Genomic DNA, 82,089 nt, shown 5'->3' with positions numbered 1-82,089 from the left:
GTGCATGACAGCCTGCGCGGCTACAGCAAGTATCTGCGCATCCCCAGCGCCTGCATCTACGGCGGCGTCGATGAAGCGCCCCAGCGGATTGGCCGCCAGCAGCATGACCAGCACAGACAGCAGGATGGCAGCGACCATCACCGGGATGTGGTCGGCGATGCCGACGGCCGTGATCACCGAGTCCAGCGAGAACACGATATCGATGATGGCGATCTGCAGGATGACCATGCCGAACACGCCCGACGCCTTGCTGGTCGCCGGATTCTCGTCTTCGCCACCGGTGATCAGTTCCTTGATCTCCATGTAACCCTTGATGATCAGGAACAGGCCACCCACGATCAGCACCAGGTCGCGGATGGAGATGCCCATGCCGGCCACGGTGAACAGGTTGGCGGCCATGTGGGCCAGGTAGGCCAGCGACACCAGCAGTGCGATACGGGTGATGCAGGCCACGGCGATGCCGAGCTTGCGCGCAAAGGGACGGCGCTCTTCCGGCAGCTTGCTGACCGCGATGGAGATGAACACCAGATTGTCGATGCCGAGCACGATTTCCAGCGCGCTCAGGGTGAACAGGGTCACCCAGGCGTTGGGGTCGGCGAGGAACTCAAAGGACATGGAAACTCTTCAAGGCAGTGGGGGAATGGGGGTTCAGCCGTAGCGGCCGGCCAGTGCATGCGGGACCACGACCAGGGCCCAGCACAGCAGTACGTTCATCATCAGCACGAACACGGCGGCCGAACCCATGTCCTTGGCGCGCCCGGCCAGCTCGTGGATCTCGCTGCCGTAGCGCTCGATCACGGCCTCGATGGCGGAGTTGGCCAGTTCCATCGCCAGCACCAGCAGCATCGAGCCGATCAGCAGCGCGCGCTCCACCGGGGTCTGGCCGAGCCAGATCGCCACCGGGGTCAGCAGGACCAGCAGGTAGACCTCCAGCCGGAACGAGGACTCATGCAGCCAGGCAGCCCGCAGGCCCTGCCAGGACCAGCGCGCGGCCTGGAAGATGCGGCGCGGGCCGCGCGGCATGTGGCCGAACTGGTCAGCCACGGGTGGAGCATCCAGCAACGGGGGCGCGGCGCAGCGACCGCTCAGACGCACGGCAGGGAGTCATGGGTGCACAGGGATGGGCAGACAGTCGCCATTTTGCCACAAGGCCGCCGGCCATACTCCGCGCGGCCGGGCCGAATGGCCTGCCGGGGACAAGCGCGGGCCGCGCCCGCCTCCTATGATGTCTCCCTCCTTCCTGCCTGGAGTGCACGATGTCCCACCGCCGTCCCGCTCTGCTGATGCTGGGCCTGCTGACCCTTGCGCCGCTGGCGCTGGCACGCGTTCCCTCGCCGTCGCCCCGCGTTCCCGAGCAGGTCTCCAACGTGGCCTGGGCCGCCGACATGGCCGCCTTCGCCGCCGCCGACAAGGTCGCCCCGCCGCCTCGTGGTGGCATCGAGTTCATCGGCAGTTCGTCGTTCCGGATGTGGGACAGCCTGGCGGCCGATTTCGCCGGCCAGCCGGTGTTCAACCGGGGCTTCGGCGGCTCGGAAGTCCGGGACAGCACCTGGTATGCCGGGCAGATCGTGATCCCGTACGCGCCGTGCAAGGTGTTCCTGTACGCCGGCGACAACGACCTCAACAGCGGCCGCAGCGCCGTGCAGGTGCGCGACGATGTGGTCGCCTTCGTGCAGCGCGTGCATCGCGACCTGCCCAAGACCCGGGTGGAATACGTGTCGATCAAGCCCAGCCCGTCACGGGCGCACCTGATGCCGGCGATCAACGAGGCCAACACGCTGGTCAAGGCGGCGCTGGCCAGGCTGCCCAACACCGGCTTCACCGACATCTACACGCCGATGCTGGGCGCCGACGGCCAGCCTGATCGCGCGCTGTTCCGTGAGGACATGCTGCACATGACGCCCGCCGGATATGCCATCTGGACCCGCGCGCTGGCACCGAAGGTGACCTGCGACTGAGACACTGCGCACGCCGGGCATGGCCCGGCGCTACCCCCGCCATTCCGCGGAATGCCCGCTTCTGATCCGGCAAGAGCCCTCTAGCGGAAAATCACGGTGGCTTCGGTTCCCTGCCCGGGTTCGCTGGAGAGGCTGACCTTCCAGCCGAAGCGATCGCACAGCCGGCGTACGATCGACAGGCCCAGTCCGGTACCCTGCGGGCGACTGGGTTCGGCGCGGTAGAACGGCTCGAACGCGCGCGACAGCGCTTCGGCAGACATGCCGATGCCGGTGTCGCGCACCACCACCCGGTCGTCGCGCACATGCACGTCGATGCGGCCTTCGTCGGTATAGCTGCAGGCGTTGCGCACCAGGTTGCTGACCACCACCTGCAGCACCCGCGGCGGCGCATGCAGATTCACCGGTCCGTCGCTGTGCAGGTGCACCACGACCGGGCGCGTACCCAGCAGTTCGTTGGCGTTGTCCACCTCGTGACGGACGATGTCGTTGACATCGAACAGCTCGACCTGCGGCTCGACATCCGCCTCGCGGGCAAGGATCAGGAAGGCGTCGATCACCGCTTCCATGTCACGCCCGGCACGCTGGATGCGCTGCAGGCTGCGGCGCAGGCGCGGCTGCAGGGAATCATCCCCCAGCGCCATGTCGCTGGCCACGCGGATCACCGTCAACGGCGTGCGCAGTTCATGGCTGGCATCGCGGGTGAAGTTGCGTTCGCGGGCGACATGCGCGCTGACCCGGTTGGCCAGCGAATGCAGGGCCGCGGCGAGCTGCCGGGTCTCGCCCTGCATGTCCGCCGGCAGTTTGTTCGGTTCCAGATCGGCTGCCTCGGGGTGGCCGGGGTCCCAGCGCGACACGCGCCGCGCCAGCCAGTTCACCGGCGATACCAGACGCTTGGACGCGCGATAGGTGATCCAGCTGGCGCCATACACCGCCAGCAGGGTCAGCAGCACCGGCACGATGCCGAACCAGAACGCCAGCATTTCCGCGCGTGAGCGCAGGAATACCAGATACAGGCGGCCGGCCGGCCGCACATCGACCAGGACCAGCTGGTCATCCGCCGGCAGTTCGTGGAAACCGGGCTCCAGGTCGCGCAGGTTGGCCGGCAGCGACAACGCGGACTGGCCGCTTTCCAGCAGGTAGCCGCGGATGTTCTGCGTATTGGGGGGAGGCTGTGCGGGGGACGCGTCGTGCAGCGTCCAGTAATACGCCGCTTCCTCGCGCAGCGCTGCACCGACCAGGCTGTGCTTGATGACCAGCGACACCAGCCATGCGCCCAGCAGGATGCCCAGGCTGGCCAGCACTGCCTGCAGGATGAAGGCGATACGGATCTTGCGCGGCAGGCCGTGCGGCATTGCGGGGTCCCGGTCAGAGCGCTGCGATTATAGGCAGCGCACCGCGCCGTGGTCGTGCAGGGATGATGACCGCCGACACTGCCGGTCGGTCATCCCCTGCCCTGTTGCCCGTCCGCTACCGCACCGGGCCTGCAGCTGCACCGGCACGGTCCCTGCTCAGGCCATCGGCTGGGCGATGTCGGCAATGCGATAGCCGGCGCTCTGCACGGTATGCAGCAGCGGGCGATCGAACGGCTTGTCGATGATCTTGCGCAGGTTGTACAGATGGCTGCGCAGGGTGTCCGAATCCGGCAACCCGTTGCCCCAGATCTCGCGCTCGATTTCCTGGCGGGTGACAACCCGCGGCGATTCGCGCATCAGAATCGTCAACAGGCGCAGGCCGATCGGCGACAGCTGCAGTTCGGTGCCGGCGCGGGTGGCGCGCATGCTGACCGGATCGAGCACCAGGTCGGCGACCTTGAGCACTTCCGAACCCACCTGGCGGCGTTCGCGGCGGATCAGCGCGCGCAGGCGTGCTTCCAGTTCCTGGATCGCGAACGGCTTGGTCAGGTAGTCATCGGCACCGAAACCCAGGCCGGTGAGCTTGTCGTCCAGCGTATCGCGCGCGGTCAGCATCAGCACCGGCGTCGATTTGCGCGCATCGTTGCGCAGCCGCCGGCAGACTTCGATGCCATCCAGCCGCGGCAGCATCAGGTCCAGCACCACCACGTCATAGCTGTTCTCCGCCGCAAGCCGGTAGCCGTCCAGGCCATCCTGTGCATAGTCGACTTCGAAGCCACGACCTTCCAGGTATTCGCCGATCATCTCGGAGATGTTGCGGTTGTCTTCGACCACCAGCACCAAGCCGGAAGTCTCCTTCGTCTGACGCATGTGATTCCCTCTAACTTCAGCTTTGTGAAACATGCCGGATCGACGGTGGAGGCAATGTGAAGTTCCGTCAAGAGGTCCGATCCGCTGCTCAGAGCAGCGGCTTGAGCAGGGGCCAGACGTTGTCGAGCACCTTCGGCTGGGCCTGGGCGGTGGGGTGCAGACCGTCGGCCTGCATCATCCCCGGCTGCAGGGCCACCCCCTCCAGCAGGAACGGCAGCAGCGGCACAGCGTAGCGGTCGGCCAGCGCGCGGTAGGCGGCCGCCAGCCGCTGGCGGTACGCCGGGCCGTAATTCGGTGGCACATCGATGCCCAGCAGCAGCACCTTGGCGCCCGCCTTCTGGCTGGCCTGCACCATCTTTTCCAGATTGCCCTGCACCTGCGCCGGGGTCAGCCCGCGCAGGGCGTCGTTGCCCCCCAGAGCGATCACCACCACGTCCGGCTTCTCCTTCGCCAGCAGGCCCGGCAGCCGGGTCAGGGCGCCGGCGGTGGTCTCGCCGCTCATGCTGGCGTTGACGATCCGCGCCGGCGTTTTCGACTGCTGCCTGACCCGCTGCTGCAGCAGGCTGACCCAGCCGGCATCGGCAGGGATATTGTGGGCAGCACTGAGGCTGTCGCCGAGCACCAGGACGGTACCGGCCGGACCTTTGGCACAGGCCAGCCCGGGCAACAGCAGGAACCCTAGCAACAGCACCATCATCATGCCGGCTCGCCGGCTCCATCCCGTCTTGCGCATTGGAGTCTCCTCATCGACAGCCTGTCCCCCCGCAGCGCGCCCGTCGCCATCGCCGTCGACCAGGTCGGCAAATCCGTGCATGGCCCGGAGGGTGAAGTCCACATACTGGACAACATCACTTTGACGGTCCATGAAGGCACCAGCGTGGCCATCGTCGGCGCCTCCGGCTCCGGCAAGACCACCCTGCTCGGCCTGCTCGCCGGGCTGGACCTGCCCAGCCGCGGTCGCATCGCTCTGGCCGGGCACGAACTGTCCAGCCTGGATGAGGAAGCCCGCGCGCAGCTGCGTGCTCGCGAGGTCGGCTTCGTCTTCCAGAGCTTCCACCTGCTGCCGGCGCTGACCGCCGCCGAGAACGTCGCCCTGCCACTGGAGCTGGGCGGGCGCGAGGATCGCGCGCGGGTGGACGCCGTGCTGGACCAGGTCGGGCTGGCCCATCGCGCCCGCCATTACCCGCGCCAGCTGTCCGGCGGCGAACAGCAGCGCGTGGCATTGGCGCGTGCCTTCGTCACCCGGCCGCGCATCCTGTTCGCCGACGAGCCGACCGGCTCGCTGGACCAGAGCACCGGCCAGCACATCAGCGACCTGCTGTTCGAGCTCAACGCCGGCAGCGGCACCACGCTGGTGCTGGTCACCCACGATCTGCGCCTGGCCCAGCGCTGCCAGCACATCCACCGCATCGACAACGGCCGCCTGCAGGCGGTCGCGCACGAGGCCCGCGCATGAACCTGCTGCGGCATGCGTGGCGCGCGCTGCGCCGCGAAGCCCTGGCCGGCGACCTGCTGACCGTGTTCGCCGCGCTGGTACTGGGCGTGGCGGTGATGACCGCGGTCGGCACGCTGGTGAACCGGGTCAACCTGGCACTGACCAGCAGCGCTGCGGAGATGCTCGGCGGCGACCTCGGCGTCGCCGGTCGTGACGACCCGCCGGCCGCCTTCGCCGAAGAGGCCAGGCAGCGGGGACTGGCATCCACCCGCATGGCCAGTTTCGGCACCGTGCTGTTCCAGGGCGATGCCAGCCAGATGGCCAGCATCAAGGCGGTACAGGCCGGCTATCCGCTGCGGGGGACGCTGCGGGTACGCAGCACGCCCGGTGGTGCGCTGATCGACGATGCCGGCATGCCGCCGCAGGGCCAGGCCTATGCCGATCCCCGCCTGCTGCAGGCGCTGGGGTTGAAGGCCGGCGATGACCTCGAGTTCGGCGCCGGTACGCTGCGCATCGCCGGCATCATCGAGGCCGAACCGGATGCCGGCGGCGACCTCCTCACGCTGTCGCCGACGTTGCTGGTCAATCGCGCTGATGTCGACGGCACCGGCCTGCTCGGTCCCGGCAGCCGCATCAGCTACCGGCTGATGTTCGCCGGGCCGGCCGACCGGATCGCGGCGTTCCGGCAATGGCTGCAGCCACAGGTGAAGGGCATGCGCCTGCTCAGCGTGGATGACACCCAGCGCGGCGTGCGCCAGGCGTTCGATCTGGCCGGGCGCTTCCTCGGCCTGAGCGCGCTGCTGGCGGTGCTGCTGGCCGGCGTTGCCACCGCGCTGGCCGCCAACCGCTTCGCCCTGCGCCGCATCGACCAGGTGGCGGTCCTGCGTTGCCTGGGAGCACGCCAGCGCGACATCCTGCTGGGCCTGGCACTGCAGCTGCTGATGCTGGCCGTTCCGGCCTGCCTGCTCGGCATTGGACTGGGCATGGCCGCGCAGGAAAGCCTGGTACAGGTGCTGGGCAGCCTGATACCGCAGCGCCTGCCGCTGCCACAGGCAACACCGGCGCTGACCGGTGCAGGCATCGGTCTGTTGCTGCTGTTCGGCTTCGGCCTGCCGCCGCTGCTGCGCCTGCGCGGAGTGCCGCCGATGCGCGTGCTCAACCGCTCCTTCGCTGCACTGCCGCCCGCCTCGCTGCTGGCCTACGTCGCCGCCCTGCTGGCCAGCCTGGTGCTGGCCGTGCAGGTGACCGGCGACCTGAAGCTGGCCCTGTGGGTGCTGGGTGGCCTGGCCGCTCTCGCCGCAGCGGCGGGCCTGGGCGGCTTCGTGCTGCTGCAGGTGCTGCGCAGCCTGCAGCACCGCCTGCACGGCAACTGGCGACTAGGCCTGGCCGCCCTGACCCGCCGCCGGATGCTGGCGGTGATGCAGCTGGTGGGCCTGTCGCTGTCGCTGTGCGCGCTGCTGCTGCTGGCCGTGACCGGGCCGGGGCTGCTGCAGCAGTGGCGCGAGCGCCTGCCGGAGGACACGCCGAACTACTTCCTGATCAACATCCAGCCCGAACAGCGCGACGGCGTGCTGGGGGCACTGCGCGCGCTGGGTGCTGCCGATGCCAGCATCGAACCGATGGCCACCGGCCGCCTGATCGCGATCAACGGCAAGCCGCCGGTGCGCGTGGACCAGGCGCAGGACGGCCAGGGGCGGGAAAACGGCCCGCGCGAGGACGACGACGAGAACCGGCCACTGAACTTCAGCTGGCGCAGCACCTTCCCGCCGGCCAATACGCTGCTTGAGGGCCACTTCTGGAAGGCGGACAGCACTGCGCCCGAAGCCTCGGTGGAAACCGGCTGGGCCAAACGCTACGGCGTCTCGACCGGCGACCGTATCGGCATTTCCGTGGGCGAGCAGCAGCGCGAGTTCACCGTGACCAGCGTGCGCAAGGCGGACTGGAACACGTTCCGGCCGAACTTCTTCGTGCTGTTGAATCCGAACGCCGTGGGCGACACCCCGCACAACCTGCTGTCGGCGTTCCACCTGCCGGCCGGCCAGGCAGCCGGGCTGGGCGAACTGGTGCGTGCACAGCCGAACCTGTCGCTGCTGGACGTGGATGCGGTGATCTCGCAGGTGCGCGACGTGATGGAACGGGTGGCGCAGGCGGTGCAGCTGGTGATGGTGTTCAGCCTGCTGGCCGGCGTGCTGGTCCTGCTGGCTGCCCTGCAGGCCACGGCCGGCGAGCGCCGCTACGACAGCGCGGTACTGCGCACGCTGGGCGCGACCCGGCGCCAGCTGCGCGGTGCGGTACTGGTCGAGTTCGGAGCACTGGGCACGCTCGCCGCGCTGCTGGCGGTGGGCGCCACGGCCGTGATCGGGCTGGTGGTGTCGCAGAAGGTGTTCGAACTGCCGCTGCTGCCGCCGTGGCCGGGCCTGCTGCTGGGCGGCGTGGTCGGCATCGGGCTGAGCCTGCTGGCGGGCTGGTGGGGCACCCGGCGCATCCTGCATACCCCGCCCGCCCTGGCCCTGCGCGAAACCTGACGCAGGCGCGCCCCGGAAGGCGTGCCGGGCAAGCCCGGCACCCTTCCTTCCGGTAGATCCACGCCATGCGTGGGTCCGGCTGTGGCCTCGAGCATGGCTCGACCCTACTGGGCCTTTTCCACGTACCTGGCGAACACTTCGTCGATCTGCGCGTCCTTCACCTGCTTGCCGTCCTGCAGGTCCTGCGCCTGGGTGAACAGCGGAATGATCATCGCCATCCCATCCAGCTTGGTCTTCAGGTGCACGCCCGGAGCCTGGGTCAGGAAGCCGTCCCAGCGCTGGCGGACCTTGGCCCAGTAGCCGGCGGTGGCCTTCCAGTAGTCGCGCGCCGGGGTGAAGTCGATCTCGGTGGTCTTCACGTAGTCGTTGAAGCCGAACTCGCGCGCGATCTCCATCTGGCTGCCGTCGGTGTTGCGCTGCACCTTGGTGTTGAACTGCTCGTGGGTCCAGCCGTTCGGGGTGAGCGTGTGGCGGTTGACCACCGCCAGCGCGTTGTAGTCGCTGCGCTTGGTGTACTCACGGCGCGGCAGCGGGCGCCAGCTCAGGTCGCTGGTCCAGCTCGGCACGTTGTTGGTGTAGGTCCATTTGCCGGTGCCGCAGTAGCGCGGTGCATCGCTCACTTCATACACGCACTGGGTCCAGGCGCCCTGGTTCACCGCCGCCGGGATGCTGCGCACCCGCCAGGTCTGGTCGGCACTGAACTCGAAGCGGTTCGGGGCCTCGTAGACCCAGTCCTGGCGCCAGTGCTTGGTGATGTGGCCGCTCTTCTCGTCCAGCAGCAGGTGTTGCAGCACGATGCGCTTCGGGCTGTCCTCGACCACGATGACCATTTCATTGCCGCCGCTGCGCATCGCCGGCGCGCGCTCGTAGCCCGGCTTCAGCAGCACGGTTTCGTCGAAGGCGAAATCCACGGTGTACTCACCCTGCATGGCCAGGATGCTGTCGTGGTCGCGGGCGATGTCGGAGGGCTGCGCGCTGGCCACGCCGCTGCCGGCGAGCAACAGCAGGACGCTGGCTGTCTGGAATTTCATCGGGATCTTCCTTCGGGGTTGCAGGTTCGTTGAGAGGCCATCCGTGGCCGTCGGGCGTTCCATCAGAAACAGATCAGAGGCGGATCAGCGGCTGGTCGCCGGGAATCCGTGGTGGCGGCCGGCGCGCGGCGTCGGCACAGCAGCAGTCGTCGATGGCCAGCTCGCCCTCTGCGCCTTCCAGGCGCGCGATGCGGCGTGCGGTGGCCGCGCCCAGCGACGACAGCGTCGACAGGCTGGCCGCCAGGGTGCGGCCATCATCGGCGGCATGCAGGCGCAGCGCACACAGGCGCCAACGCTGGCCGCCGAGATGACCAGCCAGGCGCCGCCACAGGCGTTCACCGACACTGCCGTCGCTGTCGTGCTGTGGGCCCGGCGGCAGCGCGGCCACCAACCGGTCCCAGGCCAGGAAATCGCTGTCCGGCAGCAGGTACAGGCGCCACACGCAGCGGCCACGGCCGTCAAGGAAGCACAGGCTTTCGCGCAGGCCCTCGCTGTCCACGCCCTGGCAGGCATGCACGCGCACCGCCTGGCGCCAGCCGCCAAGCTCGTTGCCGTCGGCGTGGTAGAGACACAACACGGTGCCAAGCGTGGCCAGCTGTGCCGGGGTCGGCCATGCCGCGCGGTGTGGCGCGGCGATGGAGTCATTCCTGCGTGCGGACAAGGCTCGGCTCATGAGGTCACCAGGAAACGGCAAGGCTGGCGGAGAGGGTGCGACCCGGGCTGGTGTAGCGATCCAGCACGCGGCTGGTCGGCGACAGCGTCGTACCCACGTTGGACCAATCGATGTAGCGTTTGTCGCCCAGGTTGAACACGCCTACGTTGAAGGTCGCACCCGGGGCGAAGTTCCAATGTGCCATCAGGTCGGCCACGCCATAGCCGGCCGGGCGGTACACCGTGGCCGAGGCGACGAGGTCCTTGCGCTTGACGAACGTGCCGGCCAGTTCGACACCCCAGGCATCGGTGTCGTACATCAGGCCGACGGTGCCGCGCAGCGGGTCGACCGAATCCAGCGGGGTGTCCTCGGTCTTGTTGTCGCCGCGCGACCAGGCCACGGAACTGCGCAGTGCCCAGCCCTGCAGGGTCGGGCTGATCTGGCCGAAGTCGACGCCGGCCTTCAGTTCAGCGCCGTAGATGCGGGCGTCGGCGATGTTGCGCGACTGGAACACCATCAGGCCCTGCGCATTGGTGCCGACCAGCGACTGCGACTCGATGAAGTCCTTGTACTCGTTGTAGTAGCCGCTGACGCTGACGTAGGCAGCCGGCGACAGGAAGCGCAGGCCCAGTTCCATGCCATCACTGGTTTCCGGCTTCAGGTCCGGATTGGGAATGGCCGTGTAGCCGAAGGCGAAGTTGGTGAAGCCGAGATTGACGTCGTTGTACGGCGGCGAGCGGAAGCCGTGCGAGTAACCGGCAAACAGCGACCATTCGTCGGTGAAGCGATAGACCATGCCAAGCTTGGGCGAGACGCTGGTCTTGGTCAGCTTCGCCACCGCCACGCCGGGATTGTCCTCGGCGAAGATGTTGTCCACTTCCGGCTTCAGCTCGTAGCGGTCCACGCGCACGCCCGGCACCAACGACAGCTTGCCGCCAGCCATGCGCATTTCATCCTGCGCATACAGGCCCAGCTCGGTGGTCTTGCTGATCGGGAAATCGCGTACCGGGAACGCATCGGGCAGGATGGTGGTGCTGGTCTGGCCGTTGGCCAGTACCTGGAAACCATCGCGCTTCTGGCGGATCTCGGTGCGTGCACCCTCGAAGCCATAGGTCAGCGCGTGCTCGACGCTGCCGGTGCTGAAGGCCTTGTTGAACTGCGCCTGCAGGCCGTACACACGCTGGTCGAAGTTGAACTCGCGGTGGCGACGGCTGCGGTTGGCACGGTCCTCATCGGTGATCTGGGTGGTTTCGCTGTGCTGGGTATACAGCTGCCAGTGCAGGCTGTCGGCGAAGCCTTTGTCCAGCGCATCCATTTCATGCGCGAACGACACGCGGGTGCGGTTCTGCTTGTCGCGCGCCTTCATGCCGGTGGTGGTGGTACGGTCGATCGAAGACAGCACGTTGGTCTCGGTCTTGTCTTCGTTGCCTTCCACGGTCAGGCGGAAGCGCTGGTCCTCGCTCGGTGCATAGACCAGCTTGGCCAGGCCGCTGCGACCGTCGCGGTCCTGCGGGTTGGGGGCGGTGCGGGTGTTGTCGTTGCTGCGCACGTCACCCTTGTTGTCGGTTTCCTGGCCCTGGCGATGGTTGATGTTGACCATGCCGCTCCAGTGTTCGCCGCCGAACGCCGTGGTGACACCGCCGAGCAGGCCCTTCCATTCACCGTCGTAGCCGAACTTCAGGCCGACGTAGCTGTCCTTGCCATCCTTCAGGTAATCGGCCGGATCCTTGGTGACGAAGGCGACCACGCCGCCCAGCGCATCGGAACCGTACAGCGAGCTGGCCGGGCCGCGCACGATCTCCACGCGCTTGAGCGTGTCCAGATCGGTGAAGTTGCGGTTGGCATTGGAGAACGAACCAATGTTGAAGCTGGTCGGCATCGAGATGCCATCGGTCTGCACCCGCACACGGTTGCCGTCCAGGCCACGGATACGGATGCTGCCCAGGCCGAAGCGCGCGGCGCTGCGGCTGACCGACAGGCCCGGCTCGTAGCGCAGCAGATCCTTGATGTCCTGCACCAGGTGCCGGTCCATCTGCTCGCGGTCGATCACATCGACCGTAGCGGCGACGTCGCTGACCGCGCGTTCGGTGCGCGTGGCGGTGACCTGCACGCGATCGACTTCGCGCGCATCGGGCGCGGCGCTGGCGGCGGTGGCAGCGTGGGCGGACAGCGGCAGCGCCATCCAGACAGCAAGGCAAAGGGCGGTATGGCGGGTCATCGGGTTCGTTCGGTCAGGCAGAGGAACCCCCGGCCACCGGCACGCCGGAGCGTACGCGGTAGACCGAGGGGGAGAGAGCAGGAGCGGTCGGGTCGCCCACCCTGCGGGCAGCGCCCGGCAGGAGGGAGGGAGGCGGGCGACCAGGCCGCGTTACTTGGTCAGGATCAGCTTGTCGTTGCTGGTGTGCCGCAGGCGATAGAAGCGATCGCCATGCTGGATCAGGATTTCACGACGGCCCTTGAGCAGGGCTTCGCTGTCGATGACCTCTTCCGGCGGAACGACGCGGACCGGACGATCGCGGAGGGTCAGTGTTTCGGGGCGCAGCAGTACAGGTTGAGCGTTCATGAGCATCTGGACTCGTGCGAGGGACGAGTTAAATGATAATGATTCTCAGTTGACAATCAACAACCATTCTCAATTTGATTGATGAGATTAATGATCGAAATCCAGAATTCGATAGATTTTGTGAATCGAATGGCGGGCAGCGGTGACCTTGGGGTCGAGCACGGCTCGACTCCCCGGCGGGAAAATGCTGCGGGTCAGACGAAGGCGGCTTCGATCCGGGCCCAGCCAGCGGCGTCGATCTGCTCCAGGACGTCCAGGGCCTGCAGGTTCTGCAGCAGCTGCTCGACCCGGCTGGCGCCCAGGATCACGCTGGACACCTGTGGATTGCGCAGGCACCAGGCGATGGCCACGCTGGCCGGGGCGTGGCCAAGCTCGCGTGCCACCGCGCTGAAATGACGGACCTGGGCCAGGCGTGCCTGTGCATCGGCGCCCAGAACCAGATCCTGCAGCCACTCCATGCCCTCGCGGCCGAGCCGGGCGTCGGCCGGAATGCCACGGTCGTACTTGCCACTGAGCAGGCCGGACGCCAACGGCGAGAAGATGGTGGTGCCCAGGCCGGCCCCCGCGTACAGCGGGGCGTATTCGGTTTCCACCCGCTCGCGGTGCAGCAGGTTGTACTGCGGCTGCTCCATCGACGGCCCCTGCAGGTGGTGCCGCGCGGCGATGTCCAGCGCCTGCTGGATCTGTGCCGCCGACCACTCGGACGTGCCCCAGTAGAGCACCTTGCCCTGCCGGATCAGGGTATCCATCGCGTGCACGGTCTCGGCGATCGGCGCGTCGGGATCCGGGCGGTGGCAGTAATAAAGGTCCAGATAGTCCACCCGCAGGCGCTTGAGCGCGGCATGGCAGGCATCGGTGACGTGCTTGCGCGACAGGCCGCGCTGGGTCGGTCGCGGATCCTTGGCACTGCCGAAGAACACCTTGCTGGACACGCAGAACCCATCGCGCGGCAGGCGCAGGTCGGCGATCACATCGCCCATCACCTGCTCGGCGCGGCCATTGGCATACCCCTCGGCATTGTCGAAGAAGTTGATGCCATGGTCCCAGGCCGCGGCAACCAGGTTGCGGGCCTCGTCGCGCGGAATCTGGTCACCGAAGGTCACCCAGGCTCCGAAGGACAGGGCGGATATCGGCAGGCCGGTGGAGCCCAGGCGGCGGTAATGCATGCAAATCTCCTGCTGCGGGCCCGCATCCGGGCCGGAATCGAGCCCCATTCTACCCGTCGTGCCGACCGCAACCCCTTGCCGTTGCTGGCCCGATCGGTGCCGATGGCCGCGCGCACGCTGCTTTTCCTTGCCCCGGCCCCTGCCCTGCACTAGGCTTCCCGTTTTTCGCGACGCCCCAGGGGAGTCACTCACATGGTCGAAGGTTTGGGCAGGATCGGCTTCGGCCTGTTCGGGTTGGCGGTGCTGATCGGCATCACCTGGTTGTTTTCCAACAACAAGCGCGCGGTGGACTGGAAGCTCGTCGCCACCGGCATCACCCTGCAGATCGCCTTTGCGGCGCTGGTGATCCTGGTCCCCGGCGGCCGCGACGTGTTCGATGCGCTCGGCCACGGCTTCGTGAAGGTCCTGAGCTTCGTCAACGAGGGCTCGAAGTTCATCTTCGGCTCGCTGATGGACGTCCAGAACTACGGCTTCATCTTCGCCTTCCAGGTGCTGCCGACCATCATCTTCTTCTCCGCGCTGATGGGCGTGATGTACCACCTGAACGTCATGCAGGCGATCGTCCGGGTGATGGCGTGGGCGATCACCAAGGTGATGCGCGTGTCCGGTGCCGAAACCACCAGCGTCTGCGCCAGCGTCTTCATCGGCCAGACCGAGGCGCCGCTGACCGTGCGCCCATACATCGCCAAGATGACCCAGTCCGAGCTGCTGACCATGATGATCGGTGGCATGGCCCACATCGCTGGCGGCGTGCTGGCGGCCTACGTGGGCATGCTCGGTGGGGGCGACCCGACCCAGCAGGCGTTCTACGCCAAGCATCTGCTGGCGGCCAGCATCATGGCCGCACCGGCCACGCTGGTGGTGGCCAAGCTGCTGATCCCGGAAACCGGCACCCCGCTGACCCGCGGCACGGTGAAGATGGAAGTGGAGAAGACCTCCAGCAACATCATCGACGCGGCGGCGGCCGGCGCCGGCGACGGCCTGAAGCTGGCGCTGAACATCGGCGCGATGCTGCTGGCCTTCATCGCCCTGATCGCCCTGCTGAACGCCCCGCTGACCTGGCTCGGCGAAGTGACCGGCCTGGCCGCACAGATCGGCAAGCCGACCAACCTGTCGACCATCTTCGGCTACCTGCTGGCACCGATCGCCTGGGTGATCGGCACTCCGTGGGCCGACGCCACCACCGTGGGGTCGCTGATCGGACAGAAGGTCGTGATCAACGAATTCGTCGCCTATACCGAGCTGTCGCAGATCGTGAACGGCCAGGTCGCCGGCGTGACCCTGTCCAACGAAGGTCGCCTGATCGCCACCTATGCGCTGTGCGGCTTCGCCAACTTCAGCTCGATCGCAATCCAGATCGGCGGCATCGGTGGCCTGGCCCCGGAACGTCGCCACGACCTGGCCAAGTTCGGCCTGCGCGCGGTACTGGGCGGTACCATCGCCACCTTCATGACGGCGACCATCGCCGGCGTGCTGACGCATTTCAGTTGAACCCTAGTTCGAGAAAAGATTCCCTATGAGCAGCAGTGTCGTTGTCGTCGGTTCCTTCAATGTCGATCACGTGTGGCGGTGCGAGTCGCTGCCGGCACCGGGCGCGACCATTGCCGGCCGCTACAGCACCGGCCCCGGTGGCAAGGGCTTCAACCAGGCCGTGGCCGCATGCCGCGCGGGCGCCGACACCCACTTCGTGTGCGCCCTGGGCGATGACGCCGGCGGTGCCACCGCCCGCGACCTCGCCGGCGAGGACGGTTTCGCGCTGATCGCCGAAGCCAGCAGCGAACCGACCGGCACCGCCGGCATCTATGTCGATGCACGGGGTCGCAACACCATCGTGATCGGCCCGGGCGCCAATGCCGCCCTGAGCACCGATTTCCTGCAGCAGCAACAGGCGCTGCTGACCGGTGCCCGGGTGGTGCTGGTGCAGCTGGAGTCGCCGGTGCAGACCATCGAAGCGGCACTGGCTGCCGCCCGCGAGGCCGGTGTCACCACCGTGCTCAACACCGCACCGGCCGACGCCCCCTCGACCATCGGCCTGCTCAAGCTGGCCGATGTGATCACCCCGAACGAGACCGAGTTCGCCGCCCTGCTGGGCCGCCATGTCGGCGAGCGCGTGGATGCCAACGACGTGGCCGCGCTGGATGGCGCCAGCCTGCATGCGCTGTGCCGCAAGCTGGTCGGCAATGGTACCGTGGTGGTGACCCTGGGCTCGGTGGGCGTGTTCGTTTCGCATGCCGATGAGAACCTGCGCGGCGATACCCAGCCGTACTACCGCGTGGGTGCCGAGCAGGTGCAGGCGATCGATACCACCGGTGCCGGCGACGCCTTCAACGGCGCGCTGGCCGCCTCCCTTGCCCAGCTGCCGGAGGCGCCGTTCGCACGCCATGTGCGCTTCGCCAACCAGTTCGCGGGCCGCTCGACCGAGAAGGAAGGCGCCGCAGCGGCGATGCCACGGCTGACCCCGGCCGACGTGGAAATCCGGTAGGTCCACGCCGCAGCTGCATGAACCGGCCCGGGCGCGCAGGTGCCCGGGCCTTTTTCTGCCTGCGCCCATGCAGGGCACGCAGCCCTGCCCCAGCCGCCCACGATGACCCGCCACTGGGGGCGGCGGAAGCAACCGTCAAGCATCTGCTGATGCCCGTACGGCATGAGGTCGGTCCGGATCGGCCTGAACCGGCGCCTCGCCGACCCGGCCATGTGACCGCCTGCGGCCTACAATGGGCGCATGCAGATCGGCCCCTACACCATTGCTCCCAACGTCGTGCTGGCGCCCATGGCCGGCGTCACCGACAAGCCGTTCCGCCTGCTGTGCAAACGGCTGGGCGCGGGCCTGGCCGCCTCCGAGATGACCATCAGCGACCCGCGCTTCTGGAACACGCGCAAGTCGATCCACCGCATGGACCATGAGGGTGAACCGGCACCGATCAGCGTGCAGATCGCCGGCACCGAGCCGCAGCAGCTGGCCGAGGCGGCGCGTTACAACGTCGACCATGGTGCGCAGATCATCGACATCAACATGGGCTGCCCGGCCAAGAAGGTCTGCAATGCCTGGGCGGGTTCGGCGCTGATGCGTGATGAATCGCTGGTGGCGCGCATTCTTGCTGCCGTGGTCAACGCGGTCGATGTGCCGGTCACGCTGAAGATCCGCACCGGCTGGGACTGCGACCACCGCAATGGGCCGCTGATCGCGCGCATCGCCGAGGACAGCGGCATCGCCGCCCTGGCCGTGCACGGCCGCACCCGCGATCAGCACTACACCGGCCAGGCCGAGTACGCCACGATCGGCGAGATCAAGGCCGCGCTGCGCATTCCGGTGATCGCCAATGGAGACATCGATTCGCCGCGCAAGGCCGCCTTCGTCCTGCAGCAGACCGGCGTGGACGCAGTGATGATCGGTCGCGCAGCGCAGGGCCGGCCGTGGATCTTCCGCGAGGTGGCGCACTACCTGGCCACCGGCGAGGAACTGGCCCCGCCGTCACTGGCCGAAGTGCGCGATATCCTGCTTGGCCACCTGCACGCCCTGCATGCCTTCTACGGCGAGCCGCAGGGCGTGCGCATCGCGCGCAAGCACCTGGGCTGGTACGCCAAGGACCGGCCCGAGAATGCGGCGTTCCGCGCCGTGGTCAACCGCGCCGAAGATCCGCAGAGCCAGATCACGCTGACCACCGAGTACTTCGACCGACTGATCGCCGGGCAACCGGCGCTGCCGTCGGCTGCCTGACCCCGCACGCCCCGCAGTCGACCCTGCACGACGCACCACGAGCCCGCGACCATGACACCGCCGATTTCCTCCCCCACCTACCTGCACGGGTTCTCCGGCACCGAACAGCAGCGCCTGATGACCCAGGCCCGCCTGCTGGAATCGAGCATCTTCGGCCAGATCGACTACGGCGGCGCACGACGCCTGCTGGAAGTCGGCAGCGGCGTGGGCGCGCAGACCGAGATCCTGCTGCGCCGCTTCCCCGACCTGCACGTGACCGGCGTGGACCTGAGCGAAACGCAGCTGGCGACCGCCCGCGAGAACCTCGCGCGCACGCCGTGGTGCAGCGATCGCTACACCCTGCAGCAGGCCGATGCAGGCGAGCTGCCGTTCGAGGCACGCAGCTTCGATTCGGCATTCCTGTGCTGGGTGCTGGAGCATGTACCTTCGCCGGCCCGCGTGCTCAGCGAAGTGCGCCGCGTACTCGCACCGGGATCGCCGGTCTACATCACCGAAGTGATGAACGCATCGTTCCTGCTCGATCCGTATTCGCCGCACATCTGGCGTTACTGGATGGCGTTCAACGATTTCCAGTACGACCATGGCGGCGATCCCTTCGTCGGCGCCAAGCTCGGCAACCTGCTGCTGGCGGGTGGTTTCCGCGATGTGCATACCGAGATCAAGACGATCCACCTGGACAACCGCGAGCCGGCGCGGCGCAAGACGATGATCGCGTTCTGGGAGCAGCTGCTGCTGTCGGCCGCCGAGCAGCTGCTGCAGGCCGGCACCGTGGACGAGGATACGGTGGAGGGCATGCGTCGCGAGTTCCGGTTGGTGCAGAACGATCCCAATGCCGTGTTCTTCTTCTCGTTCGTGCAGGGCCGCGCGACGGTGTATTGACCGGCGCCTGCACCGCTGCGCTGCGGCAGTGCCACGCGCCGCATGGCTGGCAACCCGCTAGAATCGTCGCGGGCTGGCGTCGAGGACGGGCGCGCGCTGGACCCGGCCCCTTCCGCATGCGCGGCAACGGGAGCACCGAGCTCCGCGCCTGAAGGGATTCCTGATGACAGCACGCGCAACGACTCCGGGTAGCACGCTGCCCCTCGCCGCCCGGGAAGGCGGCCTGCTGGATGGCCTCGACTCCCGCCAGGCCCGTCTGTGCCTGGGCATCGTGGCGGTGCTGTGCCTGCTGTATGTCGCATTTGCACTGACGCCCTCGTCGTATGCGATGGCCAGCCAGTACCTGGGGCTGGCGCCGATCGAGCCCCTGCTCGGCAAGGCGCGGGGCATCCGCATGGACGAGTGGATGGTCTACACCCCTTACTTGCAGATCGCGGTGGCCAACGACTTCGGCGCGACCAACGCGTTTTCGCCGTACCACGAGACGCTGCGCTCGTTCCAGGCGCTTCCGCTGCTGGACTGGGGCCTGCTGTTCAAGCCGTACCACTGGGCCTTCTTCATCCTGCCACCGGCCAACGCCTACTCGTTCTTCTTCATGTTCATGGCGATGGCGTTCCTGTGCGGCTGGGCGCTGTTCCTGCGCCAACTGCGGGTTCCGCCGCTGGCGGCCGTGCTGGTCGCGCTGACCCTGTACTTCTCGCCCTACGTGCAGGTGTGGTGGACGACCAACTGGGGCGCGTTCGCGCTGGCACCGTGGGTAGCCGTGGCCTGGCTGCGGATCGACAACCGCTGGCTGCGCATCCTCGCCAGCGCCTACGCACTGGTGGTCTGGCTGCTGGCCGTGGCCTACCCGCCCTTCATCATTTCAGCGCTGCTGGCCATGGGCGTGCTGGTGCTGGCCTTCCGCCGCGATGCGTTGACAGTGGCACGCCTGCTCGATGCGGCGGTCGCCGGCGGCCTGGCGTTGCTGGCGTTCCTGGGCTATTTCCACGAAGCGATCGAGATCGTCCGCAACACCGTCTATCCCGGCCAGCGCGAGAGCGCCGGCGGCGGGGTCAGCCCGGTCGCGCTGCTCACCCACGGGTTCCCCAACCTGATGACGCGCGGGTTCTATCCGCTGCCTGCGTTCGAGCCGTCCAACGCCTGCGAGATCGCAGTGTTCAGCAGCCTGCTGCCGCTGTTCACCGCCGTCCTCGCCGACTGGACGCAGGTGCTGCGCTGGGCGCGCGGCCACCGGCTGTCGCTGGGGGTGCTGGCCGCCGGCATCGCGCTGGTCGCCTGCTGGATCTTCCTGCCGGTGCCGCTGCGGATCGGCCAGCTGACCGGACTGTCGATGGTGCCGCCCACCCGTGCGTTGCTGGCATTGGGCCTGCTGCTGAACATCGGCTGCGCGATCGTGCTGGTGCGCGGCGGGGTGCGCCTGGGACGCGGCCGCCTGCTGCTGCTCGCGGCCCTGCTGCTGGCGGGATGCCTGCTCAAGTTCGCCTTCGGCCAGGGCAGTTTCAGCCGGCTGCATGCCACGGCCGATGCATGGCCACTGCTGTGCGTGGGCGTGCTGGCCTTCGCCGCGCGCCGCCCGCGGCTCGCCGCGCATCCGGTGGCGCTGGTGCTGGCGGTGGCCGCGCTCGGCAACGTGCTGACCAACGGGCTGTTCAATCCTGTGCAGTCGGCCCGGCCGATCTTCGACATGGACCGCAGCGCCGTGCTGGCGTCGATGCAGGCGCGCGGTGCACGGCAGGCTGCGGACGGAGCGCTGGTGGTGGAAGGGCGCTACGGTGCGCTGCTGTCCGGCGTCGGTATCCCGGCAGTCAACCACACGCTGTATTTCCCGCAGCTGGCGTACTTCCGCGCGCGCTTCCCGGACATGCCCGAAGACCGCTTCAACACCACGTTCAACCGCTATCACCATGTGATGGTCAGCGACGTCGCCGAACCCCGTTCGATGTACGCCGACCTGGTGGAAGTGCCCGCAGCCGCGATGCTGGCCGCGCCCGCGCAGCCGCCGGCACCGCCGCAGCCCTGAGGACGATGCAGATGAACGCCCACGCGCGCCCGGCCACGCCACCGAAGATCGCCGTCATCATTCCCTGCTACCGGGTGACCCGCCACGTGCTCGGCGTGCTCGCAGCGATCGACGATGCGGTCACCGCCATCTACTGCGTTGATGATGCCTGCCCGGATGGCAGCGGCCGGATGGTCCAGGACAGCACGCGCGATCCCCGGGTCAGGGTGCTGTTCCATGCGCAGAACCGCGGCGTCGGTGGTGCGATCAAGACCGGCTACCGCGCGGCCATCGCCGAGGGCATGGACATCCTGGTGAAGGTCGATGGCGACGGCCAGATGGATCCCACACTGCTGATGGACTTCGTCGCTCCCATCGCCGAGGGCAACGCCGACTACACCAAGGGCAACCGCTTCTGGAACCTCAGCCACATCCGTCGCATGCCGCTGTTGCGGCGGATCGGCAACCTCGCGCTGTCGTTCATGAGCAAGGCGTCGTCCGGCTACTGGCAGGTGTTCGACCCGACCAACGGCTACACCGCCATCCACGCCCGCGTTGCCAGCCACCTGCCCCTGGATGCGATCAGCGACCGCTACTTCTTCGAGACCGACATGCTGTTCCGCCTCAACACGGTGCGTGCCGTGGTGCAGGACGTGGCGATGGACGCGCGCTATGCCGACGAGACCAGCAACCTGCGCATCAGCCGGGTACTGGGCGAGTTCGCCTTCAAGCACGTGCGCAACACGCTCAAGCGCGTGGGTTACAACTATTTCCTGCGCGACCTGACCATCGCCTCGCTGGAGCTGATCGCCGGGCTGGGACTGCTCGCCTTCGGTGGCGTGTTCGGCGCGTACCACTGGATCGCATCGGCATCGGCGGAGGTTGCGACGCCGGTCGGTACGCTCATGATCGTCATGGTTTCGCTGATTTCAGGTCTGCAGTTCCTGCTGGCATTCGTCGGCTTCGACATCGCCAATGCGCCGCGCCAGGTCCTGCATCGCTCGATCCAGCTCAACCGCACAGCACCGCCGGCCTGACGCCGGCACAGCATCCCCGCCTGCCGATCAATCGCCCGCGTGCACCGGGGCACCACCGCCGGTGGCGCCCGTCGCTGCCGGCGCATGCCAGATCCGCTGCCACATCGCGGCCAGCCTGACGCCGACATCGGCGCGCGCCGCTGGGCTGCTGTAATCCGTGCGCCGCTGCTCGGGCACGATCGCCTGCCAGCGCCCATCGACCTGCCGTGCCACCGCGAAGTTGAAGGTGTAATCCGGCTCCAGGCCCATGCGCAGATCACTCAGCACCAGCATTCCGTCCACTATCTGCGCACGCATGAAGCCACGGTTGAACCACTGCAGGCGTTGAACCGCTGGAATCGACTGCGCTTCACGCAGGGCCTGCACATTGGACGGGTGGCCTTCGAACTGCATCGGGCCGCGGTCGGCCACCAGCGAGCGATCGCCGACCACGTAACCGTTCGGGGTCATCGCCACCACCCGCCACAGCAGGGTGTTGAACGGCATCGGCACCGAGAATCGTGGCGCATCGCCCAACCCCATGGCCGCAAGGCTCTGCTGGGCGGCACGGTCGACCTGTGCCTTGGCCAGCAGGCCCCATCCCAGGTAGCCGGTACTGAGCACCAGGGCAACCCCGAGTACCTTGCCGGCCCATGGCCGCGCGCGCCCGAACCACGCCACCACGCAGCCCAGCAGCAGCCATACCGTGTACGCCGGGTCGATGATGAAAACACTCGAGCCCATGGTCGGGTGTGGCCGCAGTGGCCACCACAGCTGGGTCCCGTAGACGGTGAACGCATCCAGCAGTGGATGGGTGACCAGCGCCAGCTGGATGGCCCAGAACCAGCGCAGCGGCGACTGCGCCACCCGCCCCCGCCCGTAGCGCTTGAACAGCCACCAGATCAGCGCCGCCACCCAGGGCAGCACCAGCAGCGAATGGCTGAAGCTGCGGTGGTCGACCATCACCGCTACGGGATCCTCGGCAGTGAAGCCCAGCCACAAGGCATCCAGATCCGGCAGGGTGCCAAGTGCGGCACCGGCCAGCAGGGCCGCGCGGCGATGTCCGGGCGGGGCGATGGCAGCGGCTACGGCGCCGCCGAGAACGATCTGGGTCAAGGAATCCATGGCCCGATGCTAACGGCTTTGCCGGGCGACAGCAGAGCCCGGACGGTGGCCGGTGCCGCTGGGCTCAGGCAGCTGCCGCGCGCCGGGCTGCGCCGGGCAGCTCCACCAGCGTCCGCCCATGGTGATCGAGCAGGCGCAGCGCGCCGTCATGATCTTCGGCCAGCGCGGTCAGGCTCTCCACCCAGTCGCCGTCGTTGGCGTAGACCAGGCCATCGCGCTCGACCAGCGCCGCACGGTGGATGTGCCCGCAGATGATGCCGTCCAGGCCGCGCCGGCGCACGTCGTCCAGCCCGGCCTGCACGAAGCGCTCGATGTAGCGCTCGGCCGCACCACTGCGCTTCTTGAGGAATTCCGACAGCGACCAGTAGCGCATGCCCAGCCGGCGGCGTACGGCGTTGAGCGCCTGGTTGCCGGTCAGGATGCGGTAGTACAGCAAGTCGCCGAACTTTTCCTGCAGGCCGCCAAAATGGGTGACACCGTCGTAGTCGTCGCCATGGGCGACCAGCAACCGTCGCCCATCGGCGGTCACGTGGATCGCACGACGACGCACCTGCATCGCCGGCAGCATCAACCCGCAGACATGGCGCAGCGAGGCATCGTGATTGCCGGGGATGTAGATGATCTCGGTACCGTTGCGACGCAGTCCATGCAGCGCCTGGATGACGTCGCTGTGCGACTGCCGCCAGTTGGCGCGGTGATGCGCCATCCACCACAGGTCGATGATGTCACCGACCAGGTACAACCGTTCACAGCGAAGCTGGGCGAGAAACACGGCCAGTTCGGCCGCGTGGCAGTGACGCGACCCCAGATGCACGTCGGAGACGAACACGGCGCGACGGTGTGGCGACAACGTCGCCAGCGCGCTCATGCCTGCGCTCCGGCATCGCGCAGGTAGCGCTTGCGCTTGTGCGGTCGGATCGCGCACAGGTCCACCTCGATCAGACCGTCGATCGAGTCGCTGAACGCCGGGTCGACACCGAACGCAAGGAAGCGCGCGCCACCGGGCTCGCACAGGTCGGTGTACTGGCGGTACAGGGTCGGCACGCCGGTGCCGAGTGCGGCCAGGTTGGCCTTCAGGACATCGAAGGCTGCGCCCGCATCCAGTTCGCCGAAACTGGGCGGTGCCGCGAAGTACTGGAAGGGCCGGTTCGACTCGGCCAGGCCGGCGATGCCGCCGTAGTAGCGCTGGTAGTAGGCCACCAGTTGCTCGCGCGCATCGCGCGGCAGCGCCGCACTGATCGATACCGCACCGAAAAGGTAGCGGATGCCGGGCCGGCACTGCAGGTAGGCGCCGATTCCCTGCCACAGGTAGTCCAGGCTGCGGCTGCCCCAGTAATCGGGCACCACGAAGCTGCGGCCCAGCTCCAGCCCCTCGGCGATATGGGTGATGGCATCGTCGGAATAGCGGAACAGCGACGCGCTGTAGAGCCCTGCCAGCCCGCGCCGGGCCAGCGCGTGCGCGCCCCGCATGATGCGGTACGCGCCCGCGATGCGCTGCGCGGCAGCGTCCCAGATCACGATGTGCTCGTACTGCGGATCGAAGGCGTCCAGGTCGCGGCTGTGGCCGGTACCCTCGCCCACCTGGCGGAACGTCAGCTCGCGCAGGCGTCCCAGTTCCAGCAGCAGCGGCGAGTCGGCGCTGCAGCTGGCCAGCAGGATCTGCTTGCCGTCGGCGGTCTGTCCGAGCCGGACAGCGCCAGCGATGGCGGCCGCCACCTGCGACGGCGGCACCGGTGCGGCCAGTGGTTCGGGGCCGGCGCTGGCAGTCTCGCCGGGGCGCAGGTCGCGGCCCAGCGCATACACCGCGCGCCGTACCGCCAGCAGCTGCTCGCCCGGGTCGCCCTGTCCCAGCTGCATCGGTTCACCGACGCGCAACCGCAGCGGCCGACCACGCCGCGCGAACATCTCGCGCGCCAGCAGCGCGGTGCCGGCTGGCTTGAACAGGGTCGAGGCGCCGTAGAACAGGGCCGAATTGCGTGCCTCCACCCTCACCGGCAACACCGGGGCGCCGGCGGCCCGGGCGAACCTGACGAACCCGCGCTGCCAGCGACCATCACGGATGCCGCGCAACGACAGCCGGGATACCTCGCCGGCCGGAAACACGATCACGCACTGCTCGGCGGCCAGCGCCTGCTCCACCGCCTGCAGGCTGCCGCGCTGGACCTTGCCGCCGAGGATGCGGACCGGCAGCAGCAGGTCCTGCAGGGGACCGATGGCGCCCAGCAGATCGTTGGCCACGATCCGCACATCGCGGCGGATGCGGCCGACCGCGTCCAGCAGCGCCAGCGCGTCGAGTGCACCGGACGGATGATTGGCCACGATCAGCAGACGGCCCGTGGCCGGAATGCGAGCCAGGGCTGCCGGATCCACCTGGTACTGGCCGTCCAGGAACTCCAGTCCGGCGGCCACGAAGCCGAATCCGCGCACGTCCGCGTTGCGCCGCAGGAAGTCCTCCACCCGGTCCAGCCGCGACCAGCGACCCACACTGCGCAGCAGTGGCCGCGCGAGCTGGCCGCGGCGGCCGTGGAACCACTCCGGAAAGCGTTGCTGCAGACGCTGTTCGAGTTCCTGCATGGCGTGCTCACTGATACCCGGCGGCCGGATTGGCCGACAGCCTGCGCCTGGCACGCGGCAGGCAGATGGCGGTTTCGGGGCAGAACGATGACGGCCGGTCCCGCTCCGGCAACGCCGGAACCGCCCCTTCCCCCCCGCAACACGGCCTTGCGGCAATGGTCACGCCAGTGGAACACTGCCTGCGCACCGTGTCCTGCAGACGCCCGCCAGGCCTTGTGCCAGAGGGCACGTCACCTTAACCACCGGCAACCCGTACGGGTTCACAATGCACAGGCGGCGCACCCCGTGTATGATGCGCGCCCATCTTTCCATCCGAATCAAGGGATATTAAGCCTGATGTCCAGCTACCTGTTCACCTCCGAATCGGTCTCCGAAGGCCATCCGGACAAGATTGCCGACCAGATCTCCGACGCGGTGCTGGACGCGATCCTGACCCAGGACCAGCGCGCCCGCGTGGCCTGCGAGACCATGGTCAAGACCGGTGTGGCCATTGTTGCCGGTGAGATCACCACCAGCGCCTGGATCGACCTCGAAGCGCTGACCCGCAAGGTCATCCTGGACATCGGCTATGACAGCTCCGACGTCGGCTTCGACGGCGCCACCTGCGGCGTGCTGAACCTGATCGGCAAGCAGTCGCCGCACATCGCCCAGGGCGTGGACCGCAAAAAGCCGGAAGAAATGGGCGCGGGCGACCAGGGCCTGATGTTCGGCTACGCCACCAACGAGACCGACAGCTACATGCCGGCCGCGATCCACCTGTCGCACCGCCTGGTCGAGCAGCAGGCCAAGATCCGCAAGAAGAAGAACTCGCCGCTGTCGTGGCTGCGCCCGGACGCCAAGAGCCAGGTCACCCTGCGCTACGAGAACGGCGAAGTGGCCGCCATCGACGCGGTGGTGCTGTCCACCCAGCACGCCCCGGGCATCAAGCAGAAGGACCTGATCGAGGCCGTCCGCGAAGAGATCATCAAGCCGGTGCTGCCGGCCAAGTGGCTGCACAAGGGCACCAAGTTCCACATCAACCCGACCGGCAAGTTCGAGATCGGCGGCCCGGTGGGCGACTGCGGCCTGACCGGCCGCAAGATCATCGTCGACACCTACGGCGGCTGGGCCCGTCACGGTGGCGGCGCGTTCTCCGGCAAGGATCCGTCCAAGGTTGACCGCTCGGCCGCCTACGCTGCCCGCTACGTCGCCAAGAACGTGGTCGCCGCCGGCCTGGCCGACCGCTGCGAAGTGCAGGTCTCCTACGCCATCGGCGTGGCCGAGCCGACCTCGATCTCGGTCACCACCTTCGGCACGGGCAAAATCAGCGACGACAAGATCGAGAAGCTGATCCGCAAGCACTTCGACCTGCGCCCGTACGGCATCATCAAGATGCTGGACCTGATCCACCCGATGTACCAGCAGACTGCGGCCTACGGCCACTTCGGCCGCAAGCCGAAGGAGTTCAGCTACCTCAACGGTGCCGGCGAGACGGTCAACGCCACGGCCTTCTCCTGGGAGAAGACCGATCGTGCCGCCGCCCTGCGCGCCGATGCGAAGCTGAAGTAAGACAGACGAAGGGCCGCGCAAGCGGCCCTTCTGCTTTCTGTAGAGCCGAGCCCATGCTCGGCTTTCTTTTGCCTGCGCCGAGAGCAGCCGAGCACGGGCTCGGCTCTACACGAGCTGCGCCACGCCGATACAATCGGTGCATGTCGACCGAACTCAAAACCCACCAGCTGTCCATGACCGTGCTGATGTCGCCGGAGATGGCCAACTTCTCCGGCAAGGTCCACGGCGGCGCCATCCTGCGCCTGCTCGACCAGGTTGCCTACGCCTGCGCCAGCCGCTACGCCGGCAGCTACGTGGTCACCCTGTCGGTGGACCAGGTGATGTTCCGCCAGCCGATCGCGGTGGGCGAACTGGTGACGTTCCTGGCCTCGGTGAACTACACCGGCACCTCGTCGATGGAGATCGGCATCAAGGTGGTGGCCGAGGACATCCTCAAGCGCAGCGTGCGCCACGCCAACAGCTGTTTCTTCACCATGGTGGCGGTGGACGAAGAGGGGCGGCCAACGCCGGTCCCCCCGCTGCAGCCCGCCAGTTCGGACGAAAAGCGCCGGCAGGCCGCCGCGCTGATCCGGCGCCAGCTGCGGCAGGAAATGGAGCAACGGCACCTGGAACTGCTGGCGTCCAATCCGCCTTCACCTGAAGAGTGAGAGCGTGCGGGGCAAGCCCCGCACCCACCGAGGCGGGTAGCGCCGGGCCATGCCCGGCGGATGCGGATCACCCGGTGTTCTGCACGCCCTGCGAAACACCATTCACGCAGGCCACCAGCGCGCGCAGCAGTTCTTCGTCCTCCCGCCCGCTTTCGCGCCAGCGCTGCAGCAGGTCCACCTGCAGCACGCTGATCGGATCGACGTAGGGATTGCGCAGGCGGATCGACAGCGCCAGCCGCGCATCATGCTCCAGCAAGGTCTGCTGGTCCATCAGTGCCAGCAGCCAGCGGCGGGTCAGCGCCAGTTCGTGCTGGATCTGCGGGAAAAAGCGCCCGTGCAGGTCACCGGAGAGACGCGAGAACTGTTCGGCGATGGTGATATCGCCCTTGGACAGCACCATTGCGATGTCGTCCAGGAAGGTGCGGAAGAACGGCCAGTCGCGCGCCATGTCGCGCAGGACATGTTCATGGCCGGCATCCACCGCCGCCTGCAGGCCGCTGCCCACGCCATACCAGCCGGGAATCACCGCGCGGGCCTGGCTCCAGGCGAATACCCACGGGATCGCACGCAGGTTGCCCAGTGCCGCATCCTGGCCGAGACGACGCGACGGCCGTGAACCCAGCGTCATCCGCTCGATCACATCGATCGGCGTCGCCGTACGGAAGTAATCCATGAAACCGGCCTGGCCGACGAAGGCGCGATAGACTTCGCTGCTGGCGGCGGCGACCACGTCCATCACCGGTCGCCAGCCCTCCTCGCGAGGTTCCGCGGCACGCGGACGCAGACTGGCCCGCAGCACCGCACCGGTGGCCTGCTCCAGCGATCGCAGCGCCAGCGCGCGGATGCCGTACTTGCGGTGGATCACCTCGCCCTGCTCGGTCACGCGCAGGCGACCATCGATGCTGCCACGTGGCGACGCGTCCACCGCGTGCGTGGTCTTGCCACCGCCCCGGCTGATCGAACCACCACGGCCGTGGAAGAAGGTCAGGCGGATGCCGGCCTCGGCCGCCACGTCCAGCAGTTCCACCTGCGCACGCTGCAGGCCCCAGCGCGAGGCGGCGATGCCGCCGTCCTTGCTGCTGTCGGAGTAACCCAGCATCACCATCTGCACATCACCGCGTGCCCGCAGATGAGCGCGATAGACCGGATCGGCCAGCAGGTCACGCAGCGTCGCAGTACCGCGCTTGAGATCGTCCACCGTCTCGAACAGCGGTGCGATGTCCAGCGGCACCGCGTCGTCCTCGTCAGCCAATCCGCCACGGCGCGCCAGCGCAAGCACGGCCAGCACATCGCTGCGATCATGTGCCATCGAGATGATGTAGCTGCCCAGCGCCTCGCTGCCATGCCGCGCGCGCGCGTCGGCCAGCGCCGCGAACACCGCATCCAGTCGCTGGTTGCCCTCGTCGTCGCCCACCGGCAGCGGCTGCTCGCCGCTGGCGTGTGGCCCCAGCAGGCCGGCGCGGGCCAATGGATCCAATCCGTCCCACGCCGCTTCGCCGCCCAGCACCGCCGCCAGCGCGCGCGCATGCACGCTCGATTCCTGCCGCACGTCCAGCCGCGCCAGATGGAAGCCGAACGTCTTCACCCGCCACAACAGTCGCTGCACGGCGAATCCGCCGGCATGCTCGCCACGGTTGGCACGCAGGCTGTCGAGGATCAGCTGCAGATCGTCGATCAGCTCGTCCGGGCCTGCATAGGCCCCCTCTGCATCGTCCAGGGTGGCCTGCAGGCGCGCACGCATGCGGTCGTTGAGCAGCCGGTACGGCATGTCGGCGTGCCGCGGGCGCGACTGCACCTTCGGCAACAGCTGCTGGTAGTGCGCCACGCGCGCCTGCAGCGCATCGCTCACGCCCACCCGCTCGGTGGACTGGCTGAGCAGGCTGGCCAGCTGCAGCAGTTCCTTCTGGTAGCGCCCCAGCACTGCCTGTCGCTGGGCATCGAGTGTGCTGCGGATGGTGCGGGCGTCCACGTTCGGGTTGCCGTCCATGTCGCCGCCCACCCATGTGCCGAAACGCAGCAGGCGCGGCAGCGCCAGTTCTTCGCCATAGGTATCACGCAGCGCCTGCTGCAGGGATTCGTACAGCACGGGTATCACCCGGTACAGCACCTGCACCAGATAGAAGCCGACATGCTCGCGCTCGTCATCGACCGTCGGCCGCACCGGCGAGGAGTCGGTGGTCTGCCAGGAAGCGGTCAGCGCCATGCGGAAGCGTGCAGCATCCGCTGCCGCCTCGCCCGGCGTGCGCTGGCCGTCGAGGTTGTCGACCAGGCTGGCCACCATCAGCTGCTCTTTCTCCAGCAGTGCGCGGCGCACGGCTTCGGTCGGATGCGCAGTGAACACCGGTTCGATATCGATGCGCGGCAGCCACTGCGCCAACTCATCCAGCGTCACGCCCTGCGCCTTCAGGTGCTGCAGCGCATCCTGCAGGCCATCCGGCTGCGGCGCGGCAGTACCGGCGCGCTGGTAGTCGCGGCGGCGGCGGATGCGGTGCACGCGCTCGGCAATGTTGACCACCTGGAAGTAGGTGCTGAATGCCCGCACCATCGTCTCGGCCTGCTGCGGCGCACGACCGGCCAGGCCATTGGCCAGCTCCGACAGCGGCGCCTGGTTTTCGCGGCGGGCGATGGCCCGCGTGCGCACATCCTCGACATCGTCGAGGAAGGTTGCCGAAACCTGCTCGACCAGCAGGTCGCCGACCAGCGCGCCGAGCCGGCGCACGTCATCGCGGAGCGGAAGATCGGGAGAAGCAAACTCAATGCTGCTGCGGTACTCGTTCATCGGCGACGCACGGGCCTCGGTCAACGGATCCTGGATCCAAGCCTATCCCAGATCGGGGGCTGTGCTGCGATGCAGAAATGGTTTCATCTGCATGCAACGCCAGCGCTGCCGATGTGGAATGCAACCGCGTCGGGGCGGCCCCCTCGCAGGGGCCGCCGGCATGCACGTGTCAGCGCTTCTTCTTCGCCTTGCCCGAGGCTGCCGGGCCGATGGTCTGCTCCAGCCAGCGCTCGCTCTCGGCCAGCATGGTCATGATCGATTCGCGTGCACGATAGGCGTGCGATTCGTTCGGCAGCATCACCAGGCGCGCCGTCCCTCCGAGTCCCTTCACCGCAGCGAACATGCGCTCGCTCTGCATCGGGAAGGTGCCGGAATTGTTGTCATCCACGCCGTGAATGAACAGGATCGGATCCTTGATCCGGTCCGCATAGTTGAACGGCGCCATCTTCTGATACACGTCCTGCGCCTGCCAGTAGTTGCGCTCTTCGGCCTGGAAGCCGAACGGCGTCAGCGTACGGTTGTAGGCACCACTGCGGGCGATGCCGGCCTTGAACAGGCGCGTATGCGCAAGCAGGTTCGCGGTCATGAACGCACCGTAGGAATGGCCGCCGATGGCGATATGGTCGCGGTCGGTCACGCCACGGCGCACCACTTCGTCCACCGCAGCCTGGGCATTGGCCACCAGCTGTTCGATGTAGGTGTCGTTGGGTTCCTTGTCACCCTCGCCGATGATCGGCATCGAAGGACTTGCCAGCACCACATAGCCCTTGGCCAGGAAGGCCTGCGGCCCCCAGTAGCTGATCGCGTTGAAACGGTACGGCGAATCGGTGACCTGGCTGGCGGCCGCGGCGCTCTTGAACTCGCCCGGGTAGGCCCACATCAGCAGCGGGCGCGGGCCGTCGCGGGTGGGATCGTAGCCCGGCGGCAGCAGCAGCGTGGCCGTGAGGTCCACGCCGTCGGCACGCTTGTAGCGGATCTGCTCCTTCTGCACGCCCTTGAGCTGCGGCAGCGGATGCGGGAAGTGGGTCAGCGCGCGCGGTGCCGCGCCGGCATCGGTGAGCGACTGCACATGGAAGTTGGTCGGCTCGTCCGGGCTTTCACGGCTCAGCAGCAGCGAGCTGCCCTGGTTGTCAAGCAATGCCACCGGCACCGAATAGTTCGGCGCCTGCGAGTGGAACAGGCGGGAGGCCTTTCCGCTGGCGATGTCGAAGCGGTCCACGAACGGACGGTCACCTTCCGGCGAAGCACCGGCACCAACCAGATACAGGCTGCCACCATCGGGGCTGGTCTGCAGCAGCGAGCGGCCGCGATCGTCGCTGGACAGCTGGGGCCGGCCCGGATCGGAATAGCGGTCCTGCGCATCACGATCCCACAGCAGGCGCGGCTCGGTACCGGCGTTGTCCGGGGCAATCAACCAGGTCTTGGTCCTGCGGGTCTTCCACCACGACTCGGTGAGCAGGGCCAGGTCGCCACGGCCCCAGCTGATGCCGGCCAGACGGCTGCCGAGCTGGGCCAGCGTCACCGGCGGCCTGTCGAACGGGGCGGCCTGCATCAGCACGGCGTCGCGCACCTTGGCGTCGCGGTTCGGATCACCACCGTCCTGGGCCTCGGCCCAGACCAGCGTGGCATCGGCATCGCCGCGCCAGATGATGTCGCGTACGCCGGTCACTTCGGCGTCGTTGCCGGTCGGCAGGCCTTCCACCAGCGGGCGCACGGCCACGGTGTGCACCAGTTGGCCGCTGGCACGGTCGATCACTTCAATGCGGCGCGGGAAGCTGCTGACCGGCACCACATAGGAGTAAGGCCGCTGCACCGGCTGGCGCAGCACGAAGCGGCCATCCGGCGATACCGAGAAGCCCATGAAGATGCCCGCCGCGCCGATCGCGCGGGTGCGGCCATCCAGGCTGACTTCCATCGGCTGGGTGGTGGCGTAGTAGTCGAACTGGCGCGCGTCGGCCTCGTTCTTCAGCAGGTCCTGATAGGTACGGATCGACACCACGCCGCCGCCCTGGCTGGTCTGCTGCACGGCGGGGCCGGTGGGAATGCCGTCGGCGGCCGGGGCGGCGCCGAGGTTGGCCGGGCGGGTGAACACCACCAGACCACGGCTGTCCGGCAGCCACTGGTAGCCGCTGCCGATCACCGTGTTCAGGCCGGCGACCAGGCGACGGGCGCTGCCGGCGGCCACATCCACCAGCCACAGTTCATTGGCGCCATTGGCGGCGTCGACCTGATTGAAGGCCAGCCACTTCTGGTCCGGCGACCATGCCAGGCTGGCAATCGACAGCGTGCCCGGCAGGCCGCTGATCTGCCGCTCCCTGCCGTCGGCCACGCTCATCAGCCACAGCTTCTCGCCGAAGCTGAAACGGCTGTCGGAGAACGTGCGCGGGTTGATGCGCAGGCCTGCCAGCTTCAGTTCCGGCTGGGCCACCACCTGGATCGACGGCAGCGACGGCATCTGCATCAGCGCGGCCACATCGCGGCGCGGCGACAGGTACAGCGAGGGCGCACGCGGGGCGTCGACCACCGCCTGCAGCTCGGCCGAGGGCAGCTCGTAGCCGTTTGCCCCCTGGGCCTGGGCCGCCGCAGGCTGCGGCGCTGCCGCCCAGGCCAGCGGGGCCACCGCCAACAGGGCCATGGACAGGACCAGGCCGGTCAAGCGCCGGTTGCGGCGTACATGCATGCTCATCGTTCCACCTGAGGGTGCGTTAAAACCCGACCTTAACAGTCCGTGCACAGGCGCCCATCTGCCGATGGTTGGGTCACGCCGATGAAACACCGGGCGCGCGATATAATGGCCGTTCTCCCCTCCCGAGGGGCGCTGCGACCGGACCCCCATGAGGCCGGCCAGGCTCGGTGAGGTGGCTCTGTAACAACGGCGCCCGGCTAGATGCGAGCACCCGCTCGCCCACAACCGGAGCTACTGCATGAACGCTGTTGCCAAGACCTTCTCCACCGAAGGCGATTACAAGATCCGCGACATCACCCTGGCCGACTGGGGCCGCAAGGAACTGGACATCGCCGAGCATGAAATGCCGGGCCTGATGTCGATCCGCCGCAAGTACCAGGCCGAGCTGCCGCTGAAGGGCGTGCGCGTGACCGGCTCGCTGCACATGACCATCCAGACCGCGGTGCTGATCGAAACGCTGAAGGACATCGGCGCCGACGTGCGCTGGGCCTCGTGCAACATCTTCTCGACCCAGGACCATGCGGCTGCGGCCATCGCCGCCACCGGCACCCCGGTGTTCGCCTGGAAGGGCGAGACCCTGGAAGAGTACTGGGACTGCACCCTGGACGCGCTCACCTTCACCCTGGCCGACGGCACCCTGACCGGTCCGGAGCTGGTGGTCGATGACGGTGGCGACGTCACCCTGCTGATCCACAAGGGCTACGAGCTGGAAAACGGCAGTGACTGGGTCAACACCGCCTCCTCCTCGCACGAGGAACAGGTCATCAAGAACCTGCTCAAGCGCGTGGCCAAGGAGCGCCCGGGTTACTGGGGCCGCGTGGTCAAGGACTGGAAGGGCGTCTCCGAAGAGACCACCACCGGCGTGCACCGCCTGTACCAGCTGGCCCAGGCCGGCACCCTGCTGATTCCGGCGATCAACGTCAACGATTCGGTCACCAAGAGCAAGTTCGACAACCTGTACGGCTGCCGCGAGTCGCTGGCCGATGGCCTGAAGCGTGCCATGGACGTGATGCTGGCCGGCAAGCTGGCCGTGGTCTGCGGTTACGGTGACGTCGGCAAGGGCTGCGCCGCCTCGCTGCGTGCCTACGGCGCACGCGTGGTCGTGACCGAAATCGATCCGATCTGCGCCCTGCAGGCAGCGATGGAAGGCTATGAAGTCAACACCATCGAATCGACCCTGGGCCGTGCCGACCTGTACGTCACCACCACCGGCAACAAGGACATCATCCGCATCGAGCACCTGAGCGCGATGAAGGACCAGGCCATCGTCTGCAACATCGGCCACTTCGACAACGAGATCCAGGTCGATGCGCTGGTGTCCTACCCGGGCATCAAGCACGTGAACATCAAGCCGCAGGTCGACAAGTACGTCTTCCCGAACGGCAACGCGATCTTCCTGCTGGCCGAGGGCCGCCTGGTGAACCTGGGCTGTGCCACCGGCCACCCGAGCTTCGTGATGTCCAACAGCTTCGCCAACCAGACCCTGGCACAGATCGACCTGTGGGCGAACAAGGACAGCTACGAGAAGAAGGTCTACCTGCTGCCGAAGAAGCTGGACGAGGAAGTGGCACGCCTGCACCTGGAGAAGATCGGCGTGAAGCTGACCACCCTGACCCAGGAACAGGCCGACTACATCGGCGTGCCGGTGGAAGGCCCGTTCAAGCCGGACCACTACCGCTACTGATGCCGCGCCCGGGATAACGGAAGCAGAAAGAACGGGCGCCTTCGGGCGCCCGTTCTGCATTCGGCACGCCGGTAGCGCCGGGCCATGCCCGGCGGACAACGCGCCTGCTCGTCGACACGCAGGCAATACGATCTCCACGCCACCGGGCATGGCCCGGCGCTACCGGATCACGGCCGCAGCCTCGGTCAAGGCAGCCGCGTCGCCCCGCGCTACGATGCGCGCATGACCCCCGCCATCAATCTGCTCAAGCGCGAGAAGATCGCCCACACCGTGCGCAGCTACGTGCACGACGCACACGCCGAGTCTTACGGTGGCGAAGCCGTGGAGAAGCTGGGCCTGGACCCGGCCCAGGTGTTCAAGACCCTGCTGGCCAGCACCGAAACCCACGAGCTGCTGGTGGCGATCGTGCCGGTGGCCGGCCAGTTGGACCTGAAGGCGTTGGCGGAAGCAGCCGGCTGCCGGAAGTGTGAGATGGCCGCTGCCGATGCTGCCCAGCGCGCCACCGGCTACGTGGTCGGTGGCATCAGCCCGCTCGGGCAGAAGAAGCGCCTGCGCACGTTCCTGGATGCCAGTGCGCAGGTATTGCCCAGCCTGCATGTCAGCGCCGGGCGTCGTGGACTGGAAGTGGAACTGGCGCCGGCCGACCTGCTGCGCCTTACGGCCGGCCATTACGCCGCCATCGGCAAGGCCCGCTGATGCGCTGGCCGTGGTCCTCAGCGCCGATACCCCGGCTCGACGATGCACAGGCCGACGTGCTGCTGCAGGATCTGCTGTCGCGCGACGCCAGCCGCATCACCGACGCCGCGCGTACGGTCGCGCGGTTGTTCACCCCCTCCTCGCTGGAGGCCCTGGCATCGCACGCCGACCTGATCGAGCGACGCTGCCAGCCCATCGAACTCGGCGGCATGCTGGTCAGCAACCAGGCGCACCTGAAGGCGGCACTGCGGCGATTGCGCTACTGGCAGGCGCGCGAGGGTTGCCTGTGCGCGCTCAACCCCACCTACCCGTTCTTCGATCCCCGGCGCCTGATCGAACAGGGCCACATGCAGCTGCTCTCGTTGCAGGAGGCCGAGGATGGTTGGGGCGATTGCCACATGGTCGCCTGTGCACACTGCGGCCAGCACTGGCAGGCAATCGACCGCGAATACCATTACCCGTGGTGGGAATGGCTTTCCGGCTGAGCGCGACCGGACGCACGTGACCGGGCTTACGGCCGCCAGTTGGCGTTGTTCTCCCAGAACTCCACCGAACGCTGGTAGGCCTCACGGTCCAGCGGCACGCCGGAACCCCCCTCCTCCACACCGAGCGCATTGCGCATCATCGTGATCGGCGCCATCGGCACCTCCTCCGGTTCGGCAGTGTAGATGCAGCCGACGATGCCCCAGTCCGCATCGATCGGTGAGCCCTCTTTGGCCAGCTGCTCGGCGCTGTACAGGATCACCACCAGGTAGTTCGCACGCGGCGATTCGACGCCTTCGAACCAACGCACCAGCACCGGCAGCTCATCGCGGTTGCGCGCTTCGTAGCCGCTGCGCAGCAGGTGGCGGTTGGCATCGGTGACCGGCACGGTCAGGCAGCGCGTGCTGGTCCAGTTCTCGTAGACGAACAGCTTGCAGAACGGCGCGTAGCCATCGAGCACCTTCAGTGGCGCATGCGCATTGAGGTGGGCCTGGAACTGCTCGGCAGTGCAGTCCTGGATGGTGTTGCCGCGCGGCACGCGCGGGAACAGGCGGGGACGGGCGAAATCGGTAAGGACGATGGACATGGTGTGCGGCGTGATCAGGAATTCAGTGGCACAGGGTACCCGCCCTTCCCCCTTCGCGGCAGGCGCTTCACACATTCATTGCACATCCATCTTGATGAAGCGATATACTGGTTCGCACCCGCCGCCATCGCCCGTGCCATGACCGCCATCAGCTTCGAGTTCTATCCGCCCAAGACCGACGAACAGCGCAGCCAGCTCGACCGTGCCGCGGCGAAGCTGAAGGACTACGCGCCCGAGTACGTGTCCTGTACGTTCGGCGCCGGTGGCTCGACCCTGAGCTACACCTCCGAGACCGTGCGCCATCTCAACCAGCACCACGGCTTCGAGGCGGCGCCTCATCTCTCCTGTGTCGGCGGCACCCGCCAGGAAATCCGCGAGCTGCTCAAGCTGTACCGCGCCATCGGCTGCCGCCGGCTGGTCGCACTGCGGGGTGACCTGCCCTCGGGCATGGGCTTTCCTGGCGACCTGCGCTACGCCGCCGAACTGATCGCCTTCATCCGTGCCGAACATGGCAATGCCTTCCGCATCGAGGTCGGTGCCTACCCCGAAACACATCCGCAGGCCTCCGATGCCCTGGCCGACCTGAAGCACTTCAAGGCCAAGATCGATGCCGGCGCCGACGCGGCGATCACCCAGTACTTCTTCAACCCCGACGCCTACTTCCACTTCGTGGATGAAGTGCGCCGGCTTGGCGTGGACGTGCCGATCACGCCCGGCATCATGCCGATCGCCAACTTCAGCCAGCTGCGCCGCTTCTCCGAGCAATGCGGTGCCGAGATCCCGCGCTGGATCGGCCGCAAGATGCAGGCCTACGGCGATGACGCGGCATCGGTGCGTGCATTCGGCGCCGAAGTGGTGGCCAAGCTGTGCCAGCGCCTGATCGAAGGCGGCGCGCCGGGCCTGCACTTCTACACACTGAACCTGGCCAAGCCGACAACGGCCGTGTTGAAACTGCTGCAGGGCTGAAAGCACGCTGCACGCGTGCATTCGGCGCTACCCTGCGTCGATGAGATCCATTTCACTCCTGCTGCTGCCGCTGCTGCTGTCCGCTGCGCCCGGCGTTGCCCACGGCCAGGCCTCGCGCCTGAACCGCTGCACCGATGCACAAGGCCAGAGCGTCTACACCGACCGGCCCTGCGACAGCATCGGCGCGCGATCACGGCTGCCACCTCCCGCTCCTGCCGGCAACCACCTGCCGCGGGACTCGCTGGGGGCGCGCTGCCCGCGCCGCCTGAGCGAGCTGGTACAGGCCCTGCGCACCGGCATTACCGGCAACGACGTGAACCGCTTGTCCTCACTCTATCTCTGGGGGGCGGTGTCCGACGCGGGCGCGCAGCGCATCCTCGGCCAGCTGGAGTCGCTGGCGCGGCGGCCACTGGTGGACGTCGTGCCGGTCTATCCGCAGCAGGCACAGGCCCTTCTCCAGGACGAGGATCCTGCACTGGCCGGATCCGCGACCGAGCCCTCCACGTCGCGCCATCCCGTAGGCCTGCGGCTTGAGCAGACGCTGCCTGGCAGCGCCACCCGCGCCGCGACGGTGCTGGGACTGCGACGTCAGTACGGCTGTTTCTGGATCACCTTGTGACCGGTGGGGTCCGATCCCGGCAATGGGGTCAGAGCCCGGCTGCGCGGGGATCTGACCCCGCGAGCGTGCTCTACTCCGGCCACAGGCTGCGGATGGCGGCGATGCCCTGCCCACCATGGCGGCGCGCCTCAGCGACCTGGCCGCGTGCCATCCCACCCAGTGCGTAGATGGGCAGCGATACCTGTGCACGCAGGGCGGCAAACGCATCCCAGCCCAGCGGCGTTGCCTCGGGATGGCTGGCGGTCGCCTGCACCGGCCCAAGCACGGCGAAGTCGCATCCCAGCCGTTGTGCGGCCTGCAGCTGCTCAAGATCGTGGCAGGAGGCTCCCACCAGCTGCCCATCCGGCAACGGTCGCGCCTGCAGGGACAACAGCTGTTCGCTGCCCAGATGCACGCCGACACCCAGCGAGCGCGCCAGTTCGATATCGCGGTTCAGCAGCCACTGCACCCCGCGCCGGTGCGCGCGCAGCGCCTGCTCGATCAGGGCCTGACGGCGAGGATGCTGCAGCGGCAGGCGCAGCTGGATGCGCTGCTGGCCGCCACTGACCGCGCGCTGCAGCCGTTCCTGCCACTGCCGTTGACCGGCCTCGTCCTCACCCGGTGCAGGGGTGACCAGATAGCAGTCGGGCTCGCGCAGTGCCGCCACCACCGGCAGGTCGGCCGGCGGCATCGAGTAGCGTCCGAGCTTGTCCTGCGCGACCCAGGTGATGGCCTGGCCTTCGCGACCGCGCGGCGTGCCCTTCCAACTGCGGACGTGCCGCACTTCCAGCGTCAGGTGCTTGTCCGGGTACCGCTGCGGCACGTCCATGATCCAGTCGCCGACCTCGGCTTCGATGCCCAGTTCCTCGCGCAGTTCACGCACCAGGGCCTGCGCGGAGGTTTCGCCCGCTTCGCGCTTGCCGCCGGGGAACTCCCACAGGCCGGCCATGTCACGGTTCTCGGTACGACGGTTGAGCAGCACGCGGCCACGGGCGTCGGTGATGACGGCCGCCACGACATGGATCGATCGGGTGGGGGAAGGCATGCAGGGAGCATGCCTACAACAGGGGGACCGGCGCAATCGCGGATCGCGTACTTTCCTGCCCCAGAACGGGAGAGCCCCGCTTTCGCGGGGCTCTCTGGCCGGTCAGCTCAGCTGGCCGTGGCAGTGCTTGTACTTCTTGCCACTGCCGCACGGGCACGGATCGTTGCGGCCGATCTTGGCTTCTTCGCGCTGCACCTGGGCCACGCCCTGCTGCGCGGCCTGCACCTGCGCCGCTTCCTCGTCGGCGCTGTAGCCGCCGGCGTCCTGGTGCTGGAACTGCGACTGGCGCAGGCGTGCCTCGACCTGCTGGCGCTCGGCCGCTTCCAGTGCCTGCACTTCCTCGTCGCTGCGGATGCGCACGCGGGCGAGCAGGGTCACCACTTCGCGCTTGACGTTCTCCAGCATGTCCGAGAACAGCTCGAAGGCTTCCTTCTTGTACTCCTGCTTCGGCTGCTTCTGCGCGTAACCCCGCAGGTAGATGCCCTGGCGCAGGTAGTCCATGCGTGCCAGGTGCTCCTTCCAGCTCTGGTCCAGCACGGTCAGCATCACATGCTTTTCCAGCGCGCGCATGGTCTCGTCGCCGACGCTGGCTTCCTTCTCGGCGAAGTGCTGGTTGACGCGCTCCTGCACCTTGGCGGCGATGGTTTCGGCGTCCAGTTCCTCGTGCGACTTGACCAGGTCGGTCAGCGACATCTGCAGGCCGAACTCCGACTCCAGGGTCGCTTCCAGGCCACGCAGGTCCCACTGCTCGTCCACCGAGTTCGGCGGCACGAAGCGCGCAACGATGTCGAAGACGACATCGTCGCGGATGCCATCGACGTTCTCCTTCACCGATTCGGCGTCCAGCAGTTCATCGCGCTGGGCGTAGATGACCTTGCGCTGGTCGTTGTTGACGTCGTCGAAGTCCAGCAGGTTCTTGCGGATGTCGAAGTTGTGGGCCTCGACCTTGCGCTGCGCCTTCTCGATCTGGCGGCTGACCAGGCGGTCTTCGATGACGTCGTCTTCCTTCATGCCCATCATGCGCATGGCCTTCTGCACCCAGTCGGAGGCGAAGATGCGCATCAGGTTGTCTTCCAGCGACAGGTAGAAGCGGGACGAACCCGGGTCGCCCTGGCGGCCCGAACGGCCACGCAGCTGGTTGTCGATACGACGCGATTCATGGCGCTCGGTGCCGACGATGTGCAGGCCGCCTGCCGCCTTCACTGCTTCGTGGCGCTGCTGCCAGTCGGCCTTGATCGCCGCCTTCTGTTCATCGGTGGCATCTTCGCCCAGCGCATGCAGCTCGGCTTCCAGCGAACCACCGAGCACGATGTCGGTACCACGACCGGCCATGTTGGTGGCGATGGTCACCGCGCCGGGACGACCGGCATTGGCGACGATGGTCGCTTCGCGGTCATGCTGCTTGGCGTTGAGCACTTCGTGCTTCACGCCCGCCTTGCGCAGGTGCTCGGACAGCATTTCCGAGGTTTCGATCGAGGTGGTACCGACCAGCACCGGCTGGCCGCGCTTGGCGCATTCCTCGATGTCGGCCAGCACCGCGTTGAACTTGCCCTTGCGGTTGAGGAACACCTGGTCCGGGCTGTCCTTGCGGATGGTCGGGCGGTTGGTCGGGATCACCACCACTTCCAGGCCGTAGATGCTCTGGAACTCGAATGCTTCGGTATCGGCCGTACCGGTCATGCCGGACAGCTTCTTGTACATGCGGAACAGGTTCTGGAAGGTAATGCTGGCCAGCGTCTGGTTCTCACGCTGCACCGGCACGCCTTCCTTCGCCTCCACCGCCTGGTGCAGGCCGTCGGACCAGCGGCGACCGGCCAGGGTACGGCCGGTGAACTCGTCCACGATCACCACTTCACCATCGCGCACGATGTAGTCCACGTCACGCTGGTAGATGGCGTGCGCGCGGAGGGCGGCGTTGAGGTGGTGGACCACGGTCAGGTTCTGCGCCGCGTACAGGCCTTCGGTGTCGCCGTTGAGGATGCCGGCCTCGACCAGCAGCTGTTCGGCGTGCTCCATGCCCGCTTCGGACAGGTGCACCTGCTTGCCCTTCTCGTCGACCCAGAAGTCGCCCTCGCCGTCTTCCACTTCCTGCTTGACCAGATTCGGCACGATGCGGTTGACGCGGATGTACAGCTCCGGGGAATCGTCGGCCGGGCCGGAGATGATCAGCGGGGTGCGTGCTTCGTCGATCAGGATGGAGTCGACTTCGTCGACGATGGCGTAGTGCAGGCCGCGCTGATAGCGATCGGCCTTGGACAGCGCCATGTTGTCGCGCAGGTAGTCGAAACCGAATTCGTTGTTGGTGCCGTAGGTGATGTCGGCGGAATAGGCTTCGCGCTTGTCGCTGTGCGGCATGCCCGGATACACCACGCCCACGCTCAGGCCCAGCCAGTTGTACAGCTTGCCCATCTGCGCGGCATCGCGGCGGGCCAGGTAGTCGTTCACGGTGACCACGTGCACGCCCTTGCCTTCCAGCGCGTTGAGGTACACCGGCAGCGTGGCCACCAGGGTCTTGCCTTCACCGGTACGCATTTCGGCGATCTTGCCCAGATGCAGGACCATGCCGCCGATCAGCTGCACGTCGTAGTGGCGCATGCCGAGCACGCGGCGACCGGCTTCGCGGCAGACCGCGAATGCTTCCGGCAGGACCTTGTCCAGGGCCTCACCGCCGGCGATGCGCTGCTTGAACTCCGGCGTCTTGGCCTGCAGCTGCTCGTCGGAAAGCTTCTCGATCTCCGGCTCCAGCGCATTGATCTTGGCGACGATGCGGTTGAGCTGGCGCAGCTGTCGTTCGTTACGACTGCCAAATACGCGGGTAAGCAGGCTGTTGATCATTGAAGGAACCGGGTTGGATGGACACGACGCCCGGCCTTCCCTGGGGAATCCGTCCGCCGCAAACGAAACAGGGCGCTTGGCGCCCTGTCGATGGCAACACCCATTGTAGCTTGGGACGGCCGGGAGGGGTTTCAAGCGTCCCGTGCGGCGTGATCGGCCCGGATCCGGCAAACCGGGGTTGAGCAAAGGGGTCAGATCCCTTTCGCCGTGGCGAAAGGATCTGACCCCAAGGAGGGTGGCGCCGGGCCATGCCCGGCGCTGGAATCAGCCGCGGCTGATACGGCCGACCGGCGTGTTGCCGCCGTCGCCGAGGAACTTGCGCGGGTTGACCACGTTGCCGTTTTCCCACACCTCGAAGTGCACGTGGGCGCCGGTGGAGCGACCGGTGGAACCGGCCTTGGCCACTTCCTGGCCGGCACGGACCAGATCGCCGACCTTCACCACCAGGCGCGAATTGTGCGCGTAGCGGGTGACGTAGCCGTTGCCATGGTCGACATCGACGACGTTGCCGTAGCCGCCCTTGACGCCGGAGAAGCTGACCACGCCATCGGCCACGGCCATGACCGGATCGCCGACCCGGGCGTGGAAGTCCATGCCCTTATGGGTGGCGGCACCGCGGCCGAAGGGGTCGGCACGGGTGCCGAAGCCGGACGTGACATAGCTGTTGCGGATCGGCATGCGCGAAGGCACGGCGTTCTGCTGCAGCTGGTGATCGAACATCAGCGATTCCATCACCGACAGCTGGCGGCCTGAAGCAGCGAAACGCTGCTCCAGCACCTGTAAGTCGGCGTTGACATCCTTGACCGGGATGTCCGAGGTCGGGCCGCCGGCATCGCCGTCACCCAGGCCGGGAGTTTCGTTGAAGTCAAACTCGCCATCTTCCAGCTTGCCCATCTGGGTCAGCCGTTCGCCCAGGGCGTTGAGGCGGGTGGCCTGCGCCTGCAGCTCGCCGAGGCGGGCCGCCAGCGCGTTGACCTGGGTCTGCGCATCGCGCTGGACCTTGGCCAGTTCAGCCTCCTGGCGGTCGACCTTGGCCTGCAGCCGCGAATCGTTGAACGCGTTGGCGCCGATTCCGCCTGCAAAGCCGATAATGCAGCCTACCCCGAGCACGCTGCCCAGCAGGGCACGGGGGCGGTCCTCGAAATAGAACCGCAAACGCGTGAGCGCCGATTTGGCCTGACCTTCACGCGTTTTGATTACGATCTTTTTGAATGCCATCAGTGAGTTTTCATGTCTGAGCCGAAATCCAGCGTTCGCCCCGCTTCCGTGCCGAAACCGGCACTGGATGCGGTAATGGCGGACAAAAGCGGGAACCCGCTGCGGCGTGCCTTGTGGCTCGACGCGCTGGACCGTCAGTTGCGCCCCCAGTTGCCGCCACCTCTGCGCAGCCGTTGCCGGCTGGCCAATGTGGACGGGGAACACCTCGTTTTTCTCGTCGAGTCCCCGGTCTGGCATGCCAAGTTCCGGCTTGCCGAGGCCCAGCTTCTCGACGCGGCCCGGTCCATCGGGCTGAAGGCCACCAGGGTGACCATCAAGACTGCGTCCACCACTCCCTCACGCTCCCCAGCGATCGACAACCGGAATGGCCCCCACGCAGTTTCAGCCGCCACGCACAAAGGGCTACGCGACGCCTTGGCAGCCCTGCAGGATGTTCCTTCGAAGCCGAAGAAGCGGTCCTGAGGACAACGGAGCCTCCTGCTCCGCTCCCCGTCGCGCGTGTCACCGCAGCGTGAAACATTTCGGGGGCCGGGTCGCATCCTAGCGGTCCCCGGTGGACCTGTCGTTAGATTGTTGTTAAAACAACGTTAAATTCAGGCTTCCGATCCAACAGGTTCACGAAACCGTGACGACAGACCGACAGTCGCGTCACCTGCTGCGTCGTATCCATCGCAGCCTCCAGAAATGCGGACGCCGCCCTGAGAGGCGGCGTTTTTTCCTTTCAATTCAAAACGTTATGTGGATCAGGCGTAGGCCGGGGTGGCGTACTCGACCGGATCCGGTAGCGCCGGCGAGTCATAGCTGACCCACTCCCACGCGCTGGCATCGGCCATCAGCGCGCGCACCAGCTTGTTGTTGAGCGCGTGACCGGACTTGAAGCCCTCGTAGGCGCCCAGCACCTGGCCACCGGCGAGGTAGAGGTCGCCGATCGCATCAAGGATCTTGTGGCGCACGAATTCGTCGGCGTAGCGCAGCCCGTCTTCGTTGAGCACGCGGAACTCGTCAAGCACGATGGCGTTGTCCATCGACCCGCCCAGGCCCAGATTGCGTTCACGCATGTACTCCAGGTCGCGCATGAAGCCGAAGGTGCGCGCGCGGGAGATTTCCTTGGTGTACGCCAGCGTGGAGAATTCGATTTCCTGGCGTGACTGCTTGGCCGGGATCATCGGGTGGTCGAACTGGATGGTGAAGCCCAGCTTGTACCCCTCGTAGGGCGTGAAGCGGGCCACCTTGTCACCCTCGGTCACTTCCACGGTCTTGAGCACGCGGATGAAGCGCTTGGGCGCATCCTGTTCCACGATGCCTGCCGACTGCAGCAGGAACACGAACGGGCCGGCCGAACCGTCCATGATCGGCAGCTCGGCCGAGGACAGCTCGACGATGATGTTGTCCACACCCAGGCCGGCCAGAGCCGACATCAGGTGTTCAACGGTCTGGACCTTGGCGTCGTTGCAGGTCAGGCCGGTGCACAGGGTCACTTCGGTGACCAGCTCCGCCTTGGCCGGCACTTCCACCACCGGATCCAGATCCACGCGGCGGAACACGATGCCGTGGTTGACCGGTGCCGGGCGCAGGGTCATGTAGACCTTGTCACCGCTGTGCAGGCCAACGCCGGTAGCGCGGATCGTGTTCTTGAGGGTGCGTTGCTGGATCATGGGGGCAGACCGGAAGTGACACCTTAGATTAACACGCGCACTCCCCTACCCCGGCTGAAACGGCGGCAGGACACACCGGCGCGCGGGTGGGACACGCGTGAAGGGCCGCCGGGCCTATCCTGGCCCGGCGCCCGCACTTCAGGACATGGTGGCGCGACCCGGGGAGGACAAGCCCCGGGCAGCTCCGCTCAGTCCGCCTGGCGGCGCAGGAACGCCGGGATGTCCAGGTAATCATTCGGCAGTTCCGCCGCCGCCGGGGCCGAAGAGGCCGGGGCCGACGCGGTGGAGGCTGCCGCGGTATCGCTGCTGGCACGACGCAGGCCCAGGCCCATGCCGCCCACGGCCTTGGAGACCGCATCGCCACCCGTGTCGAACTCGCCGAACTCCGGCTGGCCGGTGGTGGCATTGCGCACCAGCTTGATCGGCGCACGCTCGCCCGGACGCTGGCTCTTGCTGGCCGACACGCGGTTCAGGCCGGTAGCCACCACCGTCACGCGCACTTCGTCCTGCATGTCCGGATCCAGCACGGTACCGACCACCACGGTGGCATCTTCGGACGCGAAGCCATCGATGGTGCGGCCGATCTCGTCGAACTCGGCCATGGTGAAGTCGGCGCCAGCGGTGATGTTGACCAGGATGCCGTTGGCACCGGCCAGGTTCACATCGTCCAGCAGCGGGTTCTGGATCGCCGCTTCGGCGGCAGCCTGGGCACGGTCATCGCCACGGGCGGTGCCGGTACCCATCATCGCCAGGCCCATTTCGGACATGACGGTGCGCACGTCGGCGAAGTCGACGTTGATCAGGCCCGGACGCACGATCAGGTCAGCAATGCCCTGCACGGCGCCCTGCAGCACGTCATTGGCGGCACGGAACGCCTGGATCATGGTGGCGTTGCGGCCCAGCACGGTGATCAGCTTCTCGTTCGGAATCGTGATCAGCGAGTCGCAGTGCTGGCTCAGTTCCTCGATGCCCTTCAGCGCAACCTGCATGCGGCGACGGCCTTCGAACGGGAACGGCTTGGTGACCACGGCCACGGTCAGGATGCCCATTTCCTTGGCCAGCTGCGCCACCACCGGCGCCGCACCGGTGCCGGTGCCGCCGCCCATGCCGGCGGTGATGAACACCATGTCGGCGCCCTGCAGGGCGTCCATGATGCGCTCACGGTCTTCCAGGGCGGCCTGGCGGCCCACTTCCGGGTTCGCGCCTGCGCCCAGGCCCTTGGTCACGTTGGTGCCCAGCTGCAGCTGCAGCTTCGCACCGCAATTCTTGATGGCCTGCGAGTCGGTGTTGGCGGTGATGAACTCCACGCCGTCCACCGCCGAGTTGACCATGTGCGCCACGGCATTGCCGCCGCCGCCGCCCACGCCAACCACCTTGATCACCGCATTGGGTGCCATCTTTTCGATCAGTTCAAAATGCGCCATGTCCGTGTCCTCGTTGTATCCGCTTTCGATGGCATGGGCATTCGGGCGTCCTGCCGTCCTGCTGCATGCCGCCGTTGCGGCTGTGTGGGTTGTGTGTTGCCGGTGTTGCGTTGTGTTGCGGGTGTTGCATCCGGGCGATGCCCGGCGTTACGGGTTCCGCGTCAGAACTCGCCGCGGAACCAGGTCTTGAGTTTCTTGAACATGCTGCCGGCGCGCCCGGTCGGCAGCGATGGCCGGCGCGGATGCTCGATCTGGCTGCCCATCAGCAGCAGGCCCACGCCGGTGGCGTGCACCGGGTTGCCGACCACTTCGCCCAGGCCGGTGACGTGCTGCGGAATGCCCACGCGCACCGGCATCTGCAGCATCTCTTCAGCCAGCTCGACCACGCCTTCCATCTTCGATGCACCGCCGGTGAGCACCATGCCCGCGCGCACCAGCTCTTCGAAGCCGGAGCGACGCAGTTCGGCCTGCACCATCTCGAAGATTTCCTCGTAGCGGCCCTGCACTGCCTGCGCCAGCGAATGGCGCGGCATGCGCCGCGGCGGGCGATCACCCACCGACGGCACCTGGATGCTCTCCTCGGCAGTGGCCAGCTGGGCCAGGGCGCAGGCGTAGCGCACCTTGATCTGCTCGGCTTCCGGGGTCGGCGTGCGCAGCATGTGCGCGATGTCGTTGGTGACGTGGTCGCCGGCAATCGGCAGCGATGCGGTGTGGCAGATCGCGCCCTGCACGAACACCGCGATGTCGGTGGTGCCTGCGCCCATGTCGACCAGCACCACACCCAGCTCGCGTTCGTCGGCGGTCAGCACCGCCACGCTGGAGGCCAGCGAGGACAGCACCAGATCATCCACCTGCAGGCCGCAGCGCTGCACGCACTTGCTGATGTTGGCGGCGGCGGACTGCGCGCACACCACCAGGTGTGCATGCACTTCCAGGCGCACACCGGTCATGCCCACCGGGTTGCGGATGCCTTCCTGCGAATCATCCAGCACGTACTCGCGCGGGATCGCATGCAGGATCTTCTGGTCGGCCGGAATCGCCACCGCCTTGGCAGCGTCGAGCACGCGGTCCAGGTCGCCCCAGGTCACTTCGCCATCGCGGATCGGCACGATGCCCGGCGAGTTCTTGCACTGCACGTGGTTGCCGGAGATCGAGGCGTAGACCGAACGGATCTCGCAGCCGGCCATCAGCTCGGCCTCTTCGACCGCACGCTGGATCGACTGCACGGTCGATTCGATGTCCACCACCACGCCGCGCTTGAGGCCGCGCGACTCGTGCGATCCGATGCCGATCACTTCGATCGGGTTGCCCGGCGAATACTCGCCCACCAGCGCCACCACCTTGGAGGTGCCGATATCCAGGCCGACGATCAGCGATTTGTCACCCTTGCGATTCATGTCCTTTCCTGCGTCCTTCTTGCCGGGGTCGCCGGCGCGTCAGCCGGCGCGGCCGGGGTGCCCCAGCTCAGCGTGAAACCATTGGTGTAGCGGAGATCGGCGCGCTCGATCGGCGCAGCCTGGTTGGCCAGTTGTGGCAGCACGCGCACGAAGCGCTGCAGGCGCGAACGGGCGTCATCGCGTCCTACCACCACTTCGGTGCCGTTGCTCAGCACCAGCGACCAGCTGCCGCGCGCATCCATGGTCAGCCGGCGCACGTCGACGCCGGCAGGCGCGAACAGCGCGCGTGAATCGTTGTACAGCTTGACCACTTCCTCGGTCTGGCTGTCGGGGCCATCCAGCTCGGGCAGCTGCAGGTCGGCCAGCTTCTTCGGCGTGGGGAACAGCTTGCCCTGCTCGGACAGCAGGCGACCCTCGCCCCAGCGGGCGAAAGGCTTGTGCTCGACCAGGGTCACTTCCAGCACGTCAGGCCACTGCTTGCGCACCTGCGCGCTTTCCACCCACGGCAGCTTCTCCAGTGCGTCCTGCGCATCCTGCAGCTTGACCGCGAAGAACCCGGCACGCGCATACGGCAACAGCACCTGCTGCAGCTGCTCGGCCGGCACGCGCTTGAATTCACCGTGCACGCGCAGCTTCGCCAGCGGCCAGCGCTCGGCGCCGACCCAGCCATTGACCACGGCCACCACCGGCAGTGCCACCACCGACAGCGCCAGAAGCCAGACGAAGATGCGCAGCACCGCGTTCATGCGTGGCCAGCCTCCAGGGTCTGTTCAAGCACGCGCCACACCAGCTCCTCGAAGCCGATGCCGGCCTGGCGGGCCGCCTTGGGCACCAGCGAGTGGCTGGTCATGCCCGGCGCGGTGTTCACTTCCAGCAGGAAGAAGCGGCCACTTGCGCGGTCACGCATCACGTCCACGCGCCCCCAGCCACGGCAGCCGGCGGCGCGGAACGCGGCCAGCGCGATGCGACGGATCTCGTCCTCGGCCTCGCCGTCCAGGCCCGGGCACAGGTACTGGGTATCTTCTGCGATGTACTTGGCGTTGTAGTCGTACCACTGGCCCTTGGGCACGATGCGGATCGACGGCAGTGCGACGTCGCCAAGGATGGCGACGGTCAGCTCGTCGCCGACTACCATCTGCTCCATCAGCAGCTGGCCGTCGTAGCGCGCAGCCAACGCCACCGCCTCGTCCAGGCCTGCTTCGTCGGTCACACGGCTGATGCCCACGCTGGAGCCTTCGTTGGCCGGCTTGACCACCACCGGCAGGCCTAGCTCGCGCGCCTGTGCGTGGACGGTCTCGGCAGTGACCTTCCGGTACTGCGGGGTGGGTAAACCGACCGAGAGCCACACCTGCTTGGTGCGGATCTTGTCCATGCTCAATGCCGAACCCAGCACGTCCGAGCCGGTATACGGCACGCCGAAGGCGTCCATCAGGCCCTGCACGATGCCATCCTCTCCGCCACCGTTGTGGCCATGCAGGATGTTGAACACGCGATCGATGCCGCCGCCGGCCAATGCCCGGGCCAGGGCCGGAATGCCGTCCACGGCGAACGCATCGACGCCGCGCGACTGCAGCGCCTCCAGCACGTTGCGGCCGGAGTCCAGCGACACCTCGCGCTCGCTGGAGGTACCGCCGAGCAGGACGGCGACGCGGCCGAACACGGCCGGGTCGGTACTGCGCAGCGGCGGGAAGGTCAGCGTGCTCACGCCTCGCCCTCCGCCTTGAAGCCTTCCACTGCGATGTGGGTGGCGACGGCGCCGATATCGCCGGCCCCCATCATCAGCAGCAGGTCACCATCCTGCAGCACGTCCGGCAGCACGCTCGCCAGCTCGGCGGCCTTGCCCACCACCACCGGCTCGCTGCGGCCGCGGGCGCGGATGGCGCGTGCCAGCGCATGCGAATCGGCACCTGCGATCGGCTCCTCGCCGGCCGGGTAGACCTCGCTCAGTACCAGCGCGTCGACGCTGGACAGCACTGCAGCGAACTTGTCGAACTGGTCGCGGGTGCGGCTGTAGCGGTGGGGCTGGAACGCGACCACCAGGCGCTTGTCGGCCCAGCCGCCGCGGGCAGCGGCAAACACCGCCTCCAGTTCGCTCGGGTGATGACCGTAATCATCGATGATCCGCACCCTGGCACCGCTGGCGGTGGTGACTTCGCCCAGGTCGTTGAAGCGACGGCCGACGCCGGCGAAGGCCTCCAGCGCACGCGCAATCGCATCCGGTGCCACGCCCAGCTGCCAACCGACCGCAGCGGCGGCCAGCGCGTTGAGCACGTTGTGCCTGCCCGGCAGTGCCAGCACCACTTCCTGGCTGGTGCCCTGCGGCAGGCGCAGGGTGAAGCGCATGCGCGAGCCCTCCTGCACCACGTTCTCGGCGCGCACGTCGGCCTGCGGGCTCATGCCGTAGCTCATGACGTGGCGCGGCGTCCTGGCGGCCAGTGCAGCCACTTCCGGATCGTCGATGCACAGTACCGCCAGCCCGTAGAACGGCAGGCGCTGCAGGAACTCGGCGAATGCGGCCTGCACCCGGGCGAAGTCGTTGCCGTAGTTTTCCAGGTGGTCCGCATCGATGTTGGTGATGATCGACATCAGCGGATTCAGGCGCAGGAAGCTGCCATCGCTCTCATCGGCCTCTGCCACCAGCCACTGCCCACCGCCGAGCTTGGCGTTGGCGCCGGCGGCCAGCAGCTGGCCACCGATCACGAAGGTCGGGTCCAGGCCGCCCTCGCTCAGCACCGCTGCCGTCAGGCTGGTGGTGGTGGTCTTGCCATGGGTGCCGGCCACGGCGATGCCACGCCGGAAGCGCATCAGCTCGGCCAGCATCGCCGCACGCGGCATGATCGGAATGCGCTGGCTGCGCGCCTCCATCAGCTCCGGGTTGTCTTCGCGGATCGCGCTGGACACCACCACGCAGTCGGTGCCCAGCACATTGGCCGCCGAATGGCCACGCATGATGCGTGCTCCTAGGCCGGCCAGGCGGCGGGTGGCCGCATTGTCGGCATTGTCCGAACCGGACACTTCATAACCCAGCGTCAGCATCACTTCGGCGATGCCGCTCATGCCGGTGCCGCCGATGCCGACGAAGTGCACGCGCGGGAAGGCGCGCACCAGGTCGTTGGTGTCGTGCAGGCGACGGATCATGCGCGGCCTCGCGCAGGGCAGGCGCGCTGGCATGCCTTCTTCATACAGCTTCCTCGAGAATGATATCGGCGATGCGCTCGGCGGCATCGACCTTGGCCAGGGCACGCGCGGCTTGCGCCATCTGCATGCGGCGGCCGGGATTTTCGGACAGATCGCGCAGCAGTGCGGCAATGCCGTCTGCCAGCGTTCCGTCCTGCTTCAGCAAAACCGCCGCGCCGCGCTCGACCAGATACTCCGCGTTGCGGGTCTGGTGATCGTCGACGGCGGCGGGGAATGGCACCAGCACGCTGCCGACACCGACCGCGCACAGCTCGGCCAGGGTCGATGCCCCGGCACGGCACACGACCAGGTCGGCCCACGCGAATGCCTCGGCCATGTCCGCGATGAACGGAGTGATCTGCGCCTGCACGCCCGCCTTGGCATAGGCCTCGACCGCTTCGGCGTGCAGCTTCTCGCCGCTCTGATGGCGCACCTGCACCGGCACTTCCGCACCGAGCGCTGCGATGGCCTGCGGCACGCCGCTGTTGAGTGCGCGCGCACCCTGGCTGCCGCCCACCACCAGCACGCGCAACGGACCGTGGCGATCGGCGAAACGCTGTTCCGGCGGCGCGATCGCGGCGATCTCCGCGCGCACTGGATTGCCCACCGCTTCTTCACCCTTGGCGAAGGTGCCCGGGAACCCGGTCAGCAGGCGGCGCGAGTAGCGCGACAGGATGCGGTTGGTCATGCCGGGTGCGCGGTTCTGCTCGTGCACCAGCAGTGGCAGCCCATGCAGGCGGGTGGCCATGCCACCGGGTCCCGAGGCGAATCCGCCGAAGGCAATCACCGCACGCGGCTGGCGACGGCGGATGATCATGCCGGCCGCACGCAACGCGCGCATCAGCCGCCACGGTGCGCCCAGCAGTGCCAGCTTGCCCTTGCCACGCAGGCCGGTGATGGACAGCGTGTCGATCGGAATGTCGTGCTGCGGCACCAACCGGGTTTCCATCGCGCCTTCGGCGCCCATCCAGGTGACCGGCACGCCACGCTCGCGCAGCACGCGGGCCACGGCCAGCCCTGGGAAGATATGCCCGCCGGTACCACCGGCCAGGATCATCACCGGGCGAACGTTGTGGTCGGCAGCACTCATCCGAGCCTCCCGAAAGTCGGTTCGACGCGGGACTGCAGGCGGCTGGTGCCACGCACGGCAGGGCCCGCGCCGGCAGGCGCGTCCGCGCCCATCGGCAGCGACCCCGCGGACGGGGCGGACGGCTCTTCGGCCGGTGCGGTGGCAGCATCGTCGCCGCCGCCGATGCGCACGGCCTGGCGGCGCTCGGCACGCTTCAGCTCGTAGGACACGCGCAGCAGCAGGCCCATCGCCACGCACGTCATCAGGACCGACGAACCACCCGAGGAGATCAGCGGCAGGGTCAGGCCCTTGGTCGGCAGGATGCCCAGGTTCACGCCGATCGAAACGAAGGTCTGCATGCTGATCCACAGGCCGATGCCGAAGGCGATGTAGCCGGAGAAGTGGCGCTTCATTTCCACGCAGCGCATGCCCAGCCAGAAGGTGCGGCCGACCAGCAGCGCGAACAGGGCGATGATGACGCAGGTGCCCATGAAGCCGAATTCCTCGGCGGTCACCGAGAAGATGAAATCGGTATGTGCTTCGGGCAGGTAGTACAGCTTCTGTACCGAATTGCCGAGGCCGACGCCGGTCCACTCGCCGCGCCCCACCGCCATCAGCGCGTTGGACAGCTGGTAGCCGTCGCCCTGCTGGTCGGCCCACGGGTCCAGGAACGAGGTGATGCGGCGCATGCGGTACGGCTCGATGATCGCCAGCGCGCTCATGCCGACCAGGCCGATGATCACCGGCATCGACATGCGCGGCATGTTGACTCCGCCCAGCACCAGCATGCCGGCCGTGATCGCCAGCAGCAGGGTCGACGAACCGAAGTCGGGCTGCAGCAGCAGCAGCACCACCAGCGCACCGGCCACGCCCAGCGGCTTGAGCATCGCCGGCCAGGTCGCGTTGACCTCGTCGCGGAAGCGCACCAGGTAGCTGGACAGCCAGACGATGTACAGCACCTTCACCGCTTCCACGGTCTGGAACTTGGAGACCCCCAGGTTGATCCAGCGGCGGGCACCATTGACGCTGCTGCCCAGACCGGGAATGAACACCACCAGCAGCAGTGCGAAGCAGCCCAGCAGCAGCACCTGGTTGTACTGCTCGATGGACTTCAGCTCGGTACGCGCGGCAATGGCCGCCAGCACGATGCCGATCGCCAGGAACACCAGGTGGCGGTTGAGGTAGTAGAACGGGCTGCTCATCAACGCGATCGAGCTCGACGCCACCATCACCACGCCCAGCCCGGTGAGCGCGAGCATCGCACCCAGCAGCCACTTGTCGTAGCTGCCTTCGATGGCTTCGAGGCGTGTTGCCTGGCGGGACAGGTCGTTCATCGTCAGCGCACCTTCAACGTGGCCAGGCCGATCAGCACGAGCACGACGGAGATGATCCAGAAGCGCACGATCACGCGCGGCTCCGGCCAGCCCTTCAGTTCGAAATGGTGGTGGATCGGCGCCATGCGGAACACGCGCTTGCCGGTCAGCTTGAACGAGGCGACCTGGATCATCACCGACAGGGTCTCGATGACGAATACGCCGCCCATGATCACCAGCACCAGTTCCTGGCGGGTGATCACCGCGATCGTGCCCAGCACCGCGCCCAGCGCCAGCGCACCGATGTCGCCCATGAAGACCATCGCCGGATAGGTGTTGAACCACAGGAAGCCCAGCCCGGCGCCCGCGATGGCGGCGCAGATGATGACCAGCTCACCGGCACCGGGAATCTGCGGGATCTGCAGGTAGTTGGCGAACACCACGTTGCCGGAGGCGTAGGCGAACACGCCCAGCGCGCAGGCGACCAGCACGGTGGGCATGATCGCCAGGCCGTCCAGGCCATCGGTCAGGTTGACCGCGTTGGAGAAGCCGACGATCCAGAAGTAGGCGATGGTCACGAAGCCGATGCCGGCCAGCGGCAGCGCCACCGACTTGAACATCGGAATGTAGAAGGTCAGTGCGGCAGGCACATCGGCGGTATAGAACAGGAACAGGCCGGCGGCCAGTCCGAAGATCGACTGCAGCAGGTACTTCCAGCGCGACTTCAGGCCGTTCGGGTCGCGGCGGACGATCTTGATCCAGTCGTCGTACCAGCCGATCGCGCCGAAGCACAGCATCACCGCCAGCACCAGCCAGACGTAGCGGTTGCGCAGGTCGGCCCACATCAGCACCGACAGGGTGACGGTCAGCAGGATCAGCGAACCGCCCATGGTCGGCGTGCCGGCCTTGGAGAAATGGGTCTGCGGGCCGTCCTTGCGGATCGGCTGGCCGCCCTTGAACTGGGCAAGCTTGCGGATCATCGCCGGGCCGAGCCACAGCGACAGGAACAGGGCCGTCAACGCGGCAAGGATGGCGCGGAACGTCTGGTAGTTGAACAGCCCGAACAGGCTCTCCAACTGCTGCAACCATCGAGCCAGTTCATACAACATGCGGGGATTCCTCTCCTTGCGCCAGCAGCGCTTTGACGATCGTGTCCATGGCGCTGCCACGGGAACCCTTGACCAGGCAGCGCACGCCGGCGTGCAGCTCGTCCTTCAACGCCTGCGACAGCGCGTCATGGGTGGCGAATTGGCGGCCGCCTTCGCCGAACGCGGCGGCGGCGGCGGCACTGAGCGGACCGAGCGCATACAGGCGCTTCAGCCCTGCGGCGCGCGCGCGGACGCCGGCCTGCGCGTGCAGCGACTGCGCATCCGGGCCAAGCTCACGCATGTCACCCAGCACCAACCAGCCCTCTTCCGGGGCGGCCGCCAGCGCATCGATGGCGGCGGCCAGCGAACCGGGATTGGCGTTGTAGCTGTCGTCCACCAGCACCGCACCATTGCGCAGCTGGTGGGCGATCTGGCGTCCGGGCACCGGCTGTGCGTCGGCCAGGCCGGCGGCGACCCATGCCAGGTCGATGCCGGCAGCCAGCGCCAGGCTGGCGGCAGCAAGCGCGTTGCTGACGTTGTGGCGACCCGGCAGGCCCAGCACCACGCGTGCTTCGCCCATCGGCGAGACCAGCGTGAACTGGCTGCCCTGCGCACCGGCGCGGATGTCACGCGCGGTGATGTCGGCAGTGTGTTCCAGGCCGTAACGCAGCACGCGGCAGCGCGGCGGAACGCCGACGAAGTGCTGCTCGAACCAGCGTCCGTAGGCATCATCGACATTGATCACCGCCACGCCGTCGGCCGGCAGTGCGGCGTAGATGGCGCCCTTGGTGGTGGCCACGCCGAGCAGACTGCCCATCCGCTCGAGATGCGCAGGCGCGATGTTGTTGACCAGCGCATAGCGCGGGCGGGCGATATCGGTCAGGTAGGCGATGTCGCCCGGCTTGCCGGCGCCCATCTCGTAGATGGCGTAGTCGGCATCTTCCGGCGCATCGATCACCGCCAGCGGCAGGCCGATCTCGTTGTTGCGGTTGCCCGGGTTGGCATAGACCACCTTGTGCGCGTGCTGTGCCACCTGTTGCAGGATGGCCAGCAGCAGGCTCTTCACGCTGGTCTTGCCGTTGCTGCCGGTGATCGCGAACACCTCGGTGCTGCGGTCGCGCTGCATGCCCGTGGCGATCTTCGCCAGCGCCAGTTCGCTGTCGGCGACCAGCACCTGCGGCAGCTCGACCGGCAGCAGGCGCTCGACCAGCAGCGCGCTGGCGCCACGGGCCTGCGCGTCGGCGGCGAAGTCATGGCCATCGAAACGCTCGCCACGCAGGGCCACGTACAGGCTGCCCGGGCCGAGACTGCGGGTATCGTTGCTGATGGCATCGATGGCGACATCGTCGCCGTGGATCTCGCCGCCGGCCCAGTGCGCGATCAGCGACAGCAGGGTGCGCTTCATCGTGCACCCTCCGCCGCCAGCACACCGGCCTTGGCAGCCAGTGCAGCGGCCGCCACTTCGGTATCGTCGAAGTCGTGGCGTACGCCCTTGATCTCCTGGTAGGGCTCATGGCCCTTGCCGGCGATCAGGATGATGTCGCCGGCACCGGCGCGCTTCACGGCCAGACCGATCGCGCGCGCACGGTTGCGCTGCACGGTCACCGCGCCGGCATCGGTGAATCCTGCAAGGATGTCGGCGACGATGCGGTCACCGTCCTCGCCACGCGGGTTGTCATCGGTCACGATGATCTGGTTGGCCAGCCGCTCGGCAATGGCCGCCATCTGCGGGCGCTTGCCGGTGTCACGTTCACCGCCGCAGCCGAACACACAGTACAGCGTGCCCTGCAGATGCCCGTGCAGGCTGTCCAGTGCCTGTTCCAGTGCATCCGGCGTGTGCGCGTAGTCGATGACCACGGTCGGCAGGCCCTGCTCGCCGCCAAGGCGGTTCATGCGGCCGCGGATCGGCTGCAGCGCCGACAGTACCTCGGCGATACGCGGCAGTGACTGGCCCTGTGCGTGCAGGGTGCCGGCCACGGCCAGCAGGTTGTCGACGTTGAAGCGGCCCAGCAGCGGCGATCGGACAGCTGCGCGCTGTCCTTCGATCACCAGGTCGAAGGCGATGCCACGGCCATCAAGCTGCAGCGCGTCGGCGAGCACGACGGCGCCGTCGGTATCGCGCGAGCTCAGGCCGATCGGCAGCACGCCGGCCGGCAGGTCGGCGAACAGCTGGCGACCGAACGCGTCGTCGAGGTTGATCACCGCGGCCTTCAGGCCAGGACGATGGAACAGGCGGGCCTTGGCCGCGCCGTAGCTGGCCATGTCGCCGTGGTAATCGAGATGGTCGCGGGTGAGGTTGGTGAACACGGCCACGTCGTAATGCACGGCATCGACGCGGCCCTGGTCCAGCGCATGTGAACTGACTTCCATCGCCACCGCGCGCGCGCCCTGGTCGCGAAGCTGCGCCAGCAGGGCATGCATCTGCAGCACCAGCGGCGTGGTGAAGCCGGTCGGCTCGACCGCGCCGTAAAGTCCAGCACCCAGCGTGCCGATACTGCCACTGGGCGTTCCCAGCAGATGCCAGGCCTGGGCCAGCAGCTGCACGGTGGACGTCTTGCCGTTGGTACCGGTGACACCCACCATCGCCATTGCCCGCGACGGTGCACCGTGGAACTGGTCAGCCATTGCGCCCATGCGTGCGCGCAGGCCCGGTACCGCAATGGCATCGGCCGGTGCGGGCAGATCGTCCGGTGCCGGCGGCTCGAACAGGATCGCGCCGGCGCCCGCCGCGCGCGCCTGATCGACGAAGCCCAGGCCATGTGCGCCGAAACCGGCGATGGCCACGAAGGCATTGCCGGGGCGTACGGCACGGCTGTCCAGCACCAGGCCGGTCAGAACGGGATCATGGCCCGCCAGGGCCACGTCCGGAAGCAACTGCGAAAGCAACATCGAAGGGCTCATTGCGTGCCTCCCGTGGCGGGCGGCGTCTGGACCTGCGCGCTGGGCAGCGCGGCATCGAATTCGGCGGCGGCATCGACCGGCAACGCGGTCTCGGCCGGCGGGGCCGGCAGGATCGAGGCCGAGTGCCCCATCTTTCCGGACTGCTGCGCGGCCAGCCACGACTGCAGGTCGTCCAGCGGCACATCCATCAGGCGCAGAGTGCCTTCCATCACGTTGTGATAGACCGGGGCCGACACCAGGCCGCCGTAGAACTTGCCGGCCTGCGGATCATTGATGACGATGACAGTGGCGAAGCGCGGGTTGGTGGCGGGCACCACGCCGGCGAACAGCGCGTTGTAGTGACCGCGCTCGTAGCCGCCGGGGCCGGCCTTGCGCGCAGTACCGGTCTTGCCGGCGACGTGGTAGCCCAGGACCGCCGCCTGCTTGGCGCCGCCCTGGGTGACCACCGTTTCCATCATCGCCACCACCTGCTTGGCGACGTTCTCGTCGATGATCTGCTGGCCTTCGTTGCGCTGCCCCTTGACGAAGGTCGGTGCGATCAGGCGACCACCGTTGGCCAACGCCGAGTACGCGGTGGCGATCTGCAACGGCGTGACCGACAGGCCGTAGCCATAGGACATGGTGGTCTTGGTGGTTCCCGACCAACGGCCCGGACGCATCACCACACCTCCCGACTCACCCGGGAAACCGCTGTGCGGTACCGAGCCGTAGCCGAAGCGCCGCACACCGTCATAGAAGGTCTGGTCGGGCATCTTCGCCGCGACCTTGGCGGCACCCACGTTGGAGCTGCGGGTGATTACGCCGGTCACGTTCAGTACCCCGTTGTTGCGCGGCACGTCGCGGATGGTGAAGCGGCCCAGGGTCATGTAACCCGGATTGGTGTCGACGATGGTGTCCTTGGTCACCACGCCTGCCTGCAGCGCGGTGGCGATGGTCAACGGCTTCATCGTCGAGCCCGGTTCGACCAGATCGGTCACCGCGCGATTGCGGCGCGAATCGGGCAACGCACCGGTCAGCGAGTTCGGGTTGTAGGTCGGCAGGTTGACCATGGCCAGGATCTCGCCGGTGGTCACGTCCATGATGACCATCGAACCGCCGGCCGCCTTGTTGGCCACCAGCGCATTGCGCAGTTCCTTGAAGGCCAGGTACTGGATGCGGCGATCGATGCTGAGGGTCAGGTCCTTGCCCGGTTCGGCGGCACGCAGCAGATCGCTCTCGACGGTCTCGCCCTTGCGGTTGCGGATCACCCGCTTCGCGCCCGGCTTGCCGCGCAGCCATTCGTCGAACGCCAGTTCCAGGCCTTCCTGGCCGCGGTCGTCGATGTTGGTGAAACCCAGCACATGCGCCATCGCTTCGCCCTGCGGGTAGAAGCGGCGGAACTCGCGCTGCGCGGCCACGCCTGGAATCTTCAGCGCGACCACCTTTTCTGCCTCGTCCGGATTGATCCGGCGACGCAGGTACATGAATTCCTTGTCCGACTTCTGCGACAGGCGGCTGCTCAGCTCGTCCACCGACATGCCCACGGCCTGCGCCAGTTCCGGAATGCGGTCAGGGGCGCGCAGCAGGTCCTGCGGGTTCACCCAGATCGAGGCCACCGGGGTGGAGACCGCCAGCGGTTCGCCGTTGCGGTCGGTGATCATGCCGCGCGATGTCTTGATCGGCAGCTCGCGCAGGTAGCGGGCCTCGCCCTGGCGCTGGTAGAAATCGCTGTTGATGATCTGCACGTAGGCCGCACGGCCGACCAGCGACACCGAACACAGGCCGAGCGCCAGTGCCACCCAGCGCAGGCGCTGGCGCAGGTTGAAGGCGTTGCGTGGACGGTTGCGGCCGGTCTTGCTCATGGGCGCACCACCACTACGTCGGCGGCTTCGGGGAACTTCATGCCCAGCTTTTCACGGGCGATGCGGTCGACGCGGTTGGCTTCGGCCAGGGTGGCCTGTTCCAGCTGCAGGCGGCCGAATTCGATGTTCAGGTCATCGCGCGCACGCTCGGCGCGCGACAGCTCGATGAACGTCTGCCGGTGGCGGTGGCGCACGAACACCACGCCGATCGCCGAGGCCACGGTGGAGGCCAGCAGAATGATCAGCAGCAGGCGGCTCATGCGTCGGCCTCCCGCTTCTGGGCCACGCGCAGCACGGCGCTGCGCGCGCGCGGGTTGGCGGCCAGTTCGTCGTCCGTGGCCTTGATGGCCCCGCCGATCAGGTCCAGGGTCGGCACGAACGCGACCGCTTCAGGCAGGCGGCGGTTGGCAGGCGGCGCCTTGGCCAGACGGTTCATGTACTGCTTGACGATACGGTCTTCCAGCGAATGGAAGCTGATGACCGCCAGCCGGCCGCCGGGCTTGAGCCGCTCCACCGCCGCGTCGAGCCCGGCCTCCAGATCGGCCAGCTCGCGGTTGATGTGGATGCGGATGGCCTGGAAACTGCGGGTGGCCGGATGGATCTTGTCCTTGCCACGGGGCATCACCGACGCGATCAGTTCGGCCAGTTCGGCGGTGCGGGAGAACGGCTGCTTCTCGCGACGGGCAACGATGGCGCGGGCGATGCGCCGGCTCTGCCGCTCTTCGCCGTAGGTCCACAGCACGTCGGCGATCTCGCGCTCTTCGACGCGGTTGATCCACTGCGCGGCACTTTCGCCGCTGTCCGGATCCATGCGCATGTCCAGCGGGCCGTCCTTGCCGAAGCTGAAACCACGTTCGGCCACGTCCAGCTGCGGTGAGGACACGCCGAGATCGAACAGCACGCCATCCAGGCCTTCGGCCGTCTCGTTCCACTGCAGCAGCTGGGCGAAGCTGCCACGGAAAATCGACACGCGCGGGTCCGGCGCGAAGTCGCGCTCGGCCACAGCGATGGCTTCCGGATCCTTGTCCATGACCAGCAGGCGTCCCTCCGGCCCCAACTGGGTGAGCACGCCACGTGCGTGACCGCCACGACCGAACGTGCCATCCAGATAACGTCCGTTTTCGATCACCCTCAGGCCGTCCAGGACCTGGGTGTACAGGACCGGCAGGTGCACCGCCGGCGACTGCGACACCGGAAGGTGACCGGCCTGCGCTTCTGGGCGCATCCGGGCACCCCGGCTCACAACTTCAGGTCGAGCAACCCATCGCCCAGATCCTCGTCAGACAACGTCTGCTGGATCAGGGCACGATGCGCCTGCTCGCTCCACAATTCGAACTTGTCGCCCATACCGAGCAATACCGCCTTCTTTTCTATGCCCACCGCACCGCGGTGGCTGGCGGGAATGCTGATACGACCGTTGCCGTCCAGCTCCAGGTGGGCGGCCGAGCCGACCAGCTTCTGCTGCAACAGGCGCACGACGCGCTGGGTATTGGGCTTGGACATGACATCGTCGCGGACCCGCTCCCATTCGGACTCGGCATACAGCCACAGGCAGCCGGCTTCGAACGGGTTGTAGGTCAACACGAGACGGTTGTTGCTGGCGCGCGCGACGAGGTCGCGGTAAGCGGTGGGAACCGCCATGCGCCCCTTGTCGTCAACTGTGATGGCCGTCTCGCCCTGAAACACGACGCCTGCACCTTGTCCTTCGCCCGGTGAAACATTGAACCACGAAAACCCACAAAACACCCGGATTTCCCTCTGATGCCCACCTTAGCAGCGAGCGAAGGGTTGTCAACAACTTTTCCGCAGGGAAATCGCCAGCCACATCAATGGCTTGCAGCAACCTTTAGAGAATTGTTCAAGGCTTATCCACAAGTTGCTGATCCGTCTCAATTTTTGAGATTGAACGGAAGTTCAGGCCTGTGCAGGGGGCGTGAAACATCGCCCCCGCATTCATCGGGAACTGGCTGAAAGCGGCGCCAGACTGCGCAAACCGGGCACAATGACGTCATGTGCCTGCTTGCTCTTGGCTGGATGCACCATCCGCGCTGGCGGCTGGTGATGACCGGCAACCGTGATGAGTTCCACGCCCGCCCCACTGCGGCGCTGGCCCGCTGGCAGGATGAGACCTCCGTCATCGGCGGGCGCGACCTCCGCTCCGGAGGAGGCTGGGCCGGCGTCGGTGCCAGCGGCCGGATGGCGGTGGTCACCAATGTGCGCGATCCGCTGGCCGCCCAGACCGGTCCCTCGCGTGGCGCGCTGGTGGCCGACTTCCTGCGTGGCCGCGACCCGGCCGCAGTGCATATCGACCGCTTGGCGGCCGTGGCCGGCGCCTACGCCCCGTTCAACCTGCTGCTGGCCGATAGCGACAGCCTGGAGTATCTGGGCAACCACCCTGCCGAACGGCAGCGCCTGGGGCCGGGCGTGCATGGCATGTCCAACGGTGCACTGGATGCCCCCTGGCCGAAGACACAGCGGCTGATGGCGGCGCTGACGGCCTGGCTGGAAGAAGACGGGGTCAGATCTCCTTCGCAAAGCGAAAGGAATCTGACCCCGGACCTGACCCCGCTATGGACCGCGCTGGCCGACGAACACCGGCCTGCCGACAGTGACCTGCCGGACACCGGCATCGGACTGGAACGCGAGCGCTGGTTGAGCCCGGCCTTCATCCGCGGCGACGACTACGGCACCCGTGCCAGCACCGTGCTGCTGATCGATGGTGATGGCCACGGGCAGATCCATGAACGCCGCTTCGGGCCGCAGGGCGTATTCGTCGCCGGAAGCCGCATCGACTTCTGAGCGGCGGGCAGGATGCCGCCGGGCATGGCCTGGCGCTACAGAAGTGAATGGAGGCGGAGCCGGCCGATAAGCCGGGTTCTGTCGTGGACAGTCATTCCTCTAGGCGTTACGTCACCGCAACGCTCAAGCAACCTACCCGGATCCAACGCGGGCCGCGCCAAAGGATCCCTATTTGGTCTTGCTCCAGGTGGGGTTTGCCGTGCCGGTCTGTTACCAGACTCGCGGTGCGCTCTTACCGCACCATTTCACCCTTACCGGCCTTCCGAAGAAGACGTAGGCGGTATCTTTCTGTTGCACTTTCCGTCGGCTTGCGCCGCCCAGGCGTTACCTGGCACCTTGCCCTGTGGAGCCCGGACTTTCCTCGGCACCCCGCAAGGGATGACGCGACTGTCTGGCCGGCTCCGCCAGCGCGCATTCTACCGTACGCGGGTGGTTCCTGCCCGGTGGCTGTTCGATGCCGCGCGACGCGCACGCCGGGCATGGCCCGGCGCTACCGGCCGTACAACGCCTTGCGCGGTGCGCCGGTCAGCTCGGCGGCCAGCTTGGCGGCGGTCGACGGCGGCAGGTGCTCGCTCAATGTGGCGTAGACGCGACGGCCATGGGCCAGCTGCGCTTCCTCGTCGTCGCCGGCCCCCTGCACCATCACCACAAACTCGCCCTTGCGCTGGTTCTCGTCGGCTTCGACCGTTGCCAGCAAGGCCGCCAGATCGCCATCCAGCACGGTCTCGAACAGCTTGGTCAGCTCCCGCGCCAGCACCGCAGGCCGCTCACCGCCGAAGATCGCCGCCATGTCCGCCAGGGACTCGGCGATCCGGTGCGAGGATTCGTAGAACACCATCGTGCGCACCTCGCCGGCGAGCGCCTGCAGCCGGTCGCGGCGCCCGCTGGCCTTGGCCGGCAGGAATCCCTCGAAACTGAAGCGATCGCTGGGCAGGCCGGCCACGCTGAGCGCGGCAATGGCGGCACAGGCACCCGGAACCGGGCTGACCCGGATGCCCGCCGCGCGCGCGGCCCGTACCAGGCGGAAGCCGGGATCGCTGACCAGCGGCGTGCCGGCATCGCTGACCAGCGCCAGCGATTCGCCCGCCTGCAGGCGCGAGACCAGTCGCTGCGCCAGGGCGTCTTCGTTGTGCTCGTGCAGCGCCACCAGCGGCTGCTGGATGCCGAAATGGGACAACAGCTGGCCGCTGCGCCGCGTGTCTTCGGCACAGATCGCCGCTACCGAACGCAGCACCTCCTGTGCGCGCGGACTCAGATCGGCCAGGTTGCCGATCGGCGTGGCGACGACATACAGGGTGGGGACACTCATTTCAGCGGTACTCACGGGGCAAGGGTAGAATCCTAGCGTGTACCTGGCCAAGGCCGCTGCCCTCATCGCATGGACCCGATCATGAACAAGCCCGCCGCACGCATCTCCGCCCTTTCGTTGTCGCTGATGCTCCTGGCCGGCTGTGCCACCACCAGCTTCACCAGCGCGCCCGAATCGCCGGCCCAGAGCCAGGCGCTGGCGCTGATCGAACAGGGCAAGCCGCGCGACGCCGCGATGCAGCTGGAGGGCCTGGCGGCCACCCTGCGCGGCAGCGCGCGCAGCAATGCCCTGGCGGATGCAGCCTGGGCGTGGCACCTGGCCGGCGACAGCACCCGCGCGCGCAGCCTGTTGGGGCAGCTCAGCGCCCGCCAGCTGTCCGGTGCCAGCCTGCAGCGTTACCAGCTGACCGGCGCCGAGCTGGCACTGGCTGACAAGCAACCCGCACAGGCGTTGGCCCTGCTCAAGGACAATGGCGACAACGTCGCACCCGGCCTGCGCACGCGCTGGCTGCTCGCCCGTGCCCAGGCCCTGCAGGCCACTGGCGATGCCTTCGGCGCCGCCAGCGACCGCGCACGCGCGCAGGCCGGCCTCACCGGCAGCGCGCGCAACGAGAACCAGGCGGCCATTTCAGGCCTGCTTGGCACCCTCGACGATGCCACGCTGCGCAGCCGTGCCGCCGCGCTGCCGGCCAACGATCCGCTGTACAACTTCGCCGGCCGTGCGTTGATCGCCCGCGGCCTGCCGCTTCCGCGTCCGTTCGACCGCGACGGTGCCGCCCAGTTCGACACCAGCAAGCGCCCGCCGGCAATGAGCGATGGCTACCGCCCGCCGGCGAAGCTGGCCGTGCTGCTGCCGCTCAGTGGCCGCCTCGCCACCGCGGCACAGCCGGTGCGCGATGGCCTGCTCGCCGCCTATTACGGCGAATCGCGCCGCCGCCCGGACATCAATTTCTTCGATACCGCCGGCACGCCGGCCGGGGCATTGGCTGCTTACGACAAGGCAGTGGCCTCCGGTGCCGACTTCGTCGTTGGCCCGCTGGGCCGCGATGAAGTGGATGCGGTATACGGCCGCCAGCCGCTGCAGGTGCCGGTGCTGGCGCTGAACCGTGGCAAGGATTCACCGCCGGCCGGCAGCGCCGGCTTCTCGCTCGCCCCGGAAGACGACGGCATCGTCGCCGCCGAATACCTGCGTGGCCGTGAGCGCAATCGCGCCCTGGTCATCAGCAGCAGCGACGATACCGGCCGCCGCGCCGCCGCGGCCTTCTCCCAGCGTTTCACCCAGCGCGGTGGCCAGGTGGCCGCCACGGTATCGGTCCCTGAAGCGGTGGGCGATGTCGGCGCCCAGGTGCGCAATGCCGGCCAGGTCGACGCTGTGTTTCTCGCCGTGCGCGCTCCGCAGGCGCGGCTGCTCGCGCCGCAGCTGGCGCTGGCCGGTGTCGGCGGCGCCACCCGCGTCGGCACGTCCCAGCTGACCATCGGCAGCGGCAAGGTGGAGGAGGACGTGGCACTGGACGGCATCGTCTACCCGAATGAAGCCTGGAACGTGCGCAGTGTCTCCGGCCTGCCGTCGGCCAGCCAGGTCGCCAGCACGCTGCCCAGCGCGCGCGGTGCCGCCGGCCGCCTGTTCGCCTTCGGCGCCGACGCGTGGAAGATCAGCAGCTATCTGGACAAGCTGGCCAACGAAGGCGGCCTGGAAGGCGCCACCGGCACCCTGTTCCTCGATGGCAATGGCAACATCCTGCGCCAGCCGGCGTGGTCGACCTTCAGCGGCGGCCGGCCGATGCCGATCGTCGGTGGTCGCTGAGCGCACGCAGCGGGGCTCGGCGGTGGAAACCGCCGCCGAGCTGCACCTGCAACAGGCCGGGCTGCAGCCACGCGCGCGCAATGTCCGTTATCGAAGCGGTGAACTGGACCTGGTGATGGACGACGCCGGTACCGTGGTTTTCGTGGAGGTGCGGTACCGCGCGCGCAGCGACTTCGGCGGCGCTGCCGCCTCGGTCGACCCCCGCAAATGCCGGCGCCTGGTACAGGCCGCACAGTTGTACCTGCAGGCGCATCCTGCACTGGCCGATGCGCCCTGCCGCTTCGACGTGGTCGAGGCCAGCGGCGAACCGCCACGGCTGCACTGGCTGCGCGACGCGTTCCGGCTGGACGACTGCTGATGCCCTCGATCATCACCCACGCTGCCGTGCCGATGCCCGGCGCAGAGGCCGCCTGCAAGGCCATCCACTCCGTACCGGTTGTTCCACGAGATCCAACATGAGCCCTGCCCTGCCCGCTGCCCTGGTTGCCGAACTGTCCGCCCTGCTGGGCACGGAGGGCTGGCGCATGGATGACACCGCGCTGGAGGCGAATGCGCAGGACAACTCATGGCGCCGGCAACGCCCCGCCGCCGTCGCGCTGCCGGCCGACACCGAACAGGTGCAGGCGCTGGTCCGCGCCTGCCGTGTGCACGGCGTGGCCCTGGTCGCGCGTGGCGCGGGCACCGGTACCACCGGGGCGGCGGTGCCCCTGCCGGGCAGCATCGTGCTGTCGTTCACCCGCATGGATCGCATCGTCGAGATCCGTGCCGGTGATCGCTGCGCGGTGGTGCAGCCTGGCGTGCTCAACGGCGCCCTGCAGCAGGCGCTGACACCGCATGGGCTGTTCTGGGCGCCGGACCCGTCCAGCGCGGAGATCTGCAGCGTCGGCGGCAATCTCGCCTGCAATGCCGGTGGCCCACGCGCGGTGAAGTACGGCACCAGCCGAGACAACGTACTGGGGCTGGTCGCGGTCACCGGCACCGGCGAGGTGATCCGCTGCGGTGGTGCCTATACCAAGGATGCCACCGGCTACGACCTGACCCACCTGCTGGTGGGTAGCGAGGGCACCCTGGCGCTGATCGTGGAAGCTACCTTGAAGCTGACGCCGCTGCCGGTCGCGCAGGCCGGACTGCGCGTGCTGTACCGCGATGCCGATGCCGCCGCCGCCGCGGTATCGCGGCTGATGTCGCAGCCAGTGGTACCGACCCGCCTGGAGTTCATGGACGCGCGCAGCCTGGAGCTGCTGCGCCTCAATGGCGCCGACGTACCGGAGGCCGGCGCGATGCTGCTGGTCGAGGCCGATGGCGACCACGACACCCTGCCCTACCTGCTGCAGGCGCTGGCCAGCGCTGCCGAAGGCGACGGCATGATGGAACTGGACGTAGCGATGGAGGGCCGCGCACGCGACCAGCTGTGGGCGGCGCGCAAGGCACTGTCGCCCGCGCTGCGCAGCGTTGCACCCGGCAAGATCAACGAAGACGTGGTGGTGCCGGTATCGCGCATTCCCGACCTGGTTGCCGGGGTACAGGCGCTGGCAGGCGAGTACAGCCTGACCATCGTCACCTTCGGCCATGCCGGCAACGGCAACCTGCATGTCAACATCCTGTACCACCCGGACGATGCCGATGAGAGCGCGCGAGCGCATGCGGCGCTGCCGAAGATCTTCGCGCTGACGCTGGCGCTGGGCGGCACACTGTCCGGTGAACATGGCATTGGCCTGGCCAAGCGCGATTTCATGGCGCAGGCGTTCACTCCCGCCACGCTGGCGACCATGCGCGCGATCAAGGCCACGCTGGACCCGGATGGCATCCTCAACCCGGGCAAGGTGCTGCCTCCTGCATGAGGCGCCGCCCTGTGCATGAACGCCGTCCGTGTCAGGACGGTAGCGCCGGGCCATGCCCGGCGTTCTCATTCGTCAGGCGAAGTGCTGATAACCACCGTCGGCCACTTCGCCATCCACGTGCACGCCCTGCCCTTCGGCGATGCGGCCAATGCGGGTGAGCGGCAGGTCCAGCGATTCGGCGAGGTAATGCAGTGCGTCGCGCTGATCGGCGGCCGCGGTGAAGCACAACTCGTAGTCGTCTCCGCCACGCAATGCACAGTCGCGCGCGCCATCGCGGCCGAGCAGCTCACGCAGCGCGTGCGAGATCGGCAACGCATCGGTATCGACATGAGCTGCCACGTCACTGCGGCGGGCGATGTGGCCCAGATCGGCCAGCAGTCCGTCGGACACATCCACTGCCGCATGCGCGAAGGCACGCAGGCGCAGGCCGAGGGTGACACGCGGCGTCGGCCGCAGCAGGCGCAGGCGCAGGCGTTCGTAATCGGCCAGCAACGTGGCCGTGGCCACGTTCAGCGCCCCCTGTTGCCACAGGCGCAGCGCACCTGCCGCATCCCCCAGCGTGCCACTGACCCAGATGTCATCGCCGGCCTGTGCACGGTCGCGGCGCAGGGCCTGACCACGGCCAACCTGGCCCATTGCGGTGACAGACAACGACAGCGGTCCGCGCGTGGTGTCACCCCCGATCAGCGCGACGTCATGCTGGTCGGCCAATGCGAAGAAGCCATCGGCGAATGCCTCGATCCAGTCTTCGGACGTTTCCGGCAATGACAGCGCCAGGGTGCACCAGGCCGGTCGCGCGCCCATCGACGCAAGATCGGACAGATTGACCGCCAGCGTCTTCCAGCCGATATCGAAGGCCGGCGTCTCCACCGGGAAGTGCACGCCACTGTTGAGTGTATCGGCGGTCACCACCAGCTGTTCATTCGCGCGCGGCTGCAGCAGCGCAGCATCGTCACCGATGCCGAGCAGCACGTCGTCGCGCTCGGCGGTGCGGGCGCGGATACGGTCGATGAGGGCGAATTCGGCCAGGGACATGGGGCGTTCTGCTCTTATGTAGCAGCCGGGCCATGCGCGGCTGCAGTTCGATCACGCGCCACACTACCGGACGCAGCCCTGCCCCGCGCGGCAAGCCAGGCAGGGCACGGCTCTACAGCGATCGGGTCAGTGGCCCGATTCGACCTTGCGCCATTCCACGGCGGCGCGGTCCAGCACACCGTTGACGTAGGTGTGGCCGTGTTCGGAGCCGAAGCGCTTGGCCGATTCGATGGCCTCGTTGATCACCACGCGGTACGGCACGTCCAGGCGGTAGCGCAGCTCGTACGCGGCCAGGCGCAGCACCGCGCGTTCGATGGCATCGACTTCCTCGATGCCACGGTCCAGATACGGGGCCAGCGCTTCGTCGATGTCGGTGCGGTTGTCGAGCACGCCGTGCATCAGCGCCTCGAAGTACGCCAGATCGGCGATCTCGCGGGCCTGCTCATGCGCGAACTGGGCGATCAGCGACTGTGCGTTGCCGCCGGAGATCTGCCACGCGTAGACGGCCTGCACGGCACGACGGCGCGCGCGCGAGCGCAGCACCGGATCAATGCCATCGCGGCGGACGGGTTTACCGGAGGGCTTGCCCTGGGTGTTCTTGTTCATGGCAGCTGCTCCAGAAGATTGACCATTTCCAATGCGGCGAGTGCGACTTCCTCGCCCTTGTTGCCGTGGCTGCCGCCGGCGCGGGCCTCGGCATCTTCCACGCGCTCCACCGCCAGCACGCCGTTCAGTACCGGCACGCCGAAATCCAGCTGCACGCGCATCAGGCCTTCGGCGCAGCGGTCGGCCACGTGTTCGTAATGACGGGTGTCGCCGCGGATCACACAGCCGAGGGTGAGGATGGCGGCGTGTTCATGGGCGGCGGCCAGGCGTGCGGCGACCAGCGGCAGTTCCCAGGCGCCCGGCACCCGGATCACGTCGATGTTGGCTTCGGTGATGCCGTTGCCGGCCAGGCTCTGGCGTGCGCCGGCCACCAGCGTATCGGTGATGCGGGCGTTCCAGCGGCTGGCCAGGATGGCAAAGCGCGCCGACTCGGGAGTGCGAAGATCGCCTTCGTAGTGGCTCATATGCGGCTTGGGGGACTCGATAAGGGGTAATTCTAGCGTGGATGGGCCCCGGCCGTGGTTGGCGGGGGCCTGGCATCCGCCGGGCATGGCCCGGCGCTACCGGGGTCGGATCCCGCACCGCGGCCTCCGACCCCACGGGGCGACCGTTACAGGGCCACCGTCTCCACCACTTCCAGGCCATAGCCGGCCAGGCCGATCTGCCGGCGCGGCGTGCCCAGCACGCGCAGCTTGCCCAGCCCCAGATCGGACAGGATCTGCGCACCGGCGCCATTGCGGCGCCACTGGCCCACATCCTTGTCCTTGCCCGGCACCACCGGTGCGGGCTGCTGGCGCAGGCGGGCGAGCAGCGCCTCGCCATCGCGCGGCGCCGACAGCACCACCATCACGCCGGCACCTTCGGCGGCGATCGCACGCAGCGCGTCGGTGGCGGCCACGCCGAAATCGTCACGACGCCAGTGCAGCAGGTCGGCCAGCGGATTCTCCACCTGCACGCGCACCAGGGTAGGCGTGCCAGCGTCGGGAGTGCCGCGGACCAGGGCGAAGTGCAGGTCGTGGGCGATGCGGTCGCGGTAGGTCACCAGCCTGAACGGGCCAAACTCGGTATCGATGTCGCGCTCATCGACGCGTTCGACAGTCTTCTCGGTGGCCAGGCGGTAGGCGATCAGGTCGGCGATGGAGCCCATCTTCAGGCCGTGCTCGCGGGCGAACACTTCCAGCTCCGGGCGACGCGCCATGCTGCCGTCCGGGTTGAGGATCTCCACCAGCACGCCGGCCGGTTCCAGCCCGGCCAGCATGGCCAGGTCCACACCCGCTTCGGTGTGGCCGGCGCGGGTCAGCACGCCGCCCGGCTGGGCGATCAGCGGGAAGATGTGGCCAGGCTGGTGCAGGTCCGATGGCCGCGCGTTGGGTTTCACCGCGGTGCGGATGGTATGCGCGCGGTCATGGGCGGAGATGCCGGTGGTCACGCCCTCGGCCGCTTCGATGCTGACGGTGAAATTGGTCTGGAACTGCGCGGTGTTGGCCTGCACCATCGGCGCCAGGCCCAGGTCGGCGGCGCGGGTGCGGGTCAACGGCAGGCACACCAGGCCACGGCCATGGGTAACCATGAAGTTGATGTCGCTGGCCTTGACCAGCTCGGCAGCCATGATCAGGTCGCCTTCGTTCTCGCGGTCCTCGTCATCGACGATGACAACCATGCGGCCCTGGCGGATGTCTTCCAGGATCTCGGGGATCGGCGCGAAGTTCATGCTGCGCCTCCCTGCAGGTGCCCGCCAACAAGACGTTCGACATAACGGGCGACCAGGTCGATTTCCAGGTTCACCGCACTGCCCACGCCGGAGGCGGAGAAGGCGGTGTTGGCCACGGTATGCGGGATCAGCGCGACCTCGAAGCCTTCCTCGTCCACTTCGTTGACGGTGAGGCTGACGCCGTCCACGCAGATCGAGCCTTTCTTGGCGATGTAGCGCAGCAGCGAGGCCGGCGCGGCGAAGCGCCAGCGCTGGGCGCGCGCGTCATCGTGGATGGACAGCACCTGGCCCAGGCCATCAACGTGGCCGCTGACCAGATGCCCACCCAGACGATCGGTCGGGCGCATGGCACGCTCGAGGTTGATGACCGCGCCCTGCTCGAGTTGGCCCAGCGTGGTCAGGCCCAGCGTCTCGGTGGAGGCATCGGCCTGGAAGCTGTTGGCGTCGAATGCGATGACCGTCAGGCAGACACCGTTGATGGCGATGCTTTCGCCCATCTGCACGTGATCGAACGGCAGGTTGCCGACATTGAAGGTGAAGCGGACATCGCCGCCGATGGACTCGCGTGCGGCCAGACGGCCGACGCCTTCGATGATTCCAGTAAACAAGTAACGTTCTCCGCAGGATGTGAGCGAAAAACGCCGCAAGGCAAACAGGCACGCGCAGGGCATGAGCCCTGTGGCACCGTCTTCTTTCATCCGGACTATGACCGTCGGCTCCGGCCTTGAACCGGATCTGCTGACCCCCGGCCGTGGACCGGGGCGCTCGCGGGCTCGTGCTTGCGCACCTACCGCCGGTGGGGAGTTGCACCCCGCCCTGAAGACGTTTGTGTACCGGCGAACCGGCGCAGCAAGTGTACCAGCCCGGGCTGAACGGGGTGGGATGCCCGGCGCCGCAGCCGTTTCCCGGCGGGAAACGGATCTGACCCCAAGCCTGCCCAGCCTGTGACGGCTGTCTCTCGCATTTTGTAAAACTTTCATTAAAATTCGCCGCGGACGACATGAGGTCGCCACGGGCTGCGCCTCCGGCGCGCCCGCCAATGGACTGCAATTCACAGGAATTCCCATGCGCAAGCTCCTGATCATCGCCAGCCTGCTGGCCGTCGCTCCGCTGGCCTCGGCCGCCGAAGGGCTGAGCTACACCTACGTCGAAGGTGGCTGGACCCAGGTCAAGACCGACGACAGCGATTTCAACGACCCGAAGCTTGACGGCGGCTACGTGCGCGGTTCGTTCGCGCTGGCCGAGCAGGTGCACGTGTTCGGCAGCTGGTCGCGTACCAGCAAGAGCTACCACTTCACCGGTGCGTCGGCCAAGTTCGAACTGGACCAGCCTGAGCTGGGCATCGGCTACCACATGCCGTGGACGGACCGCCTGGACTACACCGCCGACATCGCCTGGGTGCGCCAGAACGCCGAGCTGACCGTGAAATCGGATCTGTTCGGCCGCGAACACCTGAAGGATCACACCAACCTGGCCCGCGCCACCATGGGCGTGCGTGGCAAGCCTTCGCCGAAGACCGAAGCGTGGGCCAAGGCCGGCTACATGGATGGCGGCAACGACTTCAAGGGCACCTGGGTCGGCACCGTCGGTGGCCAGATCAATTTCACCCCGACCTGGGGCCTGGTGGGAGAAGTCTCCGGCCAGCGCGATGTCACCCAGTTCTCGGCCGGCGTCCGCGCCAGCTTCTGATTGCCCGATCCTCGTCGTGCGATCGAACGGGCCCCGCAAGGGGCCCGTTTTTTTTCCGCTGCACACCGTTACCTGGCTGCATCGCACCATCGAAAGCGTGGGCAGATGCGCTAGGCTTGCCCGCCTCTGGACCCGGAATCACTGTCATGAAGACCCCCCTGCGCTCCCTGCTGGCCACTGCACTGTTGTGCGCTCCCCTGTTCGCCAGCGCCGCCTCGACGCAGCTGAGCCCCGAACAGACGTTCGATCTCTATTCCCGCGTACTGCTGGAAGACGACGCGACCGCCACGCGCACGCTCAACGACGCGCTGAAGCCGGCGTTCGAGGGCCAGGACGCCGTGACCCCAAACCCGGGCGCGCTGGCCAAGGCATTGGCCGAACCCTGGCAGACGGTACTGGCCAGCACCGGCGCTTCGATCGACGCTGCGGCCACCGAAGCGCTGTACGCCAAGGCGCTGCGTGATTCGAAGTGCCGCGCAACCCAGAGCGTGATCGAAGACAACGAATACGTTGAAGACCAGAAGCTGGCGCGGATCACCTACACCTGCCAGGTGCCCGACCTGGGCAAGGTCCGCCCGCTGTTCGCCGCCAGCCTGGCCGACCATGCCAGCCCGGCCTCGCGCAAGCAGTTCACCGACGCCTACACCCAGGCGCTGCAGAGTGGTGCACGCGTGCCGGTCAGCGGCACCTTCACCCTCTACCCGGCCAAGGACAACGGCTACTGGTACAGCGGCAACTTCGATGATCTGGTGGGCACCGTGGCCGGTGCGCTGGCTCCGTTCGAGGACTGGATGCAGGACGCGCAGGCGGCCAACGCGCCGAAAGTGACCGGCATACCCGGCTGCGACCTGCTGCTGCAGCAGCACCGCAGCTGCGTGGCGAAGATCGCGCCCGACCAGATCAGCGGCGTGGACGCGATGGCCGAAGAGCTGAAGGCCAAAGCGCAGGTGCAGTCGGTCGAGGAGATGACGCAGGAGTGCAAGGCACTGCGCCCGCTGGCCGAGATGATGTGGACCGACGAATGCACCTGAGCCGCTAAGTGGTAGCGCCGGGCCATGCCCGGCGACACTGCGCTGCCGTCAACTTTCCTCATCGTCGTCCGGATGTTGCCGAACACCTGGCGATGCGGGTGGCGCTCGCCGTCGTGCAGGGCTTTTGCCCGGTTCTCCAGGCGCGTGCAATGCGCGCACCGTGCTCCAGCTGTCAGTGTCAGTGACCGCCGAAGTCCGACTTTCGGAACTGTTGCATGGACAGGTAACGCCCGCCGCGTGAAGCTGGGGGTGGACGGTGCACGCGCGTCGTTCGCCAGCGCGTTCCATGCTCGCTGGCCCGCGATGACGAATTCTCCCGGCGTGTGTTACGCCTGAACAACGCTCATGAGCAGGCCGTCCAGCGACGCGCCGATGCCGAGCCATGGACGCAGCGCTGCTCACAAGGGACACCGAGAGCCATCGGTGTCTGCTGGCAGAGCCGGCACGAGTCACCACGTATCTCTTCTCTCTATCATGTTGGAAATACAGATGTTCGCTTCGCTCAGACCCCTTGCTCGCGCCGCGCTGCGGCTGCTGCCCTCCCTGCTGCTGATCGGCTGCGCGCAGGGCGCTCAGACCCCGATGGCCATACCCGGCTCGGTCGTCAGCCTCGCGCCACCTCCGGGATTCGCGCCAGCACCCCATTTCTCCGGCTTCGCCAGCGAAGATGGTCGCGCCAGCATCCTGGTCGCCGAACTGCCCGCCGACGCCCGTGCCGCCGTCAGCGGACTGTTTGTAGACGAGGCAACCGCGCGCAACCGCTTTGCCAGCCAGGGCGTCCGGGTCGACCGTCTGGAATCGGTCACCAGCGAGGGGCGGACGATTCCGGTGGTCATTGGCAGCCAGATCGCCCACGGTTACACCTTCGACAAGTGGGTTGCGCTGTTCAGCGGCTCTCCAACGGTCATGATCACGATCCAGGCCCCGCGCGAACATGGGCTGACGCACAAGCAGGCAATGCGTGCTCTGGCCTCGGTGACCCTTGGCGCACAGGCCACGCTTGAGCAGAAAGTCGCCGCCATGCCCTTCAGCGTCAGAACCGAGCCTCCCTTCCGGCTGATCGACACCCTTGCAAACTCGGCCGTAATCCTTACGGCCGGTGAACTGGATACGGATCCCGAGGGTCGCCAACCTCTTGTGGTCGTCGCCTCCCAGCTTTCTTTGCCGTTTGATTCGGACGATCTGGCGGAGGTATCCGATCAGTTGATTGCTGGAACTGTCCGCATCCAGGGAGGGACCGTTGCCTCGAGGAGTAACGTGCCGTTCGGCGGCATCGAGGGACACCGCGTTGATGGACTCACACCCGACGGGCGTCACTACCGCCACTACCTTGCACTCTGGCCAGGTGAGCGGTTTGTCCGTCTGGCCGCGATTCTGCCGGCGGAGAGCACGCAGGAGGTGGAAGAGGCGATTGATGCCATCGCCGCCTCGGTCCGATTCCACGAATGACAGTCCGGACCGGGGACGGCGTCTGCCACTGCATCATGTGTGCAGCAGCAGGCGCAGGTCCTCACCCACCTGGCATTGCTCGACCACGCGCAGCCGGCGTTGCTGCTGCATCGCTTCGATGCCCAGCCCGGCCAGCAGCGGGCGGGCCCGGTCACCCAGCAGGGTGGGCGCCTGGTACAGCAGCAGCTCATCCACCCAGCCGCCGCGCAGCAGCGCACCGGCCAGCGTAGCGCCGGCTTCGGTATGCACTTCGTTGATGCCGCGCCCGGCCAGCAGGGTCAGCATCGCGCCAAGATCGAGACGGCCGTCGGCACTGGGCACGCAGGCGAACTCGGCATCGGCGGCATCCGGTGCGCTGACCGCCGCATCGTGCAGGTACAACGTGGGTGCCCCACCCTCGCGCACGCGGCTGCACTGCAGGGAACGCAGGCGCGAATCGAGCACGACGCGCAGCGGCGGCATCACGTCGACGTCCCGCAGGCGCACGGTCAGCATCGGATCATCAGCCAGGACGGTATCGGCACCGGTCAGGATCGCGCCGGCGCGTGCACGCCAGTGCTGCACGTCTTCGCGCGCCGCTGCTCCGGTGATCCATTTGGACGCGCCGTCGGCCATCGCCGTACGCCCGTCCAGGCTGGCGGCCAGCTTCACCCGCAACCACGGGCGATTGCGCTCCACGCGTGACAGAAAGCCCTTGTTGAGCTCGCGTGCCTGCGCCGCCATCAGCCCTTCGGCGACCTCGATGCCGGCGCCGCGCAGCAGGTCGAATCCGCCGCCATCGACCTGCGGGAAGGGATCACGCAGCGCAGCGACCACACGCGATACACCGGCCTCGATCAGTGCCAGTGCGCAGGGGGGTGTGCGCCCGTAATGCGCGCAGGGCTCAAGGGTGACGTAGGCAGTGGCACCGCGCGCCTCATCACCGGCCTCGCGCAACGCGAATACTTCGGCATGCGGGCCACCGGCACGCTGGTGCCAGCCCTGCCCGACCACACGTTCACCATGGGCGATCACGCAGCCGACCATCGGATTGGGGCGGGTGGTGTAGGCGGCGCGCTCAGCCAGGCGCAGCGCGCTGGCCATGTGCAGATGGTCGAGTACGGAGAATGGGGTGGTCATCTGGCCATGGTAACGCTGCCGGTGTTGATCCATGCCATCGGTGCCAACCAAGGTTGGCACCCACCAGTGAATGCGGCCATCGGTGCCAACCGAGGTTGGCACCCACAAGTGGATGCGCCATCAGTGCCAACCAGGGTTGGCACCCAACCAGGCAGAGGCGGTCAGCCCTTCTTCTTCTTGGCCAGGGCGATCACATCGCCCAACAGCTGCAGCTGTTCGGTGCTGGCCGGCAGCTCGCGTTCGAGTTTTTCGATTTCCTCGCGGAAATCGGCCACATCCTCGAAGCTGCGGTAGACCGAAGCGAATCGTACGTACCCCACGTGATCGAGCTTGCGCAGCTCGTTCATCACGAACTCGCCCACCTTGATCGAAGGCACTTCACGCTCGCCACTAAGGCGCAACTGATGGACTACCGCACGCACCGCCGCTTCGATCTTGTCTTCCGGCACGGCACGCTTCTGTAGCGCGCGATCAAAGCCGGCGCGTACCTTGCGCTGGTCGAAGGCCTCGCGGGTGCCATCGCTCTTGACGATGGCCGGCAGCTTCAGTTCGACGGTTTCCAGGGTGCTGAAGCGCTCGTTGCAGGCCTCGCACTCACGCCGACGGCGGATCGTCGCGCCGTCTTCAGAGACGCGCGAGTCGATGACCCGGGTATCGGCATGTTGGCAGAAGGGGCAATACATGGAACGCCTGGCTCAGGGGACAACCTAATGCCACGGTCATGGCAGCGTCGCAAAGGTACCTGAGAAGGGGCTTTCCGGCAAATTTCATGTGCGGTACGGTCCCTCGTCAAGGGCAACCCTGCAGCCGTCCCAGATGCACCCAGATACTCAGAAACACCCTGATGCGTGAGGCTGGACATGCCATCCCTACACCACCATGCGACTTGCCTGAAAAGTCAGGCGCCCGGAAGGTGAGCAGGCCGCCAGCGCAGCCAGGCCAGATGCGCCGCGGGCAGCAACAGCGGCGGGCCGAACAGCAACAGGCTGAAGCCCTCCATGCGTTCGGTCAGGCCGACCACCAGCCCGAGCACGACGGCGGGCACTGCTGCCAGCGCGCCCAGCGCCAGCAACGCCCACCACACCCGGCCCACTGCCTGCAGGCCAGACCGGCCCTGCAGCAGGAAACCGGCGCCTATGTACAACCAGGCAACAATGCCCAGCGCCCCGGCGGTGCCCCAGCACACCAGCAGCAGCCGGCTCGGCAGGCGGGTTTCCTGCGTCAGGCCGGAGTACACGCCCACCAAGGCCACGGTGCCTCCCAGCAGCACGCCAGGCAGCCCGAACAGCAGGGCCTGCACGAGGTGCAGGCGCTTGTGCAGACGTTCATCCATACGCTCATCCATGTGCGTTGATCTACTTGGCCCGGGGTCAGAGCCCTTCCCTGCGGGACGGGATCCGACCCCATTACCCGATCAACCGTAGACCGGGTACTTGCGGCACTGCGCGCTGACGGCATCGCGCACGCGGGCGATCACGGCGTCATCGTTCGGCGCATCGAGGACATCGGCGATCCAGTTGGCCAGATCCACGCAGTCCTGCTCGGTGTAGCCACGGGTGGTCACCGCCGGCGTACCCAGGCGCAGGCCCGAGGTCACGAACGGCGAACGCGGGTCGTTCGGCACCGAGTTCTTGTTGACGGTGATGTGCGCCTTGCCCAGTGCCGCTTCCGCGTCCTTGCCGGACACGTCCTTGCCGATCATGTCCACCAGCATCAGGTGGTTCTGGGTGCCGCCGGAGACGATCTTGTAGCCGCGCGCGATGAGCGTGCTCGCCATCGCCTGGGCGTTCTTCACCACCTGCTGTTGATAGGTCTTGAAGGCCGGTTCCAGCGCTTCCTTGAAGGCCACCGCCTTGCCGGCGATGACATGCATCAGCGGACCGCCCTGGATACCCGGGAACACGATCGACTGCAGCTTCTTGACCAGGTCCTCATCGGCACCCTTGGCGACGATGATGCCGCCGCGCGGGCCGCGCAGGGTCTTGTGGGTGGTGGAGGTGACGACGTGGGCATGGTCCAGCGGGCTCGGATAGACGCCGGCGGCGACCAGACCGGCGACATGGGCCATGTCGACGAACAGGTAGGCGCCGACCTTGTCGGCGATGGCGCGGAAGCGTGCCCAGTCGATCACCTGCGAGTAGGCCGAGAAGCCGGCCACGACCATCTTCGGCTTGTGCTCCAGGGCCAGGCGCTCGACTTCGTCGTAGTCGATCAGGCCCTGGTCGTTCACGCCGTACTGCACGGCGTTGAACAGCTTGCCCGAGGCGTTCACCTTGGCGCCATGGGTGAGGTGGCCGCCGTGGGCCAGGCTCATGCCGAGGATGGTGTCGCCCGGCTGCAGCAGCGCGAAGTACACGGCCTGGTTGGCCTGCGAGCCGCTGTGTGGCTGCACGTTCGCATAGTCGGCGCCGAACAGCTGCTTGAGGCGGTCGATCGCCAGCTGCTCGGCGATGTCCACGTACTCGCAACCACCGTAGTAGCGCTTGCCCGGATAGCCTTCGGCGTACTTGTTGGTCAGCTGGCTGCCCTGCGCTTCCATCACTGCCGGGCTGGTGTAGTTCTCGCTGGCGATCAGCTCGACATGGTCTTCCTGGCGCTGGGTCTCAGCGGCGATGGCCTTGGCCAGTTCGGGATCGTAGGATTCGATGCGGACGTCACGCGGGAACATCGGGTACTCCAGCAGGCAGGGAAAGGGGGTGTACGGCTCAGCCCCTGATTGTAGCCCCGCACCGGCCGGCTGGGGCCGAAACGGACGGGGCCGGATCCCTCGAAGGAATCCGGCCCCGTATGGTTCCGAGTGATGTTGCGGGGTCCTCAGCGGCTGCTGAGCACGTACTGGGCGATCACGCCGGTGGCGATGGCCACCAGCAGCATGTTGCCGCGGTCATCGCGGATCCAGTGGTGGCCATGCGGCGGACGGCGCAGGTGGTAGCGCGGATAGTCGTTCACCACGTAGATCGGGCCGCGATAGTAGTCGCGGTAGCGGTGCCCCACCTTCCAGCCATAGCCGGGGCCGTAGGCAGGGCGGTAGACCACACGCGGCGGCGGTGCCGGGCGGTAGTAGCGGTCATGGTCACGGTGCCACTCGCGGCGGTCCTGCCGGTAATCGCGCCGGGCCTCACGGCGGTCGCGCTCCCAGTCACGACGGTCCTGTCGCCACTCGCGACGATCCTCCCGCCACTCGCGGCGGTCGTGACCGCGGCCGCGATGGTCGTCGTCGGCAAATGCCGGGGCAACCGCGCCGAGCGCCAGCACAGAGGCCACGGCTCCGGCCATTACTCGATTGATGCGCATGTCAGACCTCTGCTTGGGTGGTGGTGACCCCATATTGCGCACCGGATCTGAACCGTTTCCGGCTGGAAACGCTTCCCGCTTCAGGACTGTGACGGCGATTCAGGCCGCGGCCAGCCCGGCCGGCTACCCGTGGCGCGGCGGGTAACCGGTTCCGGCTATAATTGGCGGTATTCCATTCAAGTCTGTGCCCGCTGCCGCACCGGGAAACCTCCCGTGACGGTCGGGCGCAGGGTCGCGCCTACGGAGACCTCATGTCCTCGCAATACATCTACACCATGAACCGCGTGTCCAAGGTGGTCCCGCCCAAGCGGCAGATCATCAAGGACATCTCGCTGTCCTTCTTCCCGGGCGCGAAGATCGGCCTGCTGGGCCTGAACGGCGCCGGCAAGTCGACCGTGCTGAAGATCATGGCCGGCGTGGATACCGATTTCGAGGGCGAGGCACGCCCGCAGCCGGGCATCAAGGTCGGCTACCTGGCGCAGGAACCGGAACTGGACCCGAACAAGACCGTGCGCGAGTCGGTCGAGGAAGGCGTGGGCGAAGTGCTGCAGGCCCAGGCTGCGCTGGAGGCGGTGTACGCCGCCTACGCCGAGGAAGGCGCCGACTTCGACGCGCTGGCCAAGGAACAGGAGCGTCTGGAGGCGATCCTGGCCGCCGGCGACGCGCACACCCTGGAAAACCAGCTGGACGTGGCTGCCGATGCGCTGCGCCTGCCGCCGTGGGATGCCAAGATCGCCAACCTGTCCGGCGGTGAAAAGCGCCGCGTCGCGCTGTGCCGCCTGCTGCTGCAGAAGCCGGACATGCTGCTGCTGGACGAACCGACCAACCACCTCGACGCCGAGTCGGTGGAATGGCTGGAACAGTTCCTGGCGCGCTACACCGGCACCGTGGTGGCCGTTACCCACGATCGCTACTTCCTGGACAACGCCGCCGAGTGGATCCTGGAACTGGACCGCGGCCGCGGCATTCCGTGGAAGGGCAACTACACCGAATGGCTGGTGCAGAAGGATGAGCGCCTGAAGCAGGAAGAAAACCAGGAAAAGGCCCGCCAGAAGGCGATCCAGAAGGAACTGGAGTGGTCGCGCCAGAACGCCAAGGGCGGCCGTTCCAAGGGCAAGGCCCGTCTGGCCCGCCTGGAAGAGCTGCAGTCGCAGGATTACCAGAAGCGCAACGAGACCAACGAAATCTTCATCCCGCCGGGCGAGCGCCTGGGCAACATGGTGATGGAGTTCAAGAATGTGTCCAAGAAGTTCGGCGACCGCCTGCTGATCGACAACCTGTCGATGCTGATTCCGCCGGGCGCGATCGTCGGCATCATCGGCCCGAACGGCGCCGGCAAGTCGACGCTGTTCAAGATGATCACCGGCCAGGAGAAGCCGGATTCGGGCGAGATCGTGATCGGCCCGACCGTGCAGCTGTCCTACGTGGACCAGAGCCGCGACAAGCTGGAAGGCAACCACAACGTCTTCCAGGAAATCGCCGGTGGCCTGGACATCCTCAACATCAACGGCATCGAGATCCAGTCGCGCGCCTACATCGGCCGCTTCAACTTCAAGGGCCAGGACCAGCAGAAGATGGTCGGCTCGCTGTCCGGTGGTGAGCGTGGCCGCCTGCACATGGCCAAGACCCTGCTGCAGGGTGGCAACGTGCTGCTGCTCGACGAACCGTCCAACGACCTGGACATCGAAACGCTGCGTGCGCTGGAAGACGCGCTGCTGGAGTTCCCGGGCAACACCTTCGTGATCTCGCACGACCGCTGGTTCCTGGACCGCATCGCCACGCACATCATCGCTTTCGAAGGCGACTCGCACGTGGAGTTCTTCCAGGGCAACTACCGCGAGTACGAGGAAGACAAGAAGCGCCGCATGGGCGATGACGCTGCGCCGAAGCGCCTGCGCTTCAAGGCACTGAAGTAACGCAACAGGAAAGGCCGCGCTCGCGCGGCCTTTCTCCTTCTGTGGGTCGCCCGCTTGCCGGGAGACACCTTCACGAGAAGCCCCATGTCCCTGTTCGAACGCCTGTTCCAGCTGCAGCAGCACGGCACCACCGTGCGCACCGAGCTGCTGGCCGGTGTCACCACCTTCCTGACGATGTCCTACATCGTCTTCGTCAACCCCGAAATCCTCGGCACCACCGGCATGGATGCGGGCGCGGTATTTGTCGCCACCTGCCTGGCGGCCGCGCTGGGCTCCACGGTGATGGCGCTGGCAGCCAATTTCCCGGTCGGCATGGCTCCGGGCATGGGCCTGAACGCGTTCTTTGCCTTCACCGTGGTCGGCGCCGCCGGCCTGCCCTGGCAGCAGGCGCTGGCGGCAGTGTTCATCTCCGGCCTGGTGTTCCTGGTGCTGTCGCTGACCGGCGTGCGTGCCTGGCTGGTATCCGGCATTCCTTCGTCACTGCGCTCGGCCATCGTCGCCGGCATCGGCCTGTTCCTGGCCATCATCGCCCTGCAGAAGTCCGGGGTGATCATCGGCAACGAGGACACGCTGGTGGCGCTGGGCCCGCTCAACACCGCCCCACCGCTGCTGGCACTGGCCGGCTTCCTGCTGATCGCCGTGCTGGAGGCGCGCCGCATCCGTGGTGCGATCCTGATCGGCATCCTGGCGGTCACTGGGGCCGGCTGGGCGCTGGGCGACGTGCAGTACCAGGGACTGGTGTCCCTGCCGCCAAGCCTGGCGCCGACCTTCCTGCAGCTGGACCTGCCGGGCCTGCTGCACCACGACGGCGGTGCCCCCATCGCGGTACTGCTGCAGGTGGTGCTGGTGTTCGTGCTGGTGGAGGTGTTCGATGCCACCGGCACGCTGTACGGGGTGGTCGGCCGCGCCGGCCTGCTGAAGCTGCCGGGTGCGCAGAAGCGTTTCGGCCGTGCACTGCTGGCCGACAGCACGGCAATCGTCGCCGGCTCCATGCTGGGCACCAGCAGCACCACGGCATTCGCCGAAAGCGCCTCGGGCGTGCAGGTGGGCGGCCGTACCGGCCTCACCGCCCTGGTGGTCGCCGCGCTGTTCCTGGCCGCCCTGCTGTTCTCGCCGCTGGCCTCGATGGTGCCAAGCTACGCCACCGCACCGGCCCTGCTGTTCGTTGCCGGGTTGATGCTGCGCGAGCTGGTGGAAGTGGACTGGAGCGACCTCACCGAATCGGTGCCGGCGGCCCTGTGCGCGCTGGCGATGCCGTTCACCTACTCCATCGCCAATGGACTGGCTTTCGGCTTCATCGCCTACGCCGCGCTGAAGGCCGGCACTGGCCGCTGGCGCGAGGTGCATCCGGCGGTGTGGCTGGTGGCCGTGCTGTTCGTGCTGCGCTTCGCGCTGGAGTAATCAGGGCAGGGGCCCGCTGTCACGGCGGGCTGGTGGTGTACTCATCGCCAGGCCGGTCGCAGCTGGCCATCCACGCCGAAACGCCAGCGGCCCTCGGCCCAGCCCCGGCCGAACAGGGCCAGCATCTGCGAATAGTAGGCCGGTGCCTCGGCACGCTGCTGTTCCGGGCTGGGCAGGCTGGCCAGCAGCGACTTCGCCAGCCCCTGCTCGCGCTGTGCCAGCACACAGGGCAGTACAGCCGCGCGGAAACCATAGTTGCCTTCGCCCTGCCCCTGCCCGCTGCGGGTATCGACCTTTTCCCAGAGTGCCGCACCGCTGCGCAGGCGCTGCAGCGGACCGGACAACGCCGCCAGCTGCCGCCGGAACAACGGATCGCGCGGGGCCGTCATGCCTGCCCACGTGTAGCAGCGGATCGCGTCGTAGCCGCCCACCGCTCCGTTCACCGGATCGACCACGAAGCGTCCCTGCTGCCACGCCGCCCAGTCCGGTGCATAGCCATGCGGGCTGGTCTGCTCCAGCAGCGTGGTCGCGTTGTCCGCCAGTTCCGCCCAGGGCCCACTGCGATCGGCCGCGGCAAAGCGCCG

72 protein-coding genes, 1 other RNA gene and 2 riboswitches are annotated in these 82,089 nt (G+C 67.5%); of the genes, 26 read left to right on the top strand and 47 right to left on the bottom strand.

The window, feature by feature from the left end; genetic code table 11:
- Together QMZ25_RS05595 and QMZ25_RS05590 are read right to left on the bottom strand one after the other, a co-directional pair.
- A partial coding sequence (locus QMZ25_RS05595; protein WP_283219242.1) for a TerC family protein occupies positions 1–615 on the bottom strand: 615 nt, incomplete at its 3' end.
- A 33-nt stretch (positions 616–648) separates the two neighbouring features.
- Positions 649–1,044 carry a diacylglycerol kinase gene (locus tag QMZ25_RS05590; protein ID WP_053516413.1) on the bottom strand — a complete coding sequence of 132 codons (396 nt, stop codon included), beginning with the start codon at positions 1,042–1,044 and terminating at the stop codon, positions 649–651.
- Between the two features lie 212 nt (positions 1,045–1,256).
- Here QMZ25_RS05590 and QMZ25_RS05585 point away from each other — a divergent pair, with 212 nt between their 5' ends.
- The gene (locus QMZ25_RS05585; protein WP_283219241.1) at positions 1,257–1,958 is read left to right on the top strand and encodes an SGNH/GDSL hydrolase family protein; all 702 of its coding nucleotides are present in this window, start codon (positions 1,257–1,259) and stop codon (positions 1,956–1,958) included.
- An 80-nt stretch (positions 1,959–2,038) separates the two neighbouring features.
- Here QMZ25_RS05585 and QMZ25_RS05580 read toward each other — a convergent pair whose 3' ends face one another.
- From QMZ25_RS05580 to QMZ25_RS05570, 3 genes are all read right to left on the bottom strand, one after another.
- Positions 2,039–3,310: a HAMP domain-containing sensor histidine kinase gene (locus tag QMZ25_RS05580; RefSeq protein WP_053516416.1), complete on the bottom strand. Its 1,272-nt coding sequence runs from the start codon at positions 3,308–3,310 to the stop codon at positions 2,039–2,041.
- 156 nt (positions 3,311–3,466) lie between these two features.
- A complete protein-coding gene (locus QMZ25_RS05575; protein WP_002811889.1) occupies positions 3,467–4,180 on the bottom strand; it encodes a response regulator transcription factor in 714 nt (237 codons plus the stop codon).
- A gap of 88 nt (positions 4,181–4,268) precedes the next feature.
- Positions 4,269–4,913 (bottom strand): arylesterase, encoded by a 645-nt coding sequence (locus tag QMZ25_RS05570; protein WP_053516417.1) that lies wholly within the window; start codon positions 4,911–4,913, stop codon positions 4,269–4,271.
- A 75-nt stretch (positions 4,914–4,988) separates the two neighbouring features.
- Here QMZ25_RS05570 and QMZ25_RS05565 point away from each other — a divergent pair, with 75 nt between their 5' ends.
- The gene (locus QMZ25_RS05565; protein WP_080375229.1) at positions 4,989–5,636 is read left to right on the top strand and encodes an ATP-binding cassette domain-containing protein; all 648 of its coding nucleotides are present in this window, start codon (positions 4,989–4,991) and stop codon (positions 5,634–5,636) included.
- The gene (locus QMZ25_RS05560) at positions 5,633–8,140 is read left to right on the top strand and encodes an FtsX-like permease family protein (protein WP_283219240.1); all 2,508 of its coding nucleotides are present in this window, start codon (positions 5,633–5,635) and stop codon (positions 8,138–8,140) included. The genes QMZ25_RS05565 and QMZ25_RS05560 overlap by 4 nt, the downstream gene beginning before the upstream one ends.
- A gap of 104 nt (positions 8,141–8,244) precedes the next feature.
- Here QMZ25_RS05560 and QMZ25_RS05555 read toward each other — a convergent pair whose 3' ends face one another.
- The 5 genes from QMZ25_RS05555 to QMZ25_RS05535 all read right to left on the bottom strand — a co-directional run bounded on the left by QMZ25_RS05555 (position 8,245) and on the right by QMZ25_RS05535 (position 13,552).
- Positions 8,245–9,171, bottom strand: a complete 927-nt coding sequence (locus tag QMZ25_RS05555) for a DUF6607 family protein (protein WP_197600886.1) — start codon at positions 9,169–9,171, stop codon at positions 8,245–8,247.
- A gap of 73 nt (positions 9,172–9,244) precedes the next feature.
- On the bottom strand, positions 9,245–9,844 hold the full coding sequence (locus QMZ25_RS05550; RefSeq protein ID WP_065175798.1) for a Hemin transport protein: 600 nt from the start codon (positions 9,842–9,844) through the stop codon (positions 9,245–9,247).
- 4 nt (positions 9,845–9,848) lie between these two features.
- Positions 9,849–12,005 carry a TonB-dependent hemoglobin/transferrin/lactoferrin family receptor gene (locus tag QMZ25_RS05545; protein WP_283219244.1) on the bottom strand — a complete coding sequence of 719 codons (2,157 nt, stop codon included), beginning with the start codon at positions 12,003–12,005 and terminating at the stop codon, positions 9,849–9,851.
- Between the two features lie 186 nt (positions 12,006–12,191).
- The gene (locus QMZ25_RS05540; protein ID WP_005412278.1) at positions 12,192–12,386 is read right to left on the bottom strand and encodes a hemin uptake protein HemP; all 195 of its coding nucleotides are present in this window, start codon (positions 12,384–12,386) and stop codon (positions 12,192–12,194) included.
- 194 nt (positions 12,387–12,580) lie between these two features.
- Complete coding sequence (locus QMZ25_RS05535; RefSeq protein WP_283219239.1) at positions 12,581–13,552, bottom strand: aldo/keto reductase; 972 nt, start codon at positions 13,550–13,552, stop codon at positions 12,581–12,583.
- Positions 13,553–13,744: 192 nt separating this feature from the next.
- Between QMZ25_RS05535 and QMZ25_RS05530 the strand changes: the two genes are divergently transcribed.
- The 6 genes from QMZ25_RS05530 (at position 13,745) to QMZ25_RS05505 (ending at position 21,188) form a co-directional block, all read left to right on the top strand.
- Positions 13,745–15,043: a nucleoside transporter C-terminal domain-containing protein gene (locus tag QMZ25_RS05530; protein ID WP_053516424.1), complete on the top strand. Its 1,299-nt coding sequence runs from the start codon at positions 13,745–13,747 to the stop codon at positions 15,041–15,043.
- A gap of 25 nt (positions 15,044–15,068) precedes the next feature.
- On the top strand, positions 15,069–16,034 hold the full coding sequence (locus tag QMZ25_RS05525; RefSeq protein ID WP_283219238.1) for a ribokinase: 966 nt from the start codon (positions 15,069–15,071) through the stop codon (positions 16,032–16,034).
- 240 nt (positions 16,035–16,274) lie between these two features.
- Positions 16,275–17,270 (top strand): tRNA dihydrouridine synthase DusB, encoded by a 996-nt coding sequence (gene dusB / locus QMZ25_RS05520; protein WP_053516426.1) that lies wholly within the window; start codon positions 16,275–16,277, stop codon positions 17,268–17,270.
- A gap of 51 nt (positions 17,271–17,321) precedes the next feature.
- Positions 17,322–18,149: a class I SAM-dependent methyltransferase gene (locus tag QMZ25_RS05515; RefSeq protein WP_074901780.1), complete on the top strand. Its 828-nt coding sequence runs from the start codon at positions 17,322–17,324 to the stop codon at positions 18,147–18,149.
- Between the two features lie 163 nt (positions 18,150–18,312).
- Positions 18,313–20,172, top strand: a complete 1,860-nt coding sequence (locus QMZ25_RS05510) for a hypothetical protein (RefSeq protein ID WP_283219237.1) — start codon at positions 18,313–18,315, stop codon at positions 20,170–20,172.
- 11 nt (positions 20,173–20,183) lie between these two features.
- Positions 20,184–21,188 (top strand): glycosyltransferase, encoded by a 1,005-nt coding sequence (locus QMZ25_RS05505; protein ID WP_111186341.1) that lies wholly within the window; start codon positions 20,184–20,186, stop codon positions 21,186–21,188.
- 27 nt (positions 21,189–21,215) lie between these two features.
- Here the strand turns inward: QMZ25_RS05505 and QMZ25_RS05500 are convergent, their stop codons facing one another.
- The 3 genes from QMZ25_RS05500 to QMZ25_RS05490 all read right to left on the bottom strand — a co-directional run bounded on the left by QMZ25_RS05500 (position 21,216) and on the right by QMZ25_RS05490 (position 24,866).
- On the bottom strand, positions 21,216–22,292 hold the full coding sequence (locus QMZ25_RS05500) for a metal-dependent hydrolase (RefSeq protein WP_128989154.1): 1,077 nt from the start codon (positions 22,290–22,292) through the stop codon (positions 21,216–21,218).
- Between the two features lie 64 nt (positions 22,293–22,356).
- On the bottom strand, positions 22,357–23,160 hold the full coding sequence (locus QMZ25_RS05495) for a UDP-2,3-diacylglucosamine diphosphatase (RefSeq protein WP_283219236.1): 804 nt from the start codon (positions 23,158–23,160) through the stop codon (positions 22,357–22,359).
- The gene (locus QMZ25_RS05490) at positions 23,157–24,866 is read right to left on the bottom strand and encodes a lysophospholipid acyltransferase family protein (protein WP_053516432.1); all 1,710 of its coding nucleotides are present in this window, start codon (positions 24,864–24,866) and stop codon (positions 23,157–23,159) included. The genes QMZ25_RS05495 and QMZ25_RS05490 overlap by 4 nt, the downstream gene beginning before the upstream one ends.
- Positions 24,867–25,202: 336 nt before the next feature.
- On the opposite strand from QMZ25_RS05490, the gene metK reads away from it, so the two are divergent.
- The gene (gene metK, locus QMZ25_RS05485) at positions 25,203–26,414 is read left to right on the top strand and encodes a methionine adenosyltransferase (RefSeq protein WP_053516433.1); all 1,212 of its coding nucleotides are present in this window, start codon (positions 25,203–25,205) and stop codon (positions 26,412–26,414) included.
- Positions 26,415–26,554: 140 nt separating this feature from the next.
- Positions 26,555–27,061 carry an acyl-CoA thioesterase gene (locus tag QMZ25_RS05480; protein WP_053516435.1) on the top strand — a complete coding sequence of 169 codons (507 nt, stop codon included), beginning with the start codon at positions 26,555–26,557 and terminating at the stop codon, positions 27,059–27,061.
- A gap of 67 nt (positions 27,062–27,128) precedes the next feature.
- Here QMZ25_RS05480 and ppc read toward each other — a convergent pair whose 3' ends face one another.
- The gene (ppc, locus tag QMZ25_RS05475; protein ID WP_283219243.1) at positions 27,129–29,840 is read right to left on the bottom strand and encodes a phosphoenolpyruvate carboxylase; all 2,712 of its coding nucleotides are present in this window, start codon (positions 29,838–29,840) and stop codon (positions 27,129–27,131) included.
- A 169-nt stretch (positions 29,841–30,009) separates the two neighbouring features.
- Entirely contained in the window at positions 30,010–32,526 is a 2,517-nt protein-coding gene (locus QMZ25_RS05470; RefSeq protein ID WP_283219235.1) for a prolyl oligopeptidase family serine peptidase, read from the bottom strand.
- Positions 32,527–32,644: 118 nt separating this feature from the next.
- Positions 32,645–32,728: riboswitch (S-adenosyl-L-homocysteine riboswitch) on the top strand.
- 36 nt (positions 32,729–32,764) lie between these two features.
- On the opposite strand from QMZ25_RS05470, the gene ahcY reads away from it, so the two are divergent.
- The 3 genes from ahcY (at position 32,765) to QMZ25_RS05455 (ending at position 35,391) form a co-directional block, all read left to right on the top strand.
- Positions 32,765–34,210, top strand: a complete 1,446-nt coding sequence (gene ahcY / locus QMZ25_RS05465; protein ID WP_065182797.1) for an adenosylhomocysteinase — start codon at positions 32,765–32,767, stop codon at positions 34,208–34,210.
- 222 nt (positions 34,211–34,432) lie between these two features.
- Positions 34,433–34,906: a Cys-tRNA(Pro) deacylase gene (gene ybaK, locus QMZ25_RS05460; RefSeq protein WP_065175806.1), complete on the top strand. Its 474-nt coding sequence runs from the start codon at positions 34,433–34,435 to the stop codon at positions 34,904–34,906.
- Positions 34,906–35,391: a hypothetical protein gene (locus QMZ25_RS05455; protein ID WP_283219234.1), complete on the top strand. Its 486-nt coding sequence runs from the start codon at positions 34,906–34,908 to the stop codon at positions 35,389–35,391. Before ybaK ends, QMZ25_RS05455 begins: the two co-directional genes overlap by 1 nt.
- 26 nt (positions 35,392–35,417) lie before the next feature.
- Here QMZ25_RS05455 and QMZ25_RS05450 read toward each other — a convergent pair whose 3' ends face one another.
- Positions 35,418–35,975, bottom strand: coding sequence for a DUF3228 family protein (locus QMZ25_RS05450; RefSeq protein WP_283219233.1), 558 nt, complete (start codon positions 35,973–35,975; stop codon positions 35,418–35,420).
- 138 nt (positions 35,976–36,113) lie between these two features.
- Between QMZ25_RS05450 and metF the strand changes: the two genes are divergently transcribed.
- Entirely contained in the window at positions 36,114–36,941 is an 828-nt protein-coding gene (metF, locus tag QMZ25_RS05445; RefSeq protein ID WP_053516480.1) for a methylenetetrahydrofolate reductase [NAD(P)H], read from the top strand.
- Positions 36,942–36,981: 40 nt separating this feature from the next.
- Positions 36,982–37,560, top strand: a complete 579-nt coding sequence (locus QMZ25_RS05440; protein ID WP_283219232.1) for a DUF4124 domain-containing protein — start codon at positions 36,982–36,984, stop codon at positions 37,558–37,560.
- A 70-nt stretch (positions 37,561–37,630) separates the two neighbouring features.
- On the opposite strand, the gene QMZ25_RS05435 is transcribed toward QMZ25_RS05440, so the two are convergent.
- The 3 genes from QMZ25_RS05435 to QMZ25_RS05425 form a co-directional block, all read right to left on the bottom strand.
- Entirely contained in the window at positions 37,631–38,584 is a 954-nt protein-coding gene (locus QMZ25_RS05435) for a Nudix family hydrolase (protein ID WP_053516444.1), read from the bottom strand.
- A 102-nt stretch (positions 38,585–38,686) separates the two neighbouring features.
- Entirely contained in the window at positions 38,687–41,419 is a 2,733-nt protein-coding gene (secA, locus tag QMZ25_RS05430; protein WP_053516445.1) for a preprotein translocase subunit SecA, read from the bottom strand.
- Between the two features lie 264 nt (positions 41,420–41,683).
- On the bottom strand, positions 41,684–42,637 hold the full coding sequence (locus QMZ25_RS05425) for a M23 family metallopeptidase (protein ID WP_053516446.1): 954 nt from the start codon (positions 42,635–42,637) through the stop codon (positions 41,684–41,686).
- A gap of 12 nt (positions 42,638–42,649) precedes the next feature.
- Here QMZ25_RS05425 and QMZ25_RS05420 point away from each other — a divergent pair, with 12 nt between their 5' ends.
- Entirely contained in the window at positions 42,650–43,099 is a 450-nt protein-coding gene (locus QMZ25_RS05420) for a DciA family protein (protein ID WP_053516447.1), read from the top strand.
- A 281-nt stretch (positions 43,100–43,380) separates the two neighbouring features.
- Here the strand turns inward: QMZ25_RS05420 and lpxC are convergent, their stop codons facing one another.
- From lpxC to mraZ, 15 genes are all read right to left on the bottom strand, one after another.
- The gene (gene lpxC, locus QMZ25_RS05415) at positions 43,381–44,292 is read right to left on the bottom strand and encodes a UDP-3-O-acyl-N-acetylglucosamine deacetylase (RefSeq protein WP_065182801.1); all 912 of its coding nucleotides are present in this window, start codon (positions 44,290–44,292) and stop codon (positions 43,381–43,383) included.
- Between the two features lie 188 nt (positions 44,293–44,480).
- A complete protein-coding gene (gene ftsZ, locus QMZ25_RS05410; protein ID WP_053516450.1) occupies positions 44,481–45,716 on the bottom strand; it encodes a cell division protein FtsZ in 1,236 nt (411 codons plus the stop codon).
- Positions 45,717–45,877: 161 nt separating this feature from the next.
- Entirely contained in the window at positions 45,878–47,113 is a 1,236-nt protein-coding gene (gene ftsA / locus QMZ25_RS05405; RefSeq protein ID WP_005408083.1) for a cell division protein FtsA, read from the bottom strand.
- Positions 47,110–47,859: a cell division protein FtsQ/DivIB gene (locus QMZ25_RS05400; RefSeq protein WP_053516451.1), complete on the bottom strand. Its 750-nt coding sequence runs from the start codon at positions 47,857–47,859 to the stop codon at positions 47,110–47,112. Before QMZ25_RS05400 ends, ftsA begins: the two co-directional genes overlap by 4 nt.
- Positions 47,856–48,818 (bottom strand): D-alanine--D-alanine ligase, encoded by a 963-nt coding sequence (locus QMZ25_RS05395; RefSeq protein ID WP_065182802.1) that lies wholly within the window; start codon positions 48,816–48,818, stop codon positions 47,856–47,858. The genes QMZ25_RS05400 and QMZ25_RS05395 overlap by 4 nt, the downstream gene beginning before the upstream one ends.
- Positions 48,815–50,251, bottom strand: coding sequence for a UDP-N-acetylmuramate--L-alanine ligase (murC, locus tag QMZ25_RS05390; protein ID WP_053516454.1), 1,437 nt, complete (start codon positions 50,249–50,251; stop codon positions 48,815–48,817). Before murC ends, QMZ25_RS05395 begins: the two co-directional genes overlap by 4 nt.
- 40 nt (positions 50,252–50,291) lie before the next feature.
- Positions 50,292–51,380, bottom strand: a complete 1,089-nt coding sequence (gene murG / locus QMZ25_RS05385) for an undecaprenyldiphospho-muramoylpentapeptide beta-N-acetylglucosaminyltransferase (RefSeq protein WP_065175811.1) — start codon at positions 51,378–51,380, stop codon at positions 50,292–50,294.
- Positions 51,377–52,693, bottom strand: a complete 1,317-nt coding sequence (gene ftsW / locus QMZ25_RS05380; RefSeq protein ID WP_065175812.1) for a putative lipid II flippase FtsW — start codon at positions 52,691–52,693, stop codon at positions 51,377–51,379. Before ftsW ends, murG begins: the two co-directional genes overlap by 4 nt.
- A gap of 2 nt (positions 52,694–52,695) precedes the next feature.
- On the bottom strand, positions 52,696–53,781 hold the full coding sequence (gene mraY, locus QMZ25_RS05375) for a phospho-N-acetylmuramoyl-pentapeptide-transferase (RefSeq protein ID WP_053516457.1): 1,086 nt from the start codon (positions 53,779–53,781) through the stop codon (positions 52,696–52,698).
- Positions 53,771–55,165: a UDP-N-acetylmuramoyl-tripeptide--D-alanyl-D-alanine ligase gene (gene murF, locus QMZ25_RS05370; RefSeq protein ID WP_253119408.1), complete on the bottom strand. Its 1,395-nt coding sequence runs from the start codon at positions 55,163–55,165 to the stop codon at positions 53,771–53,773. The genes mraY and murF overlap by 11 nt, the downstream gene beginning before the upstream one ends.
- Positions 55,162–56,661 carry a UDP-N-acetylmuramoyl-L-alanyl-D-glutamate--2,6-diaminopimelate ligase gene (locus QMZ25_RS05365; protein WP_111186311.1) on the bottom strand — a complete coding sequence of 500 codons (1,500 nt, stop codon included), beginning with the start codon at positions 56,659–56,661 and terminating at the stop codon, positions 55,162–55,164. The genes murF and QMZ25_RS05365 overlap by 4 nt, the downstream gene beginning before the upstream one ends.
- A complete protein-coding gene (locus tag QMZ25_RS05360) occupies positions 56,658–58,502 on the bottom strand; it encodes a penicillin-binding transpeptidase domain-containing protein (protein WP_065182805.1) in 1,845 nt (614 codons plus the stop codon). The genes QMZ25_RS05365 and QMZ25_RS05360 overlap by 4 nt, the downstream gene beginning before the upstream one ends.
- Positions 58,499–58,762 carry a cell division protein FtsL gene (gene ftsL, locus QMZ25_RS05355; RefSeq protein ID WP_053516463.1) on the bottom strand — a complete coding sequence of 88 codons (264 nt, stop codon included), beginning with the start codon at positions 58,760–58,762 and terminating at the stop codon, positions 58,499–58,501. The genes QMZ25_RS05360 and ftsL overlap by 4 nt, the downstream gene beginning before the upstream one ends.
- Complete coding sequence (gene rsmH / locus QMZ25_RS05350) at positions 58,759–59,727, bottom strand: 16S rRNA (cytosine(1402)-N(4))-methyltransferase RsmH (RefSeq protein ID WP_053516464.1); 969 nt, start codon at positions 59,725–59,727, stop codon at positions 58,759–58,761. Before rsmH ends, ftsL begins: the two co-directional genes overlap by 4 nt.
- A 14-nt stretch (positions 59,728–59,741) precedes the next feature.
- On the bottom strand, positions 59,742–60,188 hold the full coding sequence (gene mraZ / locus QMZ25_RS05345; protein ID WP_004143635.1) for a division/cell wall cluster transcriptional repressor MraZ: 447 nt from the start codon (positions 60,186–60,188) through the stop codon (positions 59,742–59,744).
- Between the two features lie 324 nt (positions 60,189–60,512).
- Here mraZ and QMZ25_RS05340 point away from each other — a divergent pair, with 324 nt between their 5' ends.
- Positions 60,513–61,301, top strand: coding sequence for an NRDE family protein (locus QMZ25_RS05340; RefSeq protein ID WP_283219231.1), 789 nt, complete (start codon positions 60,513–60,515; stop codon positions 61,299–61,301).
- Positions 61,302–61,352: 51 nt separating this feature from the next.
- On the opposite strand, the gene rnpB is transcribed toward QMZ25_RS05340, so the two are convergent.
- An RNA gene (gene rnpB / locus QMZ25_RS05335) (RNase P RNA component class A) lies at positions 61,353–61,704 on the bottom strand.
- 87 nt (positions 61,705–61,791) lie between these two features.
- A complete protein-coding gene (gene rsmI, locus QMZ25_RS05330) occupies positions 61,792–62,610 on the bottom strand; it encodes a 16S rRNA (cytidine(1402)-2'-O)-methyltransferase (protein ID WP_053516466.1) in 819 nt (272 codons plus the stop codon).
- Between the two features lie 81 nt (positions 62,611–62,691).
- Between rsmI and QMZ25_RS05325 the strand changes: the two genes are divergently transcribed.
- The 3 genes from QMZ25_RS05325 (at position 62,692) to QMZ25_RS05315 (ending at position 66,254) form a co-directional block, all read left to right on the top strand.
- A complete protein-coding gene (locus QMZ25_RS05325) occupies positions 62,692–64,413 on the top strand; it encodes a penicillin-binding protein activator (RefSeq protein ID WP_128989130.1) in 1,722 nt (573 codons plus the stop codon).
- The gene (locus QMZ25_RS05320) at positions 64,403–64,771 is read left to right on the top strand and encodes a YraN family protein (protein WP_283219230.1); all 369 of its coding nucleotides are present in this window, start codon (positions 64,403–64,405) and stop codon (positions 64,769–64,771) included. The genes QMZ25_RS05325 and QMZ25_RS05320 overlap by 11 nt, the downstream gene beginning before the upstream one ends.
- Before the next feature lie 97 nt (positions 64,772–64,868).
- Positions 64,869–66,254, top strand: a complete 1,386-nt coding sequence (locus QMZ25_RS05315) for an FAD-linked oxidase C-terminal domain-containing protein (protein WP_263177332.1) — start codon at positions 64,869–64,871, stop codon at positions 66,252–66,254.
- Between the two features lie 72 nt (positions 66,255–66,326).
- Here the strand turns inward: QMZ25_RS05315 and thiL are convergent, their stop codons facing one another.
- From thiL to QMZ25_RS05290, 5 genes are all read right to left on the bottom strand, one after another.
- Positions 66,327–67,289, bottom strand: a complete 963-nt coding sequence (gene thiL / locus QMZ25_RS05310) for a thiamine-phosphate kinase (protein WP_197571635.1) — start codon at positions 67,287–67,289, stop codon at positions 66,327–66,329.
- A 126-nt stretch (positions 67,290–67,415) separates the two neighbouring features.
- Positions 67,416–67,895, bottom strand: coding sequence for a transcription antitermination factor NusB (gene nusB, locus QMZ25_RS05305; protein WP_128989124.1), 480 nt, complete (start codon positions 67,893–67,895; stop codon positions 67,416–67,418).
- A complete protein-coding gene (ribH, locus tag QMZ25_RS05300; RefSeq protein ID WP_010481977.1) occupies positions 67,892–68,359 on the bottom strand; it encodes a 6,7-dimethyl-8-ribityllumazine synthase in 468 nt (155 codons plus the stop codon). Before ribH ends, nusB begins: the two co-directional genes overlap by 4 nt.
- Before the next feature lie 146 nt (positions 68,360–68,505).
- Positions 68,506–69,606: a 3,4-dihydroxy-2-butanone-4-phosphate synthase gene (gene ribB, locus QMZ25_RS05295; RefSeq protein WP_053516472.1), complete on the bottom strand. Its 1,101-nt coding sequence runs from the start codon at positions 69,604–69,606 to the stop codon at positions 68,506–68,508.
- The gene (locus tag QMZ25_RS05290; RefSeq protein ID WP_111186317.1) at positions 69,603–70,214 is read right to left on the bottom strand and encodes a riboflavin synthase; all 612 of its coding nucleotides are present in this window, start codon (positions 70,212–70,214) and stop codon (positions 69,603–69,605) included. The genes ribB and QMZ25_RS05290 overlap by 4 nt, the downstream gene beginning before the upstream one ends.
- Positions 70,215–70,288: 74 nt before the next feature.
- Positions 70,289–70,434, bottom strand: a riboswitch (FMN riboswitch).
- Between the two features lie 237 nt (positions 70,435–70,671).
- Between QMZ25_RS05290 and QMZ25_RS05285 the strand changes: the two genes are divergently transcribed.
- From QMZ25_RS05285 to QMZ25_RS05275, 3 genes are all read left to right on the top strand, one after another.
- Complete coding sequence (locus QMZ25_RS05285; RefSeq protein ID WP_053518907.1) at positions 70,672–71,295, top strand: hypothetical protein; 624 nt, start codon at positions 70,672–70,674, stop codon at positions 71,293–71,295.
- A gap of 146 nt (positions 71,296–71,441) precedes the next feature.
- On the top strand, positions 71,442–72,326 hold the full coding sequence (locus QMZ25_RS05280; RefSeq protein ID WP_263177322.1) for a hypothetical protein: 885 nt from the start codon (positions 71,442–71,444) through the stop codon (positions 72,324–72,326).
- A gap of 489 nt (positions 72,327–72,815) precedes the next feature.
- Positions 72,816–73,775 (top strand): hypothetical protein, encoded by a 960-nt coding sequence (locus QMZ25_RS05275; RefSeq protein ID WP_283219229.1) that lies wholly within the window; start codon positions 72,816–72,818, stop codon positions 73,773–73,775.
- 33 nt (positions 73,776–73,808) lie between these two features.
- On the opposite strand, the gene ribD is transcribed toward QMZ25_RS05275, so the two are convergent.
- The 5 genes from ribD to QMZ25_RS05250 form a co-directional block, all read right to left on the bottom strand.
- Complete coding sequence (gene ribD / locus QMZ25_RS05270; RefSeq protein ID WP_283219228.1) at positions 73,809–74,894, bottom strand: bifunctional diaminohydroxyphosphoribosylaminopyrimidine deaminase/5-amino-6-(5-phosphoribosylamino)uracil reductase RibD; 1,086 nt, start codon at positions 74,892–74,894, stop codon at positions 73,809–73,811.
- 161 nt (positions 74,895–75,055) lie between these two features.
- A complete protein-coding gene (nrdR, locus tag QMZ25_RS05265) occupies positions 75,056–75,577 on the bottom strand; it encodes a transcriptional regulator NrdR (RefSeq protein ID WP_053518899.1) in 522 nt (173 codons plus the stop codon).
- Positions 75,578–75,792: 215 nt separating this feature from the next.
- On the bottom strand, positions 75,793–76,227 hold the full coding sequence (locus QMZ25_RS05260) for a hypothetical protein (protein ID WP_164151695.1): 435 nt from the start codon (positions 76,225–76,227) through the stop codon (positions 75,793–75,795).
- An 81-nt stretch (positions 76,228–76,308) separates the two neighbouring features.
- Positions 76,309–77,562 (bottom strand): serine hydroxymethyltransferase, encoded by a 1,254-nt coding sequence (glyA, locus tag QMZ25_RS05255; RefSeq protein WP_065175825.1) that lies wholly within the window; start codon positions 77,560–77,562, stop codon positions 76,309–76,311.
- A gap of 146 nt (positions 77,563–77,708) precedes the next feature.
- On the bottom strand, positions 77,709–78,188 hold the full coding sequence (locus tag QMZ25_RS05250) for an RcnB family protein (protein WP_065175826.1): 480 nt from the start codon (positions 78,186–78,188) through the stop codon (positions 77,709–77,711).
- A 251-nt stretch (positions 78,189–78,439) separates the two neighbouring features.
- On the opposite strand from QMZ25_RS05250, the gene ettA reads away from it, so the two are divergent.
- A complete protein-coding gene (gene ettA / locus QMZ25_RS05245) occupies positions 78,440–80,104 on the top strand; it encodes an energy-dependent translational throttle protein EttA (protein ID WP_005415249.1) in 1,665 nt (554 codons plus the stop codon).
- 84 nt (positions 80,105–80,188) lie between these two features.
- Positions 80,189–81,505: an NCS2 family permease gene (locus QMZ25_RS05240; protein ID WP_053518892.1), complete on the top strand. Its 1,317-nt coding sequence runs from the start codon at positions 80,189–80,191 to the stop codon at positions 81,503–81,505.
- A gap of 41 nt (positions 81,506–81,546) precedes the next feature.
- On the opposite strand, the gene QMZ25_RS05235 is transcribed toward QMZ25_RS05240, so the two are convergent.
- Positions 81,547–82,089: glycosyl hydrolase family 8 (locus QMZ25_RS05235; protein WP_283219227.1), on the bottom strand; the 543-nt coding region annotated here is incomplete at its 5' end.

The organism is Stenotrophomonas sp. RS-48 (assembly GCF_030053245.1).
GTDB classification, from domain to species: Bacteria; Pseudomonadota; Gammaproteobacteria; order Xanthomonadales; family Xanthomonadaceae; genus Stenotrophomonas; species Stenotrophomonas maltophilia_P.
This window is presented reverse-complemented; position numbering and strand designations above follow the sequence as displayed.

Excerpts from the sequence above, each read along its gene's own strand:
- ftsL (WP_053516463.1), bottom strand. The coding sequence starts at position 58,762 with ATGAGCCGCCTGCTGCTGATCATTCTGCTGGCCTCCACCGTGGCCTCG.
- QMZ25_RS05510 (WP_283219237.1), top strand. The coding sequence starts at position 18,313 with ATGACAGCACGCGCAACGACTCCGGGTAGCACGCTGCCCCTCGCCGCC.
- QMZ25_RS05535 (WP_283219239.1), bottom strand. The coding sequence starts at position 13,552 with ATGCATTACCGCCGCCTGGGCTCCACCGGCCTGCCGATATCCGCCCTG.
- mraY (WP_053516457.1), bottom strand. The coding sequence starts at position 53,781 with ATGTTGTATGAACTGGCTCGATGGTTGCAGCAGTTGGAGAGCCTGTTC.
- QMZ25_RS05250 (WP_065175826.1), bottom strand. The coding sequence starts at position 78,188 with ATGCGCATCAATCGAGTAATGGCCGGAGCCGTGGCCTCTGTGCTGGCG.
- QMZ25_RS05435 (WP_053516444.1), bottom strand. The coding sequence starts at position 38,584 with ATGCCTTCCCCCACCCGATCGATCCATGTCGTGGCGGCCGTCATCACC.
- QMZ25_RS05540 (WP_005412278.1), bottom strand. The coding sequence starts at position 12,386 with ATGAACGCTCAACCTGTACTGCTGCGCCCCGAAACACTGACCCTCCGC.
- QMZ25_RS05490 (WP_053516432.1), bottom strand. The coding sequence starts at position 24,866 with ATGCAGGAACTCGAACAGCGTCTGCAGCAACGCTTTCCGGAGTGGTTC.
- ftsZ (WP_053516450.1), bottom strand. The coding sequence starts at position 45,716 with ATGGCGCATTTTGAACTGATCGAAAAGATGGCACCCAATGCGGTGATC.
- ybaK (WP_065175806.1), top strand. The coding sequence starts at position 34,433 with ATGACCCCCGCCATCAATCTGCTCAAGCGCGAGAAGATCGCCCACACC.
- metK (WP_053516433.1), top strand. The coding sequence starts at position 25,203 with ATGTCCAGCTACCTGTTCACCTCCGAATCGGTCTCCGAAGGCCATCCG.
- QMZ25_RS05580 (WP_053516416.1), bottom strand. The coding sequence starts at position 3,310 with ATGCCGCACGGCCTGCCGCGCAAGATCCGTATCGCCTTCATCCTGCAG.
- QMZ25_RS05525 (WP_283219238.1), top strand. The coding sequence starts at position 15,069 with ATGAGCAGCAGTGTCGTTGTCGTCGGTTCCTTCAATGTCGATCACGTG.
- QMZ25_RS05530 (WP_053516424.1), top strand. The coding sequence starts at position 13,745 with ATGGTCGAAGGTTTGGGCAGGATCGGCTTCGGCCTGTTCGGGTTGGCG.
- rsmI (WP_053516466.1), bottom strand. The coding sequence starts at position 62,610 with ATGAGTGTCCCCACCCTGTATGTCGTCGCCACGCCGATCGGCAACCTG.
- QMZ25_RS05260 (WP_164151695.1), bottom strand. The coding sequence starts at position 76,227 with ATGGATGAACGTCTGCACAAGCGCCTGCACCTCGTGCAGGCCCTGCTG.
- QMZ25_RS05550 (WP_065175798.1), bottom strand. The coding sequence starts at position 9,844 with ATGAGCCGAGCCTTGTCCGCACGCAGGAATGACTCCATCGCCGCGCCA.
- QMZ25_RS05560 (WP_283219240.1), top strand. The coding sequence starts at position 5,633 with ATGAACCTGCTGCGGCATGCGTGGCGCGCGCTGCGCCGCGAAGCCCTG.
- lpxC (WP_065182801.1), bottom strand. The coding sequence starts at position 44,292 with ATGATCCAGCAACGCACCCTCAAGAACACGATCCGCGCTACCGGCGTT.
- QMZ25_RS05365 (WP_111186311.1), bottom strand. The coding sequence starts at position 56,661 with ATGAGCCCTTCGATGTTGCTTTCGCAGTTGCTTCCGGACGTGGCCCTG.
- metF (WP_053516480.1), top strand. The coding sequence starts at position 36,114 with ATGACCGCCATCAGCTTCGAGTTCTATCCGCCCAAGACCGACGAACAG.
- QMZ25_RS05500 (WP_128989154.1), bottom strand. The coding sequence starts at position 22,292 with ATGGATTCCTTGACCCAGATCGTTCTCGGCGGCGCCGTAGCCGCTGCC.
- QMZ25_RS05470 (WP_283219235.1), bottom strand. The coding sequence starts at position 32,526 with ATGAGCATGCATGTACGCCGCAACCGGCGCTTGACCGGCCTGGTCCTG.
- QMZ25_RS05585 (WP_283219241.1), top strand. The coding sequence starts at position 1,257 with ATGTCCCACCGCCGTCCCGCTCTGCTGATGCTGGGCCTGCTGACCCTT.
- QMZ25_RS05450 (WP_283219233.1), bottom strand. The coding sequence starts at position 35,975 with ATGTCCATCGTCCTTACCGATTTCGCCCGTCCCCGCCTGTTCCCGCGC.
- QMZ25_RS05545 (WP_283219244.1), bottom strand. The coding sequence starts at position 12,005 with ATGGCGCTGCCGCTGTCCGCCCACGCTGCCACCGCCGCCAGCGCCGCG.
- murF (WP_253119408.1), bottom strand. The coding sequence starts at position 55,165 with ATGAAGCGCACCCTGCTGTCGCTGATCGCGCACTGGGCCGGCGGCGAG.
- QMZ25_RS05240 (WP_053518892.1), top strand. The coding sequence starts at position 80,189 with ATGTCCCTGTTCGAACGCCTGTTCCAGCTGCAGCAGCACGGCACCACC.
- QMZ25_RS05495 (WP_283219236.1), bottom strand. The coding sequence starts at position 23,160 with ATGAGCGCGCTGGCGACGTTGTCGCCACACCGTCGCGCCGTGTTCGTC.
- QMZ25_RS05340 (WP_283219231.1), top strand. The coding sequence starts at position 60,513 with ATGTGCCTGCTTGCTCTTGGCTGGATGCACCATCCGCGCTGGCGGCTG.
- QMZ25_RS05570 (WP_053516417.1), bottom strand. The coding sequence starts at position 4,913 with ATGCGCAAGACGGGATGGAGCCGGCGAGCCGGCATGATGATGGTGCTG.
- ribD (WP_283219228.1), bottom strand. The coding sequence starts at position 74,894 with ATGACCACCCCATTCTCCGTACTCGACCATCTGCACATGGCCAGCGCG.
- ftsW (WP_065175812.1), bottom strand. The coding sequence starts at position 52,693 with ATGAACGACCTGTCCCGCCAGGCAACACGCCTCGAAGCCATCGAAGGC.
- glyA (WP_065175825.1), bottom strand. The coding sequence starts at position 77,562 with ATGTTCCCGCGTGACGTCCGCATCGAATCCTACGATCCCGAACTGGCC.
- thiL (WP_197571635.1), bottom strand. The coding sequence starts at position 67,289 with ATGTCCCTGGCCGAATTCGCCCTCATCGACCGTATCCGCGCCCGCACC.
- ribH (WP_010481977.1), bottom strand. The coding sequence starts at position 68,359 with ATGAGCCACTACGAAGGCGATCTTCGCACTCCCGAGTCGGCGCGCTTT.
- QMZ25_RS05505 (WP_111186341.1), top strand. The coding sequence starts at position 20,184 with ATGAACGCCCACGCGCGCCCGGCCACGCCACCGAAGATCGCCGTCATC.
- ahcY (WP_065182797.1), top strand. The coding sequence starts at position 32,765 with ATGAACGCTGTTGCCAAGACCTTCTCCACCGAAGGCGATTACAAGATC.
- QMZ25_RS05280 (WP_263177322.1), top strand. The coding sequence starts at position 71,442 with ATGAAGACCCCCCTGCGCTCCCTGCTGGCCACTGCACTGTTGTGCGCT.
- secA (WP_053516445.1), bottom strand. The coding sequence starts at position 41,419 with ATGATCAACAGCCTGCTTACCCGCGTATTTGGCAGTCGTAACGAACGA.
- QMZ25_RS05515 (WP_074901780.1), top strand. The coding sequence starts at position 17,322 with ATGACACCGCCGATTTCCTCCCCCACCTACCTGCACGGGTTCTCCGGC.
- QMZ25_RS05555 (WP_197600886.1), bottom strand. The coding sequence starts at position 9,171 with ATGAAATTCCAGACAGCCAGCGTCCTGCTGTTGCTCGCCGGCAGCGGC.
- QMZ25_RS05420 (WP_053516447.1), top strand. The coding sequence starts at position 42,650 with ATGTCTGAGCCGAAATCCAGCGTTCGCCCCGCTTCCGTGCCGAAACCG.
- murC (WP_053516454.1), bottom strand. The coding sequence starts at position 50,251 with ATGATCCGTCGCCTGCACGACACCAACGACCTGGTGCGCGCCTTCCCG.
- QMZ25_RS05360 (WP_065182805.1), bottom strand. The coding sequence starts at position 58,502 with ATGAGCAAGACCGGCCGCAACCGTCCACGCAACGCCTTCAACCTGCGC.
- QMZ25_RS05315 (WP_263177332.1), top strand. The coding sequence starts at position 64,869 with ATGAGCCCTGCCCTGCCCGCTGCCCTGGTTGCCGAACTGTCCGCCCTG.
- murG (WP_065175811.1), bottom strand. The coding sequence starts at position 51,380 with ATGAGTGCTGCCGACCACAACGTTCGCCCGGTGATGATCCTGGCCGGT.
- QMZ25_RS05285 (WP_053518907.1), top strand. The coding sequence starts at position 70,672 with ATGCGCAAGCTCCTGATCATCGCCAGCCTGCTGGCCGTCGCTCCGCTG.
- QMZ25_RS05480 (WP_053516435.1), top strand. The coding sequence starts at position 26,555 with ATGTCGACCGAACTCAAAACCCACCAGCTGTCCATGACCGTGCTGATG.
- QMZ25_RS05275 (WP_283219229.1), top strand. The coding sequence starts at position 72,816 with ATGTTCGCTTCGCTCAGACCCCTTGCTCGCGCCGCGCTGCGGCTGCTG.
- QMZ25_RS05425 (WP_053516446.1), bottom strand. The coding sequence starts at position 42,637 with ATGGCATTCAAAAAGATCGTAATCAAAACGCGTGAAGGTCAGGCCAAA.
- nrdR (WP_053518899.1), bottom strand. The coding sequence starts at position 75,577 with ATGTATTGCCCCTTCTGCCAACATGCCGATACCCGGGTCATCGACTCG.
- QMZ25_RS05575 (WP_002811889.1), bottom strand. The coding sequence starts at position 4,180 with ATGCGTCAGACGAAGGAGACTTCCGGCTTGGTGCTGGTGGTCGAAGAC.
- QMZ25_RS05325 (WP_128989130.1), top strand. The coding sequence starts at position 62,692 with ATGAACAAGCCCGCCGCACGCATCTCCGCCCTTTCGTTGTCGCTGATG.
- ribB (WP_053516472.1), bottom strand. The coding sequence starts at position 69,606 with ATGAACTTCGCGCCGATCCCCGAGATCCTGGAAGACATCCGCCAGGGC.
- dusB (WP_053516426.1), top strand. The coding sequence starts at position 16,275 with ATGCAGATCGGCCCCTACACCATTGCTCCCAACGTCGTGCTGGCGCCC.
- ettA (WP_005415249.1), top strand. The coding sequence starts at position 78,440 with ATGTCCTCGCAATACATCTACACCATGAACCGCGTGTCCAAGGTGGTC.
- ftsA (WP_005408083.1), bottom strand. The coding sequence starts at position 47,113 with ATGAATCGCAAGGGTGACAAATCGCTGATCGTCGGCCTGGATATCGGC.
- QMZ25_RS05455 (WP_283219234.1), top strand. The coding sequence starts at position 34,906 with ATGCGCTGGCCGTGGTCCTCAGCGCCGATACCCCGGCTCGACGATGCA.
- ppc (WP_283219243.1), bottom strand. The coding sequence starts at position 29,840 with ATGAACGAGTACCGCAGCAGCATTGAGTTTGCTTCTCCCGATCTTCCG.
- QMZ25_RS05400 (WP_053516451.1), bottom strand. The coding sequence starts at position 47,859 with ATGAACGCGGTGCTGCGCATCTTCGTCTGGCTTCTGGCGCTGTCGGTG.
- nusB (WP_128989124.1), bottom strand. The coding sequence starts at position 67,895 with ATGAACAAGAACACCCAGGGCAAGCCCTCCGGTAAACCCGTCCGCCGC.
- rsmH (WP_053516464.1), bottom strand. The coding sequence starts at position 59,727 with ATGCGCCCAGAAGCGCAGGCCGGTCACCTTCCGGTGTCGCAGTCGCCG.
- QMZ25_RS05440 (WP_283219232.1), top strand. The coding sequence starts at position 36,982 with ATGAGATCCATTTCACTCCTGCTGCTGCCGCTGCTGCTGTCCGCTGCG.